A 115,343-nucleotide genomic window follows, 5' to 3' on the forward strand; every position below is an offset into this window, starting at 1 on the left:
GGCTGAAAAAATATTCACACAGGCCAAAAAGACATTCAAAAAAGCCCAAATCAACGAAAGCGACGGCGTGAGATTCGACTTTGAAGAAGGCTGGATACACCTGCGGGCAAGCAATACAGAACCTGTCATCAGGCTTATTTATGAATTCAGAAAAGACGCCGCTGATGCTGCTGAAAAATATATCGAAAAGATAACAGGGGTAATCGAAAAAATTACAGGATAACCCAATGCCTCCACATACGGAGAAAAATACCGAAGCGTTTAAACAGATTATGAAAGTAACCTGGCTGGGTATATATATCAACCTTGCTCTGGTTGCTGCGAAAATTATTACCGGTTTTATCGTTGCTTCGATGGCGATGGTTGCAGACGGATTTCATTCTCTGTCAGATTTACTTACCGATTTTGCGATTATGATTGGCGTTAAAATCAGCAGTAAAGAGCCGGACGAAGAACATCCCTACGGCCATAGCTGGGCTGAAAACTTCATTACCGTTCTAACCGCGATTCCGCTGGCCATAGCTGGCGGATATATGGTTATAAAAGCTGTTCACAGCATCGCAGACCACAATGTCAACAAAATAGGCTGGCCGGTTTTAATCGTTTCATTGATTGCCGTTGTTCTAAAAGAATACTCTTTTGCCGTAACTAAAAAAGTAGCTGTCAGGCTCTCAAGCTCAATGCTTTACGCCAACGCGTGGGATCACCGCAGCGACGCCTTGAGTTCGACGGCCGTTGCGATTGGCGCTGTGGCATCTATGTTGGGTTTCGCCTATGCTGACCAGATAGCTGCCATTATCGTGGGCATTATGATTGTATGGGTGGCTGTAAAAATATTATCAGATTCCGCCGGACAGTTCACCGCACGTGCGGTTGACGAAAGCACGAGCCGGCAAATCAAACAGATTATCTCATCACAGCCTCAAATACGCGACTGGCACAAATTGCGAACAAGAGTCGTCGGCAGAGAACTTTTTATGGATTTGCATATCCTCGTTGACAAGCAGCTTTCGATAACAGAAGCGCACAACATCGCCGAGTCGCTTGAAAATGAAATGCACAATCAGATTTCGCAGCCCGTAAATATTACGGTCCATATCGAACCGGATGAACAGCCTAAAATGCTTTAAACGATTTATTGGCGTTTAGAAAATACAGATGTCCTTCGACTTTTTCCAGTCCCAATATTTTCCCTGCCGCTTTGCAATACCATTTTATCTGCGAAACGTACTTTTCCGCCCGCTGCTGAATATCTTCAGGCTTCACTCTGTCTGTTTTGAAATCGATTATCACTGCGCCGTCAGGCGTTTGAACGAGCATATCGATAATACCCTGCACGATTATTTTCTCATCCTGATAATTTTTCATTTCGGGATATAATTCCCAAACACTGGCCGCGTAAGTAAACGGCCATTCCCGCATTATTTTGTTTTTGCCGTCGCGCACAAGCTTACCCAATTCGCTGTTAAAGAAATCGAGTACCGAACGACTGTTTATCTTGCCTGCGATTTCTTTGGTTATGTATTTACTACTGACAAGACTTTCAATCGTCTGATTTATCGTGTTTACGTTAACGCCGTCAGTTAACTCTATGTTTTTGATAACAAGATGCGTTGCGCTGCCGATGACAAGACCGCCGCTGCTGTTGGCGGATTTATCAAACGATTCGAACAAATAATTGCAGTCAGATTCAGCGTATTCCAAATCTCCGTGTGCAATGGAGGTAACCGACTGCTTGGCTTTAATGCCGGCAAAATCCACAAAAGGATAATTCCAGTTAAGCCGCTGTTCTATTTTTCCAAGCAGCGAATTATCCGCCGCCGGTATTTTTATTGTTTCATATCTGCTTGCGGAATGTTTTTTAAACATTTGATTCGCGAGCTGCGATATTTCCTGCGATGAAAATATTTTCAAATCGAAAAGATTGCCGTCTTTGCTGTCAATTTCAACCGGCAGCTCAAAACTACTCTGCAATTTTTTATATGACGCAAGCGCAAGCATAATCCAGTCAAGTTCGTTCACCGCGTCTTCTATCAGCCAGTCGGGCAGTTTTTCACCATCACAAAGCCCGCCGTTACTTATAAGCTGAACGCATTTTTCATTTTTCGCAGCTCCGGAAATAATCAATTTGTCTTTCGCACGCGTCAGAGCGACATACAGAATCCTCATTTCCTCTGAAAGAGTCTGTTTTCTTTGTCTTTCACGAATAAGCTGCCAGGTAAGCGATGACAGTTTGGAAGCATTCTCGATAATTTTCAGGCCGATAGTATTCGATGCGTCCGTAATGCAGTCGGACGAATGACCTCCGCCCTGAAAGCGTCTGTTTGTCTCGACCAAAAATACGATTGGAAATTCCAAACCTTTGCTTTTATGAATACTCATAACCCGTACAGCGTTTGCAGCGCAACTGTCAGGCTCCGCCGGCGCCCAGTCTCCGCCTGCGTCTAAAAGTTTTTGCAGAAAATCGACAAACCGTGAAAGAGAAACAACATTAAAACTCGATGTAAAGTTTTCAAACTGAATCGCACGCTGATGAAGCTTGAGCAGATTCGACCGCCTCTGCGAACCGCCCGGCAGCGCACTTACAAAAGCCGGATAATCCGTCTGCGTATAAATCCGCCAGATTAAATCCGCCAAAGACGACTGCCTCGCAAGAGTCCGCCAGTTATCAAGCGTCCGCAGAACATCCGCGATTTTGCCCGCCGGATTTTGCGATGCGCAAGATTCAATAGCGGAATAAAAATCTTCTTTTTCTTTGTTTTGCGTTTTTGTTTCAGCAAGCTGCGCTTCGGTAACACCGAACAGCGGACTCCGCAGCACTGCCGCAAGAGGAATATCCTGACGCGGATTATCAAGCACCTGCAAGAGCGAAAGCATATCGGTTATTTCCGTCGTGGCAAAATAACCCGCCGAACTATCGCTAACGACAGGAATATTCGCAAGCCGCAGCACCTGAACATAATTGCTCGCCCGCTGCGCAAACGCCCTTGTCAGAATCACAATATCGCTATACCTGCACGGCCTGTACGCATTAAGCGACTTATCAAAGACCTGAAATTTCTCGACCTCGATGAGTTCTTTAATTCTATTAGCAACCGTCAGCGCCCTGCAATTTATCGCCTCCGAAGAAATCCCGCTTTCATCTTTTTCATTTTCATCATCGTCATCTGCCTGCGAATCCTCATCGACAACCATCATCTCAACATCCGGCCTGCCGAGGTCCTGCGAGGTCTTAAAAGGCTTTAACGCCGCGTTTTGGTCATAATCTATCGCCGCGACGGATTCGGTCATAATCCGTGAGAAAATTTCATTCACGAAATTCAAAATCCCCGGCCGCGACCGAAAATTCTCATTCAAATCCACGCGAGATTTGGTTTCGTCACCGCCGCTGCTACTTAGCCTTTTAACGAACAGCCCGCAATCGGCGCCTCGCCATGCATAAATACTTTGTTTAACATCGCCGACGACAAAAACCTTCGCGCTGCCGCAAAGCATATCGATTATTTTCTGCTGAACGGGGTTTATATCCTGATATTCATCGACAAATATATATTTATATTTTTTCTGCAAATGCAAAGCAATGTCCGAAGCCGTGCCGCTGTCAACATCTCCATTTTCACAAAGAAGCGCGAGCATATATCGCTCAAGGTCTGAAAAATCCACAGAGCCAAGCTGCTGCTTTGCGGTTTTGTACGCCGAATCGAATCGCTTGACAAGCTCAACCAAAACTTTCGTCTGCACAGAACAGCCGCCCGCGACAAGACGTTGATATTCAGGATTCAAAATCGCAAGCGTCGGCAGATATTTAAAATCTTTTATCGCTTTTATCGCCGCACCCAAAACAAATTCCCGCAACTCCGAAGAACATGTTTTCGGCTTGTTGTTCCATTTAAAACCTTCGAAGCTGTTTAAAACTTCAATAAAAGACGGCAAATCATCCTTTTCAAGAAAATCAATCGCAAGCACAACAGGCCCGAAACATTCGCTTTGAATTTGTTCTGCCCAGTGTCCGTTTGTAATTTTTTCATCAAGTTTCAGCGACCATTCGAATCGCTGTTTGATGTTTTTTAATTTGCCGAGAATATCCTGCTTTTGATTTTTAAACGCATCTGATGCGGCCGCGACAACAGCGTCATTAAAAACCCCCGCCCTGTCGAACCATTCCTGCCGCGAAACTACAGTATCGAGAAAATCACTAATACTAACGATGCAATTGAGAAAATTAGTTTTCGGATTCGACACCGGCCTGCCGTTTAAAAGCTGCTGCATACCTTCCGGCATATCGTTCCATGCATCTTCGGTAACACGCGCAAGAATTTCCCGCTTGATAAGTTCGCTCTCGTCAGCATCCATCACCCTAAACGCAGGGTCGAGTCCGAGCCGATGAAAATGCTGCCCGATGATTCGCTTGCAGAACGAGTGAATCGTGCTGATGTCTGCGCTGTCGAGCATTAAAAGCTGTTTGCGAAGATGAATATTTTTTGATTTTTGAGCCGCGTCTTTGAGATTCTGCGCGATTCGCTGCCTCATTTCGCCTGCCGCCGCGTCGGTAAATGTCAAAACAAGAATATCTGAAACATCCGGACACAACTCCTGCGCACCGAGTATGCGAACCGCCCGCTGCGAAAGCACGGTCGTCTTGCCCGTACCTGCCGAAGCTGCGACGGTTATATCGCCGCTGCTCGACTCGATTGCCTGTTGTTGTCCTTTAGTCCAGTTCATTTCGATGTCTCAAAAAATTCTGTCTTGGAAATTTTCGTTATCTGCGAATAACCGTTAATCTGCCAGTCGAATCGGCAAAACGCTTTATATTTGCAATTCGCACAGGCTGTGGTTTTGTCAAATTTATAAGGTTTAATTTCAATTTCGCCGGAAAGTATTCGACTGCCAAGCTGCTTGAGTTTATTTTCCGCAAAATTCAGCACCGCATCGAAATGTTCATCCCGCAAAAGCGAACTTGATTCGTAATAGCCGAACTGCCCGTCTTTTTGCGTAATTCCGAAACTATAATACGGACTGCGCCCGCCGGCTGTTTGCGAATCTATACAATTAAAATACTCGCCGTTGAAAATACCTTTCGGCTTTCTCTTTATTTTACCTGCGTTTGTTTCAATATCATCGATGTCTGCCGAATCGGCAGTCGATTGAATCTTAAAATAAAATGCGCCGAGTGGAATCAGATTTTTATATTTTTCAATAGTTTGATTTTTTATGGCAAGCAGATAAATCGGAAGCTGCAAATCAAGCCCCGCTCCAAAAAGCGACCAGTTTATCGAGGTCTGCGAAGTTTTATAATCGACAACAAGGCAATAATTTTTGCCGTCTTCCGACAATAAATCCACTCTGTCGATTTTGCCGTCGATATGAATTTTTTTGCCATCCGGCAAACTCAACTCAATCGCAGGCATCGCTGAATCGCGTCCAAATCCCGTTTCGGCGGCAATTTGATTAAATTTTCCAGCCGCGGCAATCTGCGAAAATTCCAACACCGCGTCTTTAATCATTTCCGATGCCGAAAGCACGATAAAACTGTTGTGCTTTGTTCGCGCTTTGAAACTTTTCAGAAAATCATCTTCTAAAAGAAGTTTTTCTATTGCCGCGTCAGTTAATTTTGAAAGCACATCAGCCGGTGCGTTTGAAAAATTAAAATTTTGTTTTTTCAAATCGCCGAACAATATTTCGAGTACTTTATGATAAAAAAGGCCGAGACTAAAAGGCTCAAGCTCGAAAATACGCCGTTCCTTCAGTTTCATTATATGTTCACTAAAATATCTGAACGGACAGCTTGCGAACGATTTTAAACGTGTCGCGCTCGTTGCCAGAACATCCTGCATCGGCGGATTTTCCAATGCCGCGGTGTTTGTATAATCAATCGCGGTTTTGATATTTTCAACGTTTAGCCGTCGTCGGCACGACGACGCAAGTTCATCCAGCAGCCACTTGCATTTTGCATCCGTATTGTCTGCCGGCGCAAAATTATCTTTTCCCAATCTGGCGGCAAGCAGTGCCGACAAATCAGAAGTGTTATATAAATTATCAAACCCATCGCTGCCGTAATATTTTTCTTCGACAAGGTCGGTGAAAAGAGATTTCAACTGCTCGACAAGGAAACTCGGCTGAACATCCGTCCCTTTTTCATCAGCCAGCGGATAAGTAACATTCAGCAACTGCGAAGGCCTTGTAAAAGCGATATATGCCAGATACCTGCGTTCCATAAGCTGCGACGAACCCCTGCACGCAAGTTCAAAACCTGCGTCGGCACTTACCTTGCGGTCGTTATCATTCAAAATATTATCATAATATATCGGTATCGGAAATTGCTTTTGCGTTCCGCCAATTAAAAATACCGCCTTCAAATCCGGATGCCTGCTTCGCTCTATCGAACCGACAAGCACCTGATCGAGCGCAGGCGGAATCAACGCAACCGTTATCTGACTGAACATCGAGCAGATTAACGAAGCGTACTGACGCGTGGTGAGCGAACTGTCTTTGAAGATGAAAAGAAAATCGTCCATCAACTGCGTAAACTGTGAAAAAAATTGCTGATGAAGTTGCGCTTCGTCGAGCCTGCCTTCTTTAAATGCCGCATTCGTCCAGTCCGCAAGTTTCTGCCGAACGTTGAGACTATCGAGAAAAACTAAAACCGTCTGATAGAACCATTCGGCCGAGAGTCTTTCCTCCCGCTGCATTAACGCCCGTAACTGCAAAAGCTCTTCCGTAGCTCTGACCCTGATTTTATTGATAATGTCATTATCGAATTCGTCTTTTTTCTGCGCGAAGTGCCATTTCTCACTGCTCAACCAATCTTTGGCCTCGATACCGAACGCAAGACAATAATTTTCGAGCAAATCAACTTCCGCCCTGCTGACAGAAGCAAGGTCGCTCTTCAAATAATTTATCACATCGTTCGTTGAGAATCTGTCGGTCGCGATTTTCAAAGCACTGGTAATAAGTTCAACTGCCGGATACTGCTGCAAACATCTTCGCCTGTCAATAAAGAACGGAATATTAAAATCGCCGAAAATCGCCTGAATGAAATGATGATACTGGTCAATGTCGGACGCAATAACCGCTATATCTCGCCAGCGGTAATTTTTCTCGCGCACAAGCTCGCAAATCTGTCGTGCAACATAATCGACTTCCAGCCGTGTTTTCGCACAGGCTGTAATCTTTATTTCACCATTGCAGGCCATCGGCCCAACTTCGTCAAAACTGAAAATATTTTTCTCAAGATGTCCAAGCGCTTTTGAATTCGCAAAACGATTCGCCTTGTCAAGTACAACAGGTTTTTCAATTTGCAGTTTTAATGATTTAACTACTTCAAGCAAACCGCCGTAGGTTTTCGCAGTCGGCTCGAAAATTCCGGTATAATCGTTTTCCAATGCCGCGGGGTCAAGACACATCGCTATTTTCGCCGTGGAACAAACTTTCAATAATTCCGCCAGCATCATCGTTTCGGAAGTTGTAAAGCCCGCAAAGCCATCGACCCACAGCGAACAGTCTTTCAAAAATTCGCTTTTGGATACTGATTCTTTGGCGAGATTAAGCTGATTATCGCTGTTTAGAAAATTGCCTTCGACAAAGGCAAGATACTGTTTATAAATCAGGTTTATATCTGTAAGTTTTCCCGCGGTTAATTCCGATTTGCCGCCAAGCTGTTTTATAAGCGTTTCAACGTCATCTGGACTCTTGCCATATTTTTGCAGCTCGGAAATCGTCTGCGCGATAGAAGAGGCCGTGCCCTGCCGTTGCGCCGCCGATGAAAAAATTGATAATTTACCTGCGTTTTCACAAAGCAATCGGTGAACTATCATATCCCTTGCCTGCGAAGTCAAAGGCCGGGCGGCGAGATTTTTACCGAAAATCATATAACAGAGTCGCTGAAATGAAAGCACGTGCAGTCGGCTGTAACCTTTTATTCGTGAATCGGAAAGAATCGCCCGTTCAGCCTGATATGTAGCCTGCTCCGGCACAAGAAAAACGAGATTCTGCTGGCTTTTACCATTCAACAGACTTTCTATAATCTGCTTTATGCAAAGCGTCGTCTTTCCTGTCCCGCTTCTTCCTAATATAAATTGAACAGCCATTAATTAACCACGAATTAACACGAATAAACACAATTTTTTAACCGCGGATTACGCGGATTTAACTGAAAAAATTAAATATAAAAACTATATTTCAAGTGGGGTACAAATTGTACCCACCTTCCAGATAACCATAACGATGTCATTCCTGCGAAAGCGGAAATCCATATTCTTCCAATGCAGTTGTCGGCAAAATGTCGACAACTCAAATATTAACGTAGGAGGGTGGCAACTTGCCCCCACCCCTCACTAATCTATATTACCATACAAATCTTAAATTTCCTCATATTGTATGGTAACCACTTTTTCCGTCCCGCTTCTTCCTAATATAAATTCAACTGACATTTATTAACCACGAATTAACACGAATTTACACTAATTTTTAAACACTGATTACACAGATTTCACTTATTTTATGAACGCTCATCTATTATTTTTTTATATGTCTTCAATATCACCACTACCTTATCACACATTTTGATATTCGCTGTCAACCCCATCTTATCATTTATAATATCGTGAAGATATTTTGAAATTGTCTCTGATTCTTTATCAGCTTTTATCATCCCAAATATTTTTGGCACATACGATTCATATTCATTCCTCGCATAAGGCTCTCCCGCAACACCAATTGGATCCCAAAGATAGTGTATGACTTCGTCCACTCGCCTATATAATTCTTTGTCCTTTCGTTCTATTTTCATTTTTAATCAGCAATTAAATTATTTCGTGTCAATTCGTGTTAATTCGTGGTTATTTTTATTTTCAACATTTATTTTCTCTGTGTCCTCTGTGCTCTTGAGCCGCAGCGAAACCCCTTTGGGGTCTGTGGCTAACTTTTATTTTTTTGGTACCGGCAAACCCAATTCCGCCATAACGGATTTCATATCTTCCCACACCTTTCGGCGGTTATCGTCGGAATAATTTCGCAGCAGATATGCGGGATGGAACGTCGGCATAAGTTTTATCGGCGGCGAAGATTCATCGAAATAAAAATCCTGAAACTGGCCGCGAAGCTGACCTATCGGTTTGTTCGTATTAAGAAGCGTTCTTGTCGATGGCGCACCAAGCGAAACAATTACCTTCGGCCTAATTAAGCCAAGTTGTCTTTTCAAAAACGGCAGACAACTGATAATTTCCTCCGGCCGCGGTTCGCGATTCTCCGGCGGTCTGCACTTTACGATATTACAGATATAAACATCGCTTCGCTTTAAGCCCATCGCGTTTGTGATAATCTTCTCCAAAAGCTGACCCGACCTGCCGACAAACGGCCTGCCCTGCGCATCTTCATCCGCTCCGGGTCCTTCGCCAACAAAAACCAACTGGGCATTGGGATTTCCTTCGCCGGGAACAGGATTCAACCGTGTCGAGCCAAGCACGCACTTTTGGCACGCCGCGATTTCTTTGGCCAACTGCGCAAGCTCGCCGGCAACATCCGATTTTGGAGATTTGACCGGTTGAGATTCCGCTTCTTTCGTTTTAGCTGATGCAGCACGTTTACTGGATTTGGATTTCATAGAAAAGCCCGTAAAATAATCCTCCAGCTTGACATGCTGGTCAAAAACTTTGCGTAGATTCGTTTTTTCCTTCATAGGCTGAAAATTGTAATAATAATCCCGTTTTTAGGCAATAAAAAAGCCCGCCGTCTGTGGGTACATTTAAATCTAAATTTTGTTTAAGAAATGAAAAAACGCCATATGTCCCTGTGAACAACATCCCTCATCCAAAGTCAGGGGCTAATATTCTGTAAGAGGAGCAGTTAAACCGTTATCGGCAAACTAATTTATGCTCTCAAGCCAAAATTCAACAAAAACTGCTAAATCATGAATATCAATCACGTTATTCGCAGGCTGTGCTACATCACAGATTGCATTCCAGTTGCTATCCCCATCGCTACTTTGCCAGGCATTTGACAGGATTGCAAAATCTACCATACCAATCGCGCCATTCATTGAGAAATCCACAGGGAATGTTTGAGTTGAGCTTTCCACATTTGACCAACTGCTTTCTTCTGCTCCACTGGGATTGGTATAATCAACTGCCCAGCTATACAACATTGGCGTATAACCAGATAAAGTAGTCGCAAGATTGGCCCTAATTTTTATCTGTTGAGCCGTTAACCCTGAAAGATTAGCACCCGACTGAACATTATTGATTAAAATTGAATCGCTACCATCAAGCACATCTACAATCAAACTTGTCCCATAAGGCGTATATGGGCTAAAGTATATATTCCCCCAATTCCCTCCTGTTGGAAGATTAATCGATGTTGATTTGATATTCCCAGATAGCTTAAAACCTTGCTCACCCGAAGTCGTATACCGTTGATACCACTCATAGCTATGGCCCTCATTGCTAATACTGGATGGGGCAGGATAACTATATGAACCAGCACCAATTTTAGTGCCCCAACTTACCGGCCCACTACCTCCACTGCTAAAATAAGGGGTTGTATAAATAAAATAACTTCTTGAAACTCCAATACCATAATACTTCCCAGCCGTCAGCGACCTGGATATCGAACCAGAACTAAACCATTTTGTACCTGTACCCGAACTCAATGTGTTTTTATGCACGCGAGAGTAAGTACCATTTTGTGAACTGGACTCATATACCACAAACTCCAAAGTTACCGACTGTGTAATATTTAAATACGCCGAAATGCTCGTCAAAGTGCAGCTTTGGGTACATTGAAAAAAGTTAACATTCAGCCATTCGGCCCCATACTGATCTGAATAAGTTGTTCCTCCTAACGTATCAGAATTACTAACAATGTTTTTTGCCAAAATAACGTTACCTGGTAAAGTATAGACATCAACACTGGTTTGTACATCACTGGCAAAATCACTACTGTTGGTCTGCAGCCAAGTTTCCAAATCCGGCAGACTCCGAGCCTTCGCTCTATACCAATATTTCTGCCCTAAAGTCAGGTCGCAAAATTCGTAATCCGTATCTATGACCCAACCACTACTCTCAAGAATACTGTTAAAAGACGAATCTTCCGCACACTCTGCAAGATACTCATCTGCACCGCCAACATTACCCCAATTCACTTGATTGCATGTGCCTCTGGTCAAATTAGGTTCTGTTTGTAAAGCAGGTGTGGTGAGTCCATAAACTACCGAAAGACTAATTAACGCAAAGCATAAAACATGTGTCCAAACGAGGTGATACATTCTTTTCATCATCGACTTCCTCCTGCCAAAAAGATTTATCAAATATAGAAGTTTATATATATAGTATAAAATCCACTATCTATATCGCCAAAACTGTGAGTGTACAAACTTTTATCTAAAAATCAATATTTTTCCTTTCCCTTCAACTATATCAGCATTTATAAACAAAAAAGGGCATTTCCATAAAGGAAAAGCCCTTTCGAATTTAGAAAATCTTGAAACTTAATAATATTTTAGCCAAGTGTTCAAACACCACTTGTCATTCCCGCGCAGGCGGGAATCCAGCGTAAAAAAGCCGTTGCCGAAGGCAACTTTCCGCTTTTCTACATTCGACTAAAATGTTACGAAACTTATATAACGCCCTGTGCGAGCATTGAATCAGCGACTTTCACAAAGCCGGCGATATTTGCGCCAACGATGTAATTGCCTTTCTGGCCGTACTTTTCAGCAGCGCCGCTGATATTCTTGAAGATATTGACCATAATATTCTTCAATTCAGCGTCTGCACGTTCAAACGTCCATGCGTATCTCTGGCTGTTCTGTGCCATTTCCAGACCCGATACCGCAACGCCGCCTGCGTTTGCCGCTTTGCCCGGCAGGAATCCGACTTTACTTTCAATGAAAATGTCTGCGCCTTCCGGTGTAGTAGGCATATTCGCGCCTTCAGCAACAACCTGACAGCCGTTCTTTACCAGAATCTTTGCACTTGCGCCGTCGAGTTCGTTCTGCGTTGCACACGGAAGAGCGACATCGCATTTTACAGTCCAGATGCCGTTGCAGCCTTCGGTGTACTTTGCGCTCTTGTGAATCGAGCAATATTCCTTAATTCTCTTTCTTTCAACTTCTTTAATCTGTTTTACTGTATCGAGCTTGATTCCCTGCGGATCATAGATGAAACCGTTTGAATCGCTCATCGCCACAACTTTGCCGCCGAGTTGCTGAACTTTTTCAGTTGCGTAAATCGCGACGTTACCCGAACCGCTGACGACAACAGTCTTGCCGTTGAAGCTGCCGCCTTTTTCCTTCAGCCATTCATCAACGATATAAACCAGACCGTAACCTGTCGCTTCAGTTCTAACCAAGCTGCCGCCCCATTGCAGGCCTTTGCCTGTAAGAACGCCGACGAATTCGTTGCGAATTCTCTTATACTGGCCGAACATATAACCGACTTCACGACCGCCGACGCCGATATCGCCTGCCGGCACGTCAGTATCTGCGCCGATATGTTTGCAAAGCTCTGTCATAAAGCTCTGGCAGAAACGCATAACTTCATTATCGCTTTTGCCTTTCGGGTCAAAATCGCTGCCGCCTTTGCCGCCGCCCATCATCAAACCGGTGAGTGAATTTTTGAAAATCTGCTCGAAGCCGAGGAATTTAATAATTCCCAGGTAAACGCTTGGATGGAAACGGATGCCGCCCTTGTATGGTCCGATTGCACTGTTGAACTGAACACGGAAGCCTCTGTTGACCTGTACTTTGCCTGCATCGTCAATCCACGGAACTCTGAACATCAGAACTCTTTCCGGCTCAACGATTCTTTCAAGAATCCTCGCATCGACGTATTTTTGATTATCGTCGAGCACAGGAACCAAACTTTCGAGAACCTCTTTTACTGCCTGGTGAAATTCAGTCTCACCCGGATTACGCTTGAGCACCTGCTCATAAACACTCTCAATTACTTTTTTAGATGACATTTTGGGTACCTCCATAGAAATAAGGGTTTTTTCTTGCTATTTCAATAAAATATGTTAATAATGCTCTTCACTGAAATTTGGCAAAAACAAGCTGTTTAAGCTGATTTTAGGCCTAAAAAACTGAAAAATCCAATTTTAAATGATTATATCTTGTATAAGTACAGCTTATAATAGGCACAAAAACAGGCGATATTAACCCTTACATTGAGGAAAAAATGAAGCCGAATGAAAGATTAAGCACAGGTTTGCCGGGATTCGACAAGATAATCAAACAGGTACTGCCGGGCGACAACATTGTTTGGCAGGTTGACAGCATCGAGGATTTTTTGCCGTTCGTCAAAGCATATTGCAAAAACGCGCTCGGCAGCGGATGGGAACTTGTATATTTTCGCTTCGGCAGCCACGCCCCTTTCGTAACCGCCGAGGAAGGTGCAAATGTAATTGAGCTTGACCCGAATCTCGGATTTGAGACGTTCACATCGAAAGTACACACCGTAATAAATCAGTTCGGCAAGGGACATTATTATCTTTTCGATTGCCTAAGCGAACTGACGTCAGCATGGTGCAACGACAGAATGCTGGGCAATTTCTTTATGCAGGTCTGTCCTTATCTTTATTATGCGCAAACCGTAACAACATTTACCCTGCTCCGCGATTATCATTCCTATCACGCGACAAGGCCTATCGTCGAAACCGCACAGGTGGTCATTAACACTTACAACTATAAAAATAAAAAGTATGTACATCCGTTAAAAGTTGACGGCAGATATTCGACGACGATGAATATGATTCACGTCTGGCAGGACGATGATTTCCTCCCCGTCCGCGACAGCGGCACAATAACGGAAATACTGTCGAACGTTAGGGGTTTGGAACTTGACGTCGCCAACGAAAGGCTGGGCTTCTGGGCAAAAACTTTCCAGGATGCCGAACGTTTGCTCAAAGATTTCGAGAATTATGAATGTACGCGAGAAGACATTGACAAAAAATTTGAGCAGATAGTCCGGATGGCAGTTTCGCGAGACGACCGCATTTTAAAAATCGCGCGTCGGTATATGACGATGGCCGACGTTTTGCGTATAAGACGCAGAATGATAGGAACCGGCCTCATCGGCGGCAAAAGCGTCGGTATGCTGCTGGCAAGAGCGATACTCGAAAAGACAGACCCGCGATACAAAAATTTGCTCGAACCGCACGATTCATTTTTCATCGGTTCCGATGTGTTTTATACATATCTCGTAAGAAACAAAGTCTGGTGGATACGCCAGAAGCAGCGAACAAGCACTAATTTTCTCGACGGCGCCGCCGAGGGCAGACAAAGAATCCTGCAGGGCGACTTCCCGGAATACATTATGAAGCAATTCAGCGATTTACTCGACTACTTCGGCCAAAGCCCGATTATTGTCCGTTCAAGTTCACTGCTCGAGGACAATTACGGCAATGCGTTCGCCGGAAAATACGAAAGCTTTTTCTGCACGAATCAGGGAACAAGACAGCAGAGACTCAAAGAGTTCACCGACGCGATACGAAAAATTTACGCCAGCAGTATGAGCGAAGATGCGCTGATGTACAGGGACAAATGGGGACTGCTCGAAAAAGACGAGCCGATGGGCATTCTGGTGCAGCGTGTTTCAGGCGCACCGCACGGCAGATATTTTTATCCGCAGGCGGCAGGCGTTTCGCTTTCGTTTAATCCGTATGTCTGGAACGAGGAAATAGACCCCAAAGCCGGCATGACAAGGCTTGTCTTCGGACTTGGCACGCGCGCCGTTGACCGCAACGACGACGATTACGCAAGAATCGTCGCACTGAACGCACCGGCAAGAACGCCCCAGTCCGGCGAAGACGCAAGAAGATTCACGCAGCAGAAAGTTGACTGCATCGACCTGGAGGCAAGAGAGTTCGCTACAAAACAATATCAGGAAATCGCCGCCGCCGCGACGGATGATGCGATTCTGTTCGATTTGTTCGCTTCTCGCGACAGGGAAATGGAACAAAGAGCCGCGCAGCTTGGCCGAAAGGATATTTTCAGTTGGTCGCTGACTTTTGAAAAACTGCTGACCAAAACTGATTTCGCAAAAGAGATGCGTGAAATACTCAAGACAATTCAGGATGTTTACGGCGCGCCGGTCGATGTGGAGTTCACCGTTAATTTCCTGAATGAAAATGAATTTAAAATCAACATTCTGCAATGCAGGCCTTTAGAGCAAAAAGGCGGCGGAGCGTTAGCAGTCCCGAAGGAGCCTAAAAATTCAAAAGATTTGATTATCGACGCGACCGGCCCCGTCATCGGACAGGCACGACACATCGCCATCGACAGGCTGATATATGTATCGCCGGAACAGTATGCTAATTTAAAAATTTCAGAACGATATGAGCTTGCCCGACAGATTGGCAAACTAACTCACCTCGAAAACGAAATAGAGAAAACGGTAATGCTGATTGGCCCCGGCCGATGGGGCACAAGCACGCCTTCGCTTGGCGTTCCGGTTTCATATCAGGAAATTAACACCATCAGCGTTCTTGTCGAGATTGCCATTTTGAACAAGGATATGTCGTCGGATGTTTCGCTCGGCACACATTTCTTCAACGACCTGATTGAAAGCGAAACGCTGTATCTTGGCCTGCTGCCGTACAGAAAAAGCAATATATTGAGAGCGGATTTCTTTAATAACTCGCCTAACGAGCTTTTAAATATTTATCCGCAGGCACAGAACTGGACGGACACCATTAAAGTTATAGACCCGCCCAAGGCGATTCCCGGCAGAACTCTCAATCTTTACGCCAATGCGGTCGAGCAGCGATTTATTCTTTACTGTAAATGACTCAATCTTATCTAAAAAAAACAATAGTTATGAAAAAAGTTTTAAATAAAACAGTTTCGGCCGGTTGGCCGTATCCGCAATTTTGATTTTTTATTTTTGATTTTTAATTTTCAAACCTGACCATCGGTCAGTTTGAGTAAATGATATGCAAATTGAAACGCTCCAGATTTTCTGCGATTTAGCGGAGTTAAAAAGTTTTTCAGGCGCCGCCCAGAAGAATATGATTAGCCAGTCGGCCGTCTCGCAGCAGCTCGCGCAGCTTGAAAAAGCGTTTAATACTGCGCTCATCGACCGCAACAGAAAATCTTTCGGCCTGACTGCCGCCGGAGAGCTATTTTACAACACGTGCAAAGACATTATCAGCAGATACGAGAATTTTCACAGCGGCCTTAATTTCCTGAAAAATTCCTCGAAGAGCAAAATCAGCATAGCCGCCATATACAGCATTGGAATCCACAGTCTGCAAAATTACATTAAAAAGTTTATCGAGCTTCATCCGCAGGTGCATCTCGACATTGAATATCTAAGCGACACAGACATTTACAATCGGCTGCTGCTTGGCAAAATAGATGTCGGCTTCGTCGCAGCGCCGAGGAATCATCCGGATATACAGATTTTCGATTTCGTTGACGAGCCGTTGGTATTGGTTTGCGGCCCGCAGCACCCGTTCGCAAAAAAAACTTCAATTGATATTTATATGGTTCAGTACCAGCCTTTCGTAGCTTTCGCAGGAAATCTGCCGACGCGTAACTGGATTGACCAGCTTCTTTTGAAATACAATGTCGTGGTTAAACCCGCGATGGAGTTTGACAACGTGGAAATCATCAAGCGTGTCGTTGAAATGAACAACGTGATAAGCATTATGCCCGTGACCACGATACAGCACGAGCTGGCAAGCGGAACTTTGAAAGCCATTCCGTTTGACAACGGAAAATTCACCCGCCCGACCGGCATGATAATCCACAAAAACCGCATTATGAACAAAAACCTCAAGGCGTTTATCGAACTGCTCGGCAAATAAGCAATGGAGATTTTAATGTATAATTTCCCATTAATTTGGTAAATTATATACAAATGAAAAAAATTAAAGCGGTAATATTCGATTTAGACGGCACAATAACCGAGCCATACCTGAATTTCGATGAAATACGGGAAGAAATCGGCCTTGCGCCGAATGCCGGCCCGCTGCTGGAAGAAATGGAAAAGATGACTCCCGCTCAAAGAGAAAAAGCGGATGCAATTCTTTACAAATACGAACAGGCCTCAATAGAACATTCAACGCTGAACAAAGGCGCAGCAGAAACTTTTAAAAAACTTGTCGAAATGAAAATTCCCATCGGCATCCTGACTCGAAATACCCGCTCGAACGCCTCGGCAGTCGCCCAAAAACACAATCTGATATTTGACGCTGTCGTTGACCGCGAAGACAAGCCGGTAAAGCCGCATCCTTACGGCGTGGAAAAACTTTGCAGACACTTCAATGTCGAGCCGGCCGAAACGCTGGTTATTGGCGATTATTTATTTGACCTGCAATCAGCAAAAGCCGCCGGTGCGATAGCGGTACTGATGAAGAATTCTGAAAAGTCCGAACAATTCGCCTCTTTCGCCGATTTCACCATTGACAGCCTGACGGAAATAATAGATATAATAAATAGAACATAGAACCGGGAATAAAATGAAAAAAAGTATTTTAATATTTGTTTCGCTCGTATTCGCAAGCACTTGTTTTGCCGGTGATGCCAATGACGTTACAAAAATAATTGAAAAATTGAATCAGTCTGCTGCGAATCTGAAAAATCTCACTGCCGAAGTCGAATACACTCACTCGCAGCCGCTATTCGAAACACAAACAATCAGAACAGGTGAAATATTCTATCAAAAAGACGCGAACAGTTCGGCGTTGAGAATTAATTTTAAAACGTTAAAGCAGGACGAGTCAAAAGAGCAGAAATACAGAGAAGAATATATTTTCGACGGCATAAAACTGACGCGAATCGACTACCAGAGCAAATCGGTCGTTACAGAGCTGTACGCAAAGGATAATAACAGTATTGAGCCGTTAGAGCTTGTGCAGGATTATTTCCCGATAATAGGTTTGGCAAAACCGCAGGAAATCGCACAGGATTTCAATACCATTTCAATTGGCAATGTTCTAAATCTGATTCCGAAAGAAAATTCCAGATATTTCAAAACTTACAAACAGGTTAATATTACTATCGATTCCAAACTCAACATCCCTGTCATCTTCACCGCGTCAACAACCGACAGCGAAGAGATAACAATAAAGCTGAACAAAGTTGAAATTTCAAAACCTGTAAAAAGGGAAGTTTTTGATTTTCAAATTCCCTCGGATTTTGTTCAGACACAAAAGTAAAGGCAACTTCTGATGCAGATAAACACATTAGTATTAGGCGCGTATGAAAACAATTGTTACATCCTCCGCAAAGACAATTCAGCGGACTGTCTGATTATAGACACCGGCTTAGACAACGACCCGCTGCTTGAATATCTTGAGCAGAACAATCTTAACCCGCTGGCGTTAGTTCTCACCCACGGCCACGGCGATCACATCGCTGGCGTTGAATTCTTGCGCGAAGCATACAAGAACATTAAGGTTTATATCCACAAAGCGGACGCCGAAATGCTCGCCAGTGCAGTAAAAAATTGTTCCGCTATGGTAGGCGAAAGAATTGAAAGCAAACCGGCCGACATTCTCATTGAAAAAGAAGGCCGGATGGATTTCGCGGGTTTCAAATTTGATGTTCTCCACACGCCCGGCCACACACCAGGCGGAATTTGCCTTTACAGTAGCGAGAACAAAACAATATTCACAGGCGACACATTATTTGCCAATTCCGTCGGCAGAACTGACTTTCCCAGCTATGATGCGCATAAATGCATGCAGCAGTTGATTGAAAACATCCAAAAAAAGATTCTCGTACTGCCGGACGACACAAAAGTCCTCCCCGGCCACGGCCCGGCCTCCATAATCAGGATGGAGAAAAAGCACAATCCGTATCTGAATTAAAAACGATAAAAAGACTTGTCAAAATAAGAAAAATCCCTATAATACCCCGAAATTGAGTTTTAAATTTTAATTGCCTGGAGGCAAAATGGAAAATCATCGTATAAGTAAGGTTAAAAAGAAGCGAAAAAGCGGGTTTTTGGCAAAAATGAGAACCCCCGGTGGACGCAAAGTCCTCAAGAGAAGACGCCGCATAGGCAGATCTTTAAAACTGCGCAACGTATAAGATTTTCGCAGCCTCTTTAAAATTATCACATACTTTTGCGCCTGTCGTGATTAGTCTTTTCCTGGACTGATGGCCGGCAGGCAGCAGCATACAATCGGCACCTAGTTCGCACGCCACTTCATAATCGTGGGTCGTATCGCCAATTAGAAGTATATCTTGGCCGCTGGCCGACAGATTTTTCAGCAGTTTTTTGCCTGCATCGACTTTCCCGTGCGCGTAATAGTCGTCCAATCCGCAGATATTTTCAAATAAGTCTTTTAATTTATAATGTTCAATCGCTGTCAGCAGCGAGGACTGCTGCGATGCCGACAAAACAGATTGAGACAGCCCCGCCTTTTTGAGTTTCGTTATAAAATCCAGAACTCCGCTGCGCAGGGAACATTTTTGATATTGAGCCTGATAAGCGGAAATATATTCACGTGCGACTGCATCGTATTCTTCCTTTGAGAAATCGAACCCGAGTTTCAGGTAATAATTGAGAACCGGAAAATCGAAATCGTTTTGATATTGCGGAAGGGTCGTCGTTTTCATTCCCCTGCCGGCGAGCATTGAATTGAGTACTTCCACACAAAGCCGGGCGTCGTCGAGCAGCGTGCCGTTCCAGTCCCAGATAATATGTTTGTATTTCATCGCTATTTTTGGGAATTACTGTCTGGAACAACGGCAGCCTTGTTCGGGGCAGCCGGCAGTTTCGGAGCATTGGCCGACATAACTCGCCATCTGGCCATTTGATCTGTCCACAGCGGATATTGAGCGTTTTTAGGAAGTTCGATGGCCGCAAGCGTTCGCAGTAATTTCCCTGCAACGTCTTTCCCGCGATTTTCGGAAAAATACTTATTCAGTATTTCCGCGACTTTCCTGTCCGGCCCAATATCGCCGGCAAGAAGTGTATTGGTCAAAAGCTGCTTGACTGATTCGATTTGACCGCCGCGGATATTTACATCGACCAGTTGTGTCGTCAACTCTTCCTTTTCATTGGGATCGGACGTATTTTGCAGCAGTACTCCGTAATATTTCGCCGCCGGCACATACAATAAAGCATCGGCATACGAATCCGCCAGTTTTCGCTGCAGACGAGTCAGTGCATTGGCATCATGTTCTGCCTCGGCTTTTTTCTCTGCCGCCTCGAACAGCATTCTTGATTTAGTTTGCAGTATATCGTCTTTTTTCGTTTTTGCCTTAGCCGATAATTTTTGTCCCCACGTAATCAGAGCGTCTGTTGGGCAATATTGGAAGATATTCATCATTGCTTCTGACGCTTTTTGTCTTTCATCTTCTGTTTCGGCGGTATCGGCCAGTGTTTCGAGCCATTGAAGGTCTTGTGCAGTACCGATTTGCCCTGCGGCCGCAATCAGTTCTGCGCGTATTTTGCCGCTTGTGTGGCTTTCAAAATTTTTGCTTTTAAGCAGCGCAAAAGCGCCTGCCTGGTCTATTCTCAAAAGTCCGCTTACAGCAGGCTCTGCCACAAAGCTGTTTTTGTCGTCTATTGCCGACGCAAATATATCTTTGAAAGCCTCGCCTGCGATTGCTTTGTAATAGCTGTCATTACCGCACAGCCGCTGCATTTCCTCAAGCAAACGGGTGCGAATCTGCTCATCTTGTGTTTTATGATAGTTTGCCGCTATATACTCGAAATACGGTTTCACTTCTGACTCTTCGAGTCCATTTTGCAGGAGCAGATTGCGGATTACTTCCGCCGATTCCACCGGCTTGACATCATTGAAAAAATCAACCGCGGCATGCAACGTATCGATTCTGATTTGCGGATTTATCTGTGTTTGCGAACCGGGTGAAAGCGCAAAATTACATACATGACTAAGCGCAATTATAATTTCCGTCTTTACATCCGGAAAAACTTCTTTTTTAAGCTGTAACGCAAGCGCATCTGCCGAATTAATATTCGTCAGCAATCCGAGCAGTTTTATCGCTGCGATTCGTATCTCCGGTTCGCTATCGGAAACTAATGCTACCAGCGGATTCTGCATCACATCGACTGGCAGAGGTTTGCCGCTTTTCTGCCACATATTTATTTTTTCGATTGCCCAGAGTTTGACCGATGGATGCTCGAACGCGAGATTTTCCGCTACGAATTTCGCACGAATGCTGTCATCTGTCGTTGCCAGGTAAATATTATCGAGTGAAGCGAGATACCTTTTCTGCCATTTAAGAACGTCTTCCTTAAGTGAACGAATTTTATCCTGGCCGGTCAGCAGACGTTCGCGAACAATATCCATTTTCCCGCGTTCGATATCGCCGCGTATTTTTTGCCATTTCTTTTTATCTGTCCCTATCGGCATCCACTCGTCCAGCGCCTGCACCGCCGCAGAAGAGATTACAGGGTCGTCGCTGTCCAGCAGATCAATAAGCTGAAGCACCGCTTCCTTGTCTGGCCGAAGCTTCAGAGCATAAACCGCGTTTTTTCTGGTAGTATCCGGCAGTTCTGGTTTTCGAAAGATTGGGTCGATGTAATTTTTGATTTCCTTTAAACTGAAAATCAACATTGCCTGCGCCGCAAGCTTGCCGGTATCTGGATTTGCCCCTCGCAGGATATTCATCAGAGGCAGTATAAAATCCAATCGGTTGGGAATAAGAAAAGCCGAACTGCGATAGGTGCTTAAAGCTTGGCATACTGAACTGGGTGCGCCGACATTATCGGTTGAGTTAAGAGCTTCGAGCAGAATTTTTCTGGCATCAGGCGTTGGATCTACTATAAGCTCTTTTGCCGTATCTACTCGTATTTGTTCGTCTGTTGAGTTAAACAATGTCCACTGATTGATTTTTAACTGATTGTCTTCCTGACCGAAACTGACGGCATTACAGCAGCACATCAGAATCGCTAACGCTGCCGTGAGTTTAATATTGTGTTTTTGTATGCAAATCAGATTCATAACCATTCCATCTTTTCTATAGTTATAGTATTTTATAGCGTTTTAAGTTCAAAAAAAACCAAATATTTTTAATAACTTAAAATTTTCTTCACAATTACCGCCGCCGCGTCCGGAGCCGCGATAGCCTCGCATTTTTTACGCATATTTCCGCGTTTTTCATCATTGCTCATAATCTCGCAAAGCACCGGCCACAATTTAGCCGCAGTTTTTTCCGTATCGCACAAATCATCGACCACCACCGCGCAGCCGGCATCGACGAGAAATTGTGCGTTTTGCTTCTGGTGCATATCCTTATGATAGGGATAAGGCAGACAAATCGCAGGCGTACACGACGCCGCGAATTCCGCAACGCTCATCGCCCCCGCCCGGCCGATTACAAGGTCGGCCGCCGCAAGCAAACTCGGCATATCATCGCAATAATCCAGTATTTTATGGCTTATTTCGCAATTCCTGTAAAGCGACCGAACCGCGTCATAGTGCGAAATGCCCGCCAGATGGACAATTTGCCAACTCGGCTCAAAAATCTCAAGCCTGTCCAAAAGATAGCCTATTGTGTTGTTAACATTAAGTGCACCGCCGGACGCTCCGGTAACAAGAAGAATTTTCTTTTTCTGGCTCAATCCCAACGATTCAACAATGCCGGCCACATCAAGCTTAAAAAATTCACGTCTTAATGGACAGCCGGTTATAGTTACTTTTTTATTATTTAATCCGAAATAATTTTTCGTTTTTGGAAACTGAACAAAAATGTCTTTTGCGTATCGTGCCAGAAAGGTATTGGCTTTTCCCGGTATGGAATCTACATTGAGCATTGCCACCGGAATATTCAGACTTTTCGCAGCCAGAACAGGAGCGGTTGAAACAAATCCGCCGACACTGAAGACCATTTTTTCTTCGCTGTTATCTTCGAGCATTATTTTTCTAACGATTTTTTTCGCCGTGATTACGGATTTGATAAACATTAGAAATTTAATGGGATTAGGCGAAAATCCGCTCACCGGCAGAGGTATGAATCGATAGCCTGTCGTACCAAGAACGCGAGTGTCTATTGGCCTTTGACTGCAAAAGAATGTGATTTTGCAGTCCGGTTCAACTCTTAAAAGTTCCTGCGCCACCGCAAGAGCAGGATAAATATGACCGCCGGTGCCGCCGCCGGCAAAATAAATATGCTTCATAAAATTACATTTCTAAAAATATAAAATAAAAATTAAATTTAATGGGATGTATTCAAATCCTCAATATTAAATCTTCAATTTTAAATATTAAATTGTTTTGTCGCTGTGTCTTGCGACCGCCGCCAGAAATCCCGCTGCCGTTGCCGTAAGCAAAAGGTGCGTTCCACCCGCGCTGATAAACGGCAGAGCGATACCTTTTGTCGGCAAAAGCTGCGTAACAACTCCGAGATTCACCGCCGCCTGAAGACAAATCGCCATTGTTATACCAAACGCAAGAAGTTTTCCCAAATCGTCGGGACATCTTTGAATTATTATTATGCCGAGTACCGCAAACGTCATAAACAGCAGAATAATGATACACGCCCCGACAAATCCGAGTTCTTCTGTTATTATCGCGAAGATAAAATCTGTCGTATCTTCCGGCAAATGTCCGTACTTACTGATTCCGCCGCCAAGTCCCTTGCCCAATATCCCGCCGGTTGACACTGCGATTAGTGATTGGCGAATTTGATAACCGCTGGTTTGCGCGGTGTCTTCACTCGGTTGCGTAAATGATTTCAATCGTTCCATTCGTTCAGGAGAACTGATAATCGCAAACGCGAATACTGCAACAAGCAGAGGTGCAGGAGTTATGAAATGCCACCATTTCGCACCGGCTATAAATAAAATCGAAACACTCAACGTCGCTACAAACAAAGCGGTACCGAAATCTTCCTTTAATATAAGAAGAGTAATAAATCCGACAAGACTCAACAGTGGTACAAACCCCTTGAAGAAACTTTTCAGTTTGTCTCCCATCATCACCACCACACCGGGCAAAAACAATATCAGCGACCATTTTGCCAATTCGGATGGCTGGAAGTTCAGCGTTATAGGACCTGCCCCCACCCTCAACCAGCGTCGTGCATTATTCACCTCAATGCCGATTCCCGGAATCAATACAGCAATAAGCATCAGAATACTGGCCATTACGAGATAAAATGACGGATTTTTCAGCCAGTCGGACAATCGCCCCTTCCCAAACGACAGTTTGTGATAATCAATCAGGCTTACTAATACTGTTACGAAAATCGCCGCGACGAAGAACATCGCCTGCCTGAATTCCGGATAATTGTAAAATTTGCGGAAGTCATAGTCGGTATCGATACGGGCGCTTGCACTGAAGACAAAAACCGCCCCTATCGCCATCAGCGTTACCGTCAGGCTGACCATCATATTGGCGATGGTACTATTTTCAATTGTTTTGGTTATATTTTTCTTCACGACAGAAGTTTTATCGGCATTAGCCTTAATAATCAATCACAAAACTACTTTGTTAAAATCCTGTTTTGAAACCCCCGCTTTTTCGAGCATTTTCAAGTGCGGCCAAAGTTCCCCGAGTTCGTACATATTGTGACAGTCGCTCGAAAGCGAAAGTCTAACGCCTGATTCAACACAAAGTTTCGCAAACTCAAATTCCGCTTCCTGACTGTGAAAATTCACTTCCGCAGCGGTGTTATATTGTTTCAATAATTTTATAACCTTCTCATACAAATCCACCGGCAGCCGGCTGCCATTACGGTGAAACATTCTAAACGGATGCGCAAGAACACTTACGCCACTTTTGAGAATCTCTTCCGTTCTGAACAAATATTCCTGCTTCACCGCTCCCCAGTCGATTGTCTCTTTCCACATCTCCGCAAGTTTGTGAATCGAGCCTATCAGAAAGCCGACTCTTTGCCTGTCTTCGGGTTTTATCATTGCCCTGCCGGCATAATCGAAATCAACTTCAAGCCCGATTGATTTTTTCGGAACGTTATTTTGCTTCATCAAATCAAAATATTGTTCCATCCGGTTATGTTTTTTATTTAGCCCGGCAAGACCATTTTTATAACATTCCCCCGTCCAAAAAGGATTATCTTCGAAATAAAGCTGTCCGCTGTGTTCGGTGAAGACAACACCTGCCAGCCCCAAATCTTTATATAAATTAAGAATCCGCGCAGCGTCCATATTCTCCGAGCAGTACGCAAGTTGCGTATGCACGTGCCTGTCAACAAGCCCCAACTCCGACGGCAAACGCATATCATCCGTCGTTACAGAAACCTTATCACCCTCAATTTCCACAATCATATATTTAAACGGCGATACGCTCACCGCAGGCATCGTAATAAAATTTATTCCATCGGATTGAATATGCCCAAGCCCCTTGTGATAATGACCGGACACAGACATAAAAATCTTGTACTTTTTCATCACGGCGATGATTTGCTCTGAATTGGTATAAACGTACGGACATTCGCTCATCCCCGGCGGAACTATCGGCACATGCTGAACGCTGACAATCGGCCCGCTGAAATTTGCCCGCGCGTTTTTGAACCTCTCAATTTGTTCGTTTGGCCTGCTTGCGCAAAACATCGGCTCTTCTTTATCGTCGAAGACTAAAAACCGAACGCCGGCCACATCAAGCTGGTCTTTGCATTCAAAAACTTTGTAAAAGTACTCCGTCGAAGGGTCGTGATTGCCGCGAACCGCGATATAAGGACAAGTTAGCTTGCCAAGAATTTGCTGAAGTTTGACCAGCCAGAGTTTAGCGATTTCGCTGTCGTTCCCATCGACAAAATCTCCGCAGATTATGGCTAAATCGGGTTTTATCCATCGATTGAACCTGTTAATCGCTCGCAGAAGCAGTATTTCCGCCATATCGCCGCGAATGTCTGGATTATCTGCCTTGCACGGTGCGTGAATATCAGATATTATTGTAATTTTCATTTTTATATCTATAATGCCCGAACTTATTTAAATTTAAAACTGTATTATAAAATAGTCTCGACTGAAAGTCGAATCCTGAATTTTGAATTTTAATTTTTGATTTTTAATTTTTTGTTAATGCCAATAACTCCTTATCATTTTGGACCATCCGGACTAATCGGCTATGTCTTTCGCAAGTGGCTCGACTTTCCGGTCTTTGTACTCGCCAACGTCGTTGTTGACCTTGAGGTTTTGCTCATTGGATATTTCCACCTCGGCTGGCCATACCATCGTTATGCGCATACTCTGCTCGGCGGCGCGGTGGTCGGACTGTTATGGGGAGTCGTTGCGTATTTTATTCAGCCGATTTTGAAATGGGGTATGCACATTATCAGGATAAATTACACGCCGACATTTAAAAGGATGTTAATCTCCGGCGTGCTTGGCGTTTGGCTGCACGTTTTGGTGGACGCGATTTATCATTATGACGTGAAAATCTTTTGGCCGTTCCCGAAAAATATCCTTTGGCGGATAATCTATCAGGAGCAGGTTAAAATGATTTGCCTGATATGCCTCGGCGTTTTCGCCGTGCTTTATATGTTGCCGACGTTCAAACAATTCTTAAAAAAACGATAAAAAAACTTTGAAAACTCAATATCTTGTAGGGTGGGCTTTGGCGAAGCCATCCTGTGGACAGCCCACGCAGTAGTGTTAGTTAATATATCAAATATTAAAAATCAAAGCTTGTCCTCGCGCAGGCGGGGATTGTGGAAGGCCTTCGACCAACTATTTAATTTTTACATTGTCATTTTGCATTTTGATATTTGATATTTGATTTAATTATCAAATCTTCAATCTACAATCTTCAATTTTAAATTTTTCTACTTCTCCACCGGCGTCAAAACAACCTTCACCGTCTCGTCTTTATATACAACTTCTTTTTCGCCGTCGTATTCTACCGTTTTCACAAAAACCTTGGTTTTATCTTCGCCAGGAATAGTGATGTTGAAATTATAGAGTTCCTCGCCGCCATCTTCGCCGGTAAATTCCCATTTTACGATTACCGGTTTTCCGATTGGTGATGGGCATTCTATTTGGCCTGTTATTTCATTATCATCATGAAGCTGTTCTTTAACAAACAGCGGCAGTGTGCAATTATTATTCGGGTCACCGTCAACATAAACAACCTGTACAACTCCTGCGATTTCAGGCAGTTTGCTTTCTTCCTGCATTTTCAATTTCTTATGAATTGAAACGGTTGAAGCCGAATTGAAAATCAAAAGTACGCCGACAAGCGTTAAAAGTATCGCCAGTCCAGTCGAAGACACCGCGATACCCGCAATAGCGAAACCTTTGCCCTTGAGTTGTCCGCCGGATTTGTTGATCCTGTTCAGCGCGATAAGTCCGAACACAAGTCCGAGTATCCAGACGATTCCAAAAACCCCGAGAAACGGAAAGCAGCTTACGCTCAATATCATTGAGGTAATCGCCATACCGCTGGTCTTGATTGGCTTACTATATACAAACACTCCGCCGCAGCTTTGGCATATCCCTGCGTTTTCAAGATTATCTGCACCGCATTTTTGACAATACATAATGACCTCCATTTAAGAATGAAGATTAAAGAATTGAAGATTGTGATAAATCTCCCATTGAAGTTATTTTTCAATCTTCAATCTACAATCTTCAATTATAAACCCAAACCCTTTTTATTCAACCTTATTGTTTTTTGAGAAATTCCCTGATTTCCGTCAGCAAATTAATCGCCTGAATCGGCGTGAGATTATTTACATCAAGGCTCTTGATTCTTTCGAGTACATCTTTCTCTTTCTGGTCGAAAAGCATACCCTCTTGCGGTTCTTTTGTCCGCTGTTTTGTTAGTTTTTCGCCGCCGGCCTCTTTTTGGAAGGTATTTTCGAGTTCTGCCAGAATTTCCTTACTGCGTTCGAGGATAGTTTTCGGAATACCCGCAAGTTTCGCCACGTGAATACCGTAGCTCTTATCAGTTCCGCCTGCGACAATTTTGTGCAGGAACACAACTTCGTCCATCCATTCACGAACGGCTACGTTGCAGTTTTTGACATTGACCAAAAGTTCCGCAAGAGCCGTCAATTCGTGATAATGCGTCGCGAACAGCGTCCTGCATTTGAGATGATTTGCGATATGTTCGGTGATCGCCCAGGCAAGTGAAAGCCCGTCATATGTGCTCGTGCCTCTGCCAACCTCATCGAGAATGACTAATGATTTATCCGTCGCATTATTTACGATATTGGCTGTTTCAGTCATCTCAACCATAAACGTCGATTGCCCGCGCACGATTTCATCCGAAGCGCCGACACGTGTAAATATCCTGTCAGCCAAACCGATTACCGCCTGCTTTGCCGGAATAAAACTTCCCGTCTGCGCAAGCAAAACAAGTAATGCGGTCTGCCGAATGAAAGTGCTTTTACCGCTCATATTCGGGCCGGTGATAATCATAACATCGCCTGTGGTGAGCGAAGTCGAACCATCTTTATTACCACTTCCAAGTTCTACGTCATTCGGCACAAACTCGCTGCCAAGAATATCCGCAAGCACCGGATGCTTACCGTCAACGATAACCAGCTCTTTGCCGTTTGTCATTTTAGGCCGCGTATAACCGTGAGAAACCGCCAGATGCGAAAAGGCTGAAATACAGTCGATAGTCGCGACAATTTCCGCCAATGCCATAATCTTCTGAATAAATCCGCAGCACTGCACGCGAAGCTGCTCGAAAATTTTCTGTTCTAACTCAAGACTTTTCTCGCCTGCGGTTAAAATTTTCTCTTCGTATTTTTTCAATTCATCGGTAATGTACCGCTCGGCGTTTTTGATTGTCTGTTTGCGAACATAATCGGCAGGCGCTTTATCGGAATTAGAATTTGATATTTCGATATAATATCCAAAAACGCTGTTGAACCCGACTTTGAGATTGGCAATGCCTGTGCGTTCAATTTCCCGCTGCTGATACTGCGCAAGAAACGACCTGGCATCTTTTGAAATATTTTTAAGCTCGTCAAGTTCGGCGTTGAATCCTGCTTTTATAACGCCTCCGTCGCGCAAATGCGTCGGACACTCCGGCTCGATTGCGGATTCGAGTAACGCCGCAAACTCCTGCATCGTATCGCAGTTTTTCGCAAGCCGGATAAAAATATCGGAACTCAAACCCGCGATGTTTTGCTTTAATGGCTCTGCTTTTTTCAAACTCTGCGCAAGAGCGAGCATATCCCGCGGCCCTGCCCGCAGCGTACTGATTCGCGCGACGATTCTTTCGAGGTCTGCGAATTTTTTCAAAATCCCGCGTATTTCTTCGAGCGAACTTTTCTTATCGATTAATTCTTCAACGCCGTCCTGCCGCAGTTCGATTGCACCCAAATCGCACAAAGGCATACAAATCCACTGCCGAAACATCCTGCCGCCCATTCCCGTCAGCGTCCGGTCAATCGTCTCGACAAGCGAGCCTTTTCCGCCGCGGATTGTTGAAAGCACCTCAAGACTCCGCAGCGTTACCTGGTCGATTTGCAGATATTTTTTCTGCTCGACTAATTTTATACCTGAAATATGCCCCAGCGCGGTCTTTTGCGTTTCTTTGAGATATTCGATAATCGCACCGGCAGGACTTATGATACTGCTGTCGTCTTTTATGCCGAAGCCTTCGAGCGTCCTTGTATTAAAATGTCCGGTGAGCCGTTTAAAAGCGTCGTAAGGCTCAAAATACCAGCTTGGCCGGTAAGTTATCGCGGTACTGCCGCAGCGTTCGATTTGCGAGGCGAGTTTTTTTATTTCTTCGCTGAAAAGTTCGCCGCGTGCATCCGGCAAAATACATTCCGCAGGCGCAATTCTTAAAATTTCATCTACTACCGCACTTTCCGGAATCGTCCGCGCGAAAAATTGCCCTGTCGAAATATCAACCCAGCTTATTGCTGCGGTTTTGGAATTGAGTCCAACCGCGCAGAGAAAATTATTTTGCTTTTCCTCCAGCAGCATATCATCGGTCAGCGTGCCGGGCGTAATGATTCGAATGACATCACGTTTTACAACACCCTGTGCAAATTTTGGATTTTCGATTTGTTCGCAGACGGCCACTTTGTAGCCTGCTTTAATCATTTTCTTCAGATAGCTGTCAACCGCGTGAAAAGGCATCCCCGCCAGCGGAACAGGATTTTCGCCTTTGCTTCTGCTGGTTAGTGTAAGCCCGCAGACCTGCGAACAGATTTGCGCGTCTTTATAGAATGTCTCATAGAAATCTCCCATCCTGAAAAACAAAATACAGTCGGGATACTTCTTCTTGAACGTATCGTATTGCCTCATCGCAGGCGTTAATTTTTCCGGTTGTTGTGTCATAGTCGGGTATTATACAAAAATACTGTCTTTTAACAATACCCAACAAAAAAAGCCCTCATCACAAGGGCTTTTGATATTTTTGAATATTTGGAAAGGAATTACATTCTTTTTCTTCGCAGCAAAGCAGCACCCATACCAATCAAGCAAATTGTTGCTGGTTCCGGTATAACCTCACAGCCATAACAAACTGCCTGTACCTGCGTTCCATCTTCAAGGACAACTCCACCGCGATAAGTATCTTCTTCCGCAAGCGAAATCGTGCAATCTTCTGACACTGTAAATGTACACAAAACACCGCTTGCCAGTGGAGCATTTTCGTCATCATAATACCCCGAACCAAATTCAAGCGTAATGCCATTTGTGCCTATACCGCCTGATGAGCCTGGATCCATAGGATCAGCCAAAGGATCACCAAAATCTATCACAGTTCCATCGGGACCAATATTTATTGTTGCCGGATAAATCCCATATCCCGGATTCGATGCCGTAGATTCACCGGTATGATAATTACCAATTGCCAGAAAAACACCATCACTTGCATAAATATTTAGCGCAAAAGCCCGAACAAGTGAAGATTCGCTTGATGCGTCGTAGCTTAACTGTACAATGTGATTTCCGAGATCCTGACAGGAAATGACTACCGTACCAAATGAAAATGATGCTGACAAAAAAATGACAAGTAAACAAAGTGCCTTCTTCAATTTCTCTTCCTTTCCCAAAGTATCTAAAATTGTAAATAGTTAAGATATATTATACAAAATTCCACTCTTTTGTCAATAAATATACCTTTAAAAACCATAAGTACTTTATTTAAAAGAACTTTTGAGCAACGAGGCTATTAATTGTTTTATTCCCTCTTTATTTTCCGATACGGAGATTTGCTCAACTATTTTTACCTGCCTATCGGTAAAGCAGACGGTCTTTTTCAAGTCGAACTCTACAACACCAAGCGAGGTTTCAATTTCGTTTATAAGCTCTTTGATGCCGCTGCCGGTTTTCGCGCTGATTTTAAAACCATCCGCAAGAACATCCATCGCCAAATCGCATTTATTAATACAAAATATTACTTTTTCCGCGAAATCCGTGTAATCTGCGATTAAACCGTTTCCGTCTTTAATATACAAAACCAAATCCGCATTTTTTACCAACTCCGCCGTTCGTTTTTGCGATTCGGCATCGATTATATTTTTCTGACTCAACGCCGCGTCGAGACCTGCCGTATCGAAAATTTCCGCTTGAATATTTTTCAATCTGATTTTCGCACTAAGCCAGTCTCTTGTCGTACCTGCAATATCAGCCACGATTGCTTTTTCTTTTCCGCACAGATAATTGAACAGCGTGCTTTTCCCGCTATTGGGCGGCCCTGCGAGCACAATTTTTGCACCATTAATAAAATACGATGCGATTTTACTATCGGCCAAAATCTGTTCCGCACCTGCTTTTATATCCTCAAGACTCATCACATCAATATGTTTTGCAAACCATTCCGCCGTTTGTTTTAATCCCATTTTCGTTTGATGCTGAATTATTTTCGCACCGTCAAGCGTTGCCGCCTGTGCGATTGCAATTTCAGATTCGATTGCGATTGTGTTGCCGTCGTGTTTTTTGCACGCATGATACGCGATAATCTCCTGCGCATCGACGATTTTCGCACCGTGCTTTTTCAGCAGTTCTAAAATGTTCTCGACGATGATAGGATTGCCGTGGCAGTTAATGCTGAATGAATTTTCCCCTTCGCAGCCGATTATTACTTCATCGATAATCTTATCGCCGTCACAGATATTGCCGTGCAGGACGCTGCCGATTTTGTACGCAGAAGCAGAACATTTGAAAATCTTATGAATTACCTCATTCGCGCCTTCGCCCACAACCTGAACACCTGAAATCGCGGCAGCGCCCTTTGCCGTCATCACCCCCGCAAGTACAAAAGAATCTCTTTCCATTTTAATTAGTGTCTATTCGTGTTCATTCGTGGTTACATCTTCTCGCCAATATATTTCTTGAACGACAGCACAATGCCTTTTACAACAAGGTCATCGACAAATGAATCGACGAAATCGCATCCGCTCCGTATAATTTCCATATTTCCGCCGGTAACAACCGTCTGCGGCCATTTGCCAAGCTGTTCGGAATACAGCCTCGTAACAACTTCAATCGCTCCAATCGCGGAATAATACAAACCGTTATTAATTGCCTCTTCGGTATTTCTGCCGTAAGGTTTTTGCGGAGCTTTAACTTTTTCAATCTTCGGAAGCTGCGCCGTGTGCCTGTTCAGCCCATCGGCAGCGATATCGAACCCCGGCAAAATCACACCGCCGAGAAAAATGCCTTTATCATTGACCGCGTCGATTGTTACCGCCGTACCGAAATCCGCAACAATAACCGAATCTTCGACAACACAATACGCCGCGAACGCCGCCATTACTCTGTCAACACCAACCGCTTCGGGCTTATCAACATCCAGCCCCATCGGCAGCGGAATATCTTTGCCCAGTCCGATTTCGAGCGCTTTTTCGTCTAACTTTTCCTGCGCGATTTGCTTAACAACTTCAGTCCATTTCGGATTAACGCTTGCGATAACAATACGCGCATCACGTTTCTTATCCTTATCTTTTCCCGCCTTAACAAACGGCACGCGATTCCAGAAATTCTCCAAAACCGCAGTCAGTTCTTCAGTTTTTTCGCCGCTGGTCTTTTCAATACCCGCTTCGATATCCTCCAGAAACAATGCCGCTGTTATATTTGTATTACCAATGTCTATTGCAATAACGTTCATTTAACACCTTTTTTAACTATTAAATTTAATAATAAATGAGATGTTAACCGATTTCGCCTCACTTTTCACTATTTTTTAATTTCATAAGCCACCGGACTCGTATCAGAGCCATGAGTGCTGAAGCAAAGCGGAAGCCCCCGATTCTTCAGGAATTTGTTTGCCTTGAAAAACAAATTCAGAGGGGGTTAGCGAGCGGGTAGTTTCAGAGCCGCGACCGTTAGCGAGCGGGTAGTATCAGAGCCCCAAGCGTTAGCGCTGGGGTCAGCGATTGGTAATCGTCATGGTTTCTCAAATATTAAATTTTAAATTTCAAATTCGTTTCGCCCCGCTCTACATACCACAGAATCACATAATTCTTATCCCATCGGGGCAGCTTATTGAATCGTTTAGCCACGCCATCACTATGGCGTGGTTCACCTCGTAGGGGACGGCGATGCGGCAATCTCGTTTTCTTAAATCTTAAATTCGTTTTGTCCAACCTGTCAGATATGTCAGATGCGTCCTACTCGTCCTACTTGTCCAACACGTCAGACACATCCGCCCCGCCGGTAGTTATCGATTAAAAAATTCAAGTAAATTAAAGTACATTGGCTTTGTTTGATAAATCCCAATGCGTCCGTAATTATCTAAAAGCTGGAGCATTAACTTCCAAATTTTCTTTCGTTCAGAACAATCCGCTGGCAATAAATTTATCTTGTTAGCAAATTCAACAAATTTCCCATCCCAAGTTGTAGAATACATGCCTAATCGAGGATCATAACTGAATTTTAACAGACATTTCAATGCTAACAATTCATTTCCATCTGCTTTTTCACATATTGCTTGAATAATGAATTCTGGTACACCAAATGAATCGTCTTTACAGACTTTTCCATCTGTAAAATTAAGTGTTCCCAGTAACAAAGATAATGTTTTTTTAGCATCCAACGGACTTTTTTTTACCCAGTTAGTAAGCCCTATAGCTTCCTCAATTCTGTCAGGATGATCAAGGTTTTTCTTGAACCAATTATTTCTATATCGCCAATGTTCCTCTGCTTTTTGTTTATTAACATTGGTTGCATTTTCAAAGCCGGTTTTGAAAAAACTATTACTGCTATTTTTCGCTATTAACGAAGCATTATCATAATACAAATTTAATAGTTGTTTTGCCTTGAACCCCCAACCGTTAAAATAAGCTATTACGATGTGTTTACCTAAAAATTCTGATACTTTTTCACTATCCTTGGAAACATTTACGTCGTCTTCATTTTGTTGCAGAATAGCTTTTTCATAAATTCCTTTTTTGACAAGAAATTTATAAAGAGGGATATAAGGTCTTGCCCATTTCAAATATGTGTACCAAATAATTTGCCAATTCTTTTCGTTAATAAGCAAGTCTATATTCTTTTTAAACCATTTTTCGTTTGAATAAAATAGTTGTGTCATTCTATTTCCAAACACACTCAATCTGAATGGCTCGGAAGTTTCTAACAAATAATCACATAGCTCGATATATCTGGGCAAATACATCAAATCATAATTATAATCTATTCTATTAATATTATCCGCTTCTGCTTTCAAGGGCTTTGTCTTGCCTTTTAGAAAAACTGCAAAATCTATAAGCGCCTCAAATGCCACACCTGTAACCCTGTTACAGCTTATTTGAACTAAATCGGAATCTGATTCTCCTGCACAATCCCAACTTTTTACCAAGAACGCAATAATGCTTAATAATCTATTAATATTTTCACTATTAAATTCCATTGTCGTTTTTATTTGCCAAGCCTGTCCAATTATATTGGCGATGGCCAAATATATCTCATAAGTATCATCATGAAGTTCTTTTGCAGAGGGTAATTTCTTGAAAGAATTTTCCGCAAGAGTAAAAAACTGTTGCCAGTCAAATACTTCATTTTCTGGAATTCCGGTATTGTCTCTTAAAGCATTAAAATAACTTCTTAGGAAATCTGAAGGTATTTTAAACAATTCATTCAGGTCGGCATGTAAATATTCCATCCGTTTTGCTTTTACAACCTTTTGAAAAGCCCCTCTCAATCCCTCTTTGGGTGTTTGCCACAAATGCCCCTTTGTCTTTTTTATATCGGAATAATTTTTTTCATCCTGCAGATATAAAAGCACTTCTTGTACGGACATATTACTTAATTCATTTGCGGTTTTAGGAGAATTCTCATCTTCCGCCACATCTCTTACCTCCCCAAATTCTATGATAGGTCTTGGTTTAACGTTATCTTCTGTGGTGCCAGATTTGGTAAAAAAATCGTTATATGATTTTTGGAAGGCCGGCAAATCTTTCACTATGTACAATTTTCGTGCTTTTCGAGAGTTTTTTATTTTCTCAATTTCTTCTTCTAACTTTAGTTCAGATTTTTCCTTTTTCAACCATTCATCAATATTGGAAATTTCATCTTTATCGAGATTGTATGTATTTACCCAATCCAGAAAATGGTTAAAAACTTCAGGAGTATTTTTAAGCTCATCATATTTGTCCCTCAATAAATAAGCATACTCAAACTTAAAGTTCCTTTCTGTGAAATATTTCTCATCAGAGATAATCGTTTTAATTTCTTCTGTATATTCAGTTCCCTTATAATATCTAAGAAGATATAATTTGAATCGCCGATAAATAACCACTTTGTGTTGCTCAAGATAGTTCATTATATCTTGAATATCCACCTGACGTTTTTCACATAAATATTTTAAAGCCTCACATATACTTTTTATAAGAAAAATTACAGGACTATCTTTGTATTGTCGTATAGAACCATCTAAATCATCTAATGAATAATTTATGGAAGTACTATAATCATTAGATTGCTCTTGCTGTCTTGATTTTAAATATTGTTCCAAAATATCAAACATTAAAATCAATGATTGCTTAGGAGCAACCTGCCAAACTTCTCTAAAAGTTTTAAGAATTTCGATATAGTCATGTTTTTCGATTCTGGAATGTTCTCTTGTGTAAGAAGACTTATCATCTTTTAATTCTACGACTTCAAGCAATATCTTGGCAATCTTTAACGCATCATCTACTTTTCCAAGTTTAGCCAACCGCAGCATTATATTTGCCGCAGGCTCACCAAGCCAAACCCATACAATCCATTGATGCATATTTAAATAATTACATACAGTTGACACGCAATCAGCCAAAATATCAGCCGGCAACTGTTTAACTGCATCGAGGAAATTTGCTTGAATCAGCTGATCCTTGGGATTCAAACTTTTTATTATTTCCCAAGTTTCATATGGCCGTTCTGAAACCGTCCAGAGTAAATATCTGGATTTAATTCTTTGTACGAATTGGATTTTTTTATCTGACTCATTTAAATCTTCGAATTGTCTATTTTCATACAAAACTTTTGCCCATGCTGAAGACGGGTAAGGAATTTCAGGCGTTTGCATATTTGTATAAAAATATCTTTCGAATTCATTACCACTTTCTAATATTGTACGCAGCTCATTCCAGTCGTTTTGAGGCGAGTCCGAAAGTTTGAGTTTATCAATTTTTTTTGTAATACTATAAAAATTCATTATTGTTGTTTTTCTATTTAAAAAGTTTGAATATCACCAACATTTTGAATCCCTGCTTGAGGATTGAGCCAGTCTATTAATTGATCCTGTATTTTAACTTCAAAACTATCAACGTTTACAAAATCTATATATTTGCATTCATCTTTTATGGACACTTTAAAGTCTAATACTTTTTTTAATTCAACACCAGGATCTTGCGTTAATTCTGACGGGATTTGTTTAAAGCACACAACGACACCTAAAAGTTTTTTTTGTGATAATAAAGAAATACTTCTTCTATATTCTCTAATAGTCGCGCTTTCAAAGTTGGGATCATCGTTGTGGCTACCTAGCGTTTTCCAGAACACAAAAACAGCATAATCACATAAATCCAAATGCATGTTAATTTGGCCTTGTGGTTCACCATGCCCCCCTGAAGTATATTCCCATAATACGGGCAGAAAAACTTTTTTAGAATTGCAAATTCTTGAATTATACTTACAAACAGTATATTGAAACCTATTTCGTTCCTCTTTAAGGTCTTCTGACGGCGAACCTAAGAAAATCCGCATACCTTTCAGGTCATTGATCATTTCTGAAGGCCTCTTGAAAAAAACACAAAATTTCTTTTTTTCTTTCTACTCTCATTGTTCGTTGATTATATTACTTCCCTAACCAAACTCAACAATTTTCCTCTTTAAAACTTTGTTTATCTTTCCACATTCAATAAAAATCTATGCACAGTGAAATCCTTGAAACTTGTCCGCCGCAGGTTGGACCAGCGATTGAAAATTAAATTTTCTTCGTGTCTTAGTGCCTTTGTGGCTATAAAAAATCCTTGAAAATTAAATTCAGAGGGGATGGCTACGGCAAATTTACGCAGGTTTCACGAACCGCTATTTTCAATTTTTGTTATTTTTTATGATTTCGTTGACATTTTATATTAATTTATCTTATTCCAGTGCGTTCTGCTGTCGTTTTGTAATTTTTTTTGTTTGCGAAACTTGCGCCTTGCGCAAATTTAAAGTGAAAACTCGCATTATCTATTGGCTACTGGCTACTGACTACTATTAGTAGTATGTTTGAAATTTTGCGCAAGCGAAGACTTGCGCTGATTTTGCGAATTTTCAATAATTTCGATTTTTGAGAAGGATTTTAAGTATTTTTTTGATGTTTTGCCGATTACTTGCGCATTTTAAACACTGTTTTTGGCAAAAAACAGGAAAAATGAAAATTTTGATAATTGCTTTTGTGATATGAAGTTGTGTCAGATTTTTTATAAAACGTGCGTCTTCTTATTTTTCACTAAATCGGCCATAACTTCTTATTTTGTGTTGCTGGAATAATATTGGCACTTGCGCGTAATAGTAATAGCTTATTAGACAGTTTTCCATAACAATTAAACATTTCAAACTGAAAAATTTTTGCCTATTTTCGCCCTTTTCAATCTCAAACCCTCATTATTAGAGGACTAATGCGGGTCCCGTGTTAAAATAGGCAAAATCAACTTGACTTTTCGGCTTATATTTGCTTTAATGATTTGAGCATCAGTTATCACTTGGGGTTAGAGAAAACAGCAAAATTGTATATTGGGTGTATGTATAGACCGAAGGCGTTGCGCCAATACACCTCCTTAGCATCTTGAATTTAAGTACATAGAGATACTGCGCTTATGAAAAGGAAACAATTTTGAATAACTTGAAGTGTAATGTGACTATTTTTAGGGGTAAAAAATGAGACTGAACTATGGGGGTTTTGTAAGTTCCTTGCTGTTATGCCTTTACAGCGTAACAATGGCACAGGGTAATTATTCTGTGCTTGTGCAGGAAAGTCCGGCCGGTGCGGGCGAAATGAGGCCGGGAATTGGCGTTCATTCGTATGGCGTCAGTGAAACAGTTACCGTATCTACTGTTGCTAAAACAGGTTATAAATTTGTAACCTGGCTTGGCGATGTAAGCGACCCATCTGCTAACAGGACGCAGTTGACGGTTGACGGCCCGAAGATTGTTATTGCTGTATTCGAGCGCGACCAGTATGCGTTTGCCGCAACGGATTACCCGCAGGTCAGTGTCGGCCCGGAATCTTTATATCCGAGAAGCGACACATATACTAATTCTGTAAGCACTATGGATGAACCGCCGGATACCCCGGATAATCCAGACGACCCATATACGCCGGACGATCCTGTCCCGGAGCCATTAACAGTTACTTTGCTCGGATTGGGCGCAACGTATCTGTGGCGAAAGCGGTTATTTAATTAAAGATTACTCTTATTGAGATGCCCCGTGTTAAGCGCCAGGTCCCCGGATTGCTTAACGCGTTTAGCAGGAACACATTTGGAAGGTTGGAAGACAGCCGGCAGTTTTAAAAAGCTGCCGGCAATTTTTTTAAAAAAACTCATTAAAAATCTCATAATAGATTAAGTTTATCTGAAAAAATTACCGATATAAAAATATTCTATCTATGAGAGAGTTATGTTGGAAGAAAACAAAAACTCGGCAACTACTGATTTATTAAAGTATGACTCGTCTATGCTTAACATCATTCTCGAGAATCTGCCCTGCATGGCGATGATTCTAAGGAGGGATGCACGCCAGATAGTATATTCCAATGCCGCCGCCAGACAAGCCGGCGCAATCCCCGGCGAAAAGTGTTACGAAACTTTCGCGCAGCGCCGCGAACCATGTCCGTTTTGCCTTGTCGCCGACGCTTTCAACTCCAATAATAGCAAAAAAAGCGAAATAGAACACGAGGGCAAATGGTACGAATGCAGATGGATTCCGCTCACTAACGATTTATATTTGCATTACATATTCGACATTACCGACCACAAGAAAACTGAAGAAAATTTACGCAGAAGCAATGAAGCGCTGATAATCAAAACCGAACAAACCACAGAATTAGCCCTCGAATCTCAAAAAGCTAATTCCATCAAAAATAACTTTCTGGCGGCTATGAGCCACGAATTGAGAACGCCGTTAAATTCCGTAATAGGCTTCAGCGAAATACTCATGCTGGAACTTGCCGACGAGCAAAAAATATATGCCGAGCTGATTTACAGCGGCGGGCAGCGCCTTTTGCTTTTAATCAGTGATATCCTCGACCTTTCCAGAATCGAATCTGAAAAAATAAATCTGAAAATCGAGCAGTGTTCTCTAAACAAAATAATCGAACAGCTTGAATATATGATGAGGCCGTTTGCCGACGAAAAAAAACTCGAGTTCAAAATCAACATATCCGGCAAACTTCCTGAAAACATCTCAACCGATTCAGACAGGTTGAAACAATGTGTCGCAAATGTTGTCAGCAACGCGATTAAATTCACCGAAAATGGACACGTCTTTGTAAACATCTCAACTATTGAACGCGGCGAAAATATGTTTGTCGTTTTTGAAGTGGAAGACACAGGAATAGGTATCGCGTCTGAATTTCACGAACAAATATTCGAATCGTTTGTTCAGGAAGATGGAACCATGTCCAGAAGATATGGCGGAGTAGGTCTGGGCTTGACGATAAGCAAAAAGCTGGCAAAACTTCTCGGCGGAAACATTACATTAAAAAGTGAAAAACAAAAAGGCTCGACATTCAAAATCACACTGCCGATTAATATTGAATAATCTTCGACAGCCGAACTTTGCAAAAGCGAAAATAACGCCGGCGTTTAGGACCGTCTGAAAACCGCCACGATACTTTCAACTTCAACAACAAACAATCTATTGTCCCCTTCGAAATCAACCGGTATCGCGCCTTTGGGATTAAACAAAACTTTGTCGTATTGCTTGAGCGGTATCTCGGGCATATTTTCGACCTCCGCAGAAACTGCAACCACCCTGCCGGTTATCGTTGGAATCTCAATATTGTCCGGCAGCTTGATACCGCCTCTGGTTTCTTTTTTATCTTCGTCTTTGCGAATAAGAACTCGTTTACCAATAGGCTCTACGGTTTCAATCGGTTTTGAATCTGAACTAATTGCTTCATTATCCAACGACATCTGAATATCACCATTTTTAATTTAACAGCATTTTTGTTATTTGCATCTTTAAAACTGCTATCATTTCGGATAAAACGCTACCGAAATTTAACATTATTTCACAGCTATAACTTCTTTAATAATAGCACGATACAACTTTTCGTATTGTTTGTCCAGAGATAAATATCCCTGTTTAACACGAATTTTTGGACAAAAATATAAAATGCTTTCTTTTATCTTGAATTTGTTAATAATTTTCTAATGTAAAGTCGAACAAATCGCCGAATATAAAGTATAAAATAATGAAATCTTCTTCTTCCTCCTCCTGCGAGCAGTTAGCGTTTCTTCACCGGGCGCGACTGCTCGTTTTTTTTTATCACCTTATATAAAAAGAAAGTAGGTAAAATGCACAAAATAGCTAAAACAAATTTCTATGTAATCGTAATTTTATCAATGTTCTGCTTGTTCGGTTGCGACACTCGCGAAAAATCCTCCCTAAAATCCGATTCTTTCACCATAGCTGTGCTGCCGGATACACAGATTTATTCGGAGAAATACCCTAATATTTTTCTTGCCCAGACTAACTGGATAGCAAAAAATGCAGTTGCATTAAAATTGTTATGTGTAGTTCAGGAAGGCGACATCGTTAATAATGACATTGAATACCAGTGGCAAAATGCTGACAAGGCCATATCAGTTCTTGATAAGAATAAAATACCTTACTGCATAGCCATAGGAAACCACGACTGCGTAGATTACAAACACAACAAGAGAAATTCGGATAATTTTAATAAATATTTCGGAACAAAAAGAATCGCAAACAAAAAATGGTATGGCGGCAGCCTGAACAATCAGTCTGAAAATTCATATTATTTTTTCGAATCTGCCGGCAAAAAAATAATGGTTCTGTGCCTTGAGTTCGGCCCGCGTGATGAAGTGCTCGACTGGGCGAACCAGCTTGCCGAAAAATACGCAGACAGGCATATAATAGTAGTTACACACGGATATATGAATAATGACGATACCAGGCTTAGTCCAGGCGATAACCATAACCCCCATGACTATCTGAAAGAAGCCAACGATGGTGAGGATATGTGGGAAAAATTTGTTCGCAGACACAACAACATTTTCCTCGTTCTTAGCGGCCACGTTGTTGGCGACGGCAACGGAAAACTTACCAGCTATTCAGATGACAAAACCAAAGTAACACAAATTCTGGCCAACTATCAGATGAAAGAAAACGGCGGAAATGGATGGCTTCGGCTAATGAAGTTTGTTCCTGCCGAAGATAAAATTGCCGTGGAAACATATTCGCCATATCTAAAAGAATACAGCAAAGACCCAAATAACAGCTTTACGGTTGAAGATGTCGGACTGTTCAAAAAAGCGGCAAACTAAACGCCTGCAATAAACGCAGAGTAATACAGGCAAGTATTACTCTGCTGCTTCTTTTTTATCTTTGGTCGGTTTAGCGGTTTTCTTCGCGGCAGTTTTCTTTTCTCTGCCGAGCAGTTGGTCCGCTTGTTCGAGATTCTTCGGCGGCCATAGGCCTTTGGCCTGCAAATCTTTCAACTCGTCGATTTTTTTCATACTGACAATCGTTCTGCACCGCGGGAATTTATTGCATCCCATAAACGGCCCCTTTTTGCTCTGACGTATCACAAGCTCGCCAGTCTGGCATTTATAGCATTTTATGCCTGTCGGCTCGGCCGGTGGTGCCGGTGGAAGAACTGCGCCAGTCTTGTCAATCTTCATAATGGTTTTGCAATTCGGATAATCCGAACAGCCTAAGAATGCGCCGAACCTGCCGTTTTTTTTAATCATTGGTTTGCCGCACTTATCGCATTTATGTTCTGTTACTTCATCGACAATCATCTTGCCGGCCTTATCACAAGGCGACGCAAACTTGCAATCAGGATAAGCCGAGCAACTCAAGAACTTACCGTTCTTGCCAAATCTGTAAACTAATTCTTTATCGCACTTGGGACACTTATATTCGCTCGGCGTAGTTTCGGCTTTTGCGTGAACCATTTCCTTGCCGGCGTTTTCGAGGTCTTTTTTGAACGGCCCGTAAAACTCGTTCAAAACATTTATCCAGTTCAAATGCTGTTCTTCAATTTTGTCGAGCTGCTCTTCCATATAACGTGTGAACGCCATATCCATAATTTTCGGGAAGAACTCGCTCAATTTATCTGTAACAACTTCGCCGATGTCCGTCGGATGAAATTGTCTTTCAAGCTGTTCGACGTAGCCACGGTCCTGAATGGTGCTGATAATCGACGCATAAGTACTTGGTCTGCCGATGCCTTCCTTTTCGAGCGATTTAACAAGCGATGCTTCGTTATATCTGGCAGGCGGTTTTGTGAAATGCTGCTCCGCATTAATATCAAGCGCGGCAACCTTATCGCCCTGCTTCAACGGGGGCAATTGCTGTTCAGCCGAGCCTGTGTACCAGACTTTCGTAAAGCCGTCGAACACAAGCACGCGTCCCTGCGCCTTATAAGTGCATTTACCAACAGACGTATCGGCTGCAATCTCAAGCGTCGTCGTGTTCCATTGCGCCGCTGCCATTTGCGAAGCGATAAACCTTCGCCAAATCAGTTGATACAATTTAAACTGCTCTTCCGTGAGCAAATCTTTTATATCTTCGGGCACGATATCAACATCTGTCGGCCTGATAGCTTCGTGAGCCTGCTGGGCATTTTTGCCGGATGCGTAGATGTTCGGTTTTTCGGGCACATAACTCGCGCCGATATTATTACCGATATATTTTCTCGCCTCATTTACCGCGTCAGGCGAAAGATGCGTGCTGTCGGTACGCATATAAGTAATCAAACCCAAAGCACCCATCGAGCCGAGGTCTATACCTTCATATAACTGCTGGGCGATTCGCATTGTTCGTTTGGCCGCGAAGCCCATACGATTCGACGCAGACTGCTGAAGCGTCGATGTAATAAACGGCGGCGACGGACGTGAACTCGAACTTTTCACCTGAATATCGCTGATGACAAAATTCGCGTTGCGCAAGGCCTCGTGAATTTTTTTAGACTGCTCGGCGTTATCCGCCGCATAAGGTTTTCCGTCAACGGTTGCCAGATCGGCTTTGAATGAACTGCGTTCTGCGAGCCATTCTTGCTGCTGGGCAAGCGTCGGGCCTTTATCTTTTTCGTCTTTGGCCTGTGTGAATTCCTGCCATTGTTCGGAGTATTCTTTTTGTTTGGCAATCTGACTTGTGAACACAGCGGGTATGAGCCAATATTCGACCGGAACAAATGCGCGAATTTCGCGTTCACGGTCAACAATTATTTTCACGGCGACAGACTGCACGCGTCCTGCTGAAAGCCCTCGCGCAACTTTTTTCCAGAGCAGCGGACTAATCTGATAGCCCACGATTCGGTCGAGTATTCTTCGCGCCTGCTGGGCCATAACTTTATCGATATCGATTTTGCCTGGATTGGCGAACGCCTGTTCGATTGCCTTTTTTGTGATCTCGTTAAAAACCACACGATTTGTTTTTTCGTCATCGACGCCGAGCACCTGCGAAAGATGCCATGCGATGGCTTCTCCTTCGCGATCCAAGTCTGTCGCCAGATATAACCGCTTGCAATGTTTGGCCTCGGCTTTCAAAGTCGCGACAAGTTTTTTTCTGCCCGCAGTGATTTCGTATGTAGGCTCGAAATTGTTCTCTATATCAACGCTGATGCCCTTTGAAGGCAGGTCGCGGACGTGTCCCATCGACGCATGGACGATAAAATCGCTGCCAAGATATTTATTTATAGTTTTCGCCTTGGCCGGCGATTCAACAATAACAAGATTCTTTCCCGATGATTCTTTTGAAGTATTTTTTGCCATAAGATATGGACAAATACAGATTAATGGCAATATTGTCAAGAAAAATGATTTTTTATCACCCCTTATTTTTTTCAAAAAAATGCTAATTTTGCAAACACACCCGAATTTTATTTCGTATATTTTTAATGAATGGGAGGTGTAATATGAATATGTTATTAAAAGAATGGGATGGCAAAATGCAAAGACACGAACACAGTATTCACAATTTATTTCACAATGAAGCGTTTTGGGCTGCTGCGATAATCAGTTTTATACTGATTTCTATGGTACTTCTGGCGATTTTTGCACCTAATACGGGTCCGCATACTAATTTTCCAACACCATTTGGACCATACCCGTATTACAATTGGTAACCTTATTTTGAAAGGGTTTTTTTAGAACAATGGCATTTCCCGCGCGAAGGGGAAATGCCATTTTTTTTATAGTAATTTTTGAAGCAGAGGTTTTAGATTCTCTATGGCCTGACCACGATGTGAAATTTTATTTTTTTCATCTGAAGCAAGCTCCGCAACTGTCTTTTTCATATCCGGAACGTAAAAAACCGGGTCATATCCAAAACCATTTGTGCCCTGCTCTTGTCGGATTATCACGCCTTCGATGGTACCGAAAGTTTCGATAAGCGATTTTTCAGGACTGGCAAGACACAAATGACAAACAAATCTGGCGGTTCGTTTTTCATCCGGCACATCTTTGAGCATGTCCAAAAGTTTGGCCATATTTTTATGGTCGAGCAGTGTTCTGTTTTTATGTTCTGACCCCGCCAAAGTGTTGGCAGGGCTAACCACCGAACTGAATCTTGCGCTGTTTACGCCCGGTGCGCCATCGAGAGCGTCAACCATCAGCCCTGAATCATCCGCAAGCGTCCAAAGGCCGGTCTGCTTTGCGTATCCGAGGGCTTTTTTGCGCGCATTTTCAGCGAAAGTTTTGCCATCCTCTTCGACTTCTGTTACGCCCGGAAAATCCGCAAGACTTTGCCATTCAACATTAAAATCGAGCATCTCGGATAATTCCTTGAGCTTGCCTTGATTGGTTGTAGCGACCAAGATTTTTGAAGTTTTTCCCATTTAAAGAACCAAGAGAATAATTTTTTATTTTTCACCACAGAGACGCAGAGGACACAGAGATTATAAAATAAATCTTTTGATGCCTTCTTTTAAAAGCGGAACATTAAAATTTATTAAAAGGCCTGTGTGAATATCGGCCAACTTCATATATGTCAAAATTTGTGCTTCGTGTATTGGCACAATCGTCTCAACAGATTTTAACTCGACAATCAACTTATCTTCGATTAACAAATCTATTCGATAATCGCAATCAAGAGGTATATTTTTATATTTTACAGGAAGCGCCTTTTGAGTTGTATGATGTATATTGTTAGCCAACAATTCAAATGAAAGGCACCTTTCATACGCAGATTCCAACAAACCCGGCCCAAGATTTCGATGAACTTCTATCGCACAACCTATCACTTTGCCTGATAATTCATCATAATCTTTCATTTTATATATATTACCTCTGTGAACTCTGTGCCTCTGTGGTGAGAGTAGTTCTCTACTATCTTTTTTAGCTCAAAAGTTTCTTTAAAAGCGCACGCTGGAAATGCAGGCGGTTTTCCGCTTCATCGAAAACAATCGAGTTCGGACATTCCATCGCTTCATCAGAAATTTCCAGGCCGCGATACGCCGGCAGGCAGTGCATAATTTTCGCATCAGGAGCCAAAGACAAAAGCTTTGCGTCAACAGCAAAGCCCTGAAAATCAGCGATGCGTTTTTGCTTTTCATCTTCCTGCCCCATACTGACCCATGTGTCAGTATAAATCACCTGGGCATCTTTAACCGCTTGCGCGGGACTATTCATCTGCGTTGTTGTATCCGGAGTAATTTCATTTGTACGCACGACTGATTCGTTATCAAGCTCATAACCTTTCGGCGAAGCAATAACTAATTTCATTTTCAGCTTCGCGCAGACAAACGCCAGTGAACGCGCAACATTATTGCCGTCGCCGATATATGCGATTTTCACGCCTTCGAGTTTTCCAAAATGTTCACGAACCGTCATAATATCCGCCATCGCCTGACACGGATGCGACCAGTCCGTCAGTGCGTTGATGACGGGAATATTGGCATAGTTAGCAAGCTCAACAACAGTGTCGTGCGCGAAAGTGCGAGCCATAATGCCGTTGGCCATACGGTCGAGAACACGAGCCATATCTTTTATCGGTTCACGTTTGCCGATTCCGCCAATGTCTTCGGGCTTGACATAAATCGGACTGCCGCCAAGCTGCGACATCGCAATCTGGAAACTCATCCGCGTCCGCAAGCTCGGCTTTTCAAAAAGCATAACAAGACTCTTGCCGGCAAGACAGAGGTCCCGATTACCCTTCTTGTAAAACTTCTTGAGAGAGTCGCTCAACTCCAAAAGTTCAAGCAACTCTTCTGTTTGGCAACTGCTAATCGATAAAAAGTCTTTCATCATACACCATTAGCCACAGAGTAAACATTATTTTAGCCACAGAGTTCACATATCCGCAGGACGCCTTGCGGCGGAACACAGAGACTATTATTTTTATTTTACGTTTTTCAGAACTTTATCCAGAATACTAATGGCCTTGTCGATTTCAGCAGCGGTAACATTCATAGCGGGCATAAAACGTAAAACAGTATCCTGCGTACAATTAATTCTCAAGCCCTTTTCAAGGCATTTCGCGACGATTTCCGCGCCCGGCGATTTGAGCTGAATGCCGATCATCAGGCCTTTGCCGCGGACGTGTTCGATTATATTACTGTATTTTCCCTTCAGGCCGTTAAGTTTTTCGACAGCGTGTTGTCCCATCTTCACGGAATTTTCAATCATGCCTTCTTCGTCAATCGCCTCAACGGTCGCAATCGCAGCGGCGCAGGCAATGCAGTTTCCGCCGAAAGTCGAAGCGTGAGTACCCGGCACAAGCGAAGCCGCCACTTCAGGCTTTGCCATCATCGCACCGATAGCAACGCCGCCGCCGAGTGTCTTGGACAGCGTCATAATATCCGGCACAACATCGAAATGCTGATAGCCGAACCATTTGCCCGTGCGTCCCATTCCGGTCTGCACTTCGTCAAGAATCATTCTGGCGCCACTTTGATCGCAAAGCTCGCGAATGGCTCGCATATACTCTGCCGAAGCAACGTGCACGCCGCCCTCGCCCTGAATCGGCTCAATCATAATGCCGGCCACTTCATCATCGAACGCTTTTTTCAACGCGTCAACATCGTCGAATGGAACATAAACAAAGCCCGGCACAACAGGCTGGAAAGGCTCGAATTTTTTCGGTTGAGCCGTCGCAGTCATCGCGCCGAATGTTCTGCCGTGAAAACTGCCGAACGTTGTGATGTATTTATATTTTTTCTTTTCAGTTGAAATTCTCGCCAGCTTTAGAGCCGCTTCATTCGCTTCTGCGCCGCTGTTGCAGAAAAAGCATTTGCCGCCAAACGCACGGTCACTAAGCAGTTTCGCAAGATTGCCCTGCAACTCTGTGTAAAATGTGTTATCCATGTGCAGTAAAAGTTTTGCCTGCTGCTGAATGGCCTTTACAACCTTCGGATGACAATGGCCGATTCCGCTTACCGCCCAGCCGGGGAACAAATCGAGAATCTTCTTGCCCTCAAGGTCGTATATATAACTGCCTTTGCCCTTTGTAATAACTCGCGGCAAACGTGAATAATTACCAATAACATACTGATTAAACATTTCAATTACTTCTTGTGTTTCCATTTTATTTTTTTACCTTCTATATTCTAAGTTCTATGTTCTGGTTTATTTTACAATCTGCGTTCCAACGCCTTCTTCGGTATAAATTTCCAGCAGCAGCGAATGACGAATCTGACCGTCGATAATGTGAGCTTTTTTAACGCCGCCTTCAAGAGCAATTAAGCAGGCTTCGACCTTCGGCAGCATACCGCTGCTGATAACGCCGGTCTCAATCATCTTCTTGATCTCGGCTTCCGTTGCGCTGGAGATTCCGCTGTCTGAATCTTTGATATCTGTCAGGATGCCATTGGTATCGCTGACGGACACGAATTTTTCCGCTTCGACCGCCGCCGCGACTTTGCCTGCCGCACTGTCTGCGTTGACGTTTAATTTTCCGCCGCCTCTGTCGATAGCGACCGGAGCGATAACAGGTATTATGCCGCTTGCGCAGATGGTTTTGAGCAATTGAGCGTTTACATTTTTCACATCGCCGACAAGGCCCAAATCAATTTTCCTGCCCTGCTCATCTGTGAACCGCAGCGGGTCTGCGAAAAGTACGCAACTGCTCAACGAGTGCATCGCCATCGCTTCGCAGCCCATGCCCTTTATCGTATTGCATATCGAAGCGTTAATATCGTGAACAAGCACATGCTCGGCGATTGCCATTGTGCGTTCGTCGGTGTATCGTCTGCCCTGAACCCATTGGGGTTCGAGTCCGGACTCGCTCATCGCCTTTGTGATGGCTTTTCCGCCGCCGTGAATGAGGATTGGCCGGATACCGACGGTCGCCATGAAGACAACGTCAGTTAACAGCCTTTTCTGCAAAACGGGGTCGTCCAGTACGCTTCCGCCGAGTTTGACAACGACGATTTTGCCGCGGAACAGACGGATATACTCCATCGCTTCGACGAGTGCCTTTGCCTTTTCTATAGCGCTTTTTACCATTCTTTCTCCATAAAGAGACCCCTAAGGGTACTCCGTAAAGTAAAAAACCCCTTTTAAGGGGCAAAATTTCAAAATTCCGGAAACAAGCAATTATATATATGATAAACCGAGGGGGTCAAGAAAGATTTGCTTTTTTATTGAGTATTTATCGGGCTTTTTTAAGCCGGAAATAAAAAAAGCCAACGATCGGATTCGAACCGATAACCCCCGGTTTACAAAACCGGAGCTCTACCGTTGAGCTACGTTGGCGTAAAGATTCGTAATTCTACTACAAAAATCCCCTTTTTGCAAGTAAATTTACCCCCCGATTTTTCAGTTTTTTCTTCCTCGAAAAAAAACAGAGGGGGCAAGATTTGCGAAATTTTATTACGGTTTGGTATTATTCGGTGATTTTAGGTTTGATGACGCCCAGTTCGACGAGGGCGTTAAATGCGGCTATTTGCTGCGATTCCTTTTTTGTGGTTCCCCATGCGCTTGGATAACGCTTTTTGTCTATGACGACCGCACTTTCAAAACATTTGTTGTGGTCGGGTCCCTTTTCATCCAATATTTCGTACATCACATTCGCATCAAGCTCCTGCTGCGAATACTGCTGAAGAAGAGATTTGTAATTTTCCTGATGCTCGGCCGCATCGGACTGCTCTATGAGCGGACCGAAAACACGAAGTATGAATTTCTTGGCAATATCGAAACCGCCGTCGATATATATAGCGGCGATAATCGATTCAAGCATTGCCGCGGCGATAGAACCCTTTAGGGCGTTGCTTTTCTGCATACCAGGGCCAATTTTAAACAGTTCCTCAATATCCAGCTCCGCGGTTATCATCGAGCAGGTCTTGCGGGAAACGAGTTTGCTTTTTATTTTGGTAAGGTCGCCTTCGCGGTAATCTGGAAATTTTTCAAATAACGCCTGGCAAATTACAAGCCCAAGAACTGAATCGCCGAGAAATTCGAGTCTTTCGTTGCTGGCTAATTTGGACTGCGCCGCCGATGCGTGCGTGAGCGATTGCTTTAAAAGTGCAAGGTCTGAAAAATGATAACCTAATGCTTTTTCTATTTGCTCAACTGACTGCTTGTTCATCTTATTGTCCAATATGCTAAATTCATATTAAACGTGAATATTAGCAATTTATAATCACATTGTCAATCCGTTTAAGAGACTATTTGCATTCCTGCCAAAGCTGTAAACTTATCTTCCGCAAATTCGAAGACCTTGTCCAGACCTGTTACGCTGAAAATGCTCATAGTACGCTTGCTCATTCCGCAGGCTATAAACTGCTGACCGTTGTCATCGAGCATTTTCTGGAGACGCAGAAGCTGCGCAAGACTCGAAGACGTCACGATATCGACTTCCGAAAAATCAATCACAACGCGACAACCCTTGCGCTGACGAACCATATCGGTTATCGTTTTCAATTCATCGCACATATCCGGTTCCGGTGCGATTGTTACAAGCAATACCTTTTCCGACCATTCCTGGATGCCCATTTGAATAACTCCTTAATTATGGGTGTTATAGATATCTATTTTATCGGCGTATAATCGATAAGGGTTAAGAAAAACCCTGATATTAATGTTTTTTTCATTTTTGAGGCGAAAATCAGTGTTTTATAGGGCGTTTTGGTACGATATAAATTAACAAGATTAAGATTGATTATGCACGGGGACAAATTAGAATTCATAGCAGTAATATTTTATACCAATTGGTATTATTGCTCGCGCGTCGTGAGGTTCGTAACTTCGTTGCCCGCTTCGCTTTACCCGCGGATTCCGCAGCGGCGGAACAGCACGAGAAATTTTTAAAATCCGTATTAAGGCAAAAATGATAAAAAACTTTTTACTGGCTTTCATACCATTGTTCGTGGCTATCGATGCGCTGGGGCTTATGCCTGTGTTCTTCGGCCTGACCGAAGGTATGAGCAAAAAACAGAAGAGCCGTATCATCGTCCAGTCAACATTGACGGCGGCAACCGTCGCGGTGATTTTTATTCTTGTCGGTAAACTGCTTTTCAAATTCCTCGGAATAACGATGGAAGATTTTATGATTGCAGGCGGCGCGATTCTGTTCTGTATTTCCATAACAGATTTAATAAATACCGAACGCACACGAAAATTATCAGCCGATAATCTCGGCTCGGTTCCGCTGGGTGTTCCGCTTCTGGTGGGGCCTGCGGTTCTGACAACGTCTTTGATTCTCGTATCTCAACACGGCATAACACCAACTATTCTGTCTGTTCTGGCGAACATTCTGATTGCCGCTGTTATTTTGAAGCAATCGCATCACTTAATAAAAATTTTCGGAAACGCAGGTTCCAAAACGATGTCAAAAGTTATGAGCCTGCTGCTTGCCGCTATCGCTGTTATGCTGATTCGCAAAGGCATACAAGGCTTTATTCATTAATATATCAAAAATCAAAAATTAAATATCAAAATTGCAGATTCGGCCAAAAGGCCGAGGCTGTTTATATATGGAAATATTTTTCACTAAATTAAATTTGTATAACAGTTACATCAAAGACAAAAGTTCTTTGTGTCGTAACAAGTAATTTATTTTCACATCGGAGCAAATATGAAAACAATCGTGCTTTTGACAATTTCAAATATCTTTATGACCTTCGCGTGGTATGGCCATTTAAAATTCAAAAGCAAGCCGATTATGATTGTCATACTTATAAGCTGGCTAATCGCGTTTTTGGAATACTGCTTTCAGGTTCCTGCCAACAGAATCGGACACGACGCCGGCTACTCCGCTGCACAGCTAAAAACCATACAGGAAGTAATAACGCTTGTCGTGTTTTCAGTTTTTTCCATTTTGTACCTGCGCGAGCCTTTTAAGTGGAATTATCTGGTTGGCTTCGCTTTAATCGTGATGGCGGTTTTTGTGATTTTCAAAAAATGGTAACAATTCAAACTGACCGAAGGTCAGGTTTGAAAATCAAAAATTAAACATTAAATATCAAAATTACGGATTCGGCCAGAACGAATAATTACAGTCTTTACTTTACGATTAAATTTCGAGCTTTGGGGAAAGTAAAAGTTTCTTTGTTTTCTGACAGTGCCAATCCAAGTTTTAGCATTTCATCGTTGCCGATTTTGGAAATTTCGAGCGGCTGAATTATCATATTCGCTATCACGCCAATAATACACCCCATAATTCCCATTTCATCTTCCATTGTTCCCACAGCATCAACTTTAATATCCATTCGGGGAACGTCTCCGTCTTTTGTGAAAATAAGCGTGTTTACCCTGGCGACTTTCATACCATATCTGTTTTCATATAAGTATTTGCCATTATTTGGCTCTACACTGTACAAGCCGGCATATACGGGGCTTTTGGCTTCGCCTACATTAAAATGCACTTCAACCCGCGTTACAGTTCTTACTTTGTTTGAGATGGTGCCCCAGACATCTATTCTGCCCATACCTTCGCCGTTAAATTTAATGTAATCCAGAATATTTCTTATCGGCTTGCCGTTTTTGACATTTTTTTCATTTCGTGCAATCATCGCCTTTTTGTCAAAATTATTAATATTATACCCCTGACCTTCCATTTTGAACTCGCAGGAAACAGTGAAGGAGTCTGCGTTAATCTGTCTTTGATATGAAGTTACGTAACCAACTTGCTTATTGTCTTCGCTTCTTTGATTCGTAACCTCTACCGGCGAAATCAACGGAACAAAATACATAAACTCATTCAGCGGATTTGGTTTATTGCAGACAAGAGACACCGTCGGCCCGAACTGGTTGGGTTCATCCTGTGCCAAAACTATACAACTAAACAAAAGCAGTGCCGCAAATATTATCCTATTGCTCATTATTCCATTATCTTTCAAATTAGTGTTTGCCCATAAGATATATATTTTGTGCAATTTGTAAAGAAAATCCTGTATAATGCGGATTCTATGAAAGGTTGAAAATGGGCTGGTTCAAAAATCGGAGACGCAATAAAATTGCCGCTCGTCCATTTCCGGACGAATGGCTGAACGTCCTTCAGGACGATGTTCCGATTTACAACCGGCTTAATGACGCCGACAGGATGGAACTCCGAAGGCATATACAGATATTCATGGCGGAGAAAGAGTTCGAAGGCTGCAACGGTTTCAAAATCACCGATTGGACAAGAGTCATAATCGCCGCTTATGCGTGCGTGCTTTTGCTCCATCGGCGGACAGATTATTATCCCGGCCTTTACACAATTTTGGTTTATCCCGATGCGTTCATTGCGCCTAACAAAGAATATCTGCCGGGCGGTATTGTCGTTGAAGGGCCTGAAGTTCTAAGCGGGCAATCATGGCACAGGGGGACGGTCATTCTATCCTGGGCAGATATCCAACTCGACATCGCAGATATGCGGGACGGCAGAAACGTTATCTTTCACGAATTCGCACATCAAATCGACACATCCGGAGGCGCAGGCGATAACAGTGCCGTACTTAAAAGCAATGCCAGTTTCGCGGCATGGGCGGAAGTTCTGCACGAGCATTATTTAGAGCTAAAAGATGCGGCTGAATTTTATCTGCCCTGCCTTCTGGACGAATACGGTGCGGAAAGTCCGGCAGAGTTTTTTGCGGTCGCAACGGAATTTTTCTTCGAAAAACCTATAGAAATGAAGAGTGTACATCCAGAACTATACGATGAATTAATGCGGTTTTACAACCAAGACCCCAGTGAATTGATATAAATAATTAGTTTTAAAAATTTCTGTTTTTGTGTATAATTCCCGCCATATGGAAAAAAGCAAAAAATCTTCAATACTGTCGCAATATTTTGTAATTTCGTACTTACTGCTTCTGATTAACGCTTCTGTTTTTCTCAAACAGATTCATTACATAAATTTCGCCACGTTCGCATTCGCGGCAATCGTTTTTATAAGCTATTGCTGTTTGTATCTGCTTCCGGTTTTCCTGATACTGAATACCCTGCGGCAGATTCTGCGGAAATTTAATGTGCCGTTATTTTTCAAATCGCCCTGGTTCACCGGCGTTTTAGCGGTGATTGCGACAACATTCGTTCAGCTTCTAATTTATACAGACAGTTTTATTTTCAAAATGTTCGGCTTCCACTTTAACGGTTTTGTGTGGAATCTGATTTCCACCAAAGGCGGCGTCGAATCAATGGGCAGCAGTCAGTCAACTACAAATAGTTTCATTCTGATAGTGCTGTTTTTCCTTATAACACAAACGGCGATTTTGGTTCTTTTGATAAAAGCCAAAAAAATAGAAAATTTCCTCGCAACAAAACTTACACGCCCAAGATTAAAATTAGCGTTAGGCCTGATGGTAATTCTATTTCTTTTCCAGAGCTTTACATTTGGCATGGCGTCTTTTTACACTTATCGGCCAATCATAACCGTCACCAAGGCATTTCCTTTCTATATGCCGATTACATTCCGGCGACTGGCTAAATCCTTCGGTATTGAGCCGCCGAAAAATTCGGCATTCAACATGAAGTTCAGAGAAATCAATCTGCAATACCCGCTTGAACCAATCAAACAGAAAGCCGACAATAAAAAATATAACATCGTTTTCCTGATGGCAGAATCGCTTCGTGCTGATATGCTGAACCCGAAGGTTATGCCGCAAACTTGGGCGTTTTCGCAAAAGGCAATCCGTTGTAATCAGCATTACAGCGGCGGCAACGGTACGAGAATGGGAATGTTCGCGTCGTTTTACGGACTTTACGGCAATTACTGGTTCAAATTCCTCGATGAACACAAAGGCCCTGTGCTGATGGATTTGCTCGTCAAAGACAATTATCAAATAAATGTATACAGCAGCGCGAAATTCTCTTATCCGGAATTTGACAAGACTATTTTCGCCTCGCTTTCGCCATCGCAACTGCACGATTCTTCTGAAATTGAAAATGGATTTGCAGGATGGAAATTAGACAGGCTTAATGTCGATAAAATGCTTAAATTTATATCTGACACTGACAAATCCAAACCGTTTATGACGTTTATGTTCTTCGAATCGCCGCACGCGCTTTATTATTTCCCGCCGGAAAATGAAATCGCCACGCCGTATCTCGAAGAATTTAATTACGCCGAGGTTGACCTGAAAAAGGATATGCCGTTAATAAAGAATCGCTACATAAATTCCTGCAACCACCTCGACAGCCAATACGGCAAAGTTATAAAATATCTCGAAGATAATAACCTGTTGGATTCGACGATTGTTATTCTCACCGGCGACCACGGCGAAGAATTTATGGAAAAGGGACGATGGGGACATAACTCCACTTTCAGCGAGGAACAAACCAGAACGCCTTTGGTTCTGTGGGCACCCGACCAATCGCCGCGAGAGGTGAACAGCATAACAAGTCATCTTGACATTCCGGCAACACTGATGGCACAGCTTGGCGTTACTAATCCTGCACAGGATTATTCCGATGGAATCGACCTGTTGGCCGCAGGTACGGAACGAACATATACTGTTGTCAGCGGTTGGGATACCATCGCGTACGTTGATAATGAAGACAAAGCAATTTTCCCAATGAACGTTCTGGGCGACCAGCTTGTTACAACAAAAGCTGACGCGGAAGTCAAAGACCCATCCACTTTTTATCAAAAACATCAGCCGGTTTTGATTCAGGTTATGAAAGATATGTCGCAATTCAGTAATTGACAACCATCGGCACATCTCAAATAACGGTTGTAAACATTTCCAACTATATTATTGCAAATTTAGTTTTGCAATTTTGAAAAATGTACCGAATGTACCGGACATTATTTCACCCCCGTCAGGGACAACTTTAAATCTTGTTATAACAAAGAATTATGCTAAAATAATATACCCCACGGAAATTATAAGATTTATAGAGGCAAAAATGAGCAAGACGAAAATAATCTGTACATTGGGACCTTCCAGCAGCAAAGTCGCTGTCTTAAAAAAAATGATTCTATCCGGCATGAATGTGGCAAGGCTTAATTTCTCTCACGGCACCCACAAAACCCTTAAGCAAAGTATAGATATTATCAGGCGGTTAAATAAAACCCACAGAAACAAAATAAAAATCCTACAGGATCTTGAAGGCTACAGGATAAGAGTCGGTCTATTCAAAGGCCCAAGGAAAATGGTGGAGCTTGTAAAGGGCAGTATTGTAACTCTGATTAACAAACTTGAAACGGATAAAAAGGATGTTATCCCGTTTGACTACAATGGTTCCCTATACGATATAAAAATCGGCTGCAACATTTTTATAGATGACGGTAACATCGCCATGAATGTTAAAAGCCGTGACAGGAACGGCATAAAGGCTGAAGTTATTGTTCCCGGTATCTTAAAGGAACACAAAGGCATTAACATTCCGGACATTAATTTGAAATTTGAAGGCTTAACCGAAAAAGACAAAGATAACCTTTTGTTCGGCATAGCAAACAAGGTTGATTTTATTGCCCAGTCATTTGTACGAAACAAAAATGACATTCTTAGTGTTAGAGAATTTATTAATCAGCATAAATTCAATTGTCCTTTGATTGCCAAGATTGAAAATCGTCAGGGGATCGAAAATCTCGACAGCATATTAGATGTTTGCGATGGTATTATGGTTGCACGGGGTGATATGGGGGTGTCTTTGCCAATTTATGAAGTGCCGATAATGCAAAAGATGATTATCAGAAAATGCAATGAACGCAAAAAATTCGTAATTACCGCTACGCAAATGCTTGAGAGTATGACCGAACATATCAGGCCGACAAGAGCAGAGGTAAGCGATGTAGCAAACGCGATATTGGACGGGACTGGTTATGTGATGCTTTCTGGAGAAACAGCCGTTGGGCAGCATCCGGTTGAGACAGTGCAAATGATGAGCAACATCATCATATTTACTGAAAAGTCGCAGAAGCTCAGGAATAAATAACTTCCCTGCCCCTTAATTTTAAACAGCTAACAATGGAATAGTTTTCTGATTACTGCGAATAATCACAACATCAATAACTATTTTTTACTGCCGAATAAACCTTTTTTGACGACGACTCTTGACGGCATATCTTTGCAGATTTTCTTCACAATTTCTTCTGCCGCTTTTGCCTGTTCAGGCGTCAACATATTTCCAAGTACGCCGCCGGCAACGCCGCCAATGACACCGCCGACAATCTTGCCGCTATTGCTGCTTCCGCCTAATAGTACGCCGCCGCCGGCACCTGCCGCTGCACCAAGGATTGTACCCATCAATTTGCTATGCGAACCTGAACCGGAGCCGACCCATAAAATGCTGCCGTCCTGGACGTCGAGCATTTTAATGGACATACTAATCTCATCGCCAAATTCCGTAACATTAGCAATAATAACGGTCGGAACATTCATAATTTTGCCGGCGTTCACAGCCTGCTGTTCTGGAGTTGAATTCTGGTCGCGCTGAAATTTTTGTTCGTTGAGAATTGTAACAACCTGCGCTCTTTCTATCGGAGCGTAACCTTTTTGCAGAAGCTGCATCGAAATAATATCGGCAAGCTGATTTTTTGCGCCTTCGTTTCCGAGCGGGCCCAGAACATCGACAACCGCGATTTTATAAACCTGTGAAAAATTATAATCCATTCTTGCAGTGCTCGAACCGGAAGCACAACCGCCAACGAATAAAGCACAAGCAACCAACAAAACTATCAACATTAAACATTTTTTCATAATCGTATCCTTCCGATAATGACTGTGGAAAATTCTTTAGAGTGGTAACAGATTAAATTTGCGGATTTGATATGTCAATAGAAAAAGGCTGTCCCGTTGAAAGGCCAGCCGCTGTGATTTGCCCCCAAATCGGATACTTACACCCACATTCCTATGGCACACGAGCACAGTCCCGGTAACCCCCGGTACAGCAACAAGGCAAGCCTAATCAATCTCAAGCCTCGTAAGCAACGGTAATGTCATCCAAACCGGCACCCGTCGCTGCTCCCTTGCTACCCTGGCAGCATAGAAACCAGTCGTTGTGTATATACCCATTTGGGAATATTGTCAAACCTAATTATTCTCACTTTTTGCACAATTTATTGTGCGTCGTTCTGATTTTTGCAGTATTTGGCCGTCATCTCATTGACCGCCTCGACTCCTTTATTATACGCGGATTTTAACTCTTCTTTGTCTATTTGCGAATACTTTTCAGACACCCTGCTGTATATCTTGCTGCTGTAATAGTTTATAGCATTTACAATCCTTACCGCCTTGTCGTTGGCAGGACTGTTTTCGTCGCCATGAGCGACGTAATAAACCGCTGAAAAGAACCCGGCACAGTAAATTACTATCAGGAAAAAAAACTTGCTTCTCCAGCCCATATGAACCCCCATTCTGAACCATTATAAGGCATCCCTAACCTTCTGTCTTACACTCCACTGAAACAATACAAAACAACCGGAAGATATGCAAATATGGTATGAAAATACTGGTTTGGCGATTTTTATGAGACTTTTTCCAAAACTGGGGAACAAGGATTCGAACCTTGACTAAATGGTTCAGAGCCACTCGTGCTACCGTTACACTATTCCCCAATCGGGTAAAAGTTGATTATATTACCTATTAATCGGCAAAAATCAATATATTTGTTGCGGCGGATTAAAATTATGGCAATATACTGACTATTTTGAACGTCTGATAACACAATGAGAAAGAATACTGCAATATTCGTGTTAATTTCCCTGACAACCGTCATTTCCTATGGGATTAAACAGCCTTTTGAAACGGGTATTGATACCGCCTCAAAAAATAAAATCGACAGCTTCGTTGCACAGGTCTTAAACAAATATAATATCCCCCCTGCCAACCTTTGCTCTGATGAAGTTTTTATCCGCAGAGTTTATCTCGATGTAATCGGTACGCTGCCGGAAACTCAAGAAGTGGTTTCTTTCCTCAAAGACATAAATCCCAACAAACGCGCCTTGCTGATTGACAGACTTCTTGAGCGGGACGAGTTCGCCGATTACTGGGCGTTAAAATGGTGCGACCTGCTGCGCGTGAAAGCGGAATTTCCAATCAATCTCTGGCCGAACGCTGTGCAGGCATATCATCACTGGATTCGCACCTCGATACAAAATAATATGCCTTACGACAAATTTGTATATGAATTACTCACCTCCAGCGGAAGCAATTTTCGCGTTCCGCAGGTAAATTTCTATCGCGCGATTCAGGGCAAACAGCCGAGCGGAATCGCAAATGCAGTTGCGCTGAATTTTATGGGCGTGCGGTTAGAAAAATGGCCTGAAGAAAAACAAAAAAATATCGAAACGTTCTTTTCGCGAATCTCATACAAATGCACGGCCGAGTGGAAAGAAGAAATAGTATTTTTAAATCCCGCCGAGACTGAACCATTAAAAGCCGTGCTGCCCAACGGCAGTCAAATCGAAATTCCAATAACAAAAGACCCGCGCGAAGTTTTTGCTAAATGGCTCATCAGTGCGGACAATCCATATTTCGCAAAAAACATCGTCAACCGCGTCTGGTACTGGCTTATGGGCAGAGGAATTATTCATGAGCCTGACGATATTCGGCCTGACAATCCTGCTGCTAATCCACAGTTGCTGGTTTATCTTGAAAAAGAACTCATTCAATCAAAATATAATCTCAAACAGATTTACCGGCTCATTCTAAATTCGCGCACATACCAGCAATCATCAATTCCGCAAAGCGATAATCCAAAAGCGGAACAACTTTTCGCATATTATCCGGTTCGCAGACTCGACGCCGAAGTATTAAGCGATGCAATCTGCAAAATCACAGGCACAACGGAAAAATATTCAAGCCCGATTCCCGAACCGTTTACATTCATACCTGAAGACAGCCCGTCAATTGATTTAGCCGACGGCAGTACGACGAGCCAGTTTCTCGAAATGTTCGGCAGGCCGGCTCGCGATAGCGGCCTTGAAAGCGAACGCATAAATCAGATTTCAGATTCGCAATCGCTGCATCTGCTGAACTCCAGCCATATTCAGAAAAAAATCGAAAACGGGCCGACACTTAACAACCTGAAAAGAAACTACCGCAACAACGGTGAACAACTAATTAGAACGCTGTATTTGCATATTCTGTCGCGGTATCCAACGCAGGCCGAATCGGAGACTATCGCGAGATATTTTCAAACCGAAGGCATTGACAAAAGAGAAGCTGTGAATGATTTGATTTGGGCGATGATAAACTCAAAGGAATTTTTGTACAGGCATTAACCAAAGGAAACCACGAATTGACACGAATAAACACAAAAATTTAAGATTGAAGATATGAATATGAATTTTATAAATCGACGCGATGCGATAAAACTGGGTCTGGCGGGAACGGCCGGGCTGATGTTCGCAAATCCGCTTGACCTTATCGCTCAAACCGCACCAGCTGCTTTACGAACAGGCAAAGCAAAAGCTGTTATACAAGTCTGGCTATGGGGCGGGGCGTGTCATCTCGATACTTTCGACCCAAAACCAAACGCAGGATATGATTATTGCGGGCCGCTTAATAAAACCATCGCGACCAACGTTGACGGAATACAAATCAACTCGACACTGCCGCTGCTTGCCCAACAGGCCGACAAGTATTCGCTCATTCGCAGTATGACACACGGCAACAACTCGCACGAAACGGCGGCGTACATCGTGCAAACCGGCCACACACCCGACAGGCTTGTTTATCCGAGTGCCGGCGCAGTCGTATCGCTGTTCAAAGGTTATGACCACGGCTATAAAAATCTTGTTCCGCCATATATCGTACTGGAAGAGCTTCAGGGACGTTTTTCCGAATCCGGTTTTCTCGGCACAAAATACAAACCGTTCGCAACCGGCGGCGACCCTGCCAAAACTCCTTTCGCAGTCGAAGGAATCATCGCAGAGGGCATCAGCGATAAACGGCAAATCAGCAGACGCGAACTTATGCAATCGCTCGATTCACTCGGCAAGGCAATGCCCGGCAACCCACAGTTTCAGAAATTCGACAAGTGCGAAGAAAACGCCTACGGTATGATTTTCGGCGATATGAAAAAACTTTTCGACCTAACTTCCGAAAAAGATGAAACAAGGGAAAGTTACGGACGCAACACATTTGGGCAATCGTGTCTTATGGCGCGGCGGCTGGTAGAGACGGGCGTTCCTTACATTACGATAAATTATAAAGGCTGGGATACGCACAAGCAGCATTTTCAAATTATGAATCAAAAACTGCCGGAACTCGATAAGGGACTGGCGACTCTGCTGACCGAACTCAACGAACGCGGACTGCTGGACAGTACTATTATATGGTGCTGCGGAGAATTTGGACGCACACCGAAAGTTCAGTGGGAACCGCCGTGGAATGGCGGACGCGGACATTTCGGCAACTGCTTTTCCGCACTTGTCGCAGGCGGCGGATTCAAAGGCGGGAAAGTCGTCGGCGAGACAGACGCGACAGGCGAAAATGTCGCCAAAAGGCCGATCAAACCGGAGGCACTAATCGCCAGTATGTACGAACTGCTCGGAATAGACTCGCAGAGCGAAATGCCAAATTCGGCAGGAATCAAAACGCAAGTCATGCCGGTATCACAAGACAGCGGCGGACTCTTGACAGAAATTATGTAATGAAAAAAATAAAAACAAAATATATTTTATTTGTTTTGCTTGCCTGTGTTTCAATTACACAGAGTCAGACAAATACCAACAAGCCGGAAATAGGCTACTTATATCCTGCCGGCGGACAGACTGGAACAACCGTTCAAATTATAGCCGGCGGACAATTCCTTGGCGGAGCAAGTGAAGTCTATATCTCCGGCGGCGTGAAAGCTTCGGTCGTTAGGCATTACAGGTCAACCATTAACATCAACAAAGATGAGCGGGAAGAATTAGGAACACGTTTGGCTTCAGTATGGAACAAACGTATGGCCGAGCTGGGAATTACCAATCCTCCTCCGCTGTTAGGTCAAGGCAATTTCGGCAGAAGAAACGCCAAAGCAGCCGATGCCAACGACCCCAATAAAAAGGCCATCAGGCCGGTTGACCATCCTTTATTATATGATCTTGAAAATAAAAGCGTCAGAGAACTGTTGAACATTCGGGAAATGCTCTTCTTCCCCAGAGAAATGAGACAGCAGAACAGACAGCTTGCCGAATCAGTACTCATAAAAATAACCATCGATGCCAACGCAACGCCCGGCAATCGCGAACTTAGAATTGCGACAAAGCAGGGTACGACAAATCCTGTTGTTTTTCAGGTCGGCGTGCTGCCGGAAATTAACGGCCTTGAAACAGGCAATCAAAAATTTCTGTTGAGATTTCCTGAACTTGCCCAGGCAATAAAAGAAAAACCTTTAGAATTGCCGGTGCTTATCAACAGTCAAATAATGCCGGGCGATATCGATAAATTCCGCTTCCGCGCACAGGCTGGACAAAAGCTTGTGATTGAAACGCACGCAAGAAGTTTGAACCCATATCTTGCCGATGCAGTTCCGGGCTGGTTTCAGGCGGTAACGACGCTCTACGACGCAAACGGCAGAGAAATAGCGTTCGACGACGATTACCGATTCAATCCCGACCCTGTAATGTTCTGCAAAATTCCGGCGACCGGCGAATACGAACTTGAGATTCACGATTCGCTATACCGCGGCCGTGAGGATTTCGTTTATCGCATCGCAATCGGTCAAACGCCTTTCGTTACACAAATATTTCCTCTGGGCGGAAGTGAAGGCGTAAAAACAATCGCATCCATCGACGGCTGGAACATCAACAGAGGCCGATTAATGCTTGACACAACGGCAGGCGGTGAAAACATCCGGCACACATCCTGTCCGCAAACAAAATATCCCTCCAACATCATTACTTATGCCGTTGACAATCTGCCGGAGTGCAACGAAACGGAATCAAACAATATAATTAAAAACGCACAACAGATTGCTTTGCCTGTGATAATTAACGGCAGAATCAACAAGCCCGGCGATATCGATACTTACATTTTCAAAGGCACTGCGGGACAAAAAATCGTCGCTGAAGTTTCCGCACGCCGGCTGAACTCCCCTGTCGATTCGCTGCTTCGGCTGACGGACGAATCCGGGGAAATTCTCAAATGGAACGACGACTTTTCCGAAGTCGGAGAAAATTATCTGTACAAAGACATAACCGGCCTGATGACACATCACGCAGATTCATACCTTACCGCCGAACTGCCCGCGGATGGAAATTACTATATTCAAATCTCGGACGCTCAAAACCAGGGCGGCAAGGCTTACGCGTATCGACTGCGCATAAGCAATCCGCAATCTGATTTTGCAATTCGTATGACGCCGTCAACATTGAATATTCGACCCGGCGCAAGCGCAGCTTTCAATATTTATGCAATGCGGCAGGATGGTTTCGACGGTGAAATAAAAATATCGCTCAAAGACGCACCTGAAGGCTTTGTATTATCAGGCAGCACTATCCCATCCGGTCGGGACAATATTCAAATGACAATTAAAATGCCGAGAGATATAGCTGACAAGCCGGCGAGTTTACAGTTTTTCGCATCGGCGAACATCAATGGCAAAGAAATATCGCACAAGGTTATTCCCTGCGAAGATATGATGCAGGCGTTTTTGTACCGGCATCTTGTGCCGTCGCAGCAGCTTATCGTTGCGCCGATGAATGTTCGATGGCCTGCGCCGCCGTTTGAATACACCGGCAGTTCTTCACTAAAAATTACGCCCGGCAAAACAACACAGTTGATTTACAAAATAGCGAACCGCCCTGTTTACAAACAGATGAAATTAGAGTTGAGCCGGCCGCCGGAAGGGCTGACTTTGCAGGATGTCAATGTTACTGCCGACAACTTAATATTAACGCTCAAAGCAGAAGAAAATATCAAACGGCCGCTGACAGACAATCTGGTCGTCGAAATATCAACAGAAGTAACGAATAAACAAAACAAAAAGACACAAGCAGTATCTATGGGGGTATTGCCCGCGATTCGGTTTACTATTGAATGAAAGCAAAAAATGAAAACATTGTTTGAGACGCTCGACGTTCGTTTCCTCGAAAGGAAAAATCATACAGAATGCTGGATAACCGCATCGGAAAACTGCACAGCGACTGTTACCGTAATGCAAAACGCGATGGATTATCTCGATTCACACGTTTTTCAAATTATCTCTATGCGTATGTTCGCGAATCGCGCGGCTGTTGAGCAGGCCTGCGCATTTCTCAAAGCCAAATACCCGCAAGTTGCCTGTATGCCGGTTTCGATTTTGCAGGATGATTCGATACAAACATTCAATCTTCAGATTCACGCGGTTGCGGGCAAACAAACGAACGAGATTTATTTCGAGGACGAGTTCGCCGGCTGCCGGTTTGAAGATGACGACGCGAATTATTATATGCTGAAAGTTCTGCCGGACAATATCAAGACAAGTCAGTTCGACCAGGCTCAAAATATTTTTGAAAAATCTCAAAAAATTCTCCGCGCACTCGGCTGCGATTTTTCGAATACTATTCGCACGTGGCTTTTCGCGGACGGTATTCTTTCGTGGTACGGCGATTTGAACAAGGCAAGGAATCATTTCTTCGAGCAGCACGATATTTATAACAAACTCGTGCCTGCCAGCACAGGCATCGGCGTTGCGAACCTTTACGGCAGCGCAATGGCCGTTCAGGTTCTGGCAGTTAAACCGAAAACCGACAAGGCCGCGGCAAGGGTTGTAAATTCTCCGCTTCAGTGCCCCGCTTTGAATTACAAAAGCTCTTTCAGCCGGGCGGTAAAATTCAGCACAGCCGACCACAGCAGATTATACATTTCCGGAACGGCAAGTATCGATATAGCCGGCAAAACAGTTTTCCTGAACGATACAAAGGCACAGCTCGAGTTTACGATGCAGGTTGTCGGCGCAATACTGAACGAAGCCGGTATGAACTGGACAAATACCGTAAGCTCAATGGCGTACTTCAAATACAAAGAAGATTTCGGCTTATTCGACAATTATTGCCGAACGCAGAATCTAAAACTGCCGCACATCAAGGTAAACGCCGATGTCTGCCGGGACGATTTGCTGTTTGAACTGGAGCTTGAGGCTGTATTGAAATAGCGTTTAATTCACTGCACAAACGCCTGTACTTTTCCTTGCTATTATTTTAAAATATGCTACGATTTTCCTTATTATCAATTGTTGAGAAAGGAATTAATTGTGTCATCCAAATCAATCGTAGTAATCGGAAGCAGCAATATCGACCTCGTCGCAAAATCGCACAAAATTCCAATCGTTGGTGAAACTCTAACCGGCTCTGACTTCTTTATGACGCCAGGCGGAAAAGGCGCTAATCAGGCTGTCGCGGCGGCAAAGCTCGGCGCAAATGTTATCTTTGTCGCAAGGCTCGGCAAAGATGTCTTCGCGGAAAAATCGCTCGAAAATTTCAAATCAGTCAACATCAACACAAAACACATCGTTCAGCTTGATGGCGTTCCTTCAGGTGTGGCGATTATTGCGATAGACGACAACGGCAAAAATATTATTATCGTCGTTCCCGGCGCTAACGGGAAATTATTCCCCGCTGACGCTGAAAAAGCATCGGCTGATATCGCAGCTGCAGGCGTTGTTGTATGCCAGCTTGAAATACCAATTGAAACAGTTGAAAAAGCCGCCGAAATCGCAGTGAAAAATAAAGTGCCGTTCATTCTCGACCCGGCACCGGCAAGACCTTTAAGCGACAAATTATTAAGTATGGTCGATGTAATCAAGCCGAATGAAACCGAAGCGCAGACAATCACAGGCATAAAAGTTACCGATATCGAATCGGCATCAAAAGCGGCAGACTGGCTTTTGGGCAAGGGTGTAAAAAATGTAATCATCACACTCGGCGACAAAGGCGCACTGCTTGCGAACAAGGCCGGCAAAGAAACAATCGAACGCATTAATGTCAAAGCAGTTGACAGCACAGCGGCCGGCGACGCATTCACAGGCGCACTGGCTTACGGCCTTGCGAATGGTAACTCACTAAAAGACGCAGCCAAGTACGCAAATGCAGTAGCAGCAATCAGCGTAACACGGCTCGGCGCACAGGCCTCTATGCCTACAAAACAGGAAGTTGACGCGTTTATCGCAAAATAATACTATTTTTAAAAGGAATTTAAAATGGTTGTACTCGAATCTTATCCAATTGCGGTGTTGATGTGTGTGATTTGTATGCTCTGCTGGGGGTCGTGGGCGAATACGCAGAAGCTGGCAAGCAAAGACTGGAAGTTCCAGTTGTTCTATTGGGATTATGCCATCGGCGTTTTGGTTCTCTCGCTGATTATGGCGTTCACGATGGGGTCGCACGGAACAAAAGGCGCAAACTTCTTGAGCAATGTCGCACAGGCAACTTCAAAAACCATAATGCTCGCGCTAATCGGCGGTATTGTATTTAACATTTCAAATATTCTGCTCGTTCGCGCAATTGACGTTGCGGGACTTGCGGTTGCATTTCCGGTCGGCGTAGGTTTGGCGCTGGTGATCGGCGTAATAAATAATTATATAACAAATCCGGTCGGCAACGCAGCGATGCTCTTTATAGGTGTTGCAGGCGTAGTAGCTGCAATCATTATCGACGGCCTTGCATATAAAAAGCTTTCCAGCACAGGCCAAAAAACAGCGACAAAAGGAATCGTGCTTTCTGTTCTTGCCGGCGTTTTGATGGGCTGGTTCTTCTGGTTTGTGGCACAATCGATGTCGAGTAACTTCGTAACAATTGAACCGGGCAAATTCACGCCATACAGCGCAGTTGTTTTCTTCTCAATCGGTGTGCTCGTATCAAATTTCATCTGGAACACAAAACCGTTCACAGGCAGTTCTATTCAAATGGCTGATTATTTCAAAGGCTCAATGAAACTGCATTTAATCGGCATACTCGGCGGCATAATCTGGAATACCGGTATGTCGTTCAGTATTATCGCTTCAGGCCAGGCTGGTTTCGCTATTTCTTACGGTCTTGGACAGGGCGCTACATTAGTCGCGGCGTTTTGGGGCGTGTTCATCTGGAAGGAATTCAAGAACGCACCAAAAGGCGTTAATCCGATGCTCGCATTGATGTTCCTGCTTTACATCGTCGGCCTTACGATGATTATCGTTGCAAGACTGGCATAATATGCCTGAAAACACAAAAGGCTGTAATACCACTTCGTACTACAGCCTTTTTTTTATTACACAAAATTAATTTCTAATTAATTTGCAGCCATTCGAGATATGGCCTCCAGTCCTTTTTATCAGCGGACTTGCTTTCGATAATCTTAACAGCATTGGCATAATCGTTTTCAAAATTATTCACAATCTCCGCAGCCGAAGATGGATTGTACGTCATCTTCGTGCCGGCAAGCGACGTGCTTATAACAGGCTCAAACTCGTACATCGGCTCTGGTGCCCTGCCGACAAAATCGACAAACCTGTGCAGATGGTTCATTTTGCCTTTTACGCCTGAAAGCTTCGCAACATCCGCATCGCTTTGCTCGACAGAAACCTGAACAGCTTCATTTGTGTTTTGTTTGCCGAGGCAGATTATTGTCGCGACTTCTTCGCCATCGTAGTGCCAACTATTTTCAGCAGGTTCCATGCAGTATACAATTTCTTCGCCGTTCACTGAAACTGATTTCGGCGGGAACGTATTTACAAGTTTTATCTCATAACCGCGAGATGTCAGCATATTATCATAACCGCCTTTGGCCGGGCTTATTGTAATATCTGTTTTGCCGCCGCTGCGTGTAAAGCTTACATCCGTGAAAGCGAATTTATCATTTTTATATCCCTGGTCGTTGCCGGCGTCTTCATAAACGCTGAAAAATCCTTTATCGCCTGGGTAAATCGCTAAAATCATCGGGTCGAGCGGTTTTTCATCCACGCGCTTCATCTTCGGCATCATCGGAATAATCGCACCGGCCTTTACATACATCGGAATCTCATCGAGAGCGAACGGCCTTTCAATTACAGCATTGCCATCGAAAACTTTTCCGGTTTCATATTCAATCCACCGACCTTCCGGCAGCCAGGTTTTCTGCATTACATATTTTTTACCCTTGGCCATCGGCGACACTACCGGATTTACCAATATATTATCGCCGAACATATATTCATTTTTAAATTCGTAAGCTTCCTGATTTCTCGGCCAATCATAATACAACGGCCTGCAAAGCGAAACGCCCGTATCGTAAGCCTGCCGTGCGGAAGTATAAACATAAGGCACAATCGCATAGCGTAAATCATAGCATTTGCGCATCGCCTGGAAATTTTCCATCGGATACGCCCATGGTCGGCGCTCTATTTCACTGCTGGCAGTCGCGTGCGTTCTGAAAATCGGGCTCAACACGCCCCACTGAATCCAGCGTGTATAAAGTTCCGGATTATTAGGTTCGCCCACCAAACCGTACCTGCCATAACGCCCACCATAATGCCCGCCGATATCGTGGCTCCAGAAACCAAAACCGACGTTCGCCGCGTTCGTTGTAAAATAAGGCTGATACGCAAGCGATTCCCATGTAATAATAGTATCGCCGGAAAAGCCGATTTGATACCTGTGATTGCCAAGCCCGCCCCAGCGATGGAAAATCAACGGCCGAACTTTATTCTGACGCTCCATATCGCTGAAGTGAACGTAGTTCAAATAAAAAGTCGGATTAACGCCTGCAATTTTCGTCGTACCCCCCTGCTGCCAGTCGAGCCACCAGAAGTCAATGCCCATTTTCTCCATCGGATGCAAAAGAACATCCATATACGTCTTTGCGAAATCCTTATTGACAATATCGAACGGCACATATTTTTTCGTATTTGGGTCAACGCCCATTACTTTTGCAAACTCATTATACTGCTCTTCATGCGGCTGAATACCGCTTGCAGGATGCAGATTCATACACGTCCTGATGGAGTTTTCATTCGCCCACGCGAGAAACTTTTCAGGGTCTGGAAAATAATTTCTGTTCCATGTGAAACCTGTCCAGCCGCAAGACTCTTTTGCCTGGTCTTTTTTCCTTTTGCCCTTCTCATTGTACCACGCCGGCATTGATGTAATATGCCAATCCATATCGATAACCATAACGTCAAGGCCGAGGTCGTAACGTGTGAACTGCTCTGCCAAATCTCTCAACTGCTGGTCGTCATAGTTCCAGAATTTCGACCACCACACACCGAACGCGAACTTCGGCGGCAATGCGATATTACCCGCAACGGCAACGAAATCCTTCATCGCCGTTTTATAATCATAGCCATAGCCGAAGAAATAAATATCCTGCCGATTACCTTCAGGCCTCGCGATAACCCACTGCCAATCGGAATTGTCAAATAACGGATTATTCGTATCATCGACCGCGCACCAGCCGATGCGGGAAATAATACCCTGGCAAAATTCGACCTTTTTTTTATCTATAAAACTCCTGTCGCCGTTGCAGGTGTCCAGTGTTCTGGTCGTGCCTAAAAGATTTTTATCGTCAAGATCGCCGAAATGCCATACTGCTGAAAAATCGCCGGAAACCACATCGATACTCAAATTTTCTTTCGTGAATTTCCCGCTGCCGATTTTATATTTTAAGGATAATTTTTTGGTTTTGATTTCAAGAACGCCGTCGCTGCGAGAAACTTTATATTCAGGAACACTGGTATTGCGATTAATAAACGTAAGACTGGCTCTATCCTCGAATTTTTTGTCCGCAGACCATTCGAGCCGTAAAAGCCCCGGCGTTAAAACCGTGATACGTACATCGTCGCTGACAACACACGCTTTACTGCCAGCGACAGGATTATATTCCGAACAAAAAGCCGTAACATTAACAATAGTCATAAGCAATACCGCCAATTTTAAAGTCTTGTTAAAATTTTCCATAAGTCCCTCAATAAAATTTCCCAACAAGCAGTTTACAGATGAAATCCTTTTCTTCAACATTTAATTCCATCGAAAATACAGATTCCTTTAGCCGTCAAGGCACATATATAACTTGTAACCACGAATTACACGAATTGACACAAAGTTTTTTAGACACGGATTCCGCAGCCGCAGAACACAAACGGATTTCGGTTGGGATTACAAAGACTGGCGATACGCATTTATGTGAAATTGTGAATAAAATCACATAATTTTCATTGACAAATTATAATAACTGATTGTAGAATACATTTTATAATGATTCGTATTCAATTAACTAACGACTATCTTCTACATACTGACAACTAAAAATGAGCAACAGAAGCAGGATATTACGGTTATCACGATACAAGAATGCCGCCCTTCGTTTAAAATCCCTCAATTTTCTGAAAGTCTTTTCTGACAATCTGGCTGACGCTACCGGCGTAACGGCTTCGCAGGTTCGCAAGGATTTTTCGATTTTCTCAATCTCCGGCAACCGCCGAGGCGGGTATCAAATCGAAGAACTGCTCACGCAACTCAATAGAGTACTCGGCAAAGACAAGTTACAGAAGTTTATCATTATCGGCGTTGGCAATTTGGGCCGGGCGCTGATTAATTATCAGGGCTTCGCGAAAAGTGAGATAAAAATCGTCGCGGGTTTTGATATAGACCCTGCGAAATTCAATCGCAAAGCTGATACGCTGATATTGCCGATGGATGAGCTTGCGGGCTTTATAAAGACAAATGAAGTAGAACTGGCGATAGTAACTGTGCCTGAATTTAACGCACAGGATGCGTTTGATAAGCTCAAAGCGGCCGGGATAAAGGGGATATTAAATTTCGCTCCAACCAGATTAAAAAGCGACGATAAGGTAATTGTTCACAATCTGAATCTTGAGACGGAATTCGAGAATCTGATTTATTTTGTGAATACCAAGACGCTTCCGTCAGAGTAAATTTAAAACATCGCTTGAAAACTGTTCCAAATCGGTATCAAATTTATGATGTGCGATTTTGTCGTAAGGTGTTGTGCCTTTTGTGATGATAATCACTTTTGCGCCATTGTAGAAGGCTGATTCGGTCAACGACGCGGCAGGATTAACGACCAAAGACGAACCCAAAGCTATGAACAAATCACACCTGCTGCAAATATCCTGTGAAGCCAAAAGAACATTATGCGGTATCATATCACCATAGAAAACAATATCCGGCCTGATTAAAGAGCCGCACTTATCGCATTTCGGCACGCCGGCGGTATCGATTTTTTCATCGACTTGTACCCTTGTGTATTTTTGCGGACATTTTGTGCAGCTAAAAGTTACGACATTGCCGTGAAATTCCACAACATTTTTTGAGCCTGCCTTTTGATGCAGCCGATCAATGTTCTGCGTAATTACAGCTTTTAACAATCCCCGGGTTTCAAGCTTCGCGAGCATTTGATGGGTAACATTTGGCGTTTTGTCAGCCAGCGGATGAATAAACTGTTTGGCGATTTTATAATATTCTTCCGGCTGACTATTGAAGAAATCTATTTCGAAAGTTTCCTGTGAAATTTTGCTGAACAGTCCGTTTGTACTTCTGAAATCCGGTATTCCCGACGCTACCGAAACTCCCGCGCCGGTAAGCACGACAGCATATTTAGATTTGCTCAAACTCTCGATAAACAATTTGTTATCTGAATTGTTTATAGTTTACACCTTTGCGGTATTTTGTTTTCGTTCCTTAATGCTGCCGATAAATTCGTAAAGCTCCGGCGCTTTCATCAGCCAAAGCATTCCAATAAAAACTATTGTACCGGCAGGTACGCAAACACTCAAAACAATAAGATAACCAGTCTGCATCAATTTCCATTTCAGTAAATAAACCACAAGTGCCATTGCTGTACAGGCAACTGCCGAGCGGATTACGCAGGCTGCGATTTTCCGGCCACCTAATAATCCAAGTCTTTTACGAAGAATATACATCAATACAAGAGCATTAATCATAAATGTTATCGACGTCGAAAGGCCAAAAGCACCGGGGCCTATTTGCGGTATCCATATAAACGCAAGCAAAAGCACAAGATTTACAACCGCTAAAATGCACGAAACCTTTAATGGCGTTTTGGTGTCTTTGCAGGCATAAAACGCCCTTGCAAGGATTTGATAACTGCAATACGCCCACATTCCAATCACATACATCTTCAAAACAAATGCCGACTGCATCGCGTCAGGAAGCGTAAATTTTCTGCGTGCATAAATCATCATAATCGGCTCGGCAAGTATAAACAAACCTACACCTGTCGCGAAACCTTCCATTAGCGAAAGACGAATAGCACGATTTACCGCGTCACGCAGATTTGGAATATCGCCTCGCTGCGAGTAACGAGTCAGCAATGGGAAAACCGCGACGCCAAGTGAAATCGCAAGTACACCCATTGGAAATTGATAAAAGTTACGCGCAGCCTGAACGCGTGTAATAACGCCTTCTTTCAGAGGACGCGGAATTGTCCAGTCCATTATCCTAATATCTGTAGAATCTTTTACAGCGGTAAGATTATATCCGACGATATCCTGAAAATATTCCGAGAACTGCAAAAAGCCAAGACCAAGCAGCATCGGCAAAAGAAGCGTAAGTATCTGGTGTATTCCCGGCTCAATTGGTTTAAGCCTTGGAGTCATGAAAAGGCCGCACCTTTTCAGCAGCCATATAATTGCAACAAGCTGCACAACGCCTGCGATAATAACACTGAACGCAACCAGTGTAAGCTGACCTTCAAGGTTTTCCATAAAAACCGGCGCAAGCCACCATGCGGCAACAATTCCAAAGATATTAAAGATAATCGGCGCAAATGCCGGAAAAACAAAGTGCCCCTTGGCATTAAGTGCGGATGAACAGAGCGCAAGCAGACAAACCGTAAACATATATGGAAACATGATAACCATCATGCTCATCAGGAAATTCCTGTCGTGCGGACCGGGTATAAGTGAAATAACAAAAAAAACTATCTCACCAATAACCAACAACACTGCAAGAAAAACCGCCAATAACGCAAATGAATTCGCGAGCAATTTACGTGCTTTTTCAGTACCTTCTTTTTCATACACCTCTGTAAAAACAGGCACGAACGCAGAGGCAAGCGCTCCTTCGCCAAATAATCGTCTGAAAAGATTAGGGAGTTTAAACGCAACGCCAAAAGCATCGGTATATCTGGTAGCACCAAGAGATGTGATTCCCATATCACGGAAGAAACCGAATATGCGGGAAATGAGGGTGATAAACGCCACCATTTTTGCGGCGTTGAAAAAATGCTCACGTTCCTTATGTTCGCTGTGCGCTTTGGTATCCATCGCGGGAAATTATAATTGCAGATTGGCTGCAACTCCAGACAAAAACCATTGAAAAAATTATTGTCCGCCCTTACGGGAAGCTCTGCGTCTGTCCTCTTCTCTAAGGAATCTTTTTCTGATTCGAATCGAACTTGGACAAATCTCGACAAGCTCATCGCCCTGTATGTATTCCATTGATAGTTCAAGACTCATTATTCTGGCCGGTCTGACCTTTGCAGCCTCGTCTTTACCGGACGCACGCATATTACTCATCTGCTTTGCCTTTACCGGATTTACAGGAATATCATTTTCCTTGCAATGCTCGCCGACGACCTGGCCGTCATAAACGGTATCGCCCGGCTCAACAAAGAATATTCCCCTGTCATATAACGCATCCAACGCGTAAGCCGTAACCTGGCCGGCATTGGTCGCAACCATAACGCCGTTCTTACGCTGCGGAATCGAACCTCTCATCGGCTCATATCTTTCGAACGAGTGGTGCATAATCGCCTTACCCTGCGTAGCGTTCAACATTCTTGCGTGCAGACCGAACAGTCCGCGTGACGGAATGAGAAATTCCATGTGTACAAAACTGCTTGCGCCGCTCTTTGTGTCTATTCTGACTATTTCGCTCCGCCTCTCGCCCAGAAGCGACATGACCGCGCTTTGACAATCCATAGGACAATCAATAGCAAGCATTTCTATCGGCTCATGAGTAATTCCATCAACTTCTTTCAAAATAACTTCCGGCTTGCCGACACAAATTTCATATCCTTCACGCCGCATATTTTCGAGCAGAATGCCCAGATGCATAAGCCCTCGGCCTGAAACGCAATATTCTTCAGGTGTTCTGCCGGGGCCAACCCGCAACGCAACATTATGCTGAAGCTCCTTTTCAAGTCTATCACCGATTTGTCTGCTTGTAACGTATTTGCCATCTTTTCCTGCGAATGGGCCATCGTTGACTCTGAACGTCATCGACATTGTCGGCTCATCAACAGCGATTACTGCAAGCCTTGAAGGATTGCACGGACAGGCAATCGTATTGGCAATATCGACAGGGTCGAGGCCAGACACGGCACAAATGTCGCCTGCCAAAACAGTGTCAACCTGCTTTCTGCCCAGACCGTCGAATGAATGAATCTGCAAAATTTTCTGCAATGTATGAACATTTTTGGTATCGATAACAGTAACGGCCTGCCCTGCCATAATCTTACCGGCGAAAACTCTGCCAACTGCGATTTTGCCGACGTAATCTGAATATTCAAGACTCGTTACGAGCATTTGAAGATGAGCATCCGGAACAACTGTCGGAGCAGGAACTTTTTTGATGATTGTATCAAATACAATCTTCATATTATTTGTTTTTTCATCCGGGTCGCTTGATGCCCAGCCCTGTCTGCCTGAAGCGTAAATAACAGGGAAATCAAGCGCATCATCATTGGCACCAAGCTGAACGAGCAAATCGAAAACTTCATTTACAACTTCATGCGGACGACTGTTTTCACGGTCCACTTTATTTATCACAACGATTGGTTTTAACTTATTCTCAAGAGCCTTGCTCAAAACGAATCTTGTCTGCGGCATAGGACCTTCGAACGCATCAACCAAAAGCAGTACGCCATCGGCCATTTTCAAAACACGTTCGACTTCGCCACCAAAATCGGCGTGGCCGGGAGTGTCGATGACGTTAATTTTGTATTCATCACCTTCATCATCGGTATAGTTTATTGCGCAATTTTTGCTCAAAATTGTAATGCCGCGTTCACGCTCGATTGGATTCGAGTCCATAATCAAACCTTCGACGCCGCCAGCCAGCTTGTCAAGGTCTTCACTGCGGAACATTCCAGATTGATACAAAAGCCTGTCAAGCAAGGTAGTTTTACCGTGGTCAACGTGTGCAATAATCGCTACATTACGAATATAATTGTAATACATAAAAAATCTCTATTCAGGTAAATTAATATACGGTTTGTTTAAATTCCGATAGTTGAAGCGGGATATTTTACATTGTTTTTCGCAAATGTCAATGTAAAATAGTACTCTTTAATTAGCAATGGTTTAATGAAACCACAAAAGCCCATAATTGATTTAAAAAACGTAACTGTCGTTCAGGACAGCTTTAAGATTTTAAGAAACATAAGTTTCGAGATTATGCCCGGCGAGTGCTGCGCGATAATCGGGCCTAATGGGGCGGGCAAATCGGCTCTTGTCGCCGTGATTAGCGGATATTTGTGGCCGCAGGATGGTTCGGTGAGCGTTTTTGGCGAAACTTTCGGCGAAGTTGACCTTCAGAGCGTTCGCGGCAAAATCGGCATAATTGAGCCTTCACGAATGCCGCATTTCGATGAGGGTTTAACCGTAAGAGACGTAATCGCGACCGGATTATTCGGTACGTTAATGTTGCCCTTCTATCGAAAAATTACAAAGCAGCAATGGAAAAAAGTCGATTCGCAAGTCAGCTTTTTCAAACTACGAAAACAAGCCTCGCTTCCAATTGGTACGCTATCGAGCGGCGAACAGACAAAAGTACTGATAGCACGCGCGATGATATCGCAGCCGAAAATGCTGATTTTGGATGAGCCGACAAATGCACTTGATATGGGAAATCGCGCGATTGTCGTAAAGATTCTGAATAAACTTCGCAAACAAAAAAATCCGCCTGCGATTGTGATAATTTCTCATCATTTAGACGAACTGCCGAAATCCCTCGATTACGCGGTACTTTTAAAAAGCGGAAAAATCATCAGTCAGGGAAAACCACAAAAAGTGTTCACTTCCGCGAACCTTAGCAAAACTTTCGGCTGTAAAGTCAGGGTTTTGAAAAACAGAGGTATGTATCTGGCGTCAGTACAGATTTAAGATTGAAGATCCGCCTGCGGCGGACCAAACGAAAAGTTAAAAGTGAAGAGTGAAAAGTTGTGGAATCACCTGAAGGTGATGAGATTTTAAGAGATTTCTCACCACTCTAATTTTGTTTTCAAGGAAACAAAATTCTGATGTTCAAAACTAATTTACCGCCTGGGCTAAAGCCCACCCTACAAACTATTTACCCTGCGCTAATCCTTGCGCAGGATCTTCGACGCTCATGGCTCTGACTTATTTAAACGAGCATTGCCTTTGCAAGTTCTCTGCTTTTTTCGGCACCAAATAAAAGCTCAACCAATTTCAGTGAAAATTCCAAAGCGGTTCCCGGTCCCTGTGAAGTAATGCAGTTGCCGTCAACGACAACCCGCTGATTTGTCAATTCTTTCAATTTACCGCCCATTCCAGGGTAACATGTCGCTTTTTTGCCGGCAAGCAAGCCGTGATGCTCAAACACAACCGCAGGCGAGGCACAAATCGCGGCGTAAAATCGGTCCGATTCCTTTTGCTTTTTGAGCATTTCGATAAGCTCGCTACTGTCGCGAAGGTGCTCTGCGCCGGGCATTCCGCCGGGTAAGACGATAAGGTCATAAATGCTTGTTTTGCAATCTTTTATGAGGCAATCAGCTGTGATTTTTACCTTTCTGGCAGTGCTTATTTGCAGATTTTGAACTGACGCGATTGTTAAATCAGCGCCCGCCCTGCGAAGACAATCAATAATCGCTATCGCTTCAAGCTCTTCTGTGCCGTCGGCGATCGGAACAAGTACTTTTTTACTCATATTTTTATCTCCTGAAATTTTAATTAACATAATTCTAATACAATGTTAAAATAACACTAACAATGCCTAACTAAGATTATAATAAAAATAATCTTAAAGAGAAATCTTATGTCAAAAGAAAAAATATTGATTGTCGATGACGAAGAAGATGTAGTCGAGCTGGTGCGGTTCAATCTTGAAAAGGAAGGCTACAAAACGGAAACGGCGGCTTCCGGCGAAGAAGCCCTCGTGGAAGCTAAATCAAAGCAGCCCAATTTAGTCATCCTCGACCTTATGCTGCCGGGGATAGATGGACTGGAGGTCTGCAAAAAACTCAAAAGTGATTCCAAAACTGAAAACATCCCCATCATAATGCTTACCGCAAAAGGCGAAGAATCCGACATTATAACAGGCCTGGAACTCGGAGCCGACGATTATATTACCAAACCATTCAGCCCGAAAGTGCTGACGGCAAGAGTACGCAGGATTCTGCAAAGACATATTGCCCGCAATCTTGAGACGTCGGCGGTGAAAATACACGAAATTTCCATCGACCCTGCGCGGCATGAAGTAATGGTAAAAAACAAAGTTGTGGAACTTACCTTCACCGAATTTAGCATTCTCTATACTCTGGCCAAACGGCCGGGGATGGTTTTCACAAGGTATCAGATTGTCGATGCAATTCGCGGAAACGATTATCTTGTTACCGACCGCGCAATCGATGTGCAAATAGTCTCGCTACGGAAAAAACTCGGCGCGGCAGAAAAATATATAGAAACTGTTCGAGGAATCGGCTATAAGTTTAAAGACTAATTATGGCCAAAAAACTTTTTATCTGGAAACTGTATATTTCTTATATTTTAGTTATTGTCGCGACTCTCGGGACGGCAACGTGGTATTTTTCAATTCATTTCCGCCGATTTCATCTTGAGCAGACAACTGAAAAACTTACTACTTACGCAAAATTGTACGCACCGCAAATCGCTCCGCTAATAGAAGACTCCAACAATGCGCAAATTGATATTCTGTGCAAAACTTTCGGACAGTTAAGCTCGGCAAGAATCACGGTGATAAGACCTGACGGTACGGTTATTGGCGATTCCGACCAGCCCCCTGATACAATGGAAAATCATTTCAACCGAAGCGAAATTGTCGAAGCCATCAAGAAAGGTTTCGGTAAATCATCAAGATTCAGCAGTACAGATAGAAAGAATATGACGTATGTCGCGGTACCTATCGAATACGACGGCAAAACAATCGCAATTATCCGAACCGCTGTTTCCATCGAGGAAATTGAAAAGTCGCTTCATAATATTTATATCAGAATCGCTGCCGTCGGGATTATTATCTCACTTACCGCGGCTGTGTTAAATATCGTTATTATTATTTTCAATGACTCCGCGAGATTCCGCAAACTTGAGAATATCCGGAAAGATTTTGTCGCGAACGTATCGCACGAACTGAAAACGCCAATCACATCCATCAAAGGCTTTGCCGAAACGCTGCTTGAGGGCGACTTGACAAATCAAGCTCAAACACGCCAGTTTCTTGATGTTATAGCGAAAAACACTCAAAGACTCGATGCAATTATAGACGACCTCTTGAGCCTGTCGCGGCTTGAAGACGGGCAATCAAAAAGAGACCTTGTGTTCAAGACGGTTTATCTAAAAACCATACTGGCAAACGCGATTGAATTATCACACATTAAAGCACAGCAAAAACAAATCACCATAACACTGAACTGTCTTGACGATTTGAAGGTAAACGCCAACACGCTGCTGCTGGAACAAGCGGTATTCAATCTAATCGACAACGCAATAAAATACAGCGAAGCCAACAAAACCATAAAAGTCGTCGCAAGAGAATCCGAAAAAGAACTGCTGATTTCAGTGGAAGACAACGGCTGCGGAATGGAACACAAACATTTATCCAGAATTTTCGAGCGGTTCTATGTCGTGGACAAAAGCAGAAGCCGAAAACTCGGCGGCACCGGGCTGGGACTGGCAATTATAAAACATATCGTCGGGCTGCACAAAGGTTCGGTCAATGTCGAAAGCTTACCCGGCACAGGCAGCACCTTTACAATTCACTTGCCCAGAACATAACAATCCTTTATCATGAGTGGTTTACGGCATTTTGCTCGAAAGGATTGGTATGAAGATAAAAAACTTCAGATTATATGTTTTTTTGTTTGTTCTGATTCTGCACTTTGGTTCTGCGGGTATCTTCGCAAGGGATATTCTTTTCTACACATGGTCGGATACGCATTTCGGAGCCTGCAATAATCAAAACCGGCTCGATGTAATAACGCAAATGAATAAACTGCCCGACACACCATACCCTGCATATTACGCAGCGGGTAAACCTGTCGGAATGCCCGCGTTTCTGATAAACCTCGGCGATATTACTGAAAGCGGGAAAGCATACCAGTGGAACGACACCAACGCACCGGATTACGCGAGCTATATTCAAACGATAAAAAATTTAATGCCCGACTGTCCGACTTATGAAGTGCTCGGCAATCACGACTGCAAAAAAGAAAATGTTGTACGTCAGAAGGTCGCTGAAAAATTCGGCAAAACATATTATTCCTTCGACGTGAACGATGTTCACTTTGTCGTACTCGACCCCTATACAGCAGGACTTGTCGCCGCTCCGGATTTGGATGCCAATCAGCTCGACTGGCTGGAGAAAGATTTGGAAAAACTTCCGAAAGACACTTACATCATTATCGCAATGCACGTTCAGCCGGATGCCAACGCGAATACCGACCGCTCAAGCAAATTGGGCGAAGAAAGCTCGGCGAAACTTGCGGCCATTTTGAAAAATAAAAATGTTTTGGCGATAATGCACGGACACTGGCACAAATTAAACGCTGCGGTTTGGAACGGCATAGATGTTATAAGCCCTGCCGGCTATGTTTACGGTATTCCCGGGTGCAGTTGCGCAAACAGACATTGCAGTCAGGTTTGGGGCATGATTCATATTACAGATATGACGATTACCAGTCTTGCGTATAACTGGGAGTTCGACAGATGGGAAACTGAAAAAGAAATCGTGCTGAAAAAATCTTTGCCGGAAATAAAGAAAAATTAACAAGCGGAAAGTAAATTATGTATTATCTTGGTGTTGACGCAGGCGGAACGAAAACGACAGCGATATTGGCTGATGAAAACGCAAATGTCATACAGGTCGTCAAAATCGGCAGCGGAAATGTCGTTTCTCTTGGGCAGACTAAAATAACAGAATTAATCAAAAATCTGCTTGCGGAGTTTTCATCGAAATGCAAGCCGGAAAATATAAACTCATCAACTTTCGCATTTGCCGGCGCAGGCCGAAAACCCGAAAGAGAAATTTTAGAGGCGGCTCTGAAAGATAACCGCTTAAGAAATTTTCGCATAATGACCGACGCAGAAATTATGCACTATTCAATTTTCGGCAGCGGCGATGGTATTCTTGTCATTGCAGGCACCGGGTCGGTATGTCTTGTGCGAAGCCGCAACAGCAGCGGTAACGGCAAATTAGTTCAGCTTGGCGGAAACGGATTTCTGCTCGGCGACGAGGGCAGCGGCTACTACATCGGCAGGCAAGCAATAAAAAAAGCCCTCGACGATGCAGAGATTGGCAGGCAAGTAAGTTTGCTGACTGAAAAAATTATAAAATTTTATAATTTTCAGCAGCCTAAGGAATTTGTCAGCAAAGTTTGCTTTTCAGAACATCCGCAAACAGATATTGCGGCAATTGCACAGGTCGTTTGCGATTTGGCTGAACAGAACGATACACAAGCACTTGAAATTATCAACAACGCGAGCAAAGCATTGACCGATTTGGCCGTTAAGGCGATAAAACATTACTGCCCCGCTGATGCGGAGTTTTATAATATCACGCTGGGCGGCGGAATTTTACAGAAAGATTCCGTTGTCGAGCGGGCATTCAAACGACAAATGCAAAATTATAATTTTGAAATCGTTTACCATTCCGCGAAGATGTCTGCGACTGCGGCGGCGGTGATGTATTCGATGGTACAAAATGACCTGCGGATTGATGAAGCGATGATGCAAAAATTGAAAAATATTAAAATATAACCGAGGACAGGGATGACCTTTTCAACGATTGATGTTTTTATAGTGGTTATTTACATAACAGTTTCAATCGCTTTCGGCTTTTGGATGGGCCGAAATCAAAAAGGCACAACCGATTATTTTCTCGGCGGCAGGCACATTCCGTGGCTGGCGGTAACGTTCAGTATCGTAGCCGCTGAAACAAGCGTTTTGACATTCATCAGCATACCGGCAGTGTCGTATCTGGGCGACTTACGCTTTATTCAGTTGATTATGGGCTATGTCGTCGGAAGGCTTGTTGTAGCTGCAATAATGATACCTGCGTATTATCGGGGCAATATCGACACGGCTTATCATTTCCTCGGCAAACGCTTCGGACAAAAAATGCGGAATATCGCGGGCATTACTTTCATGGCGACGCGGCTTTTTGCCGACGGCGTTCGGCTGTTCGCAACGGCAATCCCGCTTGCGCTTATTCTCAAGAACAGCAGTTTCTTCGCTTGTATTTCCGACAGAAATATTTATATCATCGCGATTATTACCATCGGGCTTGTTACAATGATTTATACCTGTTTCGGCGGAATTCGTTCCGTTGTGTGGGTTGACGTGATTCAAATGGGCGTTTATGTCGGCGGAGCGATTCTTGCAGTTATAATAATCATTTCAAAACTGCCGAGCGGGCTTTCTATCCCTGCGGGAAAATTCCAATGGTTTTATCTCGGCAGCGATTTATCCTTCGTACAATTTATCAAACAGCCATATTCGTTTTTTGTCGCCTTCTTCGGCGGAGCTATTTTCACACTCGCTTCTCACGGCACCGACCAGTTAATCATTCAGCGTGTTCTTGCCTGCGGCAGTAAATCGGCGAGTCAGAAAGCAATAGCAACAAGCGGTTTGTTAGTGTTTCTGCAATTCGGGCTGTTTCTTTTTCTCGGCATTCTGCTGTTCGCGTATTACAAGGGACAATCCTTCGCTCAACTCGGCCTGCTGCGTGCTGACGGTATTTTCCCGAAATTTATAGTCGAACAGATACCATCGGGAATTTGCGGCTTTATTGTGGCAGCCCTTTTCGCGGCGGCGATGAGTACGTTGGCGGGAAGTCTTTCAAGTCTTGCTTCCACTACGGTGCTGGATATTTACGTGCCGCTTTTCGGCAAAGATAAATCGCAGCAGCAGCTTTTGAAGCTTTCAAGAATCGCTACATTTATATGGGGTATAATTTTAATCATCACCGCGATAACATTCATCAACCTTAAAGGCACAGTTGTTGAGACGGCTCTTGGAATCGCATCTTACACCTACGGCGGACTGCTTGGCGTTTTTTTGCTCGGTCTGTTTTATAAAAAAGCCATTCAGCGCGACGCTATTATCGCATTTTTCACGGCTATTATTGTGATGACCGTTGTAATTCAAACTGTAAAAATCGCCTGGCCTTTATATGTAGTCATCGGAAGCGCCACCGCAGTTACAACGGGTATTATTTCATACAATATCTTCAACTTCAGACAAAAATAATTTATGTATTTTTAACACTAATGTAATCAGTTCCTAAAGACGCCTATTTATAATTACCTTCGAAAAATTAATTTATTTGGAGGCTATTAAATGGACGTTAAATTAGGACAACAAACACACAAAAAAGGTTTTACGTTGGTCGAACTGCTGGTGGTGATTTCAATTATCGCTATGCTGCTTGCAGTTTTAATGCCGGCGCTAAGCAAGGCGAAGAAACTGGCGCAAGGCGTCGTCTGTGCGGCACATATGCGAGGTATCGGCACAGGAATGCTCGCTTATGTAACAGAATTTCAGTATTTTCCCGCTTCGTATTTGTATCCATCAAATGCAACCGGCGGATACAGCACCTTAAATCAGGACCCCGGTCACCCCTACGGCTATCTGCACTGGTCGTGGTATCTGTTCAATTCAGGTAAAGTTGACGGAAAACTTTTCAGTTGCCCGGCAATGAAAGGCGGCGGCGCACCAAGAACCAATCCAGGACCAAGACAAGAAGATTGGGAAAAAGGCCAGCAGGATCAGGGCGGACAATCAAGCCCAAACAGCCTTATGGATAAACAGGCGCCGAGAATATCAATTACTGCCAATGCCGTGATTATTCCGCGAAATAAGTTTACTTCACTATTGGCCGGCGGCGGTCAGAGAGTGAACCGCTTTGTCAACGGCGGCGAATTGCGAAATCCATCTTCACTTATTATGGCAACGGAATTCAATAATAACTGGAAAGCACTGGGAAATGAGCAAGGCAGCGGTGTTTTAGTCAAGAGCCATCGTCCAATCCTCGCGTTTTCGCATACAGGTACAGGCTACAAAGACAATGCAGTTTATCAGGCGCCGCTGAATACTCCATATTACGTTTACGGCGACAACAACGCGACAAGAAACTTCGGTTTAAAACCTATCAAAGAAGTCGAACAATCCACAGACTTACTCGACGGCGGAGCAGGCCATCCAATCAATGCGGTCGGCCGCCATCATTCAGGCAGCGGTTCAACAAAAGAGTTCGGCGGATGTGCGAACTTCATCTATGTTGACGGACACGTCGCAAGAAAATCAATCCTTCAAACGCTTGAAGCCCGCGAATGGGGAACAAAATTCTACAGCATTACAGGAAGAAACGATGTCAAATAACATAATAATTTACGCAATGTTTTTCAAGTTAGGACTGATAACGCTAATGGTTATCTCAATGGCAGTATGTGATTATAAAAGTTGTATAAGAAGAAAAAGATTGAGTTAAATTTAATGGAAGGAAGATTAAGATGAAATCATTTGTGAAAAAAACCTGTTTAGCGGCACTTATTTTAGCTGTGGGCGCGTTGACGAATCAGCTCTATGCCCAGCAGCATCAGGTAAACATCAGCGGCGCGACGCTGTTCGCTGATTTTTTTTCCGCACCGGCATCAACAAACGATTATATCGATGCGGACGGCGACGGCCTGTATGGCTCTCTCGAGTATGCGCCGTGGACTGACCAGTTGGCAACAACGTACAGCACTTCCGGCTGGTCGTCATACTGGTCGGTAGCATATCGCGGCGTAGGTTCAGGCAGCGGACTGACAGACCTTGTTAACTGGTACAACAGAGACCCTGAACTGTTCACAGACCTGACCGTTCCGGCAGATTTCGGCTACATCAACCGAATCGAGTGGGCAAAAGCAGGAGTCATGAAACCAATCGCGGACCCATATCTACCGGGCGGATGTCCAGTTGACCCGTGCAACATTGACATCGCGGTTATGGACGTTCCAACAACGTGGTTTGTTTACACCGGAGCAGATACAGATGCGCAATGGAACAAAAAACCTGCACAAACCGGTTATGGCAGAAACCCGGTCAAGTGCTGGAATACAACCCAGAGCAATAAATTGAAAAGCCTTGGCGCTCTTAATACAAACACAACATCACCAAACGCACAAACAGTATTCGATACAGAAATCGCCTGGGTTCCAATCGCGATTATCGCAAATCAGGGCGTTGGTCTTCCTTCGGGAAATATCAGCGCAGAACAACTGCAATACCTCAACGTAACGGGCCGTATGCCAAGCGGTGAAAATCTCGCAGCGGTAACGCGCGACAGCGGTTCGGGCACACGAAATGGTGCAATGAACACTCTGGGCGTTGACCCAAGCTGGGGACGCGGCGATAACATCGGCACAAAATTCGACGCTGAAGCAGAAACAATGCTTGGCAAAACTCATAAATATACAAATTGCGGCGGTTCAGGCACATTGGAAAAAGCAGTTGAAACCAGAAGACTCGCTGTTGGTTATACGGGCCTTTGCGGTACGAGCCGAGCACGCGGCGATGTTTACAGCGGAAGATACGAAGTATGCAGCGTGAAAAATATCGGCGGCACAACTTATATCCGTCCGACACTCGATAACATTCTTGACAACGGCAATGCTGACAGCGGCTGGAGAATCGGCGGAAACGAAACTTTCGCAACAGTTGGCGATCCAAATCAGGACGCGACTTATGCGATGGCAAATCCTCACGCTGCCGCTTACATCAACAACATAACTAAAAGTATCGCAGACTTTGTTGATTCCACCGAATTAAGCTTAAATTACAATATGCCAGGCGAATATATGGCTTATAATTATTTCCTTGTGGCTTCTATTGATGCGATGCCGACATCTGCCGACCCGACAGTCTTCGCGGCAAACGCGAAACTGAATCAGTCATTGCAGGATTTCGTGCGAGCAAGCGACCACGAGCTTAAAACTTTACCTATACCTGCTTACGGTTCAATGAAACTGTCAGGTATCGCTCCGAACAGAACAGGTCTTTCAGGCAGCGCAACCTATAGCGACGGCAGAACATCGTCATACATCGACAACGGTGAAAACGGTGGAAACGAAGTTGTCGGCGGTTCTACCTCGCTTTCAGAACGCAATAAAGTTTCCGGCGATTTTAACTATGCAGGCACAGAGAAACACAAACGCAATGTAAACGATATCGCTAAATTAGTTGAAGCAGTAAAAAATCCGAGAGCCTTTGAAGCAGGCGTAAATCACGGCGGATATTACGGCACACAGGCCGGCGATTACGTAGTTCCGGAAATTATCGGCGATTTTGACGGCGATGGAAATTTCGTTGCCGCTGACATTAGATATTTCGCAGACGGCCTTGCGATTGACGCAGTTACGGGAAATCTTGACCGCAGTAAAGGTTTTACCCTTGTTGACCAGTCGGATAAAGCTACCGGCGGCAACGGAAACTATTTCAATACTGCCCTTGCGACAGGTTTAGCTTATGAACCAAATTCAGGCTGGTCAAAAGCTGATATCGCGGGCAAAGAAATCAGTTCTACCGACCATAACAACGTTAAGGTAACGCCCGGTGCAAATCCTGTTGCGGCAGACGGTGTCATCAACGCAAAAGATATCGACTGGATATGCACAGTTCTGCGAGGTGGAATAAAGGCCGCAGCTCTGGGACAAACACCTTCAGTTAATTCCGATGTTCACAGTAACGTTCTGAACTGGAACAATCTCGATGACGCATCGTGGATGGATTTGAACTGCGATATGAACGGCGATTTGATTGTTGACGGCGAAGACCTCGACATAGTAGTTATCGACATTCTCGGCACAAACTACGGCGATGTAAATCTCGACGGCGAAATTAATGCTGCTGATAGAGACATTATCGTTGCAAACATAAGCACAAGCTACGGCAAAAGCTGGGCTGACGGCGATATTAACGGCGACGGCTACGTAACAGCGGACGACCTTGCAATGTACAGAAATATACAGCTTGAAGTTTTCGCAAGTTACTGGCTTGAGACCTGTTCTTCGCCGGATTGGTGCGAAGGTATGGATTACAATCACAGCGGAAGAGTTAATTTTGTGGACTTCGCTACCTTGGCGCAAAACTTATAATAATCCAAACTGTGAATAGTATAGTCTCCGGCATAAGTCAGTTGGCAGGAGATGGAAGATTAGCAGGTGTGTCCAAAATGACACACCTGCGTTTTTAACCAACTTTTAACTTTGTCCTAACAGAATCCTAACATATCTTTAGTATTATTAATATAGACTATAGTGGTATAATTTAAAGGAATATATTATGAAAAAATTATGTATTGTTTTGGTCGTTTTATTCGCATCTGCATTCGCATCGGCGGCATCTAATATGCTGCAGGTTAAAGGTTCTGACACAATGGTCAACCTCGGTCAGGCTTGGGCGGAAAGTTATATGGAAACCAATCCGCAGGATTTCATATCTGTAACCGGCGGCGGTTCAGGTACAGGGCTATCCGCTTTGATTTCCGGAACGTGCGATATTGCGATGAGTTCCAGAGATATCAAAAAAAAGGAAATTGAATTTGCCGGCAAAAAAGGTATCAAACCTTTCGAGATTAAAGCAGCCCTTGACGGTCTGGCAGTTGTTATAAATCCCAAAAACACGGTTGTTAAATTAACCATGGACCAGCTCGCCGACATTTTCACCGGCAAAATTACAAACTGGAAACAGCTTGGCGGACACGATGGCAAAATCGTTCTTCTATCAAGAGAAGTCAATTCCGGCACACACGTTTATTTCAAAGAACACGTCTTGCGAAAAGGCAATCCGGCAGGCACTGAAGAATTCGCACCATCGGCACTTATGCTTTCTTCATCACAGGCAATCGCCGATGAAGTGGCGGGCAACGCAGACGCTATCGGTTATTATGGTATGGGATATATTTCACCAAAGCAAAAGCCTGTCAGTGTCGCCAAAGACGCAAACTCGGAATACATCGCCCCGACTATTGACAACGTCGTCAGCGGACATTATCCAATATCACGTCCATTGTACCTTTACACAAAAGGTGAACCAACGGGATTAGTAAAGAAATTCGTCGACTTTATCCTTTCAAAAGCAGGACAGGAAATCGTCGTTGCAACAGATTTTGTTCCAGTGTCGAAATAACTTCAATACAAGATTATTATGCGTAAGATAAAGGAATTCTTCATAGAAAAATTAATCCTGCTTTGCGGACTGGCGTCCATATTTTTCGTGGGATTGATTTTCATATTTCTGCTCAAGGAAGGTTTTCAGGTTTTAAAAACTGTTTCTTTGGGGAAATTTCTGTTCGGCAGCAAATGGTATCCCATTTCCGAACCTGCGCAGCTCGGTATTTTGCCCCTTATCCTCGGCTCGCTTTTAGTAACATTAGGCGCAGCAGTTATTTCAATACCAATCGGCGTCGGCAGCGCAATCTTTATCGCTGAAGTCGCGCCGGCAAAATTAAAAGAAATTCTTAAAGCAGGCATTGAGCTTCTCGCCGCGATTCCAAGCGTAGTGTTGGGCTTCATCGGAATGGTAACGTTAGTGCCGTGGGTAAAAACACTCTTTCATCTTCCTACTGGATTAACGGCGTTGTCCGGCTCGATTATGCTGGCGTTTATGGCAATGCCTACAATTGTTTCAATCGCAGAAGACGCTCTTTATTCCGTTCCGAAATCATACAAAGAAGGCGCGTTGGCTTTGGGAGCAACGCAGTGGCAGGCAATCTGGCGAGTTATGCTGCCTGCGGCGTCGTCTGGAATTTTGGCCGCTGTTATGCTCGGCATCGGTCGCGTAATAGGTGAAACTATGGCGGTGATGATGATAACCGGAAACGCGGCAGTGCTTCCGCATAGTATTTTACAACCGGTGCGAACGCTGACTGCGACAATCGCCGCTGAAATGGGCGAAGCTGTCGTCGGCAGCGAACATTATTTCGCGCTGTTCGCAATCGGCATAGTTTTGTTTGTCATAAGTTTTGGAATTAACGTAACGGCTGATATTTTCCTGCACAGACGAAAATGAACTCTAAAAAATCACAAAAAATAGCTTTCTTTTTACTGCTGCTTGCAACGCTGCTTATCGTTGTGCCGGTCGGTCTGATTGTTGTTATCATCATTCAGAAAGGCATCGGCGGAATAAGCTGGCAGTTTCTTACCGATATCCCGCGTAAAGGAATGCGGGAAGGCGGAATCTTCCCCGCTATCGTCGGAACGTTTTACCTTGTTACGGGCGCAATTGTTTTCGCGCTGCCGGTGGGTCTGCTTGCCGCGATATACTTGAGCGAATACGCAAAAGACAATTTCCTTACACGAATGATAAAACTGGCAATCGTTAATCTGGCGGGTGTGCCTTCGGTAGTTTACGGTCTGTTCGGGCTAGCGATTTTCGTAATATTTTTCAACTTCGGCACTTCAATTCTTTCCGGTTCGCTGACACTCGGTATTATGATACTGCCGGTGATTATCACAACTTCACGAGAGGCGCTCGAAAGCGTGCCATATTCATTCCGTGAGGCAAGTCTGTCGCTTGGCGCAAGCAAATGGCAAACTATCAGGCACATCGTTTTGCCGAACGCGATTCCGGGAATCTTGACCGGAACGATACTCGGCCTTGGCAGAGCGGCAGGCGAGACGGCTCCAATACTTTTCACCGTCGCGGCGTTTTATCTGCCGAGATTGCCTAAAGGCATTTTCGACCAGGCGATGGCGCTGCCCTATCATCTTTATGTAATTTCAACGCAGGTGCCGAATGTCGATGAAAGCATCAGATACGGAACCGCCCTTGTCCTTTTATTTCTTGTACTGTTTATGAATCTTATCGCTATCATCATTCGATACAAGTTCAGGAAGCAAAAGAAATGGTAAATACTAAAATTGAAATCACAAACCTTGATATCTGGTTCGATTCAACTCCGGCGGTGAAGAATCTGACTTTGAAAATTTACGAAAATGAGATTTTGAGCATCATCGGCCCGTCTAACAGCGGTAAAACAACTTTCCTGCGGATGCTGAATCGACTTAATGAACTTGAGTCGAAATTTAAAATAAGCGGCATCGTGAAAATGGACAGAAAAGACATAACTAAAATGGATGTCGAGCTGCTGCGGAAAAAAGTCGGAATGGTTTTCGCCCTGCCGCTGCCGCTGCCGCTGTCGATTTTTGACAACATCGCTTATGGCGCACGAATGCACGGAATCACGAACAAAAAGAAACTACAGGAAATTGTCGAGCAGGCACTTCAAAAATCGTATCTATGGGAAGAAGTCAAAGACAGATTGAGCACGTCAGCGTTTAAACTTTCCGGCGGCCAACAGCAAAGACTTTGCATCGCAAGAACGCTTGCCGTCGAGCCGGAAGTTATTTTGTTCGATGAGCCTTGTTCGGGTCTTGACCCTATTTCGACGGCTAAAGTCGAAGAAGCCATGCTCAAACTTAAAAAAGATTATACGATTGTTCTCGTTACCAATAACGTCAAACAGGCCGCTCGTGTCGGCAGCAGGACGGCGTTCTTTTTGAATGGCGATTTAATTGAAGTTGACAACACCGACAAAATATTTACAAATCCGTCAAACCAGCAGACCGACGATTACATTCGAGGAAAATTCGGCTAATGAATATACAAGTTGAAAATTTGAATCTTTGGTACGGCAAGTTTCAGGCGCTGATAAACGTAAATGCCGTGTTTTCTGAAAAACTGATAACCGCGATGATCGGTCCTTCCGGCTGCGGAAAATCAACTTTGCTGCGGACATTCAACCGGATGAATGATTTAATCGACGGCGTGAAAACATCCGGACAGATTCTGATTAATGACGAAAACATTTTCGAGCCGGAGACAGATTTGGTTACGCTGCGGAAAAAAGTCGGTATGGTTTTCCAGCGGCCTAATCCTTTTCCGCTTTCTATTTATGAAAACATAGCGTTCGGTATGAAGATTCACGGCTCGGCAAAGCGAAGTATGCTCGACGAGGTTGTGCAGCAGAGTCTTCAGCAGGTTGACCTTTGGGACGATTTAAAAGATAAACTGAAAAAATCCGCGTTTAGCCTTTCGTTAGAGCAGCGACAAAGGCTGTGCATCGCAAGATTAGTTGCGGTCAAACCGGAGATTCTGCTGATGGATGAACCGTGCTCGGCGCTCGACCCGCAATCGACCGCGAAAATCGAAGAATTAATGCGTGAACTCAAGCATAATTATACTATAATAATCGTTACGCATAATATGCAGCAGGCGGCTCGTGTTTCCGATGAGACTGGATTTATGCTGCTTGGCGAATTGGTTGAATTCGGAAAAACCGAAGATATATTCACGAAACCAAAAGATAAAAGAACTGAAGACTACATTACAGGCCGATATGGCTAAGGAGATAAAACCTAATGGAAAGACATTTTGACGAAGAATTGAACGACCTGCGCAGCAGCATCATGAAAATCAGCGACCTTGCCCGCAAGGCGATTACTGAATCCATAGAAGCATTAAAAAACGGCGATAAGACACGTGCCCAAAAAGTTATCGACAACGACCAGGTAATTGATGAGCTTGAACTTGCAATCGACGAAAAATGCATCGATTTACTGGCACGTTATCAGCCGATGGCTGCTGACCTGCGCTTCATCACTACCGGACTGAAACTTAATGCCGAACTGGAACGCATCGCGGATTTGGCGGTTGACGTTGCGCAGCGTGTGCAGATACTGGCAGACAAACCTCTGCTGAAACCGATTATAGACATTCCAAAACTTGGCGAAGTCGCACAAAATATGGTTCATGACGCTATCGAATCGTTTATCGAACGAGATGTTTCAATCGCTCAAAAAGTTGTACAGGCAGACGATGAAGCGGATACATTAAAAGATAAAATCTGCGATGAACTTGTCAATGAGTATATGTCAAAAGACTGCTCTTGCGTAAACCGTGCGGTTCCATTATTATTAGTCGCACGGCATCTTGAGCGTATTTGCGACCACGCCTCGAATATCGCTGAAGATGTTTTTTATATGGTTCAGGGAAAGGTAATCAGGCATCAACATCTGTGATAAATTCAGGGAGGAGCAATGCTGAACGTTTTTTTTAAACTTTCAGAAAAGCAAACGTCTGTACGTACGGAGACAATAGCCGGCGCGACGACATTTCTCACAATGGCATACATTATTTTTGTCAATCCCGCGATTTTATCGCAGGCAGGGATGGACAAAGCATCACTCGTTGCGGTAACCTGCATAGTAACCGCTCTTTCGACAATCGTTACAGGCCTTTTCGCAAATGCCCCTATCGCGATGGCGCCGGGGATGGGGCTTAACGCGTTTTTCGCATACACGCTTGTCATCACGCAGAAAATAAGCTGGCAGACCGCGCTGGGCGTGGTTTTTCTTTCAGGTCTGTTTTTTATGATTCTCACGATTATCGGCCTGCGTAAAAAACTCGTCGAGGCGATTCCAGTATCGCTCATCTCGGCGATATCCGTCGGTATCGGGCTTTTTATCGCTTTCATCGGCTTGCAGAATCTCGGCATTGTCATCGCCCACCCTGCCACTCTTGTTCAGGCTGGAAACTTAAATTCGACAATACTGATTGGCCTGGCGGGTTTAATCGCAATGATTTACCTTGAAATCCGAAAATTTAAAGGCTCACTGCTTGTCGGCATACTCTTTTCAACACTACTGGCGATTTGTTTAAGCAATTATCTTCCGCAGCAGCAAAAAGTACAAATCCCAAATACTATTTTTTCAACAGATATAAGCATCTCCGCGATTGCGTTAAAACTTGACATCATCGGCGCAATTAAATGGAGTTTATTCGGCGCGATTTTTTCGCTGATGTTTATGGATATGTTCGACAGCATCGGCACACTTGTCGCCTGCTGCCATGAAGCGAAAATGGGCGGCGAAAACGGTAAAATTAAGGAACTCGACAGACTATTAACCATCGACGCCGGCGCGACAATGTTCGGCGCTCTGATGGGAACTTCAACGACAACGGCGTATATCGAATCAGCCGCAGGTATCGCCGAGGGCGGCAAAACCGGTCTTACTTCGGTTGTAACCGGAATTTTATTTTTAGCTGCGGCGTTATTCGTACCTCTTGTTGGAATCGTGCCGGCTTACGCGACGGCTCCTGCGCTGATTATGGTCGGCTTTTTTATGATAAGAGAAATCAGAAGAATTGATTTTACGCATGTGGAAACGGCATTTCCCGCATTTATAATTATAATAATGATCGCGTTGAGCTACAGTATAAGCACAGGACTTGCGTTTGGTTTTATATGTTTTTCGCTGCTGAAAATCATCACCGGCAAAGTCAATCAAATTAAGCCGGCGATGTGGCTGATAACAGGGCTTTCAATATTGTACTTCGCGATTCCAGTGCTGGTTAAATATTTTTCACAAACGCCCCAGCCATAAGCGAAATAAAAATCATATAGTCAAGGTCGTTGACGCCATAACGCTCATGGTCAAGCGAATTATCGGCATACAACACACCGTAACATTCCTTGTCGCTCATAATGGGTGCAATAATCGCGGAATTAACCTTGCTGTCGCTTTCTGTTCGCAGCGGCAGACGCGGAATAAGAATATACTGATGATTCTTCAAGGCCTCTTTGACTTTCAATGAAAACGCGAGGTCTTCCAATTTTACAGAAGTACCGCTGATTGACTTTCCTTTAGAAAACTCAACAGCACCCTGCGGGTCTTTTCGCAATCCGACCCAGACGTGAAAAGGATTAAACTGATGAAAGAGTAAATCCACAACCGCTTTGACCATCTCCTGACTGTCGAGGCACTTGCAAATCGTATTCGCGGCGTAAGCGAAATCTTTGCCGCGTTTGGCCTGCATCTTTATCAGCGCCGCATCTGAACTTTCAAGATGACGCACAACAACCTGCGCATCGTGCAAAGTCGCATGCAAAGTATCTTCAAGGCTTATAATCGGAACGCCAGCTTTTTCGCTCTCCTCGATGCGTATCTCGATTTGAAAATCAGCAATTTTCAGAATATCGCCGTCTTTTATTTCGGCTTTCTGAATGATATCTTTGTTGAGATATGTCTTATTGGCTGAATCAAGGTCTTCGGCGACCCATTTGCCATCCGTTGTGGTGTAAATTACGGTATGCTGACGCGAAACAGCCCTGTCCGGCAGAAAAACCTGGCTGCCTATTTGTCTGCCTATGTAAATTGGCCCTTTTGCAAATCGTAGTTCATTGATGATTCTATCCTGGTGTTTTACAGTAAGCCGCATAGTTTAACCTCCACTAATACCAATTGGTATTATTACTCTCGCATCGTGAGGTTCGTAAATTCGCTGCCAGCCCCAAAGGGATGCCAGCACTTCGCTTCAACCGCGGAGGACGACGCGAATAATTTTCAAATCCGTATAAACCATTTGATTTATAACAGACAAACTTGCTTTATACTATCGACACTATCCCCTATTTGTCAACCTCTAATACCAATACCAATAAAAAAGGCAGGATTATAAATTCCTGCCTTTCTAAACTTTTTAATTAAAAAACGCTGTTAAGCCTTTTTGTAGTCTCTTTTCAATGGTTTTTGAACCAGACCCATTTTAATTGCCTTGGCAGAGACTTTAATTCTTGTAGCTTTGCCGTCAACTAAAGCCGTAACTTTGTGGATATTGGCCTTGAATTTGCGTTTTGTTATGCCGGTTGTCTTAACACCGACACCGCCTAAATATTTAGCCTTACCGCGTCTGGATATTGTATTTCCGCTCGTAGTTCTTTTGCCTAATATACTGCATACTCTTGACATAACTCTTTTGCTCCGTTTAAATCAGTCAAATTCAATTCTTATTAGTCCTGTAAGTATAAAGATTTGTTTTGGTTTTGCAAGGGCAAATTTCGCTTTATTCAATTAATAACAACTTGTCAAAAGTCCTTTTTTGGCTTATACTTACGACAGTTTGACATTTAAACACGCTGTACAAATTAGATTTTTATGCAATATATAAGGAATAAACAATGAAATCTAAATTAATAATCGTTGGCGCTGCCGGCCGAATGGGCAAAAGAATAGCGGCTATCGCAGCCGAATCCGGACAATTTGAAATCGTCGGAGCGGTAGATGCCGCCGGGTGCCCAGCTATCGGCACAACTTTAGAACAGACAAATATTAAAATATCCTCTGAATTTCCGCCAAAAGCAGATGTCGTTATAGATTTTTCACTGCCTGTCGCTTTCAAAGGCACAGTCAATTACTGCCTGAAAAATAATTGCGCACTTGTACTGGGCACAACAGGATTGTCCACGGAACAAATCAAAAAAGTCGATGAGGCCGGCAAAAAAATCCCAGTAATACAGGCGACAAATATGAGCGTCGGAATGAATCTGCTGTTCGACATCGTCGGACAAGTTGCCAAAAGGCTCGGCGAAGAATACGATATCGAAATCATAGAGGCACATCACCGTTTCAAAAAAGACGCACCCAGCGGCTCGGCTGTGACTTTGGCAGAAAGAATCGCAGCGGCCACAGCTAAAAAATTTCCGGATTGCCTGGACATGAGCAGAAGCGGAAAAGAATGCCTTCGCAAAAAAGGCACTATCGGTATGCAGGCACTTCGGCTTGGCGATACGGTCGGAGAACATTCTGTAATGTTCGGAACTCTCGGCGAAACGGTAACGATTTCGCACAGCGCTCACAGCAGAGATACTTTCGCGGCAGGAGCCGTAAGAGCGGCAGGCTGGCTTATCGGCAAAAAAGCGGCAAGATATTCGATGGCAGATGTTTTAGGATTGAAGTAATAGAGCCAAAGCAATCTGCGAAGAATTGAAAATGCAGTGAATGAAAATCGAACGCAAAAGCGAACCGCTCTTTTCGTACACATAACCCATCGCTACCGACAAAATAAAAATTGCCGGCAGGTGCATTAAGGGGTGAAGCACGCTGAAAATCGCAGAGACCATAAATATGCTCATCCACGGTTTGTAGCCGAGATTTTCACGGAAATATGTTTGCAGCAGACCACGGAAAACAAGCTCCTCGAAAATCGGTGTAAGGCCGGCGGCGAAAACAATCATTAAAACTCTCAAGCTGATTTGCTTATATTCAAGAAGAACCGCAAGTCCTTCATTTTTTTGCATCTGAAAATCAGAACCGAGAAAATACTCGCCCAGCATAACAACCAAAGCCAGTGAAAGCGTAACGAACGGCCAAACGATTATAAAAACCCCTGTCGATGAGATTAAATCCTGAAAAACATCTTTGGCTCTAATACCAAAACTTTTCAGTCCGTTCACAAAATATTTCTGTGCGGAAAAGATAATAAAAAAGACCGCGACAACCTCCACGGTGAAAAAAAACGAAAACGTGGCGAATTTCTGCCGCCAGTCGGTTAGCTCCGAAGTTAAACTGTCCGCTATGCTCGAACCCAGCGAGGCAAGAGCCAGCCAGCCCAAAAGCACAGCAAACGGGAAATAATACGGCATAAAATTCGGCCTTGGCGGTGCGCTGTCGAGAGATTTTGTCCCCAATGACGTCTCTGCGAGCCATTTTATGATAAATCCGCCGCCAACAAGAAACGTCAGCCACAAAACAATAGAATATATTATCATATTTTAACCCTGCTGTTGCAATAATCCGCATTTTGTATTAGATTATTGCTTTCTTTGCAACATTATAAAGGGATTTAAACTTATGGCTATGGATATCTTTAAAATTACAGGCCCTGTGAGGCTTGACGGAACAATAAACGTTAGCAACTCGAAAAATGCAGCGCTGCCGGTTATGGCGGCGACAATTCTGGCCGGCGGCAAGAACACACTCATCGGCCTGCCGAATCTAAGCGATATCGCCGTGATGGGGCAACTGATGGAATCGCTCGGCTGCAAAAAACAAATCGTAGACGGCAATACCATTTTTGACACAACTGTAATTGACAAACCTTTCGGCGATTATGAAATCGTGCGAAAAATGCGAGCCGGTATCTGCATACTCGGGCCACTGCTTGCCCGATGCGGCAAAGCGGAAATATCTCTGCCGGGCGGCTGCGCTATCGGGTATCGCCCTGTCGATATTCACGTCAGAGGTTTGCAGGAAATGGGCGCTAAAATCGAGCTGAAAAACGGCTACATCGTCGCTCATTCGAACGGCGGACTGAAAGGCGCAAATATTTTTCTCGGCGGTCCGTTCGGGTCGAGCGTTCTGGCGACCGCGAATATATTATCAGCAGCAGTTCTTGCGAAAGGCAAAACCATTATCGAATACGCTGCCTGCGAACCGGAAGTTACAGACCTGGCAAACTGTCTTGTAAAAATGGGAGCTAAAATCACAGGTATTGGTTCGCCTCAATTAATAATCCACGGCGTAAAAGAATTAAAGCCGATAGAATACAAAATTATTCCGGACAGAATCGAAGCGGGCACATTCCTTTGCGCAGCGGCGATTACAAAAGGGAAATTAAAACTTAAAAATTGCCGACTCGACCATCTTTGGGCGGCTGTAAATAAATTAAGAAGTATGAACGTCAAAATCGACGAAACAGAAGATGGCTGCGAAGTTGAGTGCGACAGTCATCTCGAAGCAACTGACCTCACAACGCTTCCGTATCCCGGTTTCCCGACAGATTTGCAGGCACAGTTTATGGCGTGTCTTTGTCTTGCCCGCGGCAACAGCGTTATAACTGAAAAAATATTCGAAGACAGATTTATGCACGTCGCGGAATTGAGCAGAATGTCGGCAAACCTCCGCAAAGAAGGCCCGCACGTAATTATCAGCGGTGTTGAGAAATTAACGGCCGCTCCTGTTATGGCATCGGATTTGAGAGCATCGGCCGCCCTTGTCGTTGCCGCTCTGGCAGCACATGGCGAAACAATCATAAACCGCGTCTACCATATAGACAGAGGTTATGAGAAAATAGAAGAAAAATTAAACGCTTGCGGAGCAAATATTCAGAGACTAAGCGTGTAAATAAAATTGCTTCAACCCAAAAATGGGACCCCGCTTCGCTTATGGGTTTTCGCTGCGCTACAACAGGCACACGGCGTCGCAAAAGCGATCCGCCTTTGAGCCAGTTCCATTTTTTTATCCGGCAAGTCCAAAGAATTTTTCCCAAAGGCCTTTGAAGAAGTTTACCGCCTCAAAATCTCTGGTTGACATACTTAATATATATTGACCATAAGCAATTTGGCCGAGAGCGTAATAACCGTAAGCAAACTGACCGATAGCGACAACGCCAATCGCACCCTGACCAATTGAAAAGAATCCCGCGATACTCAATTGAGCAAGAGCAAACCCCAGTGCAATCGAAAGCTGGCCTATAGCGATAACACCTATTGAAAGCTGACCCAGTGCGAAAACGCCGATAGCTTTTCTGCCGATTGCGATAACGCCTTTAGCCCAGAGTCTTTTGCCGGTTTCCGGGCAAACGCCCATTGTGATGTGGACGAGAGGAAAACTGCCGATTTTCATTTTGGATTTGAAGTCTTTGAAAAGCATCCCGCTTTCGTAGAGATATTTACGAGTTTCGCCCCAGCAACTCTGCGTTATCACATAGTCCGGCTGTTTGTTAAGCAGATTTCCCATAATCGCCTCCGTTAATCAACGACTCTTTTCCTGTAAATTTTAGAATCCAAACTTTTTATGAACGCCGTCCAGTTGGCATCGCCCGGCTCGCTGTCTATTTTGCCTGTAACCTGATTAATCTTAGCGTCGATATTGTCCAAAAAGCCGACAAGGAACGCCTCGGCAGTCATAGGCAGTTTCGGCGAACCAAATTCATACTCGCCGTGATGGGCAAGAATTATATGTTCAAGGCTCTGGAGAATTTCTCTATTAACTTCTTTGCCTGCCGCTTCCATCGCTACGGCTTTTCGCTCCACCATATTCACCGTCATCACAATATGGCCGAGCAGTTGCCCGCTGTCGCTGTAGCCGAATGCCATTTTGTAAGTCAGCTCTTCGGTCTTGCCCATATCGTGCAGGAATATTCCCGCCAGTACAAGGTCGGTTTGAAGCTGCGGATAGCAAGGCATCATAGCTTTTGCGGTATTGAGCATAGTATTGGTATGCTCAAGAAGGCCGCCGATATAACTGTGATGATTCGCGGTTCCGCCCGGCGCGGTGCAGAATTGCTTCATCATTTCTTTATCATTAACAAATTCACCGACGAGGGATTTCAAAAATGGATTTTTAATTTCAGATACGATTTTTACCGTATCGTCCCACATTTGCTTTACATCTTTTTCCGTTCTCGGCAGATAATCATTAATATCCACCTTCTCGGCAGGAACAGCATTTATCCTATCGCCAACGATTTGCATCGCGTTTTGATATATTTCGCTTCTGCCTTTGATGTGCGCGAAGCCCTCTTTGGGCAGTGAGTTGAAAAGCTCTTCGCTTGCCTGCCAGATTCTGCCGTTGACTTTGCCGGTGCGGTCGCTGACGAACATCGCGATGTACAAATCGCCGCGAGTGGTGCTGCGCAAAATCGGCTGACTAATCATATAAACGTCATCAATTGTAGTGCCCGGCTGAAGCTGATTTATGAAAATATGTCCCATTTGGTCATCCTGTAAAAAAAACGTGAAGCGTATCTCGTGAAGCGTATTTCGTCGTTTTATCGCTTCACACTTCACGAATAACGAGATACAATTCTATAAATATAGTTTAATTATAAGGATATGCAAGCAAAAGATATAGAGCAAATCTACAATTTTCGCCTTGATTTTGGACGAGATAAGGTTACTATAAATAAAAATATAGTTACGCAAATTGTTCTTCGAAGAGAAAAATATCAATGATATATGGACTGCAATATCTTGGTCACGAAATATTATTCTGGCCTATTTGTTCCGGAAGAACTCTCTGGCTGGCATCAGATAATTATTTTTTCATTGATAGAAAACTCGTATCAAAATCTGGCGGTTGTTGCTTTCGTAGTGAAGCAAAATCATCACTACAATACGGCGGCACTCAAGTACCAATTCAAATGAAAACAAAAACATCTGGTAAAGGGGGCATTGATTACGAACTTCATATAGGAGAAGATTTGATCGACAGAGGCAATCTAAAATGTTCTTATATGTTTAAGACACCTTTTGATATTGAACAAGCCGCAGCGCAAATATTGGAAAAACCATGGCTAATACATTATGGTGGTATCAACAAACCACAAATATATGAACCACTCGTGTCAAACTTAGACTATTTAATACAGTTCAGCGTACTTTTTAGTTGTTTTATATTTTTTAATATTATCGACAGATTTTATGGTTTCAGATGGGCATCCTTAGTTTTAATTGTTTTTGTGATTATTGGTATCTGCATATCAAGATTACGAAACAGACAAAAAATTGCTAAATTTAAAAAAATGAATCAAAATACTCCAGAGTAAAAATTGAAGCATCAATAATCAACAAAAAGCCATTAACTTTAAGACTTGACTAATCGGGGCAAAATCGTTACCTTTCTGGGGTTTTAGACGCGGATTAACGCCGATACGTTTAGACACGGATTAACACTGTAATATAAAAAAAGTACACCTCTGTGTCCTCTGTGTTCTCTGTGGCTATATATAAAAAAATTAACTCTATGGCAAATTTTTAGAAAGGAATAAAGAAAATGTTTACAACAATTATTGACATTAGGGCAAGAGAAATACTCGACTCACGAGGCAATCCGACCGTTGAAGTCGATGTAACGCTCGACGACGGCGCATTCGGCAGAGCAGCTGTTCCATCAGGAGCAAGCACAGGCGCTCACGAAGCAGTCGAACTCCGTGATACAAACGCTAAACGCTATATGGGCAAAGGCACATTAACGGCTGTAAAGAACGTCAACGAAAAAATCGCACCGGAAATTATCGGTATGGACGCTCTTGCACAGGAAGCAGTCGATAAAGCCATGATTGAACTCGACGGCACAAAGAACAAAGGCAAATTCGGCGCAAACGCAATCCTCGGCGTATCGCTGGCAGTCGCTAAAGCCGCTGCGTTTTCAGTCGGTCTTCCGCTGTACAGATACCTCGGCGGATGCAACGCAAATGTTCTGCCGGTTCCTATGATGAACATCCTCAACGGCGGAAAACACGCTGACAACAATGTCGATTTCCAGGAATTTATGGTTATGCCAATCGGCGCTGAAAACTTCCCGGAAGCATTGAGAATGGGAACTGAAGTTTTCCACACCCTGAAGAAAGTTCTGAAGGACAAAGGCTATAACACATCTGTCGGCGATGAAGGCGGTTTCGCACCATCTCTGAAATCAAACGAAGAGGCTCTGGATGTAATCCTCGACGCAATCAAAAAGGCAGGCTACAAGGCAGGCAAACAAATCGCTATCGCTCTTGACCCTGCTTCAACTGAAATGTTCAATGAAAAAACAAAGAAATACAGCTTCTTCAAATCAGACCCCAAGAACGCTGTTTCATCAGACGCAATGATTAAGCACTGGACCAAGTGGGTTGAAAACTATCCAATCGTCAGCATCGAAGACGGTCTTGCTGAAGACGACTGGGACGGCTGGAAAAAGCTCACAAGCGAAATCGGCAGCAAATGCCAGCTCGTCGGCGATGATTTGTTCGTAACAAATTCCGAAAGACTCGCAAAAGGCATCAAACTCGGCGCTGCAAATTCAATTCTGATTAAAGTAAACCAGATTGGTACTTTGACAGAAACTATCGAAGCCATCAACCTGGCAAAGAGAAGTGGCTACACTGCGGTTATGAGCCACAGAAGCGGCGAAACAGAAGACACCACAATCGCTGATTTGGCAGTTGCTATGGGCGTCGGCCAGATTAAGACCGGCTCGGCATGCAGAACCGACAGAATCTGCAAGTACAACCAGTTACTCCGAATTCACGAAGAACTCGGCGATGCAGCACAGTACGGCTCATTCCTGTTTGAATAAATAAAACTATTTAAAGCAAGGCAATATGAAATTGCCAATAATGATTTTGATTGCAGCATTGGGTTCGGTCTGTTTGGCTGAACCTAATGCCGCACCTGATAAATTAGAGCCCGGCAAAGAGGTGAGGCTCGGTTCAATAGCGGGTGAAATCCTCGTTTATGTACCAACCGATTACAACGAAACCTGTAACTGGCCGGTGGTATTTTATTATCATGGTCAGGGGCAAACGCTTTCGACAGACTGGCTTCAAACCGCAACAGGACGCAAAGGCTTTGTTATTGTAAGCATAGAATTCGCTCCTGTGCCATCTGAACGTATGACTGCAACTCAATACAGGATTTATGTTGAGCAGGAAATGAAAAATATTGGCGCGGTCAGGCACATGCTGCAGGGGAAACTCAAGATAGACCCAAAAATGACAATTCTTGCAGGCGTCAGCAAAGGCGGCTGGCTTGTATCAAGTATTATTGACTATCGACCCCAAATCGGAGCCGGGGCACTGATAGCTTGTGCCGGAGTTAGAAATGGCATACTTCAGAAAACTTTCCCATTAACAAACAGATACATCTTTATAGGAGCAGGTGAAACAGACCAAAATCTTAATGCCGCAAAAAAAGCTTCAACATATTTTCAAGGCAGAGGAGCCAATGTTGTATTCGAAGCATGGAAGGGTTTAGGACATGAGATAAACCCAAATTCACAGGTAATGCAAAAATGGTTTTCAGATTTTCGTAACAATCTCAATCGTCCCGCCTCAAAAACACCGCCGGCCGGTGAAGCAACAAAATAATGCCGCAGCGAGTGGTCGCTGATATGCGCTACGCATAACCTTCTGAAGTTGTGGCGAAGCGGAAAAGTCTGCTGGAATTGATAGAAAGGTTGTTTGTCGGCAAATTAGTCGGGGATGAAATCCGTCCAGCCGAAAGTAAGTGAATGTTATAGTTAAAATTTGAATAATAGTAGGTAATGTCAGAAAAAATGAGCCGTCCTGCTCACACAGCCATCGAATCCAACGGTTGGATTTGAAAACATTGTGCAACAGGCTCCTGACAAAATTTTATTTGCTTACCTTCAAAACTGAATTAAGTCCGCCATACGGATTCGGTTCTGTATCGGGATTATGCGGGTCGTGCTGCCAATGGCCGTCAACAACGAAACGATACCTGTAACTGCCGGGCGTAAGAGGCAGCTCTATCTGCCAATCACCTTTGTCGTCTATTTTCTTCATCGGCGCAAGCTGCGGCTGCCAGCCGTTGAAATCACCTGCGACACAAACCGTCGAAGCTGAAGGATAAAACGCGGTAAAAACAACCCCGCCCCTGACTTTACTGATACCGTAAAGTTTTTTAATTTCCTTCGTAATTACACTTCGTGTCTTCGCCGCAACTCTCCTGATGTCCTTGACTGTTTTCATTTTCTAACTCCCTTCAGATACCAATTGATATAATTGCTCACGCGTCGCACAGTTTGCAAAATTCTATACCAGCTTCGCTTTACCCGCGGATAACGGTAAGAATTTTATTCAGAATCCGTCTGAATATACGTCCTTTCCCTATTCGTACGCAGCGATCGCTGTTTTACTATACTCTTAATCTTCACCGGCTGCACAGTCGCAGTTTCGACAGGTGTAACTTTCGAGCTGCGGGAACTTAAATCTTCCATAACGTTCATAAAATTAATATACGAATCATACGGCGTATCATAAGGATTGAAATACTTATGAACATCGCCATCCGAAAACCATTTTGTGCACATATAATAAAAATGGTCGGATGTCTGAAGCCTTCGCCAGTCAGAAATAATTTTTTCGTCGCGTGTGCCCTTTACGGCCTTTTCAAGTTTGTACAATTCAGTCAGCGCGTTTTGCTGCATAGGATTTCCAAGCCACGCGGACAAATCACGTTCGATATCCGCCCAGCTTATCGTATAAGGTATGTCAAGCGGTTCGCAAGCCGAATACGCAGCGGCAGTTTCCGAGACAGTTTTAAAACTGTTGTCCGGATGCCTCAATATTTCTCCCGGCAAATGACGCATAAAATTGAATATGCCCGTATCCTCCCACTGATGCTCGCCAAAGGTTTCATAATCCATAAAAAGATTGACAGTGTAGCCGCAGCCGTTAACCGCGTTTACCCACTTAGTGAATTTTGTCGCATCCAAAGGCCATTCTTTCCAGCCTCTGTTCGAGAAACGAAACGCGATGTCGTCGCTCAAGCTGTAATTCTTCAGCAGCAGTTTCAAATTAGGACACCGCAGCGGCTGGTAAACAAAATTCGGACTCTTATAGCCGAGTATATGATCCGCACCCTCGGCTAAAATCGCGTCGAATCTTCCTGTGCTTTCTATCAGCTCTGCTATCTGGTTATTGTACACCAGTTCGGTATTACGGAATACACGCGGGGTTTGGCCGAAATGCTTCTGTATCGCCTGCGTATGCAAATCTATCTGTTCAAGAAATTCCTTGTGTGAATAGAGCGAACTTAAACTGTGATAGTATGTTTCAGCAAGAAACTCTACACAGCCTGTCGCGGCAAGCTCTTTAAAACTCTCAAGAACATCGCCGGCGTAAGCCTCCATCTGATCAAGCACTACGCCCGTGATACTGTATGATATCCTGAATTTGCCCTCGTACTTTTTTATAAGTTCAAGCATCAGCCGATTGGTCGGCAAATAGCATTTATCCGCTACTTTACGGCAAATCTGATGATTCTTGGAATCGTCAAAGTAATGACTGTCCGTGTCGAAAATCGTGTAATTCCTCAACCTGTATGGCTGATGGACCTGAAAATAAAAACATACCGACGCCATATTCCATCCTATATAAAAAATCAAATATCAAAAGTATTGATTCGGCTGGAACGCCGAAACTATTTTTATATATAAAAAAATAAAATACCATCACGACGAAGTCGGGATTCAGTAACTAACGACTAAAAACTAACAACTAACGACTCTCAAACCGGCCTTGGGGCAGTTTGAGTAATATCTATGCACAGGCAAGAACCTGTTTGTAAATTTTATTCACTTTAGCAGCAGACGATTCCCATTTAAAACTCCCAGCCTCATAAAAGCCGTTTTCCGACAGCATTGTCCGAAGCGGGCTATGCTTGAGTACCGCTGCGATTTTATTTGCCATCTGGTTAACATCCCAGAAATCAACCTTTAACGCATTTTGCAATGTTTCCGCTACACCGCTCTGTTTGCTTATCAGAATCGGCACATTATTCTTCATAGCCTCCAACGCGGCAATTCCGAAAGGCTCTGACACCGAAGGCATCACGAACAAATCAGCCATCTGATATATCCTGTTGACGTTTGCGCCTCTTAAAAATTTCGTGAAGAAAACCTTATGGCCAATGCCAAGATACGCGGCGTATTCTATCATTCTTCGCGTCATATCGCCATCGCCGGCCATAACAAATTTCACATTGCTCATTTTTTCCAGAACTTTTTTGGCGGCGGCAATAAAATAATCCGGGCCTTTCTGGAAAGTAATTCGGCCAAGAAACAAAACCACTTTGTCCCTCTTGTCAGCGAGTTCCCGCCTTGTGCCATTGTCCTCGACACCGTTGTAAACAACATCCACCTTTTCAGACGATATGCCGTAGCGGTTAATTACAATATTCTTCGTGTAATTGCTGACGGCGATAATTTTATCAGCGTTGTGCATACCATAACGCTCGATATCATAAATCTCCTGGTTGATATTTTCTCCGCTGCGGTCAAATTCGGTCGAATGAACGTGAACAATAACCGGTTTACCGCTCAATTTCGCAACGCTTATCGCCGCCGGATATGTCATCCAGTCGTGTGCGTGAATAACGTCAAAATCTTCAGTAGAAGCTATATCGGTCGCGTTTTCTTCAAATTTATGAACGTCTTCAAAGATGTTGGTTCCATAATGCTGCTGCTGTGTCGACTGACTGAACTGCCAGGCACTTGCGCCGACCTGTGTACGACTTAAACTGCCCACTTTAACACTGGCAGGCATATATGGCTTCAAAGTTGACTTAATAGTCCTGAAACGAATATTTTTGAATTCGCCTGGAAGTAAATAACCCTGCGCAGCGAGAATTTCCATAAAATCACAGCCCGCATCGTTGCCAGTCGGCAGAACGAACGTGATTTCAGTGCCCTGACTGCTTAGCGCCTTTGTAAGGCCATAGCAGGCAGTGCCTAAACCTCCGCTTATAAACGGAGGAAATTCCCAACCTAACATAAAAACTTTCATAATGAGACCGCTTATCCTAATTTGTATATATACGCTGAAGGGATACGAGATGTTTTCAATTGCAAATAATAATTCCCTTCGAAGCAATCTCTGAACCCAATGTTGAGACCACTTTAAATATCGCAATTGTTCAATTGTACCTTTTAATCACTCCTTTAATTAATGAGACTCCGCTGATGTCAGCCCCTCTCTTATAGCATACTTTGTAAGATTTGCAATACTGTCAATTTCAAGTTTGTGCATAATTCTTGTGCGATGCCCCTCAACCGTTTTGGGGCTGACGTGCAGCATTCTGGCAATTTGCTTTGTTATCATACCCTCGGTGATAAGCTGCAAAACTTCGCGTTCCCTGCTTGAAAGCACAGCAAATGCGTCATACCCATCGGTTCGGCTCTGATGAACCATATAATTATCAACAACGACGCCTGAAATAGATGGGCTAAGATATGTCATATTCCGTATAACAACACGGATTGCGTTTATCAGCTCTGCATACTCACAATCCTTTAGCAGATAACCCATTGCGCCTGTTTTAAACATCTCGTGGATAAATTTTTTGTTGGAATGCATCGATAACGCGACAATTTTTACCTGCGGATTCACTTTCAGGATTTGTCGTGTCGCCTCAATGCCGTTCAATTCGGGCATTGCTATGTCCATAATCATAATATCCGGAGTCAACTCCTGTGCAAGTTTAACAGCCTGGTAACCAGTTTCCGCCTGACCCACAATCTCCATATCCTCTTCGCAACTAAGTGCCTGACTTAGACCATGCCGAAGAATCTTGTGGTCGTCAGCCAACACAATCCTAATTGACATTATTCTACTCCTTTTTACTGCTTTCCGTCCCCAAGGGTACACTTAATGTAACGGTAGTACCTTTACCTTTAATCGACTTAATTTTAAATTTACCGCCAATCGCCTCGAGTCGTTCCCTGATGCTGAACAGACCAAAACCTGCTTTGCCCTGTGCGTTGATTTCTTTTAAGTTGAAGCCAAATCCATCGTCTCTCACATCTATCCGCAAGCCATTATAAGAGCCTTTCAAAGTAATAGCAACATTTTTAGCCTGACTATGTTTAATAATATTTGTCATTAACTCACGGACAGACCTATAGAGCAGCACTTTAATCTGTTCGGGTATCTGAATTTCCTTATTGTCTGATTTGAATTTGAATTTAAAAATTCCTCTTTTTGCGAAATCTTCGCCAAGCTCCTCTATAGCGGCCGGGAGCCCTAACGTATATAGCGAAGCAGGACTTAAATCAAAAGTCAGAGTTCTTGTCTGCTCAACGGCCTCTTTTATCATACCCCAAACCTCTATCAGCGAAGGCTTAATTGACTCCGGAGCGTTTAACACCAAAACGCCAAGCTCTTTTTTGGAGAAAGCTAAAAGCTGACCAATCGAATCGTGAAGCTGCGTCGCAACCTGACGGCGTTCACGCTCCTCAACGAACATAATTTCAGACGATAAAAAACGAAGCTTTTCCTGATGCTCCATAAATTGCTTTTCGATTTCTTTTCTTTTGGTTATTTCCTTCTGTAAAACAGCGACCATGTTCTCAAGCTGACTGGTACGGTCTTTGACGCGTAATTCAAGCACCGTATTTATTGAGCGAAGTTCCTGCTGACTCAAATGCAGCGATTTTTCAACCGCTTTTCTTTCAATCGAGTATTTTATCGCGCGAACAACAGTCTGCCCGTCAGCCTGTCCTTTAACGAGATAATCTTCTGCGCCGAGCCGAACTGCTTTAACGCCCGTTGTCTCATCTTCTATGCCCGTGAGGACAACTATCGGCAGTTGAGGAAATTCCTGTCTTGTCTTTTTTACGGTGTCCAACCCGCTGCTGTCGGGCAGCGATAAATCAAGCAATACCGCATCTACACAATTATGCATAAGCAAACGGAAGGCTTCTCTCAAAGAACTTGCCATGCTCAAAGAAATATTTTTCCTGGTTAGCTTAACGCGCTCTTTGAGCAACAGCGCATCAGACGCGCTATCCTCCACCAGCAGTACTTGCAGCATTTTGTTGTCATCCATTTAATTCATTACTACTTCCTCGGCGGCAGTGTCGCGACTTCGAGCCAAAAATGCTCAATAGACTTAATAACCTCGATGAAGCGTTTGAAATCCACCGGCTTTGCGATATAACAATTGGCCAGAAGTTCATACGACCTGAAAACATCCTCATCCGCACTTGAAGTTGTCAGCACAATTACCGGAATAACCTTAAGCACAGGGTCGCTTTTTAACTGCACAAGCACTTCCCTGCCGTCTTTTCTGGGCATATTTAAGTCCAGAAGAATAAGGTCGGGCCTCGGCGCGTTTTTATACATGCCCTGCCGCCTTAAATACGCCATCGCTTCGACACCATCCTCGACACTAAAAAGTCTGTTAGGTATTTTTCCGGCCTTGAGAGCTTCGACAGTCAACGCAGTATCGCTGGGGCTGTCTTCAATAAGCAGAATTTCAATAGGACAGGTTGCTACGTTACCATTCATATCAGCTTACTCCTATCTCTGGAACTGTAAAATAGAAAGTCGAACCCTGTCCCGGCTGGGATTCGACCCAAATTTTACCTCCGTGACGCTCGACAATTTTCTTACATATCGACAAACCAATACCTGTTCCCGGATACTTTTCGCGTGTATGAAGTCTTTGAAAAATTAAAAAAATACGTTCCGAATATTCCTGCTCAATGCCAATGCCATTGTCCCTCACCGAGAATTGCCAAAAACCATCATTCTTTTCGGCAGTAATATGAACGTGAGGATTCTTATCACTTTTAAATTTAATAGCATTGCCAATAAGATTCTGAAAAAGCTGCATAAACTGCACTTCGTCTATTTTAACTGTCGGCAAATCACCCGCAGTAATCTTAGCGCCAGATTCATCAATAGCAATTTTCAAATGCTCCATCGCGTATTTTAGCGGTCTTTCAGCATCAATCATCGCCGGTGCTTTAGAGTGCGATCCAACACGTGAATACTCAAGAAGCCCCTGAATAAGCGATTGCATCCTGTGAGCTCCACCAACCGCGAAATTCATATATTTCAAACTTTCTTCTTCAAGAGAATCTGCAAGCCTGCTTTTTAAAAGTTCCATAAATCCCGCGACAGCCCGAAGCGGCTCCTGCAAATCGTGACTTGCGACATAAGCAAACTGCTCCAGTTCCTTGTTCGACCGTGCCAGTTCCTGCGTACGTAATTCAACCTTCTCCTCAAGATGCCGGCGATATTCATCAAGCTCTGCCTCTGCGTTAAATCTGTGAACGGCTTCGCCGAGCATCACAGAAATCGTTATTTCGACAAATTCTATTTTCGATAAAGGAACCATATCTTTTTTCAAATCGGCTATACGAATCACGCCAAGAACTTCTTTCCGGTAATGAATGGGTATAACCGCCAAAGACCGGAATCCCCATTTTATACAGGTTCCGCGATATTGTTTTCGTTCCTCTGCCGAGAGAGATTCCAGGAACGCTTCTGTATCGTTACAGAAAAAGGAATCACCCGCAGTCCTGTACTTTTTCTCATGGTCTGTAAGTTTCTTCGTAATCGCCCGCGTACACACACAGTTGTCTTTATGTGCGTGCAGCAAATTTCCCAATTTAATAAAATCCTTATCAAACCAGACGTAAGATTCATAAGGAATATTTCCATTCCCATCGTTAAGGCGGATTCCTGCGAATTCACATCCGCTCCACTGACGAAGCATTTCAATCGTTGAATCAAGATACTCTTTGCGGGTACTTTTTTTTGCGAATAATTCAAGCATCGCGTTTGTGAAGTTTTGCATGTCTTCAGCGGCTTTCCGCTTTGTAATATCGCGCGCGGAAGCAAAAACTCCCTGTACATTGCCGGCTTCGTCTTTATACAACGTAGCATTACACAGCATACGCATTATTTCCCCGGATTTAAGCCGGATATCGAGCGGATAATCCTGTACCTGACCTTCTGACATCACTAACTCACAGCCCTGCTTTGCTTTTTTAGGCTCGGTAAAATGTTGTGAAAAATCGCTGCCGATAAGTTCATCCCGCCCGATACCAGTCGCATTTTCAGCGGATTTGTTTACATCGGTAACTTTCCCATTCAAATCGACTATAAACATCGGGTCAGCATTGGCCTCGAGCAGGCCGCGTATATACAAAGAACTTGACTTAAGCGATTTCAAAGCCTGCTTGTGCGCACTGACATCAAGACCAATTTCCATAATCAAAGGAGAGCCGTCAGAATCCTTGAAAGGATAATCATATATATCGTAACTACTGCCGTCAGGACTTGTCCACTCCCAAAATACGGGCTTATTTGTTTTCAAAACATTAAATGTTTGGCAATTTTCACACAGTTCGGTTCGTCCAAAAATAAGTTCATAGCATTTTTTTCCGTTATGTTTGCCAAAACGCTCTTCAAAAAAATTGTTCGCATATACGATATGGCAATCAGGCGTAAGCAGTACCGCATGAACCGGCAGCATATCGAGCACATCTTCAAACCGCTTGCGTTCGGCTCGGACTTTTTCCTGGGCATACGTGCGAAGATGAATTTCCTCTTCGAGTTTTTTCACAGTCTCTGCAAGTGCAGCAGTTCTTTCCACGACCCGTTTTTCAAGTTCATCGCGAGACTGGCGCAGTTCCAGTTCCGCCTTCTTGCTTTCAGTTATATCACAAGCATAAGCTGCAACGGCAGTCACCCGATCATGCGCATCTTTCACGGGATATAAACTCACCTTATAAACCACATCATCAATTAGATCTTCAAACTCCACCACTTTTCCAGACTCAACGGCTTTTTTGAAATACGACATACGCACTTTGTGAACTTCCGGCGGAGTAAAATCACCCAGATACCTGCCAATCACATCCTGATTTCCAAAACGCTCAATAGCGGTTTGGTTCCCCATAATCGCCACACCGTCAGGAGCCAGGAGCCAGATCGACTCCTTAGTCGCGTCCATAATTGTCCGAAGTTTGGCTTCATTTACTCGCAGAGTTTCCTGTGCCTTTCTTTGCTCCTCTAAAACATTTGCAAGTTTAATGTTGGTATAACTTAGCTGCGAAATATTGTGCGCAAAATCGATAAAAAATTGTTTCGCGGCATCCAAAGTATCTCTGTTTATTCGCGGCACTTTTCCAATAGCCGCAATATATTCCTCTTCGCCAAAACAATAAGTTTGCGCCTGCCTGCGAAATAATTCATAATCGAGATGTTCATCCTCAAAGAAAAACTGCCCGATAAAAATATGACCCATGTGCATGTCGCCGACATAAATAGGCGAGGCCATATCCCACATATTGTTTTTGCATTTGTAAAGTTTGAAATGCCCTTTTGGAATGTCTTTGGCAAGCTGCGTGTCACTTTCGAGACAATGCTTGCATGACACTGGATTTACGCGGTGAAATTTTGTGCAGACATCCTGCCAGCCGACACCGACAAGCACTTTGCCCTTCAGGTCTACAATAGCCATCGCAATATGGGCGAGCTTATAAAAGCTGTCCATCATTTCCTGAATCCTGGAGACGTCGATTACATCCCCAAGCTCCAATGCGATACCAATGTCCGGCATATTCGTCCTCACTATCCCACAGAAAGACCAAAGTTTATAAGAATCATTTTAAAACCTGCGATACCAGTGTATCCTGATGTATTCCATTCTTCCTCTACGGTCTGCCCGACAGTGTTGTGTGCAGATTATAACATTTTTATTGTACATTTCAAACAAAAACCTAAAACGCAAACAATTTCCCCTGCATTAAAACCCCTATATTAACTTATCTTGAAAATTATAAAAAAAACATTTGATAACGCTTCAACAATCTTTTAAATATGCTTCTGTAATAATAGGAGTTCTCTCTGCTTGTTGTCCAAATAAACTTTCTATTGGCTGTTTCGTATGTAGTTCAATAACAGGATGTGTTTTATGGATAGATATGTTTGTATCCACGGTCATTTCTACCAGCCGCCGAGGGAAAACCCCTGGCTGGAAGACGTTGAACTTCAGGACAGCGCTTATCCTTACCACGACTGGAACACTAAAATCACAGAAGAATGTTACCGCCAAAATGCGGCTTCGCGAATTTTAAGTCCTGAACGCAAAATTATAAACATCGTAAATAACTATTCGAAAATGAGTTTTAATTTCGGACCGACGCTGATGATTTGGCTCGAAAAACACGCGACTGATGTTTACGAAAGTATCCTTGAAGCAGACAGGCAAAGCCAAAAGAATTTTTCCGGTCACGGCGCAGCAATTGCGCAGGCATACAATCATATGATAATGCCATTGGCCAACAGACGGGATAAAATAACACAGATTATCTGGGGGCTGGCAGATTTCGAAAAACGATTCGAACGCAAAGCCGAGGGTATGTGGCTTCCCGAAACGGCTGTCGATAATGAGACGCTAGACATTATGGCCGAATACGGCGTCAAATTTACAATACTTTCGCCAACACAGGCCAAACGAATCCGCAAGATTGGTGATAACAACTGGTATAATATAAACCGAGATCAGATTGATATAACACAGCCTTATTTGTGTAAACTGCCGTCAGGGCGAACAATTAATTTATTCTTCTACCATGGGCCAATTGCCAATGACGCCGCGGAAGGAAGAATACTCCAGCACGGCGATGTATTAGCTGATAAACTTTTGTGGCTTTTAGAAGACCATGGCGAAAAGGCCAAACTGTCGCATATCGCTCTCGACGGCGAAACCTTCGGCCATCATCACAGATTCACCGATATGGCATTGGCATACTGTATGCACTATATTGAGGCAAAAAAATCAGCCCAAATAACCGTTTACGGCGAGTATCTTGAAAAATTTCCGCCGACCTATGAAGCGGAGATTAATGAAAACAGTTCGTGGAGCTGTATCCACGGCATCGAACGATGGCGCAGCAATTGCGGATGCAACGGCGGTAGATTCCCTTCCGGTAAACAACAATGGCGACAGCCTTTGCGTGAAGCGATGGATTGGCTGCGGGACCAGCTTGTACCTGTTTATGAAAAAGAAATGGCAAAGTACGCAAACTACCCATGGCAGGCGAGAAATGAATATATAAATGTAATTAGCAACAGGCAGCCGGAAAATGTCAATGCGTTTTTAAAACAAATCGCCGGCAGAGAACTGGCAGACGATGAAAAAATCAGGGCGATGAAACTTCTTGAACTGCAAAGAAACGCGATGCTGATGTATACAAGTTGCGGCTGGTTTTTCGACGATATCGCGGGAATTGAAACTGTACAAATAATGCTGTACGCTTCGAGAGTGATTCAGCTCGCCAAAGAAATATTCGAAAAAGATTTAGAGCCGGAATACGAAAATATTCTTGAAAAAGCACAATGCAATTTGAAAGAATACGATAATGGCAAAAAAGTTTATGGAAATATTGTCAAAAATTACGTTATTGATTTAAACAGGGTCGGCGCTCATCTGGCGTCAGTTTTAGTTTTCGAGAAATGCGATAAAATCAGAGAAATCTTTTGTTATTCCACGAAAATTGAATCATACGAACGAATCGAAGAAGGAATTCAGGTACTGGCTGTCGGGCAGGCCACAATCCAATCCAATATAGTTCTCGACAAACATCTAATCGATTTCGCGGTACTGCATTTCGGAGACCATAACCTGAACTGTGCAGTAAATACGCGTTCGTCTGGCGCAGAGTTTAATAAAATGAAAGAAGATTTGAAAAAGTCCTTCGCCAATGGCGATACAGCCGAAGTTATGCGAGTTATGAGCGTATTCTTTAAAGGCAATAATTATTCACTGTGGCATTTGTTCAAAGACCAGCAGCGGCGGGTAATCAATGAACTGCTGACATCCGCATCAGAAGAAATCGAGGCGATTTTAAGAGGTATTTATGAACGTAATTATACGATTATGCATATGATGCGGAAGATGCGTATGCCGTTGCCAAGCGCACTTTGCGACCCCGCGGAGTTTATTATCAATAAAGACATCTGCGATGAAATTCGCTCCGAGGAAATCAATGTCAAACGACTTGGAAAATTAATCGACGACGTTATTAAACTGTCGCTGCAAATTGATACGCAAACCCTGCGATATGAAACAAGCCGGAAAATCAATTACCTTATGGGCAAACTTAAAAATTCGCCAGACGATATAAAACTGATGGAAACAATAGCCAACACCTTGGGCATCATAATGAACATTGTGCCGGAACTTGATTTGCAGACCTCGCAGAATATTCTCTACGGTATAACAAAAACACAATATACTGATATAAAGCAGAAATGCCAGGCAGCGGACAAAACAGCGAAAGACTGGTGCGGGCATTTTCAAAAGCTGGCAAATTATCTCGGCGTTAAAGTTGATTGATAGCAGTTTTAGGGCACCTCTAAAAATGCATAAATCAGAGCCGCGAGCGTTGGAGCATTGCGCAAACCCTGTAAGGGGAGACCCCGCGATGGGGTTAGCGACGGGTAAACAATTCGTTAAAAAATCCGCATGTTTTCAAAACACCGATTTTTAATTTTTATTATTTCTGACGATTTTAATGTTGTTTTATATTAATTTAGTTTATTTCAGTGTGTTTTACTGTCATTTAATGATTTTTTTTATTCGCGAAACTTGTCGAAGCGTAGCGAAGATCCCGCAAAGCGGGACAACTTGCGCAAATTTAAAGTAAAAACGCGCAATTTCTATTTGCTACTGGCTACTGACTACTACTAATAGTGTGTTTGAAATTTTGCGCACGTGGAAACCTGCGCGAAATTTGCGATTTTTCAAAAATTTTGATTTTTCAGAATGATTTTGATGTGTTTTTTGGCGTTTTGCCGAATACGTGCGCATTTTAAACAGTGTTTTTGACAAAAAACATGAAAAATGAAAATCTCGCTAATTGTTTTGGCGGTATGGGGTTGTATTAAAAATGAGACAAAACGTGCGCATTCTGATTTTGCCCTAAAACGCTCATAAGTCTTTTATTTTAATAGATTATGCTGTAACAGACTTGCTTATCTATGCCGCATAGTGCAGCATGCTCAAACTATGCCTGCGAAGTTTTTTGGCGACGGATTTAGAGTTGGCGACATACTTATCTAATTCGTTCCAAAATTTTCTGCTGTGGTTTTTAATTTTTGTATGAACTAACTCGTGCAGCAGAACATAATCCTGCAATTCTTCAGGCAGCCTGACAAGATTTATATTCAGATTAATATTATTACTGCCGCTACAGCTGCCCCAGCGGGTTTTCTGATTCCGGACGGAAACCTTATTGTATGTGAAGCTATATTTATCCGCCAAAAACTTCAATTGAGATGTCAGGAAAATTTTGGCCTGTGTCTTATTTATTTTCGGCAAATCTATTTTCGCCGGCGTTTGCTTTTCGATTTCCTTCATTTTCAAAATTGCTTTTTTTACCCATTCGATATTCGAATAGAGAAACTCCTGCGCTTTTCCCTGCGATACCCTTGCCGGGAAAGTTACCCTTATCGGCTTGAAAGGCTTTATGGAAACAGTCAATCGCCTTGCACGAAAAGATTTATTAAAAACGACCGGCGTCTCCAGACCTGTTATATATTCCATTAATATAATCCCGTTAAAACCTGTTTTTCGACATTTTACATCAAATTAGCAATTCCGCAAGCCGAACGAATAAATTTAACAAAATTCTAACTTGCTAATTATAACTTTGTTTCGTACAGTATAAAAGAGCGGAATAAGCCCTTGCGATGGACGTTCGCCAATTCAGGCTGCCGGAAGCTTCCGGCTTGGCGTTACGCCGGCATCGCAGGCAGGCCGCTTTTTTTTGCGCTGTAAAAAAATCCCCACATATTAATTAATCAACCTTTTAAATTCCGTAATTTTTCAGGCCTCGCCAATACTGGTAAAGGTATTTTTATCAGACCATTTTAAACCTCAAAATTCCTGTAAATTCCGGTACTTTCCGATATTAACGCAATACTAAAATGGGTCGAAATAGGAACAACGGACATGAGAAATAGAATCATGAAAGTTCATAAAATATGGGAAATCACAGCAGCTTGATTATTAACTATGTCACAAAAAATCATTTACAAGTATCCGATAGCTCAAACTGTTATTCGTAAAACTGTTAGCCCTGTCAGGTAAAAGTTAAGAGACGGTTTGTGCTATTTATTTAATTTGCTGGAACGTTTTCGGCATTGATTAACTGTTTGTTTTGAAGGGGAATAAAATGGCAAATATTGCAGCTCAAGCAGAGCAGTCGCACAAGGCTCTGCAGGACAAAGAAGG

Annotated in this window: 95 protein-coding genes and 2 tRNA genes (2 of these 97 cut by a window edge); 47 read left to right on the forward strand and 50 right to left on the reverse strand. The window is 43.5% G+C overall.

Features of this window, described 5'->3' with window-relative positions; genetic code table 11:
* On the forward strand, positions 1–223 hold the 3' portion of the coding sequence (gene glmM / locus LLF92_05775) for a phosphoglucosamine mutase (protein ID MCE5340621.1). 1,151 nt of this gene lie to the left of the window's left edge; only the last 223 of its 1,374 coding nucleotides appear in the window; the start codon falls outside the window, past its left edge; it ends in the stop codon at positions 221–223.
* Positions 224–227: 4 nt separating this feature from the next.
* Positions 228–1,130 carry a cation diffusion facilitator family transporter gene (locus tag LLF92_05780; GenBank protein ID MCE5340622.1) on the forward strand — a complete coding sequence of 301 codons (903 nt, stop codon included), beginning with the start codon at positions 228–230 and terminating at the stop codon, positions 1,128–1,130.
* On the opposite strand, the gene addA is transcribed toward LLF92_05780, so the two are convergent.
* The 6 genes from addA to gdhA form a co-directional block, all read right to left on the reverse strand.
* Positions 1,117–4,722: a helicase-exonuclease AddAB subunit AddA gene (gene addA, locus LLF92_05785; GenBank protein MCE5340623.1), complete on the reverse strand. Its 3,606-nt coding sequence runs from the start codon at positions 4,720–4,722 to the stop codon at positions 1,117–1,119. The two genes, LLF92_05780 and addA, sit on opposite strands and share 14 nt — an antisense overlap.
* Positions 4,719–8,087: an exodeoxyribonuclease V subunit gamma gene (locus LLF92_05790; protein ID MCE5340624.1), complete on the reverse strand. Its 3,369-nt coding sequence runs from the start codon at positions 8,085–8,087 to the stop codon at positions 4,719–4,721. The genes addA and LLF92_05790 overlap by 4 nt, the downstream gene beginning before the upstream one ends.
* A 410-nt stretch (positions 8,088–8,497) precedes the next feature.
* Positions 8,498–8,788 carry a hypothetical protein gene (locus LLF92_05795; protein ID MCE5340625.1) on the reverse strand — a complete coding sequence of 97 codons (291 nt, stop codon included), beginning with the start codon at positions 8,786–8,788 and terminating at the stop codon, positions 8,498–8,500.
* Between the two features lie 135 nt (positions 8,789–8,923).
* On the reverse strand, positions 8,924–9,601 hold the full coding sequence (locus LLF92_05800; protein ID MCE5340626.1) for a uracil-DNA glycosylase: 678 nt from the start codon (positions 9,599–9,601) through the stop codon (positions 8,924–8,926).
* A gap of 261 nt (positions 9,602–9,862) precedes the next feature.
* Positions 9,863–11,272 carry a hypothetical protein gene (locus LLF92_05805; GenBank protein ID MCE5340627.1) on the reverse strand — a complete coding sequence of 470 codons (1,410 nt, stop codon included), beginning with the start codon at positions 11,270–11,272 and terminating at the stop codon, positions 9,863–9,865.
* Positions 11,273–11,610: 338 nt separating this feature from the next.
* Positions 11,611–12,954, reverse strand: a complete 1,344-nt coding sequence (gene gdhA / locus LLF92_05810; protein MCE5340628.1) for an NADP-specific glutamate dehydrogenase — start codon at positions 12,952–12,954, stop codon at positions 11,611–11,613.
* A 215-nt stretch (positions 12,955–13,169) separates the two neighbouring features.
* Between gdhA and LLF92_05815 the strand changes: the two genes are divergently transcribed.
* The 6 genes from LLF92_05815 (at position 13,170) to rpmH (ending at position 19,030) form a co-directional block, all read left to right on the forward strand.
* Positions 13,170–15,779, forward strand: coding sequence for a PEP/pyruvate-binding domain-containing protein (locus LLF92_05815; GenBank protein ID MCE5340629.1), 2,610 nt, complete (start codon positions 13,170–13,172; stop codon positions 15,777–15,779).
* 145 nt (positions 15,780–15,924) lie between these two features.
* On the forward strand, positions 15,925–16,800 hold the full coding sequence (locus LLF92_05820; GenBank protein ID MCE5340630.1) for a LysR family transcriptional regulator: 876 nt from the start codon (positions 15,925–15,927) through the stop codon (positions 16,798–16,800).
* A 53-nt stretch (positions 16,801–16,853) separates the two neighbouring features.
* Complete coding sequence (locus LLF92_05825; protein MCE5340631.1) at positions 16,854–17,441, forward strand: HAD family hydrolase; 588 nt, start codon at positions 16,854–16,856, stop codon at positions 17,439–17,441.
* Between the two features lie 13 nt (positions 17,442–17,454).
* On the forward strand, positions 17,455–18,153 hold the full coding sequence (locus tag LLF92_05830; protein ID MCE5340632.1) for a hypothetical protein: 699 nt from the start codon (positions 17,455–17,457) through the stop codon (positions 18,151–18,153).
* 12 nt (positions 18,154–18,165) lie between these two features.
* Positions 18,166–18,807 (forward strand): MBL fold metallo-hydrolase, encoded by a 642-nt coding sequence (locus LLF92_05835; GenBank protein ID MCE5340633.1) that lies wholly within the window; start codon positions 18,166–18,168, stop codon positions 18,805–18,807.
* A gap of 85 nt (positions 18,808–18,892) precedes the next feature.
* A complete protein-coding gene (gene rpmH / locus LLF92_05840) occupies positions 18,893–19,030 on the forward strand; it encodes a 50S ribosomal protein L34 (protein MCE5340634.1) in 138 nt (45 codons plus the stop codon).
* Here rpmH and LLF92_05845 read toward each other — a convergent pair.
* The 5 genes from LLF92_05845 to LLF92_05865 all read right to left on the reverse strand — a co-directional run bounded on the left by LLF92_05845 (position 19,010) and on the right by LLF92_05865 (position 25,841).
* The gene (locus LLF92_05845; GenBank protein ID MCE5340635.1) at positions 19,010–19,660 is read right to left on the reverse strand and encodes an HAD hydrolase-like protein; all 651 of its coding nucleotides are present in this window, start codon (positions 19,658–19,660) and stop codon (positions 19,010–19,012) included. The genes rpmH and LLF92_05845 overlap by 21 nt on opposite strands.
* A 2-nt stretch (positions 19,661–19,662) precedes the next feature.
* Positions 19,663–21,918 (reverse strand): HEAT repeat domain-containing protein, encoded by a 2,256-nt coding sequence (locus LLF92_05850; GenBank protein MCE5340636.1) that lies wholly within the window; start codon positions 21,916–21,918, stop codon positions 19,663–19,665.
* A 68-nt stretch (positions 21,919–21,986) separates the two neighbouring features.
* A complete protein-coding gene (locus tag LLF92_05855; GenBank protein ID MCE5340637.1) occupies positions 21,987–23,093 on the reverse strand; it encodes a UDP-N-acetylglucosamine--N-acetylmuramyl-(pentapeptide) pyrophosphoryl-undecaprenol N-acetylglucosamine transferase in 1,107 nt (368 codons plus the stop codon).
* 87 nt (positions 23,094–23,180) lie between these two features.
* On the reverse strand, positions 23,181–24,392 hold the full coding sequence (locus tag LLF92_05860) for a putative lipid II flippase FtsW (GenBank protein MCE5340638.1): 1,212 nt from the start codon (positions 24,390–24,392) through the stop codon (positions 23,181–23,183).
* On the reverse strand, positions 24,393–25,841 hold the full coding sequence (locus LLF92_05865) for a metallophosphoesterase (protein ID MCE5340639.1): 1,449 nt from the start codon (positions 25,839–25,841) through the stop codon (positions 24,393–24,395).
* Positions 25,842–25,958: 117 nt separating this feature from the next.
* Here LLF92_05865 and LLF92_05870 point away from each other — a divergent pair, with 117 nt between their 5' ends.
* On the forward strand, positions 25,959–26,456 hold the full coding sequence (locus tag LLF92_05870; protein MCE5340640.1) for a metal-dependent hydrolase: 498 nt from the start codon (positions 25,959–25,961) through the stop codon (positions 26,454–26,456).
* A gap of 245 nt (positions 26,457–26,701) precedes the next feature.
* Here LLF92_05870 and LLF92_05875 read toward each other — a convergent pair whose 3' ends face one another.
* From LLF92_05875 to LLF92_05905, 7 genes are all read right to left on the reverse strand, one after another.
* Positions 26,702–27,415: a DUF4190 domain-containing protein gene (locus LLF92_05875; protein ID MCE5340641.1), complete on the reverse strand. Its 714-nt coding sequence runs from the start codon at positions 27,413–27,415 to the stop codon at positions 26,702–26,704.
* Positions 27,416–27,539: 124 nt separating this feature from the next.
* Positions 27,540–30,182, reverse strand: coding sequence for a DNA mismatch repair protein MutS (mutS, locus tag LLF92_05880; GenBank protein MCE5340642.1), 2,643 nt, complete (start codon positions 30,180–30,182; stop codon positions 27,540–27,542).
* A gap of 98 nt (positions 30,183–30,280) precedes the next feature.
* On the reverse strand, positions 30,281–30,883 hold the full coding sequence (locus tag LLF92_05885; protein MCE5340643.1) for a PEP-CTERM sorting domain-containing protein: 603 nt from the start codon (positions 30,881–30,883) through the stop codon (positions 30,281–30,283).
* A gap of 105 nt (positions 30,884–30,988) precedes the next feature.
* Entirely contained in the window at positions 30,989–32,125 is a 1,137-nt protein-coding gene (locus tag LLF92_05890) for a 50S ribosome-binding GTPase (GenBank protein ID MCE5340644.1), read from the reverse strand.
* A 32-nt stretch (positions 32,126–32,157) separates the two neighbouring features.
* On the reverse strand, positions 32,158–32,958 hold the full coding sequence (locus tag LLF92_05895; GenBank protein ID MCE5340645.1) for a type III pantothenate kinase: 801 nt from the start codon (positions 32,956–32,958) through the stop codon (positions 32,158–32,160).
* A 552-nt stretch (positions 32,959–33,510) separates the two neighbouring features.
* Positions 33,511–36,486 (reverse strand): hypothetical protein, encoded by a 2,976-nt coding sequence (locus tag LLF92_05900; protein MCE5340646.1) that lies wholly within the window; start codon positions 36,484–36,486, stop codon positions 33,511–33,513.
* A gap of 17 nt (positions 36,487–36,503) precedes the next feature.
* Entirely contained in the window at positions 36,504–37,058 is a 555-nt protein-coding gene (locus tag LLF92_05905; GenBank protein ID MCE5340647.1) for a DUF4062 domain-containing protein, read from the reverse strand.
* A gap of 1,140 nt (positions 37,059–38,198) precedes the next feature.
* On the opposite strand from LLF92_05905, the gene LLF92_05910 reads away from it, so the two are divergent.
* The gene (locus LLF92_05910) at positions 38,199–38,726 is read left to right on the forward strand and encodes a PEP-CTERM sorting domain-containing protein (GenBank protein ID MCE5340648.1); all 528 of its coding nucleotides are present in this window, start codon (positions 38,199–38,201) and stop codon (positions 38,724–38,726) included.
* A gap of 213 nt (positions 38,727–38,939) precedes the next feature.
* Positions 38,940–40,082, forward strand: a complete 1,143-nt coding sequence (locus LLF92_05915) for a hypothetical protein (protein ID MCE5340649.1) — start codon at positions 38,940–38,942, stop codon at positions 40,080–40,082.
* 44 nt (positions 40,083–40,126) lie between these two features.
* Here the strand turns inward: LLF92_05915 and LLF92_05920 are convergent, their stop codons facing one another.
* The gene (locus LLF92_05920) at positions 40,127–40,456 is read right to left on the reverse strand and encodes a co-chaperone GroES (GenBank protein ID MCE5340650.1); all 330 of its coding nucleotides are present in this window, start codon (positions 40,454–40,456) and stop codon (positions 40,127–40,129) included.
* A 384-nt stretch (positions 40,457–40,840) separates the two neighbouring features.
* Here LLF92_05920 and LLF92_05925 point away from each other — a divergent pair, with 384 nt between their 5' ends.
* Positions 40,841–41,833: a metallophosphoesterase gene (locus LLF92_05925; GenBank protein MCE5340651.1), complete on the forward strand. Its 993-nt coding sequence runs from the start codon at positions 40,841–40,843 to the stop codon at positions 41,831–41,833.
* 36 nt (positions 41,834–41,869) lie between these two features.
* On the opposite strand, the gene topA is transcribed toward LLF92_05925, so the two are convergent.
* Positions 41,870–44,287 carry a type I DNA topoisomerase gene (gene topA / locus LLF92_05930; GenBank protein ID MCE5340652.1) on the reverse strand — a complete coding sequence of 806 codons (2,418 nt, stop codon included), beginning with the start codon at positions 44,285–44,287 and terminating at the stop codon, positions 41,870–41,872.
* A gap of 143 nt (positions 44,288–44,430) precedes the next feature.
* On the opposite strand from topA, the gene LLF92_05935 reads away from it, so the two are divergent.
* Positions 44,431–44,640: a hypothetical protein gene (locus LLF92_05935; protein ID MCE5340653.1), complete on the forward strand. Its 210-nt coding sequence runs from the start codon at positions 44,431–44,433 to the stop codon at positions 44,638–44,640.
* A 66-nt stretch (positions 44,641–44,706) separates the two neighbouring features.
* On the opposite strand, the gene LLF92_05940 is transcribed toward LLF92_05935, so the two are convergent.
* The 8 genes from LLF92_05940 to LLF92_05975 all read right to left on the reverse strand — a co-directional run bounded on the left by LLF92_05940 (position 44,707) and on the right by LLF92_05975 (position 50,446).
* On the reverse strand, positions 44,707–45,351 hold the full coding sequence (locus tag LLF92_05940; GenBank protein ID MCE5340654.1) for an XTP/dITP diphosphatase: 645 nt from the start codon (positions 45,349–45,351) through the stop codon (positions 44,707–44,709).
* A gap of 60 nt (positions 45,352–45,411) precedes the next feature.
* The gene (locus tag LLF92_05945) at positions 45,412–45,786 is read right to left on the reverse strand and encodes a GxxExxY protein (GenBank protein ID MCE5340655.1); all 375 of its coding nucleotides are present in this window, start codon (positions 45,784–45,786) and stop codon (positions 45,412–45,414) included.
* A 64-nt stretch (positions 45,787–45,850) separates the two neighbouring features.
* A complete protein-coding gene (gene argF / locus LLF92_05950) occupies positions 45,851–46,762 on the reverse strand; it encodes an ornithine carbamoyltransferase (protein ID MCE5340656.1) in 912 nt (303 codons plus the stop codon).
* A 90-nt stretch (positions 46,763–46,852) separates the two neighbouring features.
* On the reverse strand, positions 46,853–48,037 hold the full coding sequence (locus tag LLF92_05955; GenBank protein ID MCE5340657.1) for an aspartate aminotransferase family protein: 1,185 nt from the start codon (positions 48,035–48,037) through the stop codon (positions 46,853–46,855).
* 42 nt (positions 48,038–48,079) lie between these two features.
* Positions 48,080–48,958, reverse strand: coding sequence for an acetylglutamate kinase (argB, locus tag LLF92_05960; GenBank protein MCE5340658.1), 879 nt, complete (start codon positions 48,956–48,958; stop codon positions 48,080–48,082).
* A gap of 177 nt (positions 48,959–49,135) precedes the next feature.
* Positions 49,136–49,207: transfer RNA gene (locus LLF92_05965), tRNA-Thr, on the reverse strand.
* A 130-nt stretch (positions 49,208–49,337) separates the two neighbouring features.
* A complete protein-coding gene (rnc, locus tag LLF92_05970) occupies positions 49,338–50,039 on the reverse strand; it encodes a ribonuclease III (GenBank protein MCE5340659.1) in 702 nt (233 codons plus the stop codon).
* 71 nt (positions 50,040–50,110) lie between these two features.
* A complete protein-coding gene (locus tag LLF92_05975) occupies positions 50,111–50,446 on the reverse strand; it encodes an STAS domain-containing protein (GenBank protein MCE5340660.1) in 336 nt (111 codons plus the stop codon).
* Positions 50,447–50,780: 334 nt separating this feature from the next.
* Here LLF92_05975 and LLF92_05980 point away from each other — a divergent pair, with 334 nt between their 5' ends.
* Together LLF92_05980 and LLF92_05985 are read left to right on the forward strand one after the other, a co-directional pair.
* Positions 50,781–51,359, forward strand: coding sequence for a MarC family protein (locus LLF92_05980; protein ID MCE5340661.1), 579 nt, complete (start codon positions 50,781–50,783; stop codon positions 51,357–51,359).
* A gap of 168 nt (positions 51,360–51,527) precedes the next feature.
* Positions 51,528–51,860: a DMT family protein gene (locus LLF92_05985; GenBank protein MCE5340662.1), complete on the forward strand. Its 333-nt coding sequence runs from the start codon at positions 51,528–51,530 to the stop codon at positions 51,858–51,860.
* Between the two features lie 94 nt (positions 51,861–51,954).
* Here LLF92_05985 and LLF92_05990 read toward each other — a convergent pair whose 3' ends face one another.
* The gene (locus tag LLF92_05990; protein MCE5340663.1) at positions 51,955–52,773 is read right to left on the reverse strand and encodes a hypothetical protein; all 819 of its coding nucleotides are present in this window, start codon (positions 52,771–52,773) and stop codon (positions 51,955–51,957) included.
* Between the two features lie 101 nt (positions 52,774–52,874).
* Between LLF92_05990 and LLF92_05995 the strand changes: the two genes are divergently transcribed.
* From LLF92_05995 to pyk, 3 genes are all read left to right on the forward strand, one after another.
* Complete coding sequence (locus tag LLF92_05995; GenBank protein ID MCE5340664.1) at positions 52,875–53,639, forward strand: zinc-dependent peptidase; 765 nt, start codon at positions 52,875–52,877, stop codon at positions 53,637–53,639.
* A gap of 46 nt (positions 53,640–53,685) precedes the next feature.
* Positions 53,686–55,581, forward strand: coding sequence for a sulfatase-like hydrolase/transferase (locus LLF92_06000; GenBank protein ID MCE5340665.1), 1,896 nt, complete (start codon positions 53,686–53,688; stop codon positions 55,579–55,581).
* Positions 55,582–55,783: 202 nt separating this feature from the next.
* Complete coding sequence (gene pyk / locus LLF92_06005; GenBank protein ID MCE5340666.1) at positions 55,784–56,815, forward strand: pyruvate kinase; 1,032 nt, start codon at positions 55,784–55,786, stop codon at positions 56,813–56,815.
* Positions 56,816–56,892: 77 nt separating this feature from the next.
* On the opposite strand, the gene LLF92_06010 is transcribed toward pyk, so the two are convergent.
* The 3 genes from LLF92_06010 to LLF92_06020 all read right to left on the reverse strand — a co-directional run bounded on the left by LLF92_06010 (position 56,893) and on the right by LLF92_06020 (position 58,436).
* Complete coding sequence (locus LLF92_06010; protein ID MCE5340667.1) at positions 56,893–57,579, reverse strand: CsgG/HfaB family protein; 687 nt, start codon at positions 57,577–57,579, stop codon at positions 56,893–56,895.
* A 359-nt stretch (positions 57,580–57,938) separates the two neighbouring features.
* Entirely contained in the window at positions 57,939–58,223 is a 285-nt protein-coding gene (locus tag LLF92_06015) for a hypothetical protein (protein MCE5340668.1), read from the reverse strand.
* A gap of 142 nt (positions 58,224–58,365) precedes the next feature.
* Positions 58,366–58,436, reverse strand: a tRNA-Gln gene (locus LLF92_06020).
* A 111-nt stretch (positions 58,437–58,547) separates the two neighbouring features.
* On the opposite strand from LLF92_06020, the gene LLF92_06025 reads away from it, so the two are divergent.
* The 6 genes from LLF92_06025 to LLF92_06050 all read left to right on the forward strand — a co-directional run bounded on the left by LLF92_06025 (position 58,548) and on the right by LLF92_06050 (position 66,979).
* Entirely contained in the window at positions 58,548–60,104 is a 1,557-nt protein-coding gene (locus LLF92_06025; protein MCE5340669.1) for a DUF1549 and DUF1553 domain-containing protein, read from the forward strand.
* A gap of 54 nt (positions 60,105–60,158) precedes the next feature.
* Complete coding sequence (locus LLF92_06030) at positions 60,159–61,478, forward strand: DUF1501 domain-containing protein (protein MCE5340670.1); 1,320 nt, start codon at positions 60,159–60,161, stop codon at positions 61,476–61,478.
* Complete coding sequence (locus LLF92_06035) at positions 61,478–63,853, forward strand: hypothetical protein (protein MCE5340671.1); 2,376 nt, start codon at positions 61,478–61,480, stop codon at positions 63,851–63,853. Before LLF92_06030 ends, LLF92_06035 begins: the two co-directional genes overlap by 1 nt.
* A 9-nt stretch (positions 63,854–63,862) precedes the next feature.
* Entirely contained in the window at positions 63,863–64,945 is a 1,083-nt protein-coding gene (locus tag LLF92_06040) for a hypothetical protein (GenBank protein ID MCE5340672.1), read from the forward strand.
* Positions 64,946–65,044: 99 nt separating this feature from the next.
* Positions 65,045–65,965, forward strand: a complete 921-nt coding sequence (rbsK, locus tag LLF92_06045; GenBank protein MCE5340673.1) for a ribokinase — start codon at positions 65,045–65,047, stop codon at positions 65,963–65,965.
* A gap of 24 nt (positions 65,966–65,989) precedes the next feature.
* A complete protein-coding gene (locus tag LLF92_06050) occupies positions 65,990–66,979 on the forward strand; it encodes a GRP family sugar transporter (protein ID MCE5340674.1) in 990 nt (329 codons plus the stop codon).
* 73 nt (positions 66,980–67,052) lie between these two features.
* Here LLF92_06050 and LLF92_06055 read toward each other — a convergent pair whose 3' ends face one another.
* The gene (locus tag LLF92_06055; GenBank protein ID MCE5340675.1) at positions 67,053–69,698 is read right to left on the reverse strand and encodes a glycoside hydrolase family 31 protein; all 2,646 of its coding nucleotides are present in this window, start codon (positions 69,696–69,698) and stop codon (positions 67,053–67,055) included.
* 350 nt (positions 69,699–70,048) lie between these two features.
* Between LLF92_06055 and LLF92_06060 the strand changes: the two genes are divergently transcribed.
* Positions 70,049–70,675: a redox-sensing transcriptional repressor Rex gene (locus tag LLF92_06060; protein ID MCE5340676.1), complete on the forward strand. Its 627-nt coding sequence runs from the start codon at positions 70,049–70,051 to the stop codon at positions 70,673–70,675.
* Here LLF92_06060 and LLF92_06065 read toward each other — a convergent pair.
* The 3 genes from LLF92_06065 to typA are packed head-to-tail and all read right to left on the reverse strand — an operon-like array spanning position 70,667 to position 74,965.
* Positions 70,667–71,386 carry an NAD-dependent protein deacylase gene (locus LLF92_06065; GenBank protein ID MCE5340677.1) on the reverse strand — a complete coding sequence of 240 codons (720 nt, stop codon included), beginning with the start codon at positions 71,384–71,386 and terminating at the stop codon, positions 70,667–70,669. The genes LLF92_06060 and LLF92_06065 overlap by 9 nt on opposite strands.
* Positions 71,387–71,410: 24 nt before the next feature.
* Entirely contained in the window at positions 71,411–73,048 is a 1,638-nt protein-coding gene (murJ, locus tag LLF92_06070; protein MCE5340678.1) for a murein biosynthesis integral membrane protein MurJ, read from the reverse strand.
* Positions 73,049–73,105: 57 nt separating this feature from the next.
* Entirely contained in the window at positions 73,106–74,965 is a 1,860-nt protein-coding gene (gene typA / locus LLF92_06075) for a translational GTPase TypA (GenBank protein MCE5340679.1), read from the reverse strand.
* Between the two features lie 126 nt (positions 74,966–75,091).
* Between typA and LLF92_06080 the strand changes: the two genes are divergently transcribed.
* Positions 75,092–75,889, forward strand: a complete 798-nt coding sequence (locus LLF92_06080) for an ATP-binding cassette domain-containing protein (protein MCE5340680.1) — start codon at positions 75,092–75,094, stop codon at positions 75,887–75,889.
* 241 nt (positions 75,890–76,130) lie between these two features.
* Here LLF92_06080 and LLF92_06085 read toward each other — a convergent pair whose 3' ends face one another.
* Positions 76,131–76,673 (reverse strand): DJ-1/PfpI family protein, encoded by a 543-nt coding sequence (locus LLF92_06085; protein ID MCE5340681.1) that lies wholly within the window; start codon positions 76,671–76,673, stop codon positions 76,131–76,133.
* A 108-nt stretch (positions 76,674–76,781) separates the two neighbouring features.
* Between LLF92_06085 and LLF92_06090 the strand changes: the two genes are divergently transcribed.
* From LLF92_06090 to LLF92_06155, 14 genes are all read left to right on the forward strand, one after another.
* Complete coding sequence (locus LLF92_06090; GenBank protein MCE5340682.1) at positions 76,782–77,465, forward strand: response regulator transcription factor; 684 nt, start codon at positions 76,782–76,784, stop codon at positions 77,463–77,465.
* 2 nt (positions 77,466–77,467) lie between these two features.
* Positions 77,468–78,757 carry an ATP-binding protein gene (locus tag LLF92_06095; GenBank protein ID MCE5340683.1) on the forward strand — a complete coding sequence of 430 codons (1,290 nt, stop codon included), beginning with the start codon at positions 77,468–77,470 and terminating at the stop codon, positions 78,755–78,757.
* A gap of 49 nt (positions 78,758–78,806) precedes the next feature.
* On the forward strand, positions 78,807–79,748 hold the full coding sequence (locus LLF92_06100) for a metallophosphoesterase (protein ID MCE5340684.1): 942 nt from the start codon (positions 78,807–78,809) through the stop codon (positions 79,746–79,748).
* A gap of 17 nt (positions 79,749–79,765) precedes the next feature.
* Positions 79,766–80,737, forward strand: a complete 972-nt coding sequence (locus tag LLF92_06105) for a hypothetical protein (protein ID MCE5340685.1) — start codon at positions 79,766–79,768, stop codon at positions 80,735–80,737.
* A gap of 12 nt (positions 80,738–80,749) precedes the next feature.
* Positions 80,750–82,228 (forward strand): sodium:solute symporter, encoded by a 1,479-nt coding sequence (locus tag LLF92_06110; protein ID MCE5340686.1) that lies wholly within the window; start codon positions 80,750–80,752, stop codon positions 82,226–82,228.
* A gap of 90 nt (positions 82,229–82,318) precedes the next feature.
* Complete coding sequence (locus LLF92_06115) at positions 82,319–83,359, forward strand: prepilin-type N-terminal cleavage/methylation domain-containing protein (GenBank protein MCE5340687.1); 1,041 nt, start codon at positions 82,319–82,321, stop codon at positions 83,357–83,359.
* Between the two features lie 131 nt (positions 83,360–83,490).
* On the forward strand, positions 83,491–86,115 hold the full coding sequence (locus LLF92_06120; protein MCE5340688.1) for a dockerin type I domain-containing protein: 2,625 nt from the start codon (positions 83,491–83,493) through the stop codon (positions 86,113–86,115).
* A gap of 187 nt (positions 86,116–86,302) precedes the next feature.
* Complete coding sequence (locus LLF92_06125; GenBank protein MCE5340689.1) at positions 86,303–87,148, forward strand: phosphate ABC transporter substrate-binding protein; 846 nt, start codon at positions 86,303–86,305, stop codon at positions 87,146–87,148.
* An 18-nt stretch (positions 87,149–87,166) separates the two neighbouring features.
* Entirely contained in the window at positions 87,167–88,030 is an 864-nt protein-coding gene (pstC, locus tag LLF92_06130) for a phosphate ABC transporter permease subunit PstC (GenBank protein MCE5340690.1), read from the forward strand.
* Positions 88,027–88,872 carry a phosphate ABC transporter permease PstA gene (gene pstA / locus LLF92_06135; protein MCE5340691.1) on the forward strand — a complete coding sequence of 282 codons (846 nt, stop codon included), beginning with the start codon at positions 88,027–88,029 and terminating at the stop codon, positions 88,870–88,872. Before pstC ends, pstA begins: the two co-directional genes overlap by 4 nt.
* On the forward strand, positions 88,866–89,618 hold the full coding sequence (pstB, locus tag LLF92_06140; GenBank protein ID MCE5340692.1) for a phosphate ABC transporter ATP-binding protein PstB: 753 nt from the start codon (positions 88,866–88,868) through the stop codon (positions 89,616–89,618). Before pstA ends, pstB (LLF92_06140) begins: the two co-directional genes overlap by 7 nt.
* Entirely contained in the window at positions 89,618–90,367 is a 750-nt protein-coding gene (gene pstB, locus LLF92_06145; protein ID MCE5340693.1) for a phosphate ABC transporter ATP-binding protein PstB, read from the forward strand. Before pstB (LLF92_06140) ends, pstB (LLF92_06145) begins: the two co-directional genes overlap by 1 nt.
* Before the next feature lie 14 nt (positions 90,368–90,381).
* Positions 90,382–91,041, forward strand: coding sequence for a phosphate signaling complex protein PhoU (gene phoU, locus LLF92_06150; GenBank protein MCE5340694.1), 660 nt, complete (start codon positions 90,382–90,384; stop codon positions 91,039–91,041).
* Positions 91,042–91,059: 18 nt separating this feature from the next.
* A complete protein-coding gene (locus LLF92_06155; GenBank protein ID MCE5340695.1) occupies positions 91,060–92,406 on the forward strand; it encodes an NCS2 family permease in 1,347 nt (448 codons plus the stop codon).
* Here LLF92_06155 and LLF92_06160 read toward each other — a convergent pair.
* A complete protein-coding gene (locus LLF92_06160) occupies positions 92,375–93,241 on the reverse strand; it encodes an FHA domain-containing protein (protein MCE5340696.1) in 867 nt (288 codons plus the stop codon). The genes LLF92_06155 and LLF92_06160 overlap by 32 nt on opposite strands.
* A 278-nt stretch (positions 93,242–93,519) precedes the next feature.
* Positions 93,520–93,771 carry a 50S ribosomal protein L28 gene (gene rpmB / locus LLF92_06165; protein MCE5340697.1) on the reverse strand — a complete coding sequence of 84 codons (252 nt, stop codon included), beginning with the start codon at positions 93,769–93,771 and terminating at the stop codon, positions 93,520–93,522.
* A gap of 209 nt (positions 93,772–93,980) precedes the next feature.
* On the opposite strand from rpmB, the gene dapB reads away from it, so the two are divergent.
* The gene (gene dapB / locus LLF92_06170) at positions 93,981–94,760 is read left to right on the forward strand and encodes a 4-hydroxy-tetrahydrodipicolinate reductase (GenBank protein ID MCE5340698.1); all 780 of its coding nucleotides are present in this window, start codon (positions 93,981–93,983) and stop codon (positions 94,758–94,760) included.
* Here dapB and LLF92_06175 read toward each other — a convergent pair.
* Positions 94,746–95,570, reverse strand: coding sequence for a CPBP family intramembrane metalloprotease (locus LLF92_06175; GenBank protein MCE5340699.1), 825 nt, complete (start codon positions 95,568–95,570; stop codon positions 94,746–94,748). The genes dapB and LLF92_06175 overlap by 15 nt on opposite strands.
* A gap of 82 nt (positions 95,571–95,652) precedes the next feature.
* On the opposite strand from LLF92_06175, the gene murA reads away from it, so the two are divergent.
* Positions 95,653–96,924, forward strand: a complete 1,272-nt coding sequence (gene murA / locus LLF92_06180; protein ID MCE5340700.1) for a UDP-N-acetylglucosamine 1-carboxyvinyltransferase — start codon at positions 95,653–95,655, stop codon at positions 96,922–96,924.
* A 114-nt stretch (positions 96,925–97,038) separates the two neighbouring features.
* Here murA and LLF92_06185 read toward each other — a convergent pair whose 3' ends face one another.
* Complete coding sequence (locus LLF92_06185; protein ID MCE5340701.1) at positions 97,039–97,539, reverse strand: hypothetical protein; 501 nt, start codon at positions 97,537–97,539, stop codon at positions 97,039–97,041.
* A gap of 11 nt (positions 97,540–97,550) precedes the next feature.
* Entirely contained in the window at positions 97,551–98,516 is a 966-nt protein-coding gene (locus LLF92_06190) for an HD domain-containing protein (protein ID MCE5340702.1), read from the reverse strand.
* A 236-nt stretch (positions 98,517–98,752) separates the two neighbouring features.
* Between LLF92_06190 and LLF92_06195 the strand changes: the two genes are divergently transcribed.
* From LLF92_06195 to LLF92_06205, 3 genes are all read left to right on the forward strand, one after another.
* Entirely contained in the window at positions 98,753–99,349 is a 597-nt protein-coding gene (locus LLF92_06195) for a hypothetical protein (protein MCE5340703.1), read from the forward strand.
* Between the two features lie 227 nt (positions 99,350–99,576).
* A complete protein-coding gene (gene eno, locus LLF92_06200) occupies positions 99,577–100,863 on the forward strand; it encodes a phosphopyruvate hydratase (GenBank protein ID MCE5340704.1) in 1,287 nt (428 codons plus the stop codon).
* Positions 100,864–100,888: 25 nt separating this feature from the next.
* Positions 100,889–101,653 (forward strand): hypothetical protein, encoded by a 765-nt coding sequence (locus LLF92_06205; GenBank protein MCE5340705.1) that lies wholly within the window; start codon positions 100,889–100,891, stop codon positions 101,651–101,653.
* A 267-nt stretch (positions 101,654–101,920) separates the two neighbouring features.
* Here LLF92_06205 and LLF92_06210 read toward each other — a convergent pair whose 3' ends face one another.
* From LLF92_06210 to LLF92_06240, 7 genes are all read right to left on the reverse strand, one after another.
* Positions 101,921–102,277 carry a glycogen-binding domain-containing protein gene (locus LLF92_06210; GenBank protein ID MCE5340706.1) on the reverse strand — a complete coding sequence of 119 codons (357 nt, stop codon included), beginning with the start codon at positions 102,275–102,277 and terminating at the stop codon, positions 101,921–101,923.
* 104 nt (positions 102,278–102,381) lie between these two features.
* Complete coding sequence (locus tag LLF92_06215; GenBank protein MCE5340707.1) at positions 102,382–103,671, reverse strand: glycoside hydrolase family 57 protein; 1,290 nt, start codon at positions 103,669–103,671, stop codon at positions 102,382–102,384.
* Positions 103,672–103,849: 178 nt separating this feature from the next.
* Entirely contained in the window at positions 103,850–105,094 is a 1,245-nt protein-coding gene (locus tag LLF92_06220; protein ID MCE5340708.1) for a glycosyltransferase family 4 protein, read from the reverse strand.
* Between the two features lie 159 nt (positions 105,095–105,253).
* On the reverse strand, positions 105,254–105,913 hold the full coding sequence (locus LLF92_06225; GenBank protein MCE5340709.1) for a response regulator transcription factor: 660 nt from the start codon (positions 105,911–105,913) through the stop codon (positions 105,254–105,256).
* A gap of 4 nt (positions 105,914–105,917) precedes the next feature.
* A complete protein-coding gene (locus LLF92_06230; GenBank protein MCE5340710.1) occupies positions 105,918–107,135 on the reverse strand; it encodes a response regulator in 1,218 nt (405 codons plus the stop codon).
* An 11-nt stretch (positions 107,136–107,146) separates the two neighbouring features.
* Positions 107,147–107,596 carry a response regulator gene (locus LLF92_06235; protein MCE5340711.1) on the reverse strand — a complete coding sequence of 150 codons (450 nt, stop codon included), beginning with the start codon at positions 107,594–107,596 and terminating at the stop codon, positions 107,147–107,149.
* A gap of 1 nt (position 107,597) precedes the next feature.
* Entirely contained in the window at positions 107,598–110,663 is a 3,066-nt protein-coding gene (locus tag LLF92_06240) for a PocR ligand-binding domain-containing protein (protein ID MCE5340712.1), read from the reverse strand.
* 354 nt (positions 110,664–111,017) lie between these two features.
* Between LLF92_06240 and LLF92_06245 the strand changes: the two genes are divergently transcribed.
* The gene (locus LLF92_06245) at positions 111,018–113,444 is read left to right on the forward strand and encodes a DUF3536 domain-containing protein (protein ID MCE5340713.1); all 2,427 of its coding nucleotides are present in this window, start codon (positions 111,018–111,020) and stop codon (positions 113,442–113,444) included.
* Between the two features lie 642 nt (positions 113,445–114,086).
* Here the strand turns inward: LLF92_06245 and LLF92_06250 are convergent.
* Positions 114,087–114,653, reverse strand: coding sequence for a M48 family metallopeptidase (locus LLF92_06250; protein ID MCE5340714.1), 567 nt, complete (start codon positions 114,651–114,653; stop codon positions 114,087–114,089).
* Between the two features lie 631 nt (positions 114,654–115,284).
* Between LLF92_06250 and LLF92_06255 the strand changes: the two genes are divergently transcribed.
* On the forward strand, positions 115,285–115,343 hold the beginning of the coding sequence (locus LLF92_06255; GenBank protein MCE5340715.1) for a chemotaxis protein CheW. Its footprint extends 451 nt past the window's final position; only the first 59 of its 510 coding nucleotides appear in the window; its start codon is at positions 115,285–115,287; the stop codon falls past the right edge of the window.

The sequence above is a fragment of the Planctomycetaceae bacterium genome (genome assembly GCA_021371795.1).
GTDB lineage: Bacteria > Planctomycetota > Phycisphaerae > Sedimentisphaerales > UBA12454 > UBA12454.

Excerpts from the sequence above, each read along its gene's own strand:
- pstA (MCE5340691.1), top strand. The coding sequence starts at position 88,027 with ATGAACTCTAAAAAATCACAAAAAATAGCTTTCTTTTTACTGCTGCTT.
- LLF92_06025 (MCE5340669.1), top strand. The coding sequence starts at position 58,548 with ATGAGAAAGAATACTGCAATATTCGTGTTAATTTCCCTGACAACCGTC.
- LLF92_06090 (MCE5340682.1), top strand. The coding sequence starts at position 76,782 with ATGTCAAAAGAAAAAATATTGATTGTCGATGACGAAGAAGATGTAGTC.
- LLF92_06120 (MCE5340688.1), top strand. The coding sequence starts at position 83,491 with ATGAAATCATTTGTGAAAAAAACCTGTTTAGCGGCACTTATTTTAGCT.
- LLF92_06095 (MCE5340683.1), top strand. The coding sequence starts at position 77,468 with ATGGCCAAAAAACTTTTTATCTGGAAACTGTATATTTCTTATATTTTA.
- LLF92_06235 (MCE5340711.1), bottom strand. The coding sequence starts at position 107,596 with ATGAATGGTAACGTAGCAACCTGTCCTATTGAAATTCTGCTTATTGAA.
- LLF92_06060 (MCE5340676.1), top strand. The coding sequence starts at position 70,049 with ATGAGCAACAGAAGCAGGATATTACGGTTATCACGATACAAGAATGCC.
- LLF92_05975 (MCE5340660.1), bottom strand. The coding sequence starts at position 50,446 with ATGGGCATCCAGGAATGGTCGGAAAAGGTATTGCTTGTAACAATCGCA.
- LLF92_05995 (MCE5340664.1), top strand. The coding sequence starts at position 52,875 with ATGGGCTGGTTCAAAAATCGGAGACGCAATAAAATTGCCGCTCGTCCA.
- LLF92_06000 (MCE5340665.1), top strand. The coding sequence starts at position 53,686 with ATGGAAAAAAGCAAAAAATCTTCAATACTGTCGCAATATTTTGTAATT.
- LLF92_05870 (MCE5340640.1), top strand. The coding sequence starts at position 25,959 with ATGCCAATAACTCCTTATCATTTTGGACCATCCGGACTAATCGGCTAT.
- LLF92_06190 (MCE5340702.1), bottom strand. The coding sequence starts at position 98,516 with ATGGGACATATTTTCATAAATCAGCTTCAGCCGGGCACTACAATTGAT.
- LLF92_05920 (MCE5340650.1), bottom strand. The coding sequence starts at position 40,456 with ATGTCGTTGGATAATGAAGCAATTAGTTCAGATTCAAAACCGATTGAA.
- LLF92_06110 (MCE5340686.1), top strand. The coding sequence starts at position 80,750 with ATGACCTTTTCAACGATTGATGTTTTTATAGTGGTTATTTACATAACA.
- LLF92_05905 (MCE5340647.1), bottom strand. The coding sequence starts at position 37,058 with ATGATCAATGACCTGAAAGGTATGCGGATTTTCTTAGGTTCGCCGTCA.
- LLF92_06100 (MCE5340684.1), top strand. The coding sequence starts at position 78,807 with ATGAAGATAAAAAACTTCAGATTATATGTTTTTTTGTTTGTTCTGATT.
- addA (MCE5340623.1), bottom strand. The coding sequence starts at position 4,722 with ATGAACTGGACTAAAGGACAACAACAGGCAATCGAGTCGAGCAGCGGC.
- rnc (MCE5340659.1), bottom strand. The coding sequence starts at position 50,039 with ATGAACAAGCAGTCAGTTGAGCAAATAGAAAAAGCATTAGGTTATCAT.
- LLF92_05850 (MCE5340636.1), bottom strand. The coding sequence starts at position 21,918 with ATGAATCTGATTTGCATACAAAAACACAATATTAAACTCACGGCAGCG.
- LLF92_06245 (MCE5340713.1), top strand. The coding sequence starts at position 111,018 with ATGGATAGATATGTTTGTATCCACGGTCATTTCTACCAGCCGCCGAGG.
- LLF92_06185 (MCE5340701.1), bottom strand. The coding sequence starts at position 97,539 with ATGGGAAATCTGCTTAACAAACAGCCGGACTATGTGATAACGCAGAGT.
- LLF92_05780 (MCE5340622.1), top strand. The coding sequence starts at position 228 with ATGCCTCCACATACGGAGAAAAATACCGAAGCGTTTAAACAGATTATG.
- LLF92_05800 (MCE5340626.1), bottom strand. The coding sequence starts at position 9,601 with ATGAAATCCAAATCCAGTAAACGTGCTGCATCAGCTAAAACGAAAGAA.
- LLF92_06105 (MCE5340685.1), top strand. The coding sequence starts at position 79,766 with ATGTATTATCTTGGTGTTGACGCAGGCGGAACGAAAACGACAGCGATA.
- gdhA (MCE5340628.1), bottom strand. The coding sequence starts at position 12,954 with ATGTCATCTAAAAAAGTAATTGAGAGTGTTTATGAGCAGGTGCTCAAG.
- LLF92_05980 (MCE5340661.1), top strand. The coding sequence starts at position 50,781 with ATGATAAAAAACTTTTTACTGGCTTTCATACCATTGTTCGTGGCTATC.
- LLF92_06015 (MCE5340668.1), bottom strand. The coding sequence starts at position 58,223 with ATGGGCTGGAGAAGCAAGTTTTTTTTCCTGATAGTAATTTACTGTGCC.
- LLF92_06210 (MCE5340706.1), bottom strand. The coding sequence starts at position 102,277 with ATGAAAACAGTCAAGGACATCAGGAGAGTTGCGGCGAAGACACGAAGT.
- LLF92_05875 (MCE5340641.1), bottom strand. The coding sequence starts at position 27,415 with ATGTATTGTCAAAAATGCGGTGCAGATAATCTTGAAAACGCAGGGATA.
- LLF92_06205 (MCE5340705.1), top strand. The coding sequence starts at position 100,889 with ATGAAATTGCCAATAATGATTTTGATTGCAGCATTGGGTTCGGTCTGT.
- mutS (MCE5340642.1), bottom strand. The coding sequence starts at position 30,182 with ATGACACAACAACCGGAAAAATTAACGCCTGCGATGAGGCAATACGAT.
- argF (MCE5340656.1), bottom strand. The coding sequence starts at position 46,762 with ATGATGAAAGACTTTTTATCGATTAGCAGTTGCCAAACAGAAGAGTTG.
- LLF92_05835 (MCE5340633.1), top strand. The coding sequence starts at position 18,166 with ATGCAGATAAACACATTAGTATTAGGCGCGTATGAAAACAATTGTTAC.
- LLF92_06215 (MCE5340707.1), bottom strand. The coding sequence starts at position 103,671 with ATGGCGTCGGTATGTTTTTATTTTCAGGTCCATCAGCCATACAGGTTG.
- rpmB (MCE5340697.1), bottom strand. The coding sequence starts at position 93,771 with ATGTCAAGAGTATGCAGTATATTAGGCAAAAGAACTACGAGCGGAAAT.
- LLF92_06035 (MCE5340671.1), top strand. The coding sequence starts at position 61,478 with ATGAAAAAAATAAAAACAAAATATATTTTATTTGTTTTGCTTGCCTGT.
- LLF92_05940 (MCE5340654.1), bottom strand. The coding sequence starts at position 45,351 with ATGGGAAAAACTTCAAAAATCTTGGTCGCTACAACCAATCAAGGCAAG.
- LLF92_05895 (MCE5340645.1), bottom strand. The coding sequence starts at position 32,958 with ATGAACGTTATTGCAATAGACATTGGTAATACAAATATAACAGCGGCA.
- LLF92_06175 (MCE5340699.1), bottom strand. The coding sequence starts at position 95,570 with ATGATAATATATTCTATTGTTTTGTGGCTGACGTTTCTTGTTGGCGGC.
- LLF92_05820 (MCE5340630.1), top strand. The coding sequence starts at position 15,925 with ATGCAAATTGAAACGCTCCAGATTTTCTGCGATTTAGCGGAGTTAAAA.
- LLF92_06030 (MCE5340670.1), top strand. The coding sequence starts at position 60,159 with ATGAATATGAATTTTATAAATCGACGCGATGCGATAAAACTGGGTCTG.
- LLF92_05935 (MCE5340653.1), top strand. The coding sequence starts at position 44,431 with ATGAATATGTTATTAAAAGAATGGGATGGCAAAATGCAAAGACACGAA.
- LLF92_05925 (MCE5340651.1), top strand. The coding sequence starts at position 40,841 with ATGCACAAAATAGCTAAAACAAATTTCTATGTAATCGTAATTTTATCA.
- LLF92_06220 (MCE5340708.1), bottom strand. The coding sequence starts at position 105,094 with ATGAAAGTTTTTATGTTAGGTTGGGAATTTCCTCCGTTTATAAGCGGA.
- LLF92_06160 (MCE5340696.1), bottom strand. The coding sequence starts at position 93,241 with ATGCGGCTTACTGTAAAACACCAGGATAGAATCATCAATGAACTACGA.
- LLF92_05790 (MCE5340624.1), bottom strand. The coding sequence starts at position 8,087 with ATGGCTGTTCAATTTATATTAGGAAGAAGCGGGACAGGAAAGACGACG.
- eno (MCE5340704.1), top strand. The coding sequence starts at position 99,577 with ATGTTTACAACAATTATTGACATTAGGGCAAGAGAAATACTCGACTCA.
- LLF92_05825 (MCE5340631.1), top strand. The coding sequence starts at position 16,854 with ATGAAAAAAATTAAAGCGGTAATATTCGATTTAGACGGCACAATAACC.
- dapB (MCE5340698.1), top strand. The coding sequence starts at position 93,981 with ATGAAATCTAAATTAATAATCGTTGGCGCTGCCGGCCGAATGGGCAAA.
- LLF92_06050 (MCE5340674.1), top strand. The coding sequence starts at position 65,990 with ATGGTTGTACTCGAATCTTATCCAATTGCGGTGTTGATGTGTGTGATT.
- murA (MCE5340700.1), top strand. The coding sequence starts at position 95,653 with ATGGCTATGGATATCTTTAAAATTACAGGCCCTGTGAGGCTTGACGGA.
- topA (MCE5340652.1), bottom strand. The coding sequence starts at position 44,287 with ATGGCAAAAAATACTTCAAAAGAATCATCGGGAAAGAATCTTGTTATT.
- LLF92_05805 (MCE5340627.1), bottom strand. The coding sequence starts at position 11,272 with ATGATGAAAAGAATGTATCACCTCGTTTGGACACATGTTTTATGCTTT.
- pstB (MCE5340692.1), top strand. The coding sequence starts at position 88,866 with ATGGTAAATACTAAAATTGAAATCACAAACCTTGATATCTGGTTCGAT.
- LLF92_05955 (MCE5340657.1), bottom strand. The coding sequence starts at position 48,037 with ATGGAAACACAAGAAGTAATTGAAATGTTTAATCAGTATGTTATTGGT.
- LLF92_05990 (MCE5340663.1), bottom strand. The coding sequence starts at position 52,773 with ATGAGCAATAGGATAATATTTGCGGCACTGCTTTTGTTTAGTTGTATA.
- LLF92_06250 (MCE5340714.1), bottom strand. The coding sequence starts at position 114,653 with ATGGAATATATAACAGGTCTGGAGACGCCGGTCGTTTTTAATAAATCT.
- LLF92_05855 (MCE5340637.1), bottom strand. The coding sequence starts at position 23,093 with ATGAAGCATATTTATTTTGCCGGCGGCGGCACCGGCGGTCATATTTAT.
- LLF92_06230 (MCE5340710.1), bottom strand. The coding sequence starts at position 107,135 with ATGGATGACAACAAAATGCTGCAAGTACTGCTGGTGGAGGATAGCGCG.
- pyk (MCE5340666.1), top strand. The coding sequence starts at position 55,784 with ATGAGCAAGACGAAAATAATCTGTACATTGGGACCTTCCAGCAGCAAA.
- LLF92_05815 (MCE5340629.1), top strand. The coding sequence starts at position 13,170 with ATGAAGCCGAATGAAAGATTAAGCACAGGTTTGCCGGGATTCGACAAG.
- LLF92_05945 (MCE5340655.1), bottom strand. The coding sequence starts at position 45,786 with ATGAAAGATTATGATGAATTATCAGGCAAAGTGATAGGTTGTGCGATA.
- typA (MCE5340679.1), bottom strand. The coding sequence starts at position 74,965 with ATGTATTACAATTATATTCGTAATGTAGCGATTATTGCACACGTTGAC.
- pstB (MCE5340693.1), top strand. The coding sequence starts at position 89,618 with ATGAATATACAAGTTGAAAATTTGAATCTTTGGTACGGCAAGTTTCAG.
- LLF92_06055 (MCE5340675.1), bottom strand. The coding sequence starts at position 69,698 with ATGGAAAATTTTAACAAGACTTTAAAATTGGCGGTATTGCTTATGACT.
- LLF92_06155 (MCE5340695.1), top strand. The coding sequence starts at position 91,060 with ATGCTGAACGTTTTTTTTAAACTTTCAGAAAAGCAAACGTCTGTACGT.
- LLF92_06125 (MCE5340689.1), top strand. The coding sequence starts at position 86,303 with ATGAAAAAATTATGTATTGTTTTGGTCGTTTTATTCGCATCTGCATTC.
- LLF92_06225 (MCE5340709.1), bottom strand. The coding sequence starts at position 105,913 with ATGTCAATTAGGATTGTGTTGGCTGACGACCACAAGATTCTTCGGCAT.
- LLF92_06010 (MCE5340667.1), bottom strand. The coding sequence starts at position 57,579 with ATGAAAAAATGTTTAATGTTGATAGTTTTGTTGGTTGCTTGTGCTTTA.
- LLF92_05795 (MCE5340625.1), bottom strand. The coding sequence starts at position 8,788 with ATGAAAATAGAACGAAAGGACAAAGAATTATATAGGCGAGTGGACGAA.
- LLF92_05830 (MCE5340632.1), top strand. The coding sequence starts at position 17,455 with ATGAAAAAAAGTATTTTAATATTTGTTTCGCTCGTATTCGCAAGCACT.
- murJ (MCE5340678.1), bottom strand. The coding sequence starts at position 73,048 with ATGGATACCAAAGCGCACAGCGAACATAAGGAACGTGAGCATTTTTTC.
- pstC (MCE5340690.1), top strand. The coding sequence starts at position 87,167 with ATGCGTAAGATAAAGGAATTCTTCATAGAAAAATTAATCCTGCTTTGC.
- LLF92_06040 (MCE5340672.1), top strand. The coding sequence starts at position 63,863 with ATGAAAACATTGTTTGAGACGCTCGACGTTCGTTTCCTCGAAAGGAAA.
- LLF92_06240 (MCE5340712.1), bottom strand. The coding sequence starts at position 110,663 with ATGCCGGACATTGGTATCGCATTGGAGCTTGGGGATGTAATCGACGTC.
- LLF92_05915 (MCE5340649.1), top strand. The coding sequence starts at position 38,940 with ATGTTGGAAGAAAACAAAAACTCGGCAACTACTGATTTATTAAAGTAT.
- argB (MCE5340658.1), bottom strand. The coding sequence starts at position 48,958 with ATGGTAAAAAGCGCTATAGAAAAGGCAAAGGCACTCGTCGAAGCGATG.
- LLF92_05845 (MCE5340635.1), bottom strand. The coding sequence starts at position 19,660 with ATGAAATACAAACATATTATCTGGGACTGGAACGGCACGCTGCTCGAC.
- rpmH (MCE5340634.1), top strand. The coding sequence starts at position 18,893 with ATGGAAAATCATCGTATAAGTAAGGTTAAAAAGAAGCGAAAAAGCGGG.
- LLF92_06195 (MCE5340703.1), top strand. The coding sequence starts at position 98,753 with ATGATATATGGACTGCAATATCTTGGTCACGAAATATTATTCTGGCCT.
- LLF92_05910 (MCE5340648.1), top strand. The coding sequence starts at position 38,199 with ATGAGACTGAACTATGGGGGTTTTGTAAGTTCCTTGCTGTTATGCCTT.
- LLF92_05900 (MCE5340646.1), bottom strand. The coding sequence starts at position 36,486 with ATGAATTTTTATAGTATTACAAAAAAAATTGATAAACTCAAACTTTCG.
- LLF92_06085 (MCE5340681.1), bottom strand. The coding sequence starts at position 76,673 with ATGAGTAAAAAAGTACTTGTTCCGATCGCCGACGGCACAGAAGAGCTT.
- LLF92_05890 (MCE5340644.1), bottom strand. The coding sequence starts at position 32,125 with ATGGAAAGAGATTCTTTTGTACTTGCGGGGGTGATGACGGCAAAGGGC.
- LLF92_06080 (MCE5340680.1), top strand. The coding sequence starts at position 75,092 with ATGAAACCACAAAAGCCCATAATTGATTTAAAAAACGTAACTGTCGTT.
- LLF92_05865 (MCE5340639.1), bottom strand. The coding sequence starts at position 25,841 with ATGAAAATTACAATAATATCTGATATTCACGCACCGTGCAAGGCAGAT.
- phoU (MCE5340694.1), top strand. The coding sequence starts at position 90,382 with ATGGAAAGACATTTTGACGAAGAATTGAACGACCTGCGCAGCAGCATC.
- LLF92_06115 (MCE5340687.1), top strand. The coding sequence starts at position 82,319 with ATGGACGTTAAATTAGGACAACAAACACACAAAAAAGGTTTTACGTTG.
- LLF92_05985 (MCE5340662.1), top strand. The coding sequence starts at position 51,528 with ATGAAAACAATCGTGCTTTTGACAATTTCAAATATCTTTATGACCTTC.